Annotated in this window: 105 protein-coding genes and 4 pseudogenes (1 of these 109 cut by a window edge); 55 read left to right on the plus strand and 54 right to left on the minus strand. The window is 74.1% G+C overall.

The features are described 5' to 3' along the window. Positions 1-100 precede the first annotated feature (100 nt). From QFZ62_RS08605 to QFZ62_RS08620, 4 genes are all read left to right on the plus strand, one after another. Positions 101-1,180: a GNAT family N-acetyltransferase gene (locus QFZ62_RS08605; protein WP_307504293.1), complete on the plus strand. Its 1,080-nt coding sequence runs from the start codon at positions 101-103 to the stop codon at positions 1,178-1,180. A 139-nt stretch (positions 1,181-1,319) separates the two neighbouring features. Further along, positions 1,320-2,744 carry a DUF6421 family protein gene (locus tag QFZ62_RS08610; protein ID WP_307504297.1) on the plus strand — a complete coding sequence of 475 codons (1,425 nt, stop codon included), beginning with the start codon at positions 1,320-1,322 and terminating at the stop codon, positions 2,742-2,744. Then, positions 2,741-3,370, plus strand: coding sequence for an SDR family oxidoreductase (locus QFZ62_RS08615; RefSeq protein WP_307504302.1), 630 nt, complete (start codon positions 2,741-2,743; stop codon positions 3,368-3,370). The genes QFZ62_RS08610 and QFZ62_RS08615 overlap by 4 nt, the downstream gene beginning before the upstream one ends. A 94-nt stretch (positions 3,371-3,464) precedes the next feature. Beyond that, positions 3,465-4,367 (plus strand): hypothetical protein, encoded by a 903-nt coding sequence (locus QFZ62_RS08620; protein ID WP_307504305.1) that lies wholly within the window; start codon positions 3,465-3,467, stop codon positions 4,365-4,367. A gap of 3 nt (positions 4,368-4,370) precedes the next feature. On the opposite strand, the gene QFZ62_RS08625 is transcribed toward QFZ62_RS08620, so the two are convergent. The 3 genes from QFZ62_RS08625 to QFZ62_RS08635 all read right to left on the minus strand — a co-directional run bounded on the left by QFZ62_RS08625 (position 4,371) and on the right by QFZ62_RS08635 (position 7,356). Further along, the gene (locus QFZ62_RS08625; RefSeq protein WP_307504308.1) at positions 4,371-5,465 is read right to left on the minus strand and encodes a DUF418 domain-containing protein; all 1,095 of its coding nucleotides are present in this window, start codon (positions 5,463-5,465) and stop codon (positions 4,371-4,373) included. Between the two features lie 65 nt (positions 5,466-5,530). Next, entirely contained in the window at positions 5,531-6,196 is a 666-nt protein-coding gene (locus QFZ62_RS08630; RefSeq protein WP_307504311.1) for a response regulator transcription factor, read from the minus strand. After that, entirely contained in the window at positions 6,193-7,356 is a 1,164-nt protein-coding gene (locus QFZ62_RS08635; RefSeq protein ID WP_307504313.1) for a sensor histidine kinase, read from the minus strand. Before QFZ62_RS08635 ends, QFZ62_RS08630 begins: the two co-directional genes overlap by 4 nt. Positions 7,357-7,435: 79 nt before the next feature. Between QFZ62_RS08635 and QFZ62_RS08640 the strand changes: the two genes are divergently transcribed. The 3 genes from QFZ62_RS08640 to QFZ62_RS08650 are packed head-to-tail and all read left to right on the plus strand — an operon-like array spanning position 7,436 to position 8,715. Beyond that, complete coding sequence (locus tag QFZ62_RS08640; protein ID WP_307504316.1) at positions 7,436-7,840, plus strand: hypothetical protein; 405 nt, start codon at positions 7,436-7,438, stop codon at positions 7,838-7,840. Between the two features lie 27 nt (positions 7,841-7,867). After that, a complete protein-coding gene (locus tag QFZ62_RS08645; protein WP_307504318.1) occupies positions 7,868-8,386 on the plus strand; it encodes a zeta toxin family protein in 519 nt (172 codons plus the stop codon). Positions 8,387-8,409: 23 nt separating this feature from the next. After that, complete coding sequence (locus tag QFZ62_RS08650) at positions 8,410-8,715, plus strand: DUF1905 domain-containing protein (protein WP_307504321.1); 306 nt, start codon at positions 8,410-8,412, stop codon at positions 8,713-8,715. Positions 8,716-8,748: 33 nt separating this feature from the next. Here QFZ62_RS08650 and QFZ62_RS08655 read toward each other — a convergent pair whose 3' ends face one another. Further along, positions 8,749-9,108 carry a VOC family protein gene (locus tag QFZ62_RS08655; RefSeq protein WP_307504323.1) on the minus strand — a complete coding sequence of 120 codons (360 nt, stop codon included), beginning with the start codon at positions 9,106-9,108 and terminating at the stop codon, positions 8,749-8,751. A gap of 166 nt (positions 9,109-9,274) precedes the next feature. On the opposite strand from QFZ62_RS08655, the gene QFZ62_RS08660 reads away from it, so the two are divergent. The 3 genes from QFZ62_RS08660 (at position 9,275) to QFZ62_RS08670 (ending at position 12,250) form a co-directional block, all read left to right on the plus strand. Continuing rightward, the gene (locus tag QFZ62_RS08660; RefSeq protein ID WP_373425949.1) at positions 9,275-11,032 is read left to right on the plus strand and encodes an MDR family MFS transporter; all 1,758 of its coding nucleotides are present in this window, start codon (positions 9,275-9,277) and stop codon (positions 11,030-11,032) included. Then, the gene (locus QFZ62_RS08665) at positions 11,029-11,619 is read left to right on the plus strand and encodes a MarR family winged helix-turn-helix transcriptional regulator (protein ID WP_307504326.1); all 591 of its coding nucleotides are present in this window, start codon (positions 11,029-11,031) and stop codon (positions 11,617-11,619) included. The genes QFZ62_RS08660 and QFZ62_RS08665 overlap by 4 nt, the downstream gene beginning before the upstream one ends. A gap of 109 nt (positions 11,620-11,728) precedes the next feature. Further along, a complete protein-coding gene (locus tag QFZ62_RS08670; RefSeq protein ID WP_307504328.1) occupies positions 11,729-12,250 on the plus strand; it encodes a GNAT family N-acetyltransferase in 522 nt (173 codons plus the stop codon). Positions 12,251-12,265: 15 nt separating this feature from the next. Here the strand turns inward: QFZ62_RS08670 and QFZ62_RS08675 are convergent, their stop codons facing one another. The 3 genes from QFZ62_RS08675 to QFZ62_RS08685 form a co-directional block, all read right to left on the minus strand. Next, positions 12,266-12,928 carry a pentapeptide repeat-containing protein gene (locus tag QFZ62_RS08675; protein ID WP_307504331.1) on the minus strand — a complete coding sequence of 221 codons (663 nt, stop codon included), beginning with the start codon at positions 12,926-12,928 and terminating at the stop codon, positions 12,266-12,268. A gap of 106 nt (positions 12,929-13,034) precedes the next feature. Continuing rightward, positions 13,035-13,409 (minus strand): VOC family protein, encoded by a 375-nt coding sequence (locus QFZ62_RS08680; RefSeq protein ID WP_307504333.1) that lies wholly within the window; start codon positions 13,407-13,409, stop codon positions 13,035-13,037. Positions 13,410-13,492: 83 nt separating this feature from the next. Continuing rightward, a complete protein-coding gene (locus tag QFZ62_RS08685; protein ID WP_307504336.1) occupies positions 13,493-15,466 on the minus strand; it encodes a sialate O-acetylesterase in 1,974 nt (657 codons plus the stop codon). Positions 15,467-15,701: 235 nt separating this feature from the next. Between QFZ62_RS08685 and QFZ62_RS08690 the strand changes: the two genes are divergently transcribed. Beyond that, on the plus strand, positions 15,702-16,088 hold the full coding sequence (locus QFZ62_RS08690) for a VOC family protein (RefSeq protein WP_307504339.1): 387 nt from the start codon (positions 15,702-15,704) through the stop codon (positions 16,086-16,088). 29 nt (positions 16,089-16,117) lie between these two features. Here the strand turns inward: QFZ62_RS08690 and QFZ62_RS08695 are convergent, their stop codons facing one another. Beyond that, positions 16,118-18,556, minus strand: a complete 2,439-nt coding sequence (locus QFZ62_RS08695; protein WP_307504341.1) for a phosphoketolase — start codon at positions 18,554-18,556, stop codon at positions 16,118-16,120. Between the two features lie 246 nt (positions 18,557-18,802). Here QFZ62_RS08695 and QFZ62_RS08700 point away from each other — a divergent pair, with 246 nt between their 5' ends. Further along, entirely contained in the window at positions 18,803-19,207 is a 405-nt protein-coding gene (locus QFZ62_RS08700) for a four-helix bundle copper-binding protein (protein ID WP_307504345.1), read from the plus strand. A gap of 19 nt (positions 19,208-19,226) precedes the next feature. Further along, positions 19,227-20,489, plus strand: coding sequence for a cytochrome P450 (locus tag QFZ62_RS08705; protein ID WP_307504348.1), 1,263 nt, complete (start codon positions 19,227-19,229; stop codon positions 20,487-20,489). Here the strand turns inward: QFZ62_RS08705 and QFZ62_RS08710 are convergent. The 4 genes and pseudogenes from QFZ62_RS08710 to QFZ62_RS08725 all read right to left on the minus strand — a co-directional run. Next, positions 20,476-20,610 (minus strand): annotated as a pseudogene (locus tag QFZ62_RS08710) (YciI family protein); the annotation flags it as partial. The gene QFZ62_RS08705 and the pseudogene QFZ62_RS08710 sit on opposite strands and share 14 nt — an antisense overlap. A 405-nt stretch (positions 20,611-21,015) precedes the next feature. Continuing rightward, complete coding sequence (locus QFZ62_RS08715) at positions 21,016-21,219, minus strand: hypothetical protein (RefSeq protein ID WP_307504350.1); 204 nt, start codon at positions 21,217-21,219, stop codon at positions 21,016-21,018. Between the two features lie 712 nt (positions 21,220-21,931). Beyond that, the gene (locus QFZ62_RS08720; RefSeq protein ID WP_307504353.1) at positions 21,932-22,885 is read right to left on the minus strand and encodes a manganese catalase family protein; all 954 of its coding nucleotides are present in this window, start codon (positions 22,883-22,885) and stop codon (positions 21,932-21,934) included. 156 nt (positions 22,886-23,041) lie between these two features. Further along, positions 23,042-23,845, minus strand: a complete 804-nt coding sequence (locus QFZ62_RS08725; protein WP_307504356.1) for a formate/nitrite transporter family protein — start codon at positions 23,843-23,845, stop codon at positions 23,042-23,044. Positions 23,846-24,206: 361 nt separating this feature from the next. On the opposite strand from QFZ62_RS08725, the gene QFZ62_RS08730 reads away from it, so the two are divergent. From QFZ62_RS08730 to QFZ62_RS08770, 9 genes are all read left to right on the plus strand, one after another. Further along, on the plus strand, positions 24,207-25,229 hold the full coding sequence (locus QFZ62_RS08730; protein ID WP_307504359.1) for a LacI family DNA-binding transcriptional regulator: 1,023 nt from the start codon (positions 24,207-24,209) through the stop codon (positions 25,227-25,229). A 248-nt stretch (positions 25,230-25,477) separates the two neighbouring features. Further along, positions 25,478-27,058 carry a sugar ABC transporter ATP-binding protein gene (locus QFZ62_RS08735; RefSeq protein WP_307504362.1) on the plus strand — a complete coding sequence of 527 codons (1,581 nt, stop codon included), beginning with the start codon at positions 25,478-25,480 and terminating at the stop codon, positions 27,056-27,058. Positions 27,059-27,239: 181 nt separating this feature from the next. Next, on the plus strand, positions 27,240-28,244 hold the full coding sequence (locus tag QFZ62_RS08740; RefSeq protein ID WP_307504364.1) for an ABC transporter substrate-binding protein: 1,005 nt from the start codon (positions 27,240-27,242) through the stop codon (positions 28,242-28,244). 97 nt (positions 28,245-28,341) lie between these two features. After that, on the plus strand, positions 28,342-29,973 hold the full coding sequence (locus QFZ62_RS08745; RefSeq protein WP_307504366.1) for a sugar ABC transporter ATP-binding protein: 1,632 nt from the start codon (positions 28,342-28,344) through the stop codon (positions 29,971-29,973). Further along, on the plus strand, positions 29,970-31,046 hold the full coding sequence (locus QFZ62_RS08750; RefSeq protein ID WP_307504368.1) for an ABC transporter permease: 1,077 nt from the start codon (positions 29,970-29,972) through the stop codon (positions 31,044-31,046). The genes QFZ62_RS08745 and QFZ62_RS08750 overlap by 4 nt, the downstream gene beginning before the upstream one ends. Continuing rightward, complete coding sequence (locus QFZ62_RS08755) at positions 31,043-32,101, plus strand: ABC transporter permease (protein ID WP_307504370.1); 1,059 nt, start codon at positions 31,043-31,045, stop codon at positions 32,099-32,101. The genes QFZ62_RS08750 and QFZ62_RS08755 overlap by 4 nt, the downstream gene beginning before the upstream one ends. Before the next feature lie 89 nt (positions 32,102-32,190). Next, entirely contained in the window at positions 32,191-33,123 is a 933-nt protein-coding gene (locus QFZ62_RS08760; RefSeq protein ID WP_307504372.1) for a MerR family transcriptional regulator, read from the plus strand. A 137-nt stretch (positions 33,124-33,260) separates the two neighbouring features. After that, a complete protein-coding gene (locus tag QFZ62_RS08765; RefSeq protein ID WP_307504374.1) occupies positions 33,261-34,385 on the plus strand; it encodes an epoxide hydrolase family protein in 1,125 nt (374 codons plus the stop codon). 9 nt (positions 34,386-34,394) lie between these two features. Next, entirely contained in the window at positions 34,395-35,336 is a 942-nt protein-coding gene (locus tag QFZ62_RS08770; RefSeq protein WP_307504376.1) for an aminoglycoside phosphotransferase family protein, read from the plus strand. A gap of 33 nt (positions 35,337-35,369) precedes the next feature. On the opposite strand, the gene QFZ62_RS08775 is transcribed toward QFZ62_RS08770, so the two are convergent. The 4 genes from QFZ62_RS08775 to QFZ62_RS08790 all read right to left on the minus strand — a co-directional run bounded on the left by QFZ62_RS08775 (position 35,370) and on the right by QFZ62_RS08790 (position 37,376). Continuing rightward, a complete protein-coding gene (locus QFZ62_RS08775; protein WP_307504377.1) occupies positions 35,370-35,801 on the minus strand; it encodes a VOC family protein in 432 nt (143 codons plus the stop codon). A 130-nt stretch (positions 35,802-35,931) separates the two neighbouring features. Beyond that, complete coding sequence (locus QFZ62_RS08780; RefSeq protein WP_307504378.1) at positions 35,932-36,348, minus strand: MauE/DoxX family redox-associated membrane protein; 417 nt, start codon at positions 36,346-36,348, stop codon at positions 35,932-35,934. Further along, the gene (locus QFZ62_RS08785; RefSeq protein WP_307504381.1) at positions 36,348-36,770 is read right to left on the minus strand and encodes an organic hydroperoxide resistance protein; all 423 of its coding nucleotides are present in this window, start codon (positions 36,768-36,770) and stop codon (positions 36,348-36,350) included. Before QFZ62_RS08785 ends, QFZ62_RS08780 begins: the two co-directional genes overlap by 1 nt. A 60-nt stretch (positions 36,771-36,830) precedes the next feature. After that, on the minus strand, positions 36,831-37,376 hold the full coding sequence (locus QFZ62_RS08790) for a MarR family winged helix-turn-helix transcriptional regulator (protein WP_373425950.1): 546 nt from the start codon (positions 37,374-37,376) through the stop codon (positions 36,831-36,833). A gap of 88 nt (positions 37,377-37,464) precedes the next feature. On the opposite strand from QFZ62_RS08790, the gene QFZ62_RS08795 reads away from it, so the two are divergent. Further along, a complete protein-coding gene (locus tag QFZ62_RS08795; protein ID WP_307504383.1) occupies positions 37,465-37,827 on the plus strand; it encodes a hypothetical protein in 363 nt (120 codons plus the stop codon). A 13-nt stretch (positions 37,828-37,840) separates the two neighbouring features. Here QFZ62_RS08795 and QFZ62_RS08800 read toward each other — a convergent pair whose 3' ends face one another. The 5 genes and pseudogenes from QFZ62_RS08800 to QFZ62_RS08820 form a co-directional block, all read right to left on the minus strand. Next, positions 37,841-38,302: a hypothetical protein gene (locus QFZ62_RS08800; RefSeq protein ID WP_307504385.1), complete on the minus strand. Its 462-nt coding sequence runs from the start codon at positions 38,300-38,302 to the stop codon at positions 37,841-37,843. Positions 38,303-38,306: 4 nt separating this feature from the next. Next, entirely contained in the window at positions 38,307-38,903 is a 597-nt protein-coding gene (locus QFZ62_RS08805) for a VOC family protein (protein ID WP_307504387.1), read from the minus strand. Beyond that, positions 38,900-39,643, minus strand: coding sequence for an SDR family NAD(P)-dependent oxidoreductase (locus QFZ62_RS08810; RefSeq protein WP_307504389.1), 744 nt, complete (start codon positions 39,641-39,643; stop codon positions 38,900-38,902). Before QFZ62_RS08810 ends, QFZ62_RS08805 begins: the two co-directional genes overlap by 4 nt. A gap of 284 nt (positions 39,644-39,927) precedes the next feature. Next, a pseudogene (locus tag QFZ62_RS08815) lies at positions 39,928-40,602 on the minus strand (alpha/beta fold hydrolase); the annotation flags it as partial. A 141-nt stretch (positions 40,603-40,743) separates the two neighbouring features. Next, a complete protein-coding gene (locus tag QFZ62_RS08820; protein WP_307504392.1) occupies positions 40,744-41,592 on the minus strand; it encodes an alpha/beta fold hydrolase in 849 nt (282 codons plus the stop codon). Between the two features lie 213 nt (positions 41,593-41,805). Between QFZ62_RS08820 and QFZ62_RS08825 the strand changes: the two genes are divergently transcribed. The 4 genes and pseudogenes from QFZ62_RS08825 (at position 41,806) to QFZ62_RS08835 (ending at position 45,336) form a co-directional block, all read left to right on the plus strand. Then, positions 41,806-42,468: a TetR/AcrR family transcriptional regulator gene (locus QFZ62_RS08825; RefSeq protein WP_307504394.1), complete on the plus strand. Its 663-nt coding sequence runs from the start codon at positions 41,806-41,808 to the stop codon at positions 42,466-42,468. Between the two features lie 128 nt (positions 42,469-42,596). Next, a pseudogene (locus tag QFZ62_RS15605) lies at positions 42,597-43,028 on the plus strand (GMC family oxidoreductase N-terminal domain-containing protein); the annotation flags it as partial. A gap of 67 nt (positions 43,029-43,095) precedes the next feature. Beyond that, complete coding sequence (locus tag QFZ62_RS08830; protein ID WP_307507739.1) at positions 43,096-44,172, plus strand: GMC family oxidoreductase; 1,077 nt, start codon at positions 43,096-43,098, stop codon at positions 44,170-44,172. Positions 44,173-44,175: 3 nt separating this feature from the next. Continuing rightward, positions 44,176-45,336, plus strand: a complete 1,161-nt coding sequence (locus QFZ62_RS08835; protein WP_307504396.1) for an FAD-dependent oxidoreductase — start codon at positions 44,176-44,178, stop codon at positions 45,334-45,336. Here QFZ62_RS08835 and QFZ62_RS08840 read toward each other — a convergent pair. Further along, positions 45,333-48,071, minus strand: a complete 2,739-nt coding sequence (locus tag QFZ62_RS08840; RefSeq protein ID WP_307504400.1) for an AAA family ATPase — start codon at positions 48,069-48,071, stop codon at positions 45,333-45,335. The genes QFZ62_RS08835 and QFZ62_RS08840 overlap by 4 nt on opposite strands. 88 nt (positions 48,072-48,159) lie before the next feature. Next, a complete protein-coding gene (locus QFZ62_RS08845; protein ID WP_307504404.1) occupies positions 48,160-49,050 on the minus strand; it encodes a GCN5 family acetyltransferase in 891 nt (296 codons plus the stop codon). Between the two features lie 239 nt (positions 49,051-49,289). On the opposite strand from QFZ62_RS08845, the gene QFZ62_RS08850 reads away from it, so the two are divergent. Both QFZ62_RS08850 and QFZ62_RS08855 read left to right on the plus strand, forming a co-directional pair. Next, positions 49,290-50,234, plus strand: coding sequence for an ATP-binding cassette domain-containing protein (locus QFZ62_RS08850; protein WP_307504407.1), 945 nt, complete (start codon positions 49,290-49,292; stop codon positions 50,232-50,234). Then, a complete protein-coding gene (locus QFZ62_RS08855) occupies positions 50,231-51,037 on the plus strand; it encodes an ABC transporter permease subunit (protein WP_307504409.1) in 807 nt (268 codons plus the stop codon). Before QFZ62_RS08850 ends, QFZ62_RS08855 begins: the two co-directional genes overlap by 4 nt. Positions 51,038-51,176: 139 nt before the next feature. Here QFZ62_RS08855 and QFZ62_RS08860 read toward each other — a convergent pair whose 3' ends face one another. The 5 genes from QFZ62_RS08860 to QFZ62_RS08880 all read right to left on the minus strand — a co-directional run bounded on the left by QFZ62_RS08860 (position 51,177) and on the right by QFZ62_RS08880 (position 55,033). Continuing rightward, on the minus strand, positions 51,177-51,914 hold the full coding sequence (locus tag QFZ62_RS08860; RefSeq protein WP_307504411.1) for a hypothetical protein: 738 nt from the start codon (positions 51,912-51,914) through the stop codon (positions 51,177-51,179). Then, positions 51,911-52,465: an RNA polymerase sigma factor gene (locus QFZ62_RS08865; RefSeq protein WP_307504413.1), complete on the minus strand. Its 555-nt coding sequence runs from the start codon at positions 52,463-52,465 to the stop codon at positions 51,911-51,913. The genes QFZ62_RS08860 and QFZ62_RS08865 overlap by 4 nt, the downstream gene beginning before the upstream one ends. A gap of 39 nt (positions 52,466-52,504) precedes the next feature. After that, positions 52,505-53,107 carry a hypothetical protein gene (locus QFZ62_RS08870; protein ID WP_307504415.1) on the minus strand — a complete coding sequence of 201 codons (603 nt, stop codon included), beginning with the start codon at positions 53,105-53,107 and terminating at the stop codon, positions 52,505-52,507. Positions 53,108-53,226: 119 nt separating this feature from the next. Then, a complete protein-coding gene (locus QFZ62_RS08875) occupies positions 53,227-54,243 on the minus strand; it encodes a helix-turn-helix transcriptional regulator (RefSeq protein WP_307504418.1) in 1,017 nt (338 codons plus the stop codon). A gap of 10 nt (positions 54,244-54,253) precedes the next feature. Further along, entirely contained in the window at positions 54,254-55,033 is a 780-nt protein-coding gene (locus tag QFZ62_RS08880; RefSeq protein ID WP_307504420.1) for an alpha/beta fold hydrolase, read from the minus strand. Positions 55,034-55,491: 458 nt separating this feature from the next. On the opposite strand from QFZ62_RS08880, the gene QFZ62_RS08885 reads away from it, so the two are divergent. Next, a complete protein-coding gene (locus QFZ62_RS08885; RefSeq protein ID WP_307504423.1) occupies positions 55,492-56,319 on the plus strand; it encodes an alpha/beta fold hydrolase in 828 nt (275 codons plus the stop codon). A gap of 261 nt (positions 56,320-56,580) precedes the next feature. Here QFZ62_RS08885 and QFZ62_RS08890 read toward each other — a convergent pair whose 3' ends face one another. Beyond that, entirely contained in the window at positions 56,581-57,351 is a 771-nt protein-coding gene (locus QFZ62_RS08890; RefSeq protein WP_307504426.1) for an SDR family oxidoreductase, read from the minus strand. Positions 57,352-57,431: 80 nt separating this feature from the next. Between QFZ62_RS08890 and QFZ62_RS08895 the strand changes: the two genes are divergently transcribed. Then, positions 57,432-57,998, plus strand: a complete 567-nt coding sequence (locus QFZ62_RS08895; RefSeq protein ID WP_307504429.1) for a TetR/AcrR family transcriptional regulator — start codon at positions 57,432-57,434, stop codon at positions 57,996-57,998. Positions 57,999-58,057: 59 nt separating this feature from the next. Here QFZ62_RS08895 and QFZ62_RS08900 read toward each other — a convergent pair whose 3' ends face one another. Beyond that, the gene (locus QFZ62_RS08900) at positions 58,058-58,543 is read right to left on the minus strand and encodes a MerR family transcriptional regulator (RefSeq protein ID WP_373425951.1); all 486 of its coding nucleotides are present in this window, start codon (positions 58,541-58,543) and stop codon (positions 58,058-58,060) included. A gap of 70 nt (positions 58,544-58,613) precedes the next feature. Between QFZ62_RS08900 and QFZ62_RS08905 the strand changes: the two genes are divergently transcribed. Then, on the plus strand, positions 58,614-59,327 hold the full coding sequence (locus QFZ62_RS08905; RefSeq protein ID WP_307504430.1) for an SDR family oxidoreductase: 714 nt from the start codon (positions 58,614-58,616) through the stop codon (positions 59,325-59,327). 54 nt (positions 59,328-59,381) lie between these two features. On the opposite strand, the gene QFZ62_RS08910 is transcribed toward QFZ62_RS08905, so the two are convergent. Then, entirely contained in the window at positions 59,382-60,146 is a 765-nt protein-coding gene (locus QFZ62_RS08910; RefSeq protein WP_307504433.1) for a hypothetical protein, read from the minus strand. A gap of 86 nt (positions 60,147-60,232) precedes the next feature. On the opposite strand from QFZ62_RS08910, the gene QFZ62_RS08915 reads away from it, so the two are divergent. Further along, positions 60,233-61,084: an alpha/beta fold hydrolase gene (locus QFZ62_RS08915; RefSeq protein WP_307504436.1), complete on the plus strand. Its 852-nt coding sequence runs from the start codon at positions 60,233-60,235 to the stop codon at positions 61,082-61,084. A gap of 76 nt (positions 61,085-61,160) precedes the next feature. Here the strand turns inward: QFZ62_RS08915 and QFZ62_RS08920 are convergent, their stop codons facing one another. After that, entirely contained in the window at positions 61,161-62,756 is a 1,596-nt protein-coding gene (locus QFZ62_RS08920) for an MFS transporter (protein ID WP_307504439.1), read from the minus strand. Between the two features lie 328 nt (positions 62,757-63,084). Here QFZ62_RS08920 and QFZ62_RS08925 point away from each other — a divergent pair, with 328 nt between their 5' ends. After that, positions 63,085-64,551, plus strand: a complete 1,467-nt coding sequence (locus tag QFZ62_RS08925; RefSeq protein ID WP_307504444.1) for a sensor histidine kinase — start codon at positions 63,085-63,087, stop codon at positions 64,549-64,551. Further along, entirely contained in the window at positions 64,548-65,267 is a 720-nt protein-coding gene (locus QFZ62_RS08930; RefSeq protein WP_307504446.1) for a response regulator transcription factor, read from the plus strand. The genes QFZ62_RS08925 and QFZ62_RS08930 overlap by 4 nt, the downstream gene beginning before the upstream one ends. Before the next feature lie 137 nt (positions 65,268-65,404). Here the strand turns inward: QFZ62_RS08930 and QFZ62_RS08935 are convergent, their stop codons facing one another. Continuing rightward, positions 65,405-66,826, minus strand: coding sequence for an MFS transporter (locus QFZ62_RS08935; RefSeq protein WP_307504449.1), 1,422 nt, complete (start codon positions 66,824-66,826; stop codon positions 65,405-65,407). Positions 66,827-66,915: 89 nt separating this feature from the next. Beyond that, positions 66,916-67,689: an SDR family oxidoreductase gene (locus QFZ62_RS08940; protein ID WP_307504452.1), complete on the minus strand. Its 774-nt coding sequence runs from the start codon at positions 67,687-67,689 to the stop codon at positions 66,916-66,918. Positions 67,690-67,751: 62 nt separating this feature from the next. On the opposite strand from QFZ62_RS08940, the gene QFZ62_RS08945 reads away from it, so the two are divergent. Together QFZ62_RS08945 and QFZ62_RS08950 are read left to right on the plus strand one after the other, a co-directional pair. Next, positions 67,752-68,585, plus strand: a complete 834-nt coding sequence (locus tag QFZ62_RS08945) for an SDR family NAD(P)-dependent oxidoreductase (RefSeq protein WP_307504455.1) — start codon at positions 67,752-67,754, stop codon at positions 68,583-68,585. Then, a complete protein-coding gene (locus tag QFZ62_RS08950) occupies positions 68,582-69,472 on the plus strand; it encodes an SMP-30/gluconolactonase/LRE family protein (protein WP_307504458.1) in 891 nt (296 codons plus the stop codon). The genes QFZ62_RS08945 and QFZ62_RS08950 overlap by 4 nt, the downstream gene beginning before the upstream one ends. Here the strand turns inward: QFZ62_RS08950 and QFZ62_RS08955 are convergent. Beyond that, positions 69,463-69,909 carry a hypothetical protein gene (locus QFZ62_RS08955; RefSeq protein WP_307504461.1) on the minus strand — a complete coding sequence of 149 codons (447 nt, stop codon included), beginning with the start codon at positions 69,907-69,909 and terminating at the stop codon, positions 69,463-69,465. The genes QFZ62_RS08950 and QFZ62_RS08955 overlap by 10 nt on opposite strands. A gap of 194 nt (positions 69,910-70,103) precedes the next feature. Here QFZ62_RS08955 and QFZ62_RS08960 point away from each other — a divergent pair, with 194 nt between their 5' ends. The 3 genes and pseudogenes from QFZ62_RS08960 to QFZ62_RS08970 all read left to right on the plus strand — a co-directional run bounded on the left by QFZ62_RS08960 (position 70,104) and on the right by QFZ62_RS08970 (position 73,112). After that, on the plus strand, positions 70,104-70,985 hold the full coding sequence (locus tag QFZ62_RS08960) for an ABC transporter ATP-binding protein (RefSeq protein ID WP_307504464.1): 882 nt from the start codon (positions 70,104-70,106) through the stop codon (positions 70,983-70,985). Between the two features lie 74 nt (positions 70,986-71,059). Further along, positions 71,060-72,124, plus strand: a pseudogene (locus QFZ62_RS08965) (ABC transporter permease); the annotation flags it as partial. A gap of 538 nt (positions 72,125-72,662) precedes the next feature. Next, positions 72,663-73,112: a DUF805 domain-containing protein gene (locus QFZ62_RS08970; protein WP_307504468.1), complete on the plus strand. Its 450-nt coding sequence runs from the start codon at positions 72,663-72,665 to the stop codon at positions 73,110-73,112. 40 nt (positions 73,113-73,152) lie between these two features. Here the strand turns inward: QFZ62_RS08970 and QFZ62_RS08975 are convergent, their stop codons facing one another. The 3 genes from QFZ62_RS08975 to QFZ62_RS08985 form a co-directional block, all read right to left on the minus strand. Beyond that, entirely contained in the window at positions 73,153-74,001 is an 849-nt protein-coding gene (locus QFZ62_RS08975; protein ID WP_307504471.1) for an Asp23/Gls24 family envelope stress response protein, read from the minus strand. Positions 74,002-74,070: 69 nt separating this feature from the next. Continuing rightward, the gene (gene aqpZ, locus QFZ62_RS08980) at positions 74,071-74,889 is read right to left on the minus strand and encodes an aquaporin Z (protein ID WP_307504474.1); all 819 of its coding nucleotides are present in this window, start codon (positions 74,887-74,889) and stop codon (positions 74,071-74,073) included. Between the two features lie 125 nt (positions 74,890-75,014). Then, positions 75,015-75,458, minus strand: a complete 444-nt coding sequence (locus QFZ62_RS08985; protein ID WP_307504476.1) for an Asp23/Gls24 family envelope stress response protein — start codon at positions 75,456-75,458, stop codon at positions 75,015-75,017. A gap of 285 nt (positions 75,459-75,743) precedes the next feature. Between QFZ62_RS08985 and QFZ62_RS08990 the strand changes: the two genes are divergently transcribed. The 4 genes from QFZ62_RS08990 to QFZ62_RS09005 are packed head-to-tail and all read left to right on the plus strand — an operon-like array spanning position 75,744 to position 78,632. Continuing rightward, entirely contained in the window at positions 75,744-76,304 is a 561-nt protein-coding gene (locus tag QFZ62_RS08990) for an RNA polymerase sigma factor (RefSeq protein WP_307507746.1), read from the plus strand. 14 nt (positions 76,305-76,318) lie between these two features. Next, on the plus strand, positions 76,319-76,981 hold the full coding sequence (locus QFZ62_RS08995) for a hypothetical protein (RefSeq protein ID WP_307504479.1): 663 nt from the start codon (positions 76,319-76,321) through the stop codon (positions 76,979-76,981). Beyond that, positions 76,978-77,340: a hypothetical protein gene (locus tag QFZ62_RS09000; protein WP_307504482.1), complete on the plus strand. Its 363-nt coding sequence runs from the start codon at positions 76,978-76,980 to the stop codon at positions 77,338-77,340. The genes QFZ62_RS08995 and QFZ62_RS09000 overlap by 4 nt, the downstream gene beginning before the upstream one ends. Before the next feature lie 23 nt (positions 77,341-77,363). Beyond that, a complete protein-coding gene (locus QFZ62_RS09005; RefSeq protein ID WP_307504485.1) occupies positions 77,364-78,632 on the plus strand; it encodes an NAD(P)/FAD-dependent oxidoreductase in 1,269 nt (422 codons plus the stop codon). Here QFZ62_RS09005 and QFZ62_RS09010 read toward each other — a convergent pair whose 3' ends face one another. After that, positions 78,633-79,157 carry a MarR family winged helix-turn-helix transcriptional regulator gene (locus QFZ62_RS09010; RefSeq protein ID WP_307504489.1) on the minus strand — a complete coding sequence of 175 codons (525 nt, stop codon included), beginning with the start codon at positions 79,155-79,157 and terminating at the stop codon, positions 78,633-78,635. It abuts the gene before it with no gap. A 93-nt stretch (positions 79,158-79,250) separates the two neighbouring features. Here QFZ62_RS09010 and QFZ62_RS09015 point away from each other — a divergent pair, with 93 nt between their 5' ends. The 3 genes from QFZ62_RS09015 to QFZ62_RS09025 all read left to right on the plus strand — a co-directional run bounded on the left by QFZ62_RS09015 (position 79,251) and on the right by QFZ62_RS09025 (position 81,974). Continuing rightward, complete coding sequence (locus tag QFZ62_RS09015; protein WP_307504492.1) at positions 79,251-80,042, plus strand: SDR family NAD(P)-dependent oxidoreductase; 792 nt, start codon at positions 79,251-79,253, stop codon at positions 80,040-80,042. A gap of 87 nt (positions 80,043-80,129) precedes the next feature. Beyond that, on the plus strand, positions 80,130-80,786 hold the full coding sequence (locus tag QFZ62_RS09020; RefSeq protein WP_307504496.1) for an NUDIX domain-containing protein: 657 nt from the start codon (positions 80,130-80,132) through the stop codon (positions 80,784-80,786). An 87-nt stretch (positions 80,787-80,873) separates the two neighbouring features. Beyond that, the gene (locus QFZ62_RS09025; RefSeq protein ID WP_307504498.1) at positions 80,874-81,974 is read left to right on the plus strand and encodes a low specificity L-threonine aldolase; all 1,101 of its coding nucleotides are present in this window, start codon (positions 80,874-80,876) and stop codon (positions 81,972-81,974) included. 91 nt (positions 81,975-82,065) lie between these two features. On the opposite strand, the gene QFZ62_RS09030 is transcribed toward QFZ62_RS09025, so the two are convergent. Both QFZ62_RS09030 and QFZ62_RS09035 read right to left on the minus strand, forming a co-directional pair. Continuing rightward, positions 82,066-84,810, minus strand: a complete 2,745-nt coding sequence (locus tag QFZ62_RS09030; protein WP_307504501.1) for a phosphoenolpyruvate carboxylase — start codon at positions 84,808-84,810, stop codon at positions 82,066-82,068. A gap of 137 nt (positions 84,811-84,947) precedes the next feature. Next, entirely contained in the window at positions 84,948-86,222 is a 1,275-nt protein-coding gene (locus QFZ62_RS09035; protein ID WP_307504504.1) for an MFS transporter, read from the minus strand. A 265-nt stretch (positions 86,223-86,487) separates the two neighbouring features. Here QFZ62_RS09035 and QFZ62_RS09040 point away from each other — a divergent pair, with 265 nt between their 5' ends. Continuing rightward, on the plus strand, positions 86,488-86,793 hold the full coding sequence (locus tag QFZ62_RS09040) for an ATP-dependent DNA ligase (protein WP_307504507.1): 306 nt from the start codon (positions 86,488-86,490) through the stop codon (positions 86,791-86,793). Between the two features lie 64 nt (positions 86,794-86,857). Here QFZ62_RS09040 and QFZ62_RS09045 read toward each other — a convergent pair whose 3' ends face one another. From QFZ62_RS09045 to QFZ62_RS09090, 10 genes are all read right to left on the minus strand, one after another. Beyond that, positions 86,858-87,124, minus strand: a complete 267-nt coding sequence (locus QFZ62_RS09045) for a hypothetical protein (protein ID WP_307504509.1) — start codon at positions 87,122-87,124, stop codon at positions 86,858-86,860. Between the two features lie 308 nt (positions 87,125-87,432). Further along, complete coding sequence (locus tag QFZ62_RS09050) at positions 87,433-88,233, minus strand: NAD(P)-dependent oxidoreductase (RefSeq protein ID WP_307504512.1); 801 nt, start codon at positions 88,231-88,233, stop codon at positions 87,433-87,435. Positions 88,234-88,307: 74 nt separating this feature from the next. Further along, a complete protein-coding gene (locus QFZ62_RS09055; protein ID WP_307504515.1) occupies positions 88,308-89,078 on the minus strand; it encodes an ABC transporter ATP-binding protein in 771 nt (256 codons plus the stop codon). Beyond that, the gene (locus QFZ62_RS09060) at positions 89,075-90,175 is read right to left on the minus strand and encodes a FecCD family ABC transporter permease (protein WP_373425952.1); all 1,101 of its coding nucleotides are present in this window, start codon (positions 90,173-90,175) and stop codon (positions 89,075-89,077) included. The genes QFZ62_RS09055 and QFZ62_RS09060 overlap by 4 nt, the downstream gene beginning before the upstream one ends. Further along, positions 90,148-91,197, minus strand: coding sequence for an ABC transporter substrate-binding protein (locus QFZ62_RS09065; RefSeq protein WP_307504520.1), 1,050 nt, complete (start codon positions 91,195-91,197; stop codon positions 90,148-90,150). Before QFZ62_RS09065 ends, QFZ62_RS09060 begins: the two co-directional genes overlap by 28 nt. A gap of 122 nt (positions 91,198-91,319) precedes the next feature. Then, on the minus strand, positions 91,320-92,339 hold the full coding sequence (locus tag QFZ62_RS09070; RefSeq protein WP_307504522.1) for a LacI family DNA-binding transcriptional regulator: 1,020 nt from the start codon (positions 92,337-92,339) through the stop codon (positions 91,320-91,322). 163 nt (positions 92,340-92,502) lie between these two features. Beyond that, entirely contained in the window at positions 92,503-92,967 is a 465-nt protein-coding gene (locus QFZ62_RS09075) for a nuclear transport factor 2 family protein (RefSeq protein WP_307504525.1), read from the minus strand. A gap of 63 nt (positions 92,968-93,030) precedes the next feature. Next, positions 93,031-93,930: a carbohydrate ABC transporter permease gene (locus tag QFZ62_RS09080; protein ID WP_307504528.1), complete on the minus strand. Its 900-nt coding sequence runs from the start codon at positions 93,928-93,930 to the stop codon at positions 93,031-93,033. Next, complete coding sequence (locus tag QFZ62_RS09085) at positions 93,927-94,877, minus strand: carbohydrate ABC transporter permease (RefSeq protein ID WP_307504531.1); 951 nt, start codon at positions 94,875-94,877, stop codon at positions 93,927-93,929. The genes QFZ62_RS09080 and QFZ62_RS09085 overlap by 4 nt, the downstream gene beginning before the upstream one ends. Continuing rightward, complete coding sequence (locus tag QFZ62_RS09090) at positions 94,874-96,160, minus strand: sugar ABC transporter substrate-binding protein (RefSeq protein WP_307504534.1); 1,287 nt, start codon at positions 96,158-96,160, stop codon at positions 94,874-94,876. Before QFZ62_RS09090 ends, QFZ62_RS09085 begins: the two co-directional genes overlap by 4 nt. A gap of 207 nt (positions 96,161-96,367) precedes the next feature. On the opposite strand from QFZ62_RS09090, the gene QFZ62_RS09095 reads away from it, so the two are divergent. Next, the gene (locus QFZ62_RS09095) at positions 96,368-98,704 is read left to right on the plus strand and encodes a beta-L-arabinofuranosidase domain-containing protein (protein WP_307504537.1); all 2,337 of its coding nucleotides are present in this window, start codon (positions 96,368-96,370) and stop codon (positions 98,702-98,704) included. Between the two features lie 68 nt (positions 98,705-98,772). On the opposite strand, the gene QFZ62_RS09100 is transcribed toward QFZ62_RS09095, so the two are convergent. Together QFZ62_RS09100 and QFZ62_RS09105 are read right to left on the minus strand one after the other, a co-directional pair. Continuing rightward, positions 98,773-101,259 (minus strand): glycoside hydrolase family 2 protein, encoded by a 2,487-nt coding sequence (locus tag QFZ62_RS09100; protein WP_307504540.1) that lies wholly within the window; start codon positions 101,257-101,259, stop codon positions 98,773-98,775. Positions 101,260-101,378: 119 nt separating this feature from the next. Then, positions 101,379-102,587, minus strand: coding sequence for an ROK family transcriptional regulator (locus QFZ62_RS09105; RefSeq protein WP_307504542.1), 1,209 nt, complete (start codon positions 102,585-102,587; stop codon positions 101,379-101,381). Positions 102,588-102,690: 103 nt separating this feature from the next. Between QFZ62_RS09105 and QFZ62_RS09110 the strand changes: the two genes are divergently transcribed. The 4 genes from QFZ62_RS09110 to QFZ62_RS09125 all read left to right on the plus strand — a co-directional run bounded on the left by QFZ62_RS09110 (position 102,691) and on the right by QFZ62_RS09125 (position 107,042). Then, on the plus strand, positions 102,691-103,590 hold the full coding sequence (locus tag QFZ62_RS09110; protein ID WP_307504545.1) for a LacI family DNA-binding transcriptional regulator: 900 nt from the start codon (positions 102,691-102,693) through the stop codon (positions 103,588-103,590). 88 nt (positions 103,591-103,678) lie between these two features. Then, complete coding sequence (locus QFZ62_RS09115) at positions 103,679-104,722, plus strand: carbohydrate ABC transporter permease (protein ID WP_307504546.1); 1,044 nt, start codon at positions 103,679-103,681, stop codon at positions 104,720-104,722. Next, positions 104,722-105,624, plus strand: coding sequence for a carbohydrate ABC transporter permease (locus tag QFZ62_RS09120; protein WP_307504549.1), 903 nt, complete (start codon positions 104,722-104,724; stop codon positions 105,622-105,624). Before QFZ62_RS09115 ends, QFZ62_RS09120 begins: the two co-directional genes overlap by 1 nt. A gap of 41 nt (positions 105,625-105,665) precedes the next feature. Further along, complete coding sequence (locus tag QFZ62_RS09125) at positions 105,666-107,042, plus strand: ABC transporter substrate-binding protein (protein ID WP_307504553.1); 1,377 nt, start codon at positions 105,666-105,668, stop codon at positions 107,040-107,042. A 28-nt stretch (positions 107,043-107,070) separates the two neighbouring features. Here QFZ62_RS09125 and QFZ62_RS09130 read toward each other — a convergent pair whose 3' ends face one another. After that, the gene (locus tag QFZ62_RS09130; RefSeq protein ID WP_307504556.1) at positions 107,071-108,357 is read right to left on the minus strand and encodes an ROK family protein; all 1,287 of its coding nucleotides are present in this window, start codon (positions 108,355-108,357) and stop codon (positions 107,071-107,073) included. Between the two features lie 164 nt (positions 108,358-108,521). Here QFZ62_RS09130 and QFZ62_RS09135 point away from each other — a divergent pair, with 164 nt between their 5' ends. Then, positions 108,522-110,216, plus strand: coding sequence for an ABC transporter substrate-binding protein (locus QFZ62_RS09135; RefSeq protein WP_307504559.1), 1,695 nt, complete (start codon positions 108,522-108,524; stop codon positions 110,214-110,216). Between the two features lie 55 nt (positions 110,217-110,271). Further along, positions 110,272-110,479 carry the start of an ABC transporter permease gene (locus QFZ62_RS09140; protein WP_307504561.1) on the plus strand. It continues 782 nt past the right edge of the window, so 208 of the gene's 990 nt are visible here — the first part of the coding sequence; its start codon is at positions 110,272-110,274; the stop codon falls past the right edge of the window.

Genomic DNA, 110,479 nt, shown 5'->3' on the forward strand with positions numbered 1-110,479 from the left:
TCCCCGGAAAGGGAAGGCGGGCGGGTTCGACCGCTGTCCACCCCGCCCCGTGGAGAATGAGGAGGGCGGGCGACGAGGCCCGCCCGACCGCGAGGATCCCGTGACCACCGAGCTGCACCCCTCCGCCGACCTCTCCCCCGACGATCGCGCCGCGACCGTCGCCCTCGCCGACGCCGCCTTCCCGCCGGAGCCCGGGGACCCGGCCGGCGACATGGCCTGGGCCGCGGCCGACGAGACCGCCATCGCGCGCGACCCCGACGGGCGCGTGGCGGCGATGGTCGGGATCGTGCACCGGGACGGCACGCTCGACGGCGCGCCCGTGCGGCTCGCCGGGATCGGCGGCGTCGCGACCTGGCCCGACCTCCGCCGTCGGGGCTACGCGCGCGCCGCCCTCGAGCAGGCCCTCGAGGCGATCGACGCGCGCGGGCCCGACCTCACGATGCTGATCTGCGCCCCCGCCCGGGTGCCGTTCTACGCCAGCGTGGGCTTCGTCCCCTTCGCGGGCACGACCTGGACCGAGCAGGGCGGCGAGCGCGTGGTCCTCGACTACGAGCCCGCCATGATCCGGCCCGGCCGCCTCCCCGCGCCCCGGGACGGCGAGCTCGACCTGTGCGGGCCCGCCGTGGTGACGGCGGATCCCGGGGTGCGGCTCGTCCCGGTCGACGTGGCCGCGGAGGCCGACGACCTGCGCGCGTTCCTCACCGCGAACGCGTTCCCGTTCCACATGACGCCGCGGCCGACCGCCGCGGACGTCGACCGGCGCCTCGCCGGCGGCGACTTCCAGGCGCCGGAGCACGAGGCGCTGTGGGTCGACGTCGCGGGAGCCGGGCGCGTGGGCCTCGTCGTGCTCGACGACATCCAGGATCCGGGGATCATGTTCGACCTCCGCCTCGCCGAGGCGTCCCGCGGCCGGGGTCTCGGCGTGCACGTGCTGCGGGCGCTGACGGCCCACGTGTTCCGGACGTACCCGGAGGCGACGCGCTTCGAGGGGCAGACCCGCGACGACAACCGGGCCATGCGGCGGACGCTCCTCGCGGCGGGCTTCGTGAAGGAGGCGCACTACCGCGACGGCTGGCCCGTCGCGGGCGCGGCGCCGCACGACTCGGTCGGCTACGGGATCCTCCGGCGGGATCACGAGGCGGGGACGACGACGCCCGTGCCGTGGGATGACATCGACTGACCCGACGGTCATCCACGCACGGAAGCTGCGCCGCCGGCCGGATCCACGCGCCGAACCCGCTCGACGGGCAACATCCCGCGCCGATCCCGCCGTTACGGTGGAGGAACCGCACGCCACCCGCACGATCGGAGGTCGATCCATGTCCAGCGCCGCACCCGCCGCAGCAGCCGTCATCGGTGAGCCCGAGGTCGTCGAGGACGTGCGCACCGTCGCCTCCTCCCCCGCCTGGCTCGCCCTCAAGGCCGCCGCCGTCGCGCTCCAGCCGATGCAGGCGAAGGACGGCTCGGTCCCGGACCCCGCCGACCACGCGGAGGCCGCCCGGCGCATCACGGAGATCCGCGACTCCGTCCGCGCGCTCGCCCCGCTCTTCCCGCACGACGCCGCCTACCTCGCCGCACTCGACGGGGACCTCTCCCGCTGGGTCGACGCCGGTCTCGGCGTCCCCGACTTCCTCGACTCGCTCACCGCGTTCCAGCCGCAGCGCGATCGCGTCGACGGGATCCGGCACCTCGTCGTCTTCCCGATGACGACGCAGAACGGCAGCGCGAGCCGGCTCGTCGAGGCCGTGCTCATCGAGGTCGTGTGGCCGGAGTTCGTGGCGGATCTGGAGGCGGGCGACTACGGCAACGCGCTGTTCGTCCCCATCCGCTTCGTCGACTTCACGCCCGGCTACGACACGAACTCCGCGGTGCTGTTCCCCGAGACCGTCGCCATGCGCGAGGTCCCGACCTTCACCTGGGGCGCGATCTTCGCCGACCGCGAGGCCGCCCGCTTCCGCCGCGTGGTGCGCCACGCCGCCGAGGTCACCAAGCTGGAGCTGCCGGAGGACGCGCGCCGCCTGCTGGACGACCAGCGGCTCGCGGAGGAGACCTTCGTGATGTGGGACCTCATCCACGACCGCACCCACATGCGCGGCGACCTGCCGTTCGACCCGTTCATGATCAAGCAGCGGATGCCGTTCTTCCTCTACTCCATCGAGGAGCTGCGGTGCGACCTCACCGCGTTCCGCGAGGCCGTCGCCATCCAGCGCCGCCTCGCCGCGCTGGATCCCGCCGAGCGCACCGCCGCCGACGACGCCCTCCTGGAGCGCGCCGGCATGGTGCAGCACGCGGTCATCTTCGACCGGATCTTCCGCTTCGCCATCACCGGATCCCGCGTCCGGAACTACGACGGCCTCGGCGGCCAGCTGCTGTTCGCGTGGCTGCACCAGCACCACGTCCTGCACTGGACCGACACGCGCCTCACCATCGACTGGGACGACGTCGCCGACGTGGTGGTGGCCCTCGCCGACCGGGTGAACGACCTCTACTGGCGCTCCATCGACCGGCCGAAGACCGCGCACTGGCTGGCTGCGTACGCGATGGTCACCGAGACGGTGACCCCGCACCCCGCGTCCGTGTGGGCGAAGGGGCCGGACGCGCTGCCGCTCGACGGGCCGCCCAAGGGCCTCACCGACCTCGTGCTGGACGACGAGTTCCCGCTGAGCATGTTCTTCGAGGCGCTCGAGAGGAAGATGCGGGACGTGATCGGGTCGACCGCGGGGATCACGGGGCAGGCCGCGTGAGCGTCGACGGCCGTGTGGTCGTGGTCGCGGGCGCCTCGAGCGCCGCGGGCCGCGCCGTGTGCTCCGAGCTGACGGCGGCCGGCGCGCGCGTCGTCGCGGTCGGCACGGACGCGGGGCGGCTCGAGGCCGTCGACGCGTCCCGCCGCGAGGTGTGCGACCTCGCCGACCACGCGGCCGTCGTCGAGCTGGCCGCCCGGATCCGCGCCGACCTCGGCGGCGTCGACGGCCTCATCCACCTGGTCGGCGGCTGGCGCGGCGGCAACGGCCTCGCCGGTCAGACGGACGATGACTGGGACTTCCTGCACGAGCGGCTCGTCACCACGCTCCGCAACACCACGCGCGCCTTCGACGCCGACCTGCAGGCGTCGGAGGCGGGCCGCCTCGCCATCGTCTCCTCCACGGCCGTGCAGCGCCCCTACCCGGGCGGCGCGAACTACTCGACCGCGAAGGTCGCCGCCGAGACGTGGGTGCGCGCGGTCGACCGGGGCTTCTCCAAGGCCGGCTCCCCCGCCCGCACGACGATCTTCGTGGTGAAGGCGCTCGGCGGCCTCGAGAGGGCGCTCGGCCGCCGGGTCGTCGAGCTGTGGACGGCCGTGCCGCCGGAGCGCGACCTCATCGAGGGCTGAGACGCCCCGCGGCCGCCGCAGCGCACGGCGGCCGCCCCGGAGAGGGCACGCCCCTCCCCTCGGTCCGCGGAGTCCGCCGGGGTACGTTCGCTGCGTGACCCCGCCCGCCAGAACCGCCGAGCACGACGCCTTCGGGCCCTGGATCCAGATCGTCCGCGTCCACGACGAGGTCCCCCGGCTCTTCCGGCCGCACGGGGTCGACCCCTTCGGCGCGCGCCTCGTGCTCAAGGTGCCGCGGGACATCGCGCGCCGGGACACGGATCCGACCATGGACCTGTACGAGCGCCTCCTCGTCGTGGGCGACGAGGGGATCGAGGTGCTGACGCGCGCGGGCGACGGGTTCACGACGCAGCGCCTCCCGTTCGCCGACCTCGTCGCCGTGCGCGACCGGGTCGACCTCCTCGACGGGCTGCTCACCTTGCACACCGTCGACGGCACGGCCGTGCCCGTGCCCTACAACGGCGCGTCGGCGGACGTGGTGGCCCACCTGGTCGAGCTGCTCGTGGGCCTCGCGAGCGCCGCCGGCTGCCCCCTGCCGCCCGCGACGCCGGCGGGCTCGCCCTACGCGCCGCGCGTGGAGGTCGGCGTCGAGGAGGCCGGCGTCGCGTCCGAGTACTGGCGGCTGTCCGCGGGGGACGCGGAGCTGCGCTTCCTGTCGTCCCGTCCCCGCACCCCGCTCCGGCGGACCGCCGCCGGCCTGATCGGGGCGATCCGCAGCCTCCGCCCCATGAGCCTCGCGGGCGCCGTCGCGGCCTGCACGCCGCGCGAGCTGCTGGTGATCACGCGCCGCGACCAGGTGATGGGCAGGAGCACGCCCACGCTCTCGCTCGACCGCCTGCGGATCCTCCGGCACGCCATCACGTCCACCACGGCGGAGCCGCACCGGGTGTGGGCCGGCATGTCCGTGGTGACGGTGCGCGCGGGCGACGCCGCGTTCGCGATCGTCGCCGAGTCGACGTCGTCGTTCGAGGCCGACCTGCTCACGATCAGCGGCTGAGCGTCAGCGGTCGGCGGCGGCAACCACGACGGTCGGCTGCGCGACGGATCCGCCGCGCTCACGCCGCAGCGGCAGCCACCGGCCCCAGGTCGCGCAGCGCCACAGCCACTCGAGCGGACCCTGGCGGAAGGCGCGCAGCCAGAGGACCGTGAGGATCCACTGCCCCGCGAGGACGACGACGGCCGCGCCGAGCAGGAGGCCCCACGAGCCGCTGTGCGGCAGGTCGAGGAGGGCGCCGATCGCGATCATGACGGGGGTGGCGAGCACGTACCCGGAGAGCGCCGTGCGTCCGAGCGGCGCGAAGACGGCGCGGAGGGCGGGGGCCACGGGTGTGCGCAGGAGGAGGAGCAGACCGGTCACGTAGGCGCCCGCGAGCGCGGCGCCCGCGACGGCGGACGAGGTGCTGAAGCCGGACGCGGGGAGGTCCTGCAGCTGCCACGCGATCGAGACGGCGCTCGCGGCGGCGAAGAGCGCGAACAGGATCGCCGGGCCGCGCACCGCGGTCGGGAAGCGCGCCACCACGCCGTACCGCACGAGCGCCGAGCCGAGGAGGAAGAGGCCGGGGATGAGCGGGATGCCGCCGCCCGTGACCACCAGCGCCGCGGGGATCAGCACCGCGGCGAGCCCGGCCACCACCCCGCGCGGCAGGGACGACGACGGCAGCAGGATCAGGAGGCCGCAGACCGCGTAGAAGAGGAGCGCCTCGCCGGGGTGCACCAGCTGGTGCAGGATCCCGAGGGGCAGCAGCACGAGGAGCCGGCGGAGGAGCAGCAGGCGCGGTCGCGGGTGGCGGCGGGCGGCCGAGGCGAGGAACAGCGAGAAGCCGATCCCGAACAGCAGCGAGAAGATCGGGAAGAAGCGCTGCTGCACGAGGAGCTGGAGCCAGCCGCTCGCGTCGCCGAGGTTCGCGGGCAGGTGGTCCGTCTCGTAGCCGAAGTGCACGAGCGGCCCGATGTTGACGAGGAGGATGCCGCACAGCGCGACGCCCCGGATCACGTCGAGGGCGTCGATGCGGGCGGCAGGCGCGGCGGGGGTGGCAGGCGCGGCGGGGGTGGGCGGCGCGACGGGCGCGGGCGGCGGAGCGGGGTTCTCGGTCATGTCCCCCCACGATCCCGGGGCGCGGCCGCCCGGGCATCGGCCGATCGGCCGCGATCAGGGGCGGATCACGGCCGATCGGCCATGAGCCCGCGCGCCCACATCCACGCCGCGATCTCGACGCGGTTCCGCGCGTCGAGCCGTGCCTGGATCCCGGCGAGGTGCGCCTTCACGGTGCCGAGCGACAGGAACAGCTCCTGCGCGATCTCCGCGTTGGTCGCCCCGCGCGCGACGAGGCGCGCCACGTCGAGCTCGCGGGCCGTGAGCCGGGTCGCGGCCTGCCGGGCGTCCTCCTGCCGGGTCGCGCCGGATCCGCCCGCGGCCGCCAGCTCGGCCAGCAGCCGGACCGTGACCGACGGGCTGATGAGCGACTCCCCGCCCGCGGCCGCGCGCACCGCCTCCACGAGGAGGGCAGGCCCCGCGGTCTTCAGCAGGAACCCGGCGGCGCCGTGCTGCAGCGCCTGGTGCACGTACTCGTCGAGGTCGAAGGTCGTCACGACGACGACCTGCACGGCGTCGTCGGCGAGCGCCCGGGCCACGGCGAGCCCGTCCATCCGCGGCATCCGGATGTCGAGGAGCGCCACGTCGGGCCGGAGCCGGCGCACGGCGTCGAGCGCCTCCACCCCGTCGGCCGCCTCCGCGACGACCTCGATGCCGTCCTGCGCGTCGAGGATCATGCGGAAGCCCGCGCGCACCATCGCCTGGTCGTCGGCGATCACCACCCGGATCGTCATGGCCGCCCCGCCGGGAGGTCCGCGCGCACGGACCAGCCCGCGCCGTCCGGGCCCGCGTGCAGCGTGCCGCCGAGGGCGCGCGCCCGCTCGGCCATCCCGATCACGCCGAAACCGCCGTCGAGATCGCGGTCGCCGGCGCCGCCGTCGTCGCGGACCTCCACACGCACCCGGCCGTCGGCGAGCGCCACGTCGACCACGACGGTCCGCGCGGCCGGAGCGTGCCGGCGCACGTTCGTCAGGCCCTCCTGCACGATCCGGTAGACGCTCGCCTGCACCTCGTCGGCCACGGCGCGGGCAGCCGGATCCGCGGCCTCGGGCAGGCGCGCGTCCACCGCCGCGGGCACGGCGGCGCGGAACCGCTCGACCAGCGCGGGCAGGTCGGCGAGCGCGGCGACGGGCGCGACCGGCGCGGATCCGCCGCCGTCCGCCCGCAGCACCCCCACCAGCTGCTGCATGGCCTCGAGGGCACGCTCGCCCGCGCCCTCGATGTCCGCGAGCATGCGCGCGGCCCGCTCCACGTCGAGCGGGGACGTCGCGCGCGCGGCCTGCGCCACCACCACGATCCCGGTGACGTGGTGCGCGACCACATCGTGCAGCTCGCGGGCGATGGCCTCGCGCTCGCCGCGGCGGGCGACCTCGACGCGGGCCTCGGCCGCCCGGTCGCCGGTGCGCAGGGATCCGCCGACCGCGATGCAGCTGACGACGGCGAGCGCGAGGACGATCACGTAGACGACGGCGTCCGGGCTCGGCACCCGCGCGGGGAGCGCGAGGACCGCCGCCGCCACCGCGGCGACCGACCGCGCGCGGCGAGGGCCGTCGGCCTCGCGGACGACGGTGATGAGGAGGATCAGGAGCGCGGCCAGCTCCACGAGGCCGAACGAGCCCATGCTGTCCGGCCGGATCACGGCGAGGACCGCGGTGAGGAGCAGGGACGCGGCGACGGTGATCCACGCGGGCACGCGGTGCCGGTGCGCGAGGACCGCGAGCACGGCCACGGCGGCGAACGCGAGCGCCGGCCAGCGGAAGTGGACCACGAGCAGGTCGAACGCGGCGAGGACCGCGAGGACCGCGAGGCCGGCGGCGTCCGCGAGCGGGACGGCACGGCCGCGGACGGATCCGGGACGACGGGCGCGGCCGGCGCTCCCCCCTGTCCTCGGCATGGGATCAGTGTCCCATCAGCCTCGTCCTGGGGGCATGCCGCTCCGCGCGTCCGCGCCGCCGATCCCTAGCGTGGGAGGCATGGACCTCCCCTTCCTCCTCATCGGCATCGTCGTCATCGCGACGGTCGTCGCCGTCCGCGTCCTCGTGCAGAGGAAGGCGCGGGAGCGGGCCGACCGCGAGCCGCAGGTGCCGACGATGCCGCGCGCGATCGGCACCGCCGCCTTCGGCCTGGTGTTCCTCGCCTTCGGGATCGCCATGCTGGTCACGGCGGACGACCTCTCCGCCGGGACCGGGTCCGGGCGCCTCGCCTGGCTGCCCGCGTGGATCCAGGTGCTCGGGCTCGTCGCCGCGGGCGCGTACTTCCTGGTGCTCGCGTTCCGCACCTACCGCGGCGTGCAGGAGCGCCGCCGCCGCGGTGCCGACGCCCCGGCCTTCGACCCGCTGGCCGCGGACACCGACGTGCGCGACGAGACCCGCCCGTAGGGGTCGCACCGCGGATACGGTGGGCGGATGACCGACGCCGTGCTCCTCACCGGCACGGTCGGCGCGGGCAAGACGACCACGATGCACGCGCTCGGCGCGCTCCTCGGTGAGCGCGGCAGGCGCCATGCCCTCGTCGACGCGGACGCGATCCGCCTCCTGCACCCGGCACCGCCCGCCGACCCGTTCCAGCAGGCGCTCGAGCTCGCGAACCTCCGCGACATGTCCCGCAACTACCGGTCGGCGGGCGCCGAGGTGATCGTCGTCGCCGCCGTCGTGGAGCACGCCGACGACGTCCCGCGCTACGCCGACGCCCTCGGCGCCCGCGACCTGCTGCTCGTGCGGCTCACCGTCGACGCCGACGCCGTGGAGGCCCGCCTCCGCTCCCGCCACGCCGAAGATCCCTCGGGCCTCGCCTGGCACCGGGCCCGCGCACCGCAGCTCGCGGCCGTCCTCGCGGGCGCCGACCTCGGCGGCGTGACGGTCGACACCACGTCGCGCACGGCGGCGGAGGTCGCGGCGCTCATCGCCGACCGCGCCGGATGGTGAGCGGTCGCCCGTAGGGTCGGAGGATGCACGACGACCTCCCGCTCGACTTCACCGCGCCGCTCTGGGTCTGGGAGGCGCGACGCGAGTTCATGACGCTGGTGACCGTGCCCGTGGAGCTCGGCGGCATGCTGCGCGAGCTCGGCGAGGCCGGCCGGCGCGGCTTCGGATCCGTGCCCGTGCGCGTCCGCGTCGGCACCACGACCTGGCGCACCTCCGTCTTCCCGCAGGGGGACGGGACCTGGGTCCTGCCGATCAAGCGCGCGGTGCGCGACGCGCAGGGGCTCGAGGTCGGCGGTGACGTGCACGTCGACCTCGAGCCCCTCGTCTGACGGCCCGGCCGCCGACCGCTCGGCGGCCGCCGCTCAGGCGCCGACGGGCGGCGTGTACAGCTGCAGGTCGTTGCCCTCGCTGTCCTGGAACGGCAGGATCCGGCCCCACTCGTGGTCGCTGACCTCGCCCGTGATCTCGGCGCCGCGCCCGCGGAGCCGCTCGAGCTCGTCCTCGATGGACCCCTCGGGCGTGAACGAGATGACCGCTCCGCCCCCCTTCGAGCCGCCCGTCTCCTCGCGCGCGTTCAGCCCGATCATCAGGCCGTCCGCGTCGATCTCGCTCCAGTCCTCGCTCTGGCTCCGCACCGTGAGCTCGAGGGTGTCGCGGTAGAACGCGACAGCGCGCTCCATGTCCTGCACGGGCAGCCAGACCGTCGCCACCGAATCGACCATGGGTTTCCTCCTCGCATCGGGGCCGGTCGTCCGACCGGCGCACCCTTCCGGTCTACTCCCGCCGACGGCGCGGCCTCAGTGGTCGGGGCGGATCCCCGGGTCCGAGATAGTTGACAACAGTCCACCACAGTCATATGGTTGCTCGTAGTCAACTACCCGGAGGATCATGTCCCAGCACCACCCGGCCGCCGCGTCACCCGCGAAGGCCCCCCGCCGCACCGTCTCCCCCGACGGATCCATGTCGAAGCGCCAGGTCCTCGAGTCCCTCTCGGGCCTCCTCCTCGGCATGTTCGTCTCGATCCTCGCCGGCACCGTCGTCTCGACGTCGCTGCCGATCATCATCAGCGACCTCAAGGGCGACCAGTCCGGCTACACCTGGGTCGTCACCGCGACGCTCCTCGCCACCACCGTGAGCACGCCGCTCTGGGGCAAGTTCGCCGACCTCTTCAACCGCAAGCTGCTCATCCAGCTCGCGCTCGCGATCTTCGTGCTGGGCTCCGCGCTCGCCGGCTTCTCGCAGAACACCGAGACGCTCATCGCCTTCCGCGTGCTCCAGGGCCTCGGCGCCGGCGGACTCGCCGCGCTGAGCCAGATCATCATGGCCGACATCATCAGCCCGCGTGACCGAGGCCGGTACGCCGGCCTCTTCGGCGCCGTCATGGCCGTCGGCACCGTCGGCGGCCCGCTCCTCGGCGGCGTCGTGACGGACGCGTTCGGCTGGCGCTGGAACTTCTTCATCGCGCTGCCGATCGCCATCATCGCGATCATCCTGCTGCAGGTCACCCTCCACCTGCCGTCGCACCCGAAGCGCACGGTGCACGTCGACTACCTCGGCGCGGTCTTCATCGCCTCGGGAGTCTCACTCCTGCTCATCTGGGTCTCGCAGGCCGGCAACGCGTTCGAGTGGGCCTCGGCCACCTCGTACCTCATGGCCGCCGGCGCCGTCGTGCTGCTGATCGCCGCGGTGGTCACCGAGCTCCGCGTCTCCGAGCCGATCATCCCGCTCACCATGTTCCGCAACCGCACCTTCACGCTCGCGGTGCTCGCGAGCCTCGCGGTCGGCATCTCGCTGTTCGGCACCTCGGTCTTCCTCGCCCAGTACATGCAGCTGTCGCGCGGCGCCACGCCGACGCAGTCCGGCCTCCTCACGATCCCGCTGATGGCGGGCCTCCTCATCGCGTCCACCGTCTTCGGCAGCCTCATCAGCCGTCGCGGCAAGTGGAAGGCGATCATGATCGCGGGCGCCGTCCTCGTCGTCGCCGGCACGGCCCTGCTCTCCACGCTCCGCTACGACACCGACTTCGTGCTGGTCGGCATCTACATGTTCGTGCTCGGCGCGGGCCTCGGCATGCTGATGCAGAACCTCGTCCTCGTCGTGCAGAACTCCATCGAGGTGAAGAACCTCGGCGTCGCCACCAGCGCCGTCACGTTCTTCCGCAGCCTCGGCGGCACCGTCGGCGTCTCCGTGCTCGGCTCGATCCTCGGCACGATCATCGCGTCGGAGATCACCGCCGGGATCCGCGCCCTCGCCCCGGCCGACCAGGCCATCGCCGCGCAGGCGCTCGGCTCGGGCGTCATCCCGCAGGTCTCGCAGCTCACCCCCGCGGTCCGGACCGTCGTCGAGAGCGCCTACGGCATCGGGATCGGCGACGTGTTCCTCTACAGCGTGCCGCTCGCGATCGTGTCCCTCCTCGCGGTGATCTTCCTGCCCAACGCGCAGCTCGGCAGCAAGAACGCCGTGCAGCTGAAGAGCGACACGGCCGCGCAGGCGGACGGCCAGGACGTGCGCCGCACGGACGCCGAGGACGCGCTCATCGGCGCCTCCGCCGGAGCCGTCGCGCTCACCCCGGCCGGCGAGGCGAACCCGACCGGCTCCATCCGGCTCCCCGAGTCCGAGGACGCCGGGGCCGACTCCCGCCGATGACGGACGAGGACCGCTCCGCCGGGGGCGACGCCGCGCAGGACGCCGCGGGCGTCGCCCCGGGGATCGCCGCCGGCATCGCTGAGGTCGAGGAGCAGATGACCGCCCTCGCCGCGCGGATCCGGGCGACGAGCCGCGAGGCCGCCGCCCGGATCCACCCGGACCTCGCGCCCATCGGCTACAAGATGCTCCGGGTGATCCGGCGCTGCGGCAGTGCCCACGCGAGCGCCGTCGCCGACCAGCTCGGCGTCGACCGCAGCGTCGTCAGCCGCCAGGTGCGTCAGCTCCAGGAGCTGGGCCTCGTGGAGGTCGGCGCCGACGCGCAGGACGGCCGGGTGCGGGTGCTCGCCCTCACCGAGGCCGGCCGCGCGGGCATCGAGGCCGATGACGTCCAGGGCGGGAGCCGCCTCATCCGCGGACTCGGCGGCTGGACGCGCGCCGACCTCGACGCGTTCGCCGGGTACCTCGCCCGCCTCAACGCGGGCGGGGAGCAGGGCTCGGCGGACGGACCCACTACGGGCCCCGGCACCGACTCCGTCGGCGGATCCGACGGCTGCGTCGCCCGCCCGGCGTCCGCCGAAGCGGCCTGACCGGACCACCGGCACCACCGCTCGCACGACCACGACGCGCCGTCGGTCGGGGACCCAATCCCCGACCGGCGGCGCGTCGTCGCGCGCGCGGGGCGCGAGGATGGGTGACGTGCTCGATGCTCTCGCCCTCCCCGTCCCGCTCGCGACCCGCATCGCGGGCGTCGTCCTCCGCCGCGCGGGCCTCAGTGACCTCGGGCCCCTCACGCACCTGCTCGCCGACGATCCGATCAGCGCCTCGCGGGGCGACCGGGCGGATCCGGACGATGCGGACCGGTACCGTGACGCGCTCGGGCGCATCGTCGCCGATCCCGGGAACGAGCTGCTCGTCGCCACCTCAGCCGACGGCGCCCACGTCGGCACGATGCAGCTGACGCTCATCCCCGGCATGGCCCGCCGAGGCGCCTCGCGCCTCCAGGTGGAGGCCGTGCGCGTACGGAGCGACCTGCGGTACTCCGGCATCGGCGGCGCCATGGTGCGGTGGGTCGCCGATGAGGCAGCACCCGCCCTCGGCGCCGGGCTCGTGCAGCTCACGTCCGATGCCGCACGTGTCGACGCGCACCGGTTCTACGAGCGGCTCGGTTACGCGCGCTCGCACGTCGGGTTCAAGCTGCCGATCCCGCCCACGGCGTAGCAGGGGTCCGCCGGCTCAGTCCTCGACGCGCACGCGGAAGTGGCGGGCGAAGACGGGGCCGAGCGCCGTGAGCTGGTTCGAGTCGAGCACGGCGCCGCGGAGGCCGTCGGGGGTGTCGAGGTCGTGGATCTCGGCGCCGCGCAGGTCGAGGTGGGTGAGGCTCGAGTCGGCGAGGTCGAGCGTGCCGATGGTGGTGCGCGCGAAGGCGATGCGCATGCCGGACGTGCCGCGGAGGTCCAGCTCCTCGACGGCGCAGTCGGTGATCAGCAGGTCGGTGATCTTCGAGCCGCGCAGGTTCACGAAGCCGAGGCGGCAGTCGGTGATGTGCACCGACGAGAGCGAGGAGTCGTAGAGCTCAGCGGATCCGACCCGCGAGCCCTCGAGGCGCACGTCGCGCATCCGCATCCGGGGCGCCTTCAGCACGGGCGCGTCGAGGCGGGAGGCGAGCACGTCGACGAGGCTCGCGGCCGTGAGGTCGGCCTCGTGCAGGCGGATGCGCTCGAGCGCGCACTCCTCGAACCCGATGTCGACGAGGTCCGCATCGCTGAGGTCCGCGTCGGCGAAGCGCAGCCGCTCGAACGACGCGTGCGCGTCGAGGTCGGACGGGTCGCCGTCGCCGAGGTCGTCCAGCCGCGGGTCGCTGATGCGGGGCGCCAGGAGGCGGGTGGATGCGGCCATGCGGTCCTCCGGAGGGGTGTCGGATCCCGTCCGGCGGACGGTCGTCCCACCGTACGGGAGACCCCCGCGGACGCCGGCCGCGAGCCGTGCCCGGCGCCCGCGCGCGCTACTTCGGCTGCTCGATGCCGAGCGAGTTGCCGTCGGGGTCGGTGATCCACGCCGCCCACATGCCGGCGTGGTCGGCGATGCCGTCCACTGTCCGCAGCTCGTCGGTGTCGTAGTCCTCCGGGGACACGCCGCGCTCGGCGAGCTGGTCGAGCTCGGCGCGCAGGTCCTGGACCTTCCACGACGCCTTCGTCTGCTCGTCCTTCGAGCCGATCGTGCTGGTCGTGACCGTGAGGTCGGTGCCGCCGGACCGGTAGGTGATCGCCGACTCGGACTCCTCGGCGACCTCCAGGCCGAGCGCCTCGGCGTAGAAGCGGCGTGATGCGGCCATGTCCTGCGTGAGCAGGACGACGCCGACGGGGTGCTCTCCGAGCATGGTGTCCTCGCGTTCCCGCCGCCCGGGTGGCGGCTCCCCTCGAACGTACGCGCGGCGGACGGCGTCGACCCGCCGCTCGCGCCTCAGCGTCCCGTCTTCAGGAGGAACGCCGCGTAGGCGGCCTGGCCCATGGCCCGCGCGCCGGCGGCGTCGTAGTGGATGTGCTCCTCGCCCTCGTTGGCGCTGCCCCGGACCCCGGGCACGTACGCGACCTCCGGCCGCAGCTCGGCGAGCCCGCGGTGGACGGCGTCGATGTCCTGCCGCGCCGTGCGCAGCTCGGTCCACTCGGGGACCATCGCGCCCACCAGGAACGGCACGACGCCGTACCGGGACGTCAACCCGGTCTCGAGCTCGAGCAGGCGGTCGGCGTACTCCTCCTTCGCCGCGACCCGTCCCGCGGCGTCGACGGCGGTCTCGATGGAGCGCGCGTCGGACTCGCCCTGCGCCCAGAGGATGGCGACGAGCCGGTTGTCCGGGTCGAGCGCCAGGGCGTTGTCGATCTGCGTGGTCGCGTTCGCGTACAGGTTCACGAGGCCCTCCTCCGCGGATCCGGGCTCGGGCGTTGGATCCCAGGTGTACCTCTGGGCCGCGTCGACCCGGGTGAGCCCGGTGCCGCCCTGGGCGGCCGGGACGAGGAGGACCCGGCGGCCCGGAGCGGCGTCCGCGCGCAGCGCGCGCCCGAAGGTCATGCCGGGGCCGACCAGCTTCGGCTGCGCCTCGGACGTCCAGGTGGTCACGTGCTTGAGGCTGTCGTCGGCGGGGACGACCCGGCCCCAGTCCGGGTCATCGACGGTGCCGACGAGCTGGTCGAGGCCCTCGACGGGGACGTCGACGGCGGGGTCGTACCCGAGACCGCCGCCCTGCGCGTTGGACTGCCCGATGATCACGACGACGTCGTGGCCGACGCCGTCCGCGACTCCGACGGGCGCGGTCACCGGCCCGGTGGACCCGGACGTCGAGCGCGGTATGTCGGGACGGTCCGGCCACGAGCCGGTGACGGCCACGGTGATCCTCGTGCCGAGGGCGCCCTCGCGGAGCGTGAGCGTGGGGCCGGTCTCCCCGGCCTGGGCCTCGCCGTCGAGGAACCAGCGGTACTGGAAGCGCGTCGGGGTCGGGGCCCACGTGCCGGTCACGGCGCGCACGGTGCTGCCCACCACGACCTGCCCGATGATGCGGGGGGCGACGGTCGTGGGCGCGGCCGGCGTCTCCGGCGCGGGAGCCGTGGGGGCCGGCTCCGGCTCCGGCGCGGGCGCGGGCGCGGGCGGGACGGTGGGCTCCCCGCTCGGCTCCGGGATCGGCGTCGGCACGGGCGTCGGCACCGGAGCGGCGTCCACGACCTCGGTGGGGAGGCTCGTCCGGGACTGCGTCTGGACGCCGGTCCGGGTGCCGCTGACGGAGACGGCGACGCGCGATTCCGCGTCCTCCGCGGTCAGGCGGTAGGTCGCCGCGGTCGCGCCGCCGATGAGGACCCCGTCCCGCGTCCACGAGTAGCCGAGCACGGGGTTCGGGTTCCAACCACCCGGCTTCGCGGTGAGCGTCGAGCCGATGACGGTGAGCCCGGTGATCGTCGGCACCGGCGCCGTCCGGAACGGCGGGAGCGCGACCGGCGCGGTCGGCCGGCTGCGGCGCTCCGTCGTGGCGCTGCCCGCGCGGCTCGCGATGACGCGCACGGTGAGCACGCGGCTGACGTCCGTCGCGACCACGGTGTACGCCTTGCGCGTCGCCTGCGGGATCGCCGTGTCGTCCGCGAACCACTGGTATGCGAGCGCGGTTCCCGCGGGCTTCCACGTGCCGGGCACGGCCGTCAGCGTCTGACCCAGGAGCGCCGCGCCGGTGATGGTGGGGGTCGGAGCCAGGAGGAAGGGGACCGCCGTCCCGGACGCCGCCGTGATCGAGACGGGTGCGCTCGCGGACCCTGCGGTCCGGGCCGCGGCGACCGCGCCGTCGGCGGGCGGGGCCACGACGGACAGCACCAGGGCGACGGCGAGCGCCGAGCCGGTCAGCAGCAGGCGGGATCGACGTCCGAGCGACCGGGGGCCGCGGGCGGGGATGAGCACAGGCACTCCTCGGGAAGGCCGCGTCCAGCACGCCGGCGTCCCATGCTCCCACAGGCGGGGAGGCACGGCCCTCCCCGATCGGCCGGTCGCGTGCGCATCGCCGCCGAGGAGCAGGGACGGGGCAGAGCGCCGGGCGTCGACCGTCGCGATGCCCGCGGGAGATGCCGGTGTTCGTCCGCGTCTCCCTCCCCCCACCGCCCTTGACAGCTTTTCCCCACCAGCAGGACCATGGCGCATGGCCGCTGTGGAGCACTTCGAGATCCCCGCCGACGACATGGCGCGCGCGAGCGCGTTCTACTCCGCCGTCTTCGGCTTCCGGTACGAGCCGTGGGGGGAGGACGCGGGCATGATCATCACCGGCTCGGACGACGGGATCAACGGCGACATCCACCAGCGCGCGGACGTGCCGCACCCCACCATCGTGATCACCGTCGACTCCATCGAGGAGACGGTCGCGCAGGTGGAGGCGCACGGCGGATCCGCGATGGGCGGGATCCAGATGCTGAACGAGACGGACCGCTGGGCCTACGTGCGCGACAGCGAGGGCAACGCGATCGGCCTGTTCGACCACGGCCCGGCCGCCGCGGACGCGGGCGACGCCGCGGGCACCACCGCCGGCTAGCGGAGGCCGCGCCCGCGGCGGCCGGGCCGCTACGCGTTGTCGTCCCCGTTGTCGATCGCCGTCTGCCGGTCCGGATCCGCGAACGGCAGCCCCTGCGCACCCGAGACGTCCGCCATGTCCTCCCCGAACTGGCGCGTGTGCACGCGGTGCGCGATGCGCTCGTCGTCCATCCGCTGCGACAGCGCCGCATAGGTGGTCTCGAGGTGCGGCACGCGGCGGATCACGTCCATCACGAGCCGGAACCGGTCGAGGTCGTTGAGCATCAGCATGTCGAACGGGGTGGTCGTGCCGCCCTGCTCCACGAAGCCGCGCACGTGGATGTTGGCGTGGTTCGTGCGCCGGTAGGTGAGGCGGTGGATGAGCGACGGGTAGCCGTGGAACGCGAACACGACGGGCTTGTCGCGCGTGAAGAGCGCGTCGAACGACCCGTCGTCGAGGCCGTGCGGGTGCTGCGTCGAGTCCTGCAGCCGCATCAGGTCGACCACGTTGATGAAGCGCACGCGCAGCTGCGGGATCTCCCGCTTGAGGATCTGCACCGCCGCCATCGCCTCCACGGTCGGGATGTCGCCCGCGCAGGCGACGACCACGTCCGGCTCGAGCCCGGGCACCTCGGTGCCCGCCCACTCCCAGACGCCCACGCCGCGCGCGCCGTGCGCCCGCGCCTCCTCCAGCGACAGCAGGCTCGCGGTCGGCTGCTTGCCCGCGACGACCACGTTGATCAGGTCGGTGCCGCGGAGGCAGTGGTCCATGGTCACGAGGAGCGAGTTCGCGTCGAACGGCAGGTACACGCGCACGATCTCGGCCCGCTTGTTCACGACGTGGTCGAGGAAGCCGGGGTCCTGGTGCGAGAAGCCGTTGTGGTCCTGCCGCCACACGTGCGAGGAGAGCAGGTACGTGAACGACGCGACCGGACGGCGCCACTCCACCTTCGAGCTCGACTCGAGCCACTTCGCGTACTGGTTGAACATCGAGTCGACCACGTGGATGAACGCCTCGTACGAGGTGAAGAGCCCGTGCCGCCCGGTGAGCAGGTAGGCCTCGAGGAGCCCCTGCGTGAGGTTCTCGTTGAGGATCTCGATTACCCGGCCCTGGTGCGCCAGGTGCTCGTCCACCGGCAGCACCTCGCCCTGCCACGCCTTCGCGGTGACCTCGTAGACGTCGTCGAGCCGGTTGCTGGCGGTCTCGTCGGGGCCGAAGATCCGGAAGTCGAGCGGGTTGCGGGCGATCACGTCGCGGAGCCAGCCGCCCAGCACGCGGGTCGGCTCGGCGATGACGCCGCGGACGTCGCTCAGGTCGATCGCGTTGACCTCGAGCGGCGGCAGCGCGAGGTCGCGGCGCAGCAGGCCGCCGTTCGCGTGCGGGTTGGCGCTCATCCGCCGGTCGCCCTGGGGGCGGTTGGGCTGGAGCGCGGGCGTCGGCCGGCCGTCGCGGTCGAAGAGCTCCTCGGGGCGGTAGCTCTCGAGCCACTCCTGCAGCTGGCGGAGGTGGTCCTCGTCGTCGCGGACGCCGGAGAGCGGCACCTGGTGCGCGCGCCACGTGCCCTCGACCTGCTTGCCGTCGACCTCCTTCGGGCCGGTCCAGCCCTTCGGGGTGCGGAGGATCAGCATCGGCCAGGCCGGGCGCTCCTCGCTGCCGCCGGTGCGGGCGGCCAGCTGGATCCGCGTGATGTCGTCGAGCGCGTCGCCGAGCGCGATCGCGAACCGCTCGTGCACCGCGCGGTGGTCCTCGCCGTCGAAGCCGCCGGAGACGATGCGCGGCGCGTAGCCGTAGCCCGTAAACAGGGCGAGCAGCTCCTCCTCGGGGATGCGCGCGAGCACCGTGGGGTTCGCGATCTTCCAGCCGTTGAGGTTGAGGATCGGCAGGACGGCGCCGTCCGTCTCCGGGTCGAGGAACTTGTTGAGGTGCCAGCTGGAGGCGAGGGTCGCGGTCTCCGCCTCGCCGTCGCCGATCACGCAGGACACGACGAGGTCGGGGTTGTCGAGCGCCGCGCCGTACGCGTGGACGAGCGAGTAGCCGAGCTCGCCGCCCTCGTTGATGGATCCGGGCGTCTCCGGCGCCGCGTGCGACGGGACGCCGCCGGGGAACGAGAACTGGCGGAACAGGTGGCGCATGCCGTCGCGGTCGGGCGTCGCCGCGGAGAAGAGCTCCGAGTAGGTGCCGTCGAGGTAGGCGTTCGCGACCATGCCGGGGCCGCCGTGGCCGGGGCCGGCGATGTAGATCATGTCGAGGTCGCGCTCGATGATGACCCGGTTGAGGTGCGCGTAGACGAAGTTGAGCAGCGGCGTCGTGCCCCAGTGGCCGAGGAGGCGCGGCTTGATGTCGTCGCGCGTGAGCGGGCGCTCGAGCAGCGGGTCGTCGAGCAGGTAGATCTGCCCCACGGAGAGGTAGTTGGCGGCGCGCCACCAGCCGTCGACGACGTCGAGGTAGAGGGGCGCGGCGGGGTCTCGGGGTGCGGTGTCGGAGGCCATGCGTCAGCCTACGGCCGGGCGTCCGCGGGTGACCCGGGCGGGCGACATCCGATCAGCGGGATCGCCGGTCGGGGCGTCGCCGGGCCGCGCGCCCGGTAACCCCTCCGCCCCTCGGGCGCAACCCCCGCGGCGCTCCGGCGGGACCGCCCTAGCGTGGCGAGGACAGGGCGCACGGACGCCCGGCACCCCGCATCCGCCCGTCCGGGTCGGCGACCGCGGTGCGACGACGAGGTCCGGGAGGATCCCATGAGCCCCACGCTCGACATGCTCCGCAGCTCGCCCGCCGACCACGGCGGGCTCGACCTGGAGCTCCTGGCGGCGTGCATCGACGCGTGCGCCGCCTGCGCGACCGCCTGCTCCGCCTGCGCCGCGGCCTGCCTCTCGGAGGACGGCGTCTCCGAGCTCGCGTCCTGCATCAGCGCCGACCTGGACTCCGCGGAGATCTGCACGGCGACGCTCGACACGCTCACCCGGCACACCGCCGACCGCGTGGACATCACGCGCCTCGCGCTCGAGCTGTGCCGCGTGGCGACCGGGCGATGCGGCGACGAGTGCGCCCACCACGGCGACATGCACGAGCACTGCCGGATCTGCGCCGAGGAGTGCCGCCGGTGCGAGGCCGCGTGCGCCGCGCTGCTCTCGGCGCTGTGACGGACGCGCGAGGACCCGCGTGATCCCCCGCCTCCCCGGCCCCGACAGCTCGCTCCGCTTCCTCCGCGACGGCTACCGCTTCGTCTCGCGCGGCACCGACGCGGTGGGAGCCGACGCCTTCCGCACGCGCCTTGCCGGCCGGCCGGTCACGTGCATCCGCGGCCGCGAGGCGTCCCGCCTCTTCTACGAGGGCGACCGGTTCGGCCGGGCCGGCGCCATGCCCGTCTCGGTGATGCACCTGCTGCAGGACGAGGGCAGCGTCCAGGCGATGAGCGGCCACGGCCACCACGTCCGGAAGGCGATGTTCCTCGGCATGATGCTGCCGGAGGGGATCGAGCGCGTCCGCCGCGCCTTCGACGACGAGTGGCGCGCGGGGGTCGCGCGCTGGTCGCGGGTGCCCGAGGTGCGGCTGCACGACGAGCTCGTCGAGGTGCTCATGCGCACTGCGTGCCGCTGGGTCGGGATCCCCGTGGACGACGACGAGGTCCGGCGCATCGGCGGCGACATCGCCGACATGGTCGAGCGCGCCGCGAGCATCGGTCCCGTGAACTGGGCGGCCCGCGCCCGCCGCATGCGCGCGGAGCGCTGGGCGCGCGACGTCGTGCGACGCGCACGCGACGGCCGCCTGCCGGTCCCCGCCGGATCACCGCTGCAGGACCTCGTGACGCACGTCGACGCCGACGGCTCGCCGCTCACGGTCGAGGTCGCGGGCGTCGAGCTGCTGAACCTGATCCGCCCCACCGTCGCCGTGGCGCGCTTCATCGACTTCGCGCTGCACGCCCTGCACGCGCACCCGCGCTGGGCCCGGGCGTTCGCCGGCGGCGACGAGTCGGACCTCCGCGGCTTCGTGCAGGAGGTGCGCCGCTTCTACCCGTTCTTCCCGGTGATCGCCGGGACGGTCGCGCAGCCCTTCGACGGCCTCGGCGGATCCTTCGCGCCCGGCGACTGGGTGATGCTCGACCTCTTCGGCACCAACCGCGACCCCCGCCTCTGGCACGACCCGGAGGCCTTCGACCCGACGCGCTTCCGCGACTGGGACGGCGACCCGAACACCCTGATCCCGCAGGGCGGCGGCGATGCGGCCGGCGGCCACCGCTGCCCGGGCGAGGACATCACGATCGCGCTCGTCGAGGAGGCCGTGCGCCTCGCGACGCGGGAGACCGACATGACGCTGCCGCCGCAGGACCTGCGCATCTCGCTGCGGCGGTTCCCGGCGCTGCCGCGGAGCCGGGTGCGCGTCGCGGTGCGAGGGCTGCGGGCCGACGCCGTCAGCCGCGGATGACGCCGCCGCCCTCCACGGGCCGCACCTCCACGCCCGCGCCCGAGCGGGCGGCCGGGTTCCCGATGGCGATCGCCATGGCCGCCTCGAGGTCGGGCGCCTCGATCACGTAGAAGCCCGCGACGTGCGGGCGGGTCGGCGAGGAGCGGACCCGCGGACGCGATGCCGTGCCGGATCGCGACCGCCTCGGCCGGCGGCGTGAGGGCGTACGCGATGGTCATGGATCCGGAGTCCGTCAGCGCCTGCGCGTGGCGGTCGTGCGCGGCCCGCTCGTCGGCGAGCTGGGCCGGCGGGCGCGCATCGGGGTCGGTGTGGATGAGGACGACGAACTGCGGCATGGGGTTCCCTCCGATGGGGCCATCCTGCTCCGCGCGGGAAGCGGTGTCATCGGGCACGTCCGAGACGATGCCCTGCCCGCCCCGGCCGTCGGCCGCCGGTCGCCCCGGCTCCCGTCGTAGGAGACGCCGACGGCGTCAGAGGACGAGCCGCGCTGACGGTCTCGTCCCTTCGCTTCGCCGGCTGCACACCGTCACTGCCTCACCACCGTGACCTCCTGCCCGGTCGACACCGCGAATCCGAACAGAACCACCGAGGTGAAGCCGACGGCACCGGCGATGGCGATCGCCGCGAAGAGGTTCCGCGTGGTGCCGCGACCCATGAGCGCGCCGGCCGCGTTGGCGAGGATCAGCACGCCTCCGACCGGCCAGAGGACCACCGATGCGACGAGCGTCACGAGTCCTTCCGCGACGATCAGCACCGACACGACAGCGCTCCACCCGGCGCGCGGCGTCCCGGTGAGTGCCGGCGAGCCATCGCCCGCACGGTCAGATCGTCGAGCGGGCACGATCCCCCCTGCTGCTCTCGTTCGCGCTTCCGATGATCCGGGCGCGGGCCTGGATGCGGTCGAGCACATCGTCGGCATGGGCCGACCCGACAGCCGTGTCGCTGGGCGACGCCGTGGGTGCCTCTGCTGGCCGCGGAACAGGAGTCAGGGAGTTCCGCGCCCCGGCGCTCACCGTGAGCACCGAGCACGCCATGGGCTGCTCACACGCACAGCTGCACCTCTCGATCGGAATGGGCGCCGCCACGGATCGAGGTGGGCGACGAAGACGATGGCGTCGATCATGCCGCGATCCGCGAGGACGCGTAGCCCTCATCCCCAGCGGTGACGCGGGGCTGACGGACGCGCTCTCGTGTCGCAGGGACGCCTCCGTCGCGCTGACGGCCTCGGTCGCCGGTGGAGGAAGCGATGCGGGAGACCGAGGTGACCCTGCCCCCGCCGGACATGCGACATGTCGCTCCGGCGGTTCCCGGCAGTTCCCGGCGCTGCCACGGACTCGGGTACCCGTCTCGGCGCCCGGGCTCGGGGAGGACGCACGACGACGACGACGACGACGCCGCCTCCCGGGGGAGACGGCGCCGCGACGTGGTGCGGATGAGGCGGATCAGCCCTTCGCGGGCCCGTAGAACGCCTCGATGTCGGCGAGCTCGCGCTCGGCCGTCTCCTGGATCAGCGCCATGAGGTCCTTGTCGAGACCCGGCGCGAACTCCTCGAGCCGCTCGGGCGCGATGGTCGACGGGAAACCCTGGGGCGCCTGCTCGGTGGCGGTGAGGTCGGTGCCGTCGTTCGAGGGCGATGCGCCCTGGAAGATGCGGCCGGCCTCGCTCTTGCCGTCGAGGTCGAAGCTGTACTGCTTGCTCTGGAGGCCGAGGTCGAGGAGCTGCTTGACCTCGGGGAACTGCTCCGCGTTGGTCTTCGGGATCGGCAGGAGCTTGCCCCAGTCGACTCCGAGCGTCTCGAGCGCCTTCGCGTACGCGTTCTCGTGCGCCTGGTCGCGGACGATGAGGTACGCCACGGTCGCGCGGGCGACGGGGTTGTCGGTCATCTCGTAGATGCGGCACTTCTGCAGGCGGCCGGTCGACTCGAGCATGACGTTGTAGAGCAGGTCGAGCGGGAGGTTGCCGGAGTTGTAGACGTAGCTGCCGCTCCACGGGTTGCCGGCGGAGTCGACGGGCAGCGCGCCCTGGGCGCCCACGAGGTAGTGGTGGATGTTGCCCGTGTCGAGGGCGATGCTCAGCGGCGTCGCGCCGCCCTTGCCGGGGGTGTCGAGCGGGTCGGTGAGCTTGCCCGAGTACCCGGGCGCCCCGTCGAGGAGGCGCGAGATGGTGGTGCCGATCAGCTCGACGTGGCTGATCTCCTCGGTGCCGATCCCCTGGATCAGGTCGCGGTACGGCTTCGCCGACGCCCCGCGGAAGTTCATGGCCTGGAAGAGGTACTGCATCATCGTGCGCATCTCGCCGAACTGGCCGCCGAGGCCCTCCTGCAGCGCGTTGGCGGCGGCGGGGTCGGGCTCGCCGTCGGCGATCTCGTTGATCCAGGTCTGTGCGTGGAAGTACATAGGTGCTCCTATTTCTCCGTGAGGCGGGATCGCCGTCCCCCTCACCCTGCTCCGGCGCGCGCCGAAGGGCGGCGGCGGGCAGGTGGTTGCCAGGTAGCAACCGCATCGGCGGTCCGCCGCCTTCAGGAGGGAGCAGCGAGGAGCGAGGTCCGGAGGTCAGCGCTCCCGTCTCTCCTGCAGGAGCTCCTTCGTCCGCACGAGCCGCAGCGCCGTGACGAGCACGAGCCCGCCGAGCACGTTGAACAGCAGCGTGTACCCGAACCAGCCGAGCCACTGCCCGTAGGTGATGTCGGCGCCGGACTGGATCGCCCCGAAGATCAGGAGCGAGTCGAGGATGGAGTGGAACAGCTGCAGCCCGGCGAGGAGCAGGCCCCCCGCGACCGCGGCGACGATCTTCGCGGGATCCGAGTCCGTGCCCTGCTGCATGCGGGTCATCAGCGTGATCGTGCTGCCGCCGAGCACCGCGAGCACCACCGCCTGCAGGCCGAAGGGCATGTCGATGAAGTGGTGGGCCGACTCGTCGAGGGTCGCGTGCCACTTGGGGAAGGCCTGCACGACGAGCCACATGAAGAGCCACCCGCCGGCGAGGTTGGCCACCAGCGTGCCGCCCCACAGCCGGGCCAGGTGGCCGATGCCCGCCTCCTTCGCGGCGAGCGCGGCGATGGGCATGAGGAAGTTCTCCGTGAAGAGCTCGGAGTGCGCGAGGAGCAGCGCGACGAACCCGATGCCGAAGGCGAGCCCCGCGAGCAGGTGGCTGCCCGTCTCGGTGAGCACCGCGAGCATCGCCATGATCCCGAGCCCCACCTCGAGCCCGCCGAAGAAGCCGGTGACGAGCACGGCGCGGAACGTGCGGTGCAGCCGCTCGGCGCCCTCCTCGACGGTCGCGTCGAACGACTCCCGCAGCTCGTCCTCGACGGGGGCGTCGCTCTCGCCGAGCTCCCGGCGGCGCGCCTCGCTCACGCGCGCGCTCCCTCTCCGGATGGGCGCGCCGCAGGGCGCAGCGGGGTGCCTGCGGCGTCGGACGGTGCGGTCGCGGGGGCCGTGCGGGCCATGCGTCCCCTCCCGGATCGGTCCCGACGCGCCACCCTGACGGCCCGGGACGCCGACCCTGCCTGCGATGCAACTCGCGGACGGCCGGTCGCGTCCGACCCTTGACAACGGCCGCGCCAGGCGGACCGGCACGGGCGCGGACGGCGGCGCGCTCGCGGCGGGACGCGGATCCGCCCCGGTAGGGTGTGGCCAGCATGGGAGATCCGACCGGCCCGCGACCCGGCGGGCGCGACGTCCGTCGCCGCCTCGGAGGATGCCGGATGGAGTGCGGGTGAGCGTCAGGAGCGGCGGCGAGCGGCTCGGCCTCCGCGAGGTCGCGGAGCGCGCGGGCGTCTCCCACATGACCGTGTCGCGCGTGCTCAACGGGCACCCGCAGGTCAAGGAGTCCACGCGGCAGCGCGTGCTCGAGGTCGTCGCCGAGCTCGACTTCCGGCCGAACAGCGCGGCCCGGGAGCTCGTCACGCAGCGGGCGCTCCGGATCGGCGTGCTCATCGAGAGCGCGGTGGAGTTCGGGCCGTCGAGCATCCTGCGCGCGATCGAGCGGTCGGCGCGCGACGGCGGCTACTCGGTCGCGTCGTTCGCGCTGCGCGACGACGAGGACGCGACGCCCGAGGAGGCCGTGCGCCACCTCACCGGCCAGGGCATCGACGCGCTGTGCGTGGTGGCGCCCCGGTCGTCGTCCGTGGCGGTGCTGCGCACCATCACCACCGGGCTGCCGACGCTCGTGGTGAAGGCGGACAAGGATCCGGCGTTCCTCACGGTCTCGGTCGACCAGTCCGCGGGGACGCGCCTCGCGGTCGACCACCTCGCGTCCCTCGGCCACCGCGACGTGCTCCACGTCGCCGGCCCGCTCGACTGGCTCGACGCCCGGGCCCGGGAGCGCGCCTTCCACAGCCGCACCCGGGCGTGGGGGATGCGGGAACGGCCCATCGTGATCGGCGACTGGTCGAGCGACTTCGGCTACGACTTCGCGAAGGGGCTCACGGGCGTGCCCGAGTACACGGCCGTCTTCGTGGCCAACGACGAGATGGCGCTCGGCGTGATCCACGGGCTGCACGACCGCGGGATCCGCGTCCCGCACGACCTGAGCATCGTCGGGTTCGACGACCTCCCCGTCTCGCGCCACTTCCTCCCGCCGCTCACCACGGTGCGGCAGGACTTCCCGGCGCTCGGCGCGCTCGTGGTCGACGTGCTCATCGCCGCGATCGAGGGGCGCGAGATCCCGCAGAGCAGCCGGCTGCCCGCCGAGCTCGTCGTGCGCGACTCGAGCGCGGCGGCGCGCGCCGTCGACTGAGGCGGCCCGTCAGCCGGATCCGGCACCCGCCCTCGCCGCCCCGACGCCCGGCCGCTACAGTCGTGCACGTCGGGCACCGCCCGGCACGCGGCCACGACGGCCCGGAACCCGAGGAGCACCAGGTGCGTCACGCACGGGGATCGACGACGATCCGTCCGACCGGCCCGACGGTCGCGGACGAGCGGACACCGGCGCGCCCGCCCGCCCGCCCGCGGCACGCCGGAGCGCCGGCCGGGCCGACCGTCCGCATGACGGGCATCACGGTCGCCTTCCCCAACGGCGTCGCGCTCGACGGCGTCGACCTCGACCTCCACCCCGGCGAGGTGCACGCGCTCCTCGGCGAGAACGGCGCCGGCAAGTCGACGCTGATCAAGGCGCTGCTCGGCGTGCACCGGATCGCGGCGGGCGAGGTCCTGGTCGACGGCGAGCCCGTGCGGCTCGGCGGGCCGGCGGACGCGCGCGCCCTCGGGATCCAGGCGGCGTTCCAGGAGTCGCACCTGGTGGAGAACCTGAGCGTCGGCGAGAACGTCATGCTCGGCCACGAGACGCGCGGCCGCCTCGGCATCTCCTGGCGCGCCACGCACGCACGCGCCGCCGCGATGCTCGCGGAGCTCGGCCTCGGCGACTTGGATCCCCGCGACCGCCTCGCCGACCTCTCCCCCGCCAGCCGCCAGCTCGTCTCCATCGCCCGCGCCATGGTCGACCGGCCGCGCGTGCTGGTGCTCGACGAGCCCACCTCGAGCCTCGACGCGGACGACGTCGCGCGCCTGTTCCAGGTGATCCGCCGGCTCCGCGACCAGGGCGTCGCCATCCTGTTCGTCTCGCACTTCCTCGAGCAGGTGCTGGCCCTCAGCGACCGGATGACCGTGCTCCGCGGCGGCGTGAAGGAGGGCGACTACCTGCCGCACGAGATCGACCGCGCCGAGATCATCGCGCGCATGATCGGCACGGACGTCGCGCACCTCAAGCGCATCGGGTCGGAGCGGCGGGCGCACCGCGCGGATCCGGTCGGGCCGCCGCTGTACCGCGCCGCGGGCGTGGGGCGCCGGGGGATGCTGCGGCCCGTGGACCTGGAGCTGCACCCGGGCGAGGTGGTGGGCATCGCGGGGCTCCGCGGATCCGGCCGCACCGAGCTCGCGCGCCTGCTCGCCGGGGCCGACCGGGCGGACGGCGGCGTGGTCACGCTCGGCGGACGCGACGTCGTGATCGACCGGCCCGTGGACGCCCTGCGGAACCGCGTCGCGCTGTCGGCGGAGGACCGCGGGGCCGAGGGACTCATCGGCGAGCTGAGCGTGCGGGAGAACATCGTGCTCGCGCTGCAGGCGCTGCGCGGCTGGGCGCACCCGCTTTCCCGCGCCGAGCGGCAGGACCTGGTGGAGCGCCACATCGAGCACTTCGGCATCACGCCCGCCGATCCCTCGACGCCGGCCGGCGAGCTGTCCGGCGGCAACCAGCAGAAGGTGCTGCTCGCGCGCTGGCTCGCGATCCGGCCGCGGGTGCTGATCCTCGACGAGCCCACGCGCGGCGTCGACATCCGCGCGAAGGTCGACATCCAGGCGCATATCGCGCAGCTCGCGCTCGAGGGCGTCGCGGTCGTGTTCATCTCCTCGGCGTTCGACGAGCTCGTGCGCGTGAGCGACCGGATCGTGGTGCTGAAGGACCGGGAGAAGATCGGCGAGCTGAGCAACGGCCCGGGCGTCACCGTCGACACGATCGTCGAGCTCATCGCCGCGCCCGCCGACGAGGACGACGAGGAGGGGTTCCCGCTGCCCGAGCTGCCGGCACGGCCGACCGCGCCGCGGCTGCCGGACCCCGCAGCGCGGGCCTGATCCCGTTCGCGCGTCTCCCCGGCAGCGCGCGGATGTTCCCGGTAACACCGCCCTTGTGCTCGCGGGACTGTTACCGGTAACATCCGGAGCACGCAGCAGCACCCCGCGCATCCGCATCACCACAGGCCCGTCGAGGGCCGAGCGGGACGCCCCGCGTCCCGTCATCTCAAGGAGGAGATACATGTCCACGAAGAGGCGCATCGCCACCATCGCCGCCGCCGGGGCCATCGCCCTCGGCCTCGCGGCCTGCTCGAGCAACTCGGGCACCGGATCCACCGCAGGCGGCGCCGCCGACAGCGGCGGCGAGACGGCCACCGTCGGCTTCGTCGCGGTCGGCCCCGAGGGCGCCTGGCGCCAGGCCAACGAGAAGAACATCCAGGACACCTTCACGAAGGAGGCCGGGTTCGACCTCAAGTACGCGCCGGCCACCAACAACGACCAGAAGTCGCAGATCGACGCGTTCACGTCGTTCGTCGACGAGGGCGTCGACGTGATCCTGCTCTCGGCCACGGAGGGATCCGGCTGGGAGGACTCGCTCGAGCGCGCCAAGGAGGCCGAGATCCCCGTGGTCCTCATCGACCGCGGCATCGAGCCGGACGACGACTCGCTCTACGCGACCCGCATCGCCCCCGACAACATCGCCGTGAGCGAGTCGGTCGCCGACTGGGCGAAGACCGCGCTGCCCGAGGGCGGCAAGTACTTCACGCTCGAGGGCCCCGCGGGCGTCTCGGTCGTCAACGAGCGCAACGAGGGCTGGAACGAGGTCATCGGCGCGGACAGCGCCTTCACGAAGGTCGGCGCACAGACCGCGAACTGGTCGACCGAGGAGGCCAAGAGCGTCTTCGAGACCGTGCTCAAGTCGAACGCGAACGACGTGCAGATGGTCTTCGCGCAGAACGACGAGATGGGCCTCGGCGCCGTCCAGGCCGTCGAGGAGGCGGGCCTCACGCCCGGCGAGGACGTGAAGATCGCGACCATCGACGGCACGAAGGGCGCGCTCCAGGCCCTCGCCGACGGCAAGCTCAGCTTCGTCGCCGAGTACAACCCGCTGTTCGGCGAGACCGCGCTCGAGGCCGTCCAGGCGCTCCTCGACGGCGAGACCGTCGAGTCGTCGATCGTCGTCCCGTCGGAGACGTTCGACTCCCCCGAGAAGGCCGCCACCGCGCTGCCCGACCGGAAGTTCTAGCCCGTCCGCACGGCCACACCCGGCGGCGGGGCGGATCATCCGCCCCGCCGCCCCCACCGCCCGGCGACGCTGCCGGGGCAGGAACGGAGCACGCGCCATGCAGGCACCCAGCCCGATCGTCGAGATGCAGGGCATCACCATCTCGTTTCCCGGGGTCAAGGCGCTCGACGCCGTGGACCTCCGGCTCTTCCCCGGCGAGGTCCACACCCTCATGGGCGAGAACGGCGCCGGGAAGTCGACCCTCATCAAGGCGCTCACGGGCGTCTACGGGATCGACTCCGGCCGCGTCGTCGTCGACGGGGCCGAGCGCCGGCTCTCCGGCACCGCCGACGCCCAGGCCGCCGGGATCTCCACGGTCTACCAGGAGGTCAACCTCTGCGGGAACCTCACCATCGGCGAGAACGTCATGCTCGGCCACGAGCGCCGCGGGCGGTTCGGCATCGACTGGAAGCGCACGCACGCCGCCGCCTCCGAGGTGCTGGCGCGCGTGGGGCTCGGCCACCTGGATCCGCGCACCCCGCTCTCCTCGCTCAGCCTCGCGCTGCAGCAGCTCGTCGCCATCAGCCGCGCCACCGTCATCGACGCGAAGGTGCTGATCCTCGACGAGCCGACCTCGAGCCTCGACGCCGACGAGGTCGAGGGCCTCTTCCGCGTGATGCGCCGCCTCCGCGACGAGGGCGTCGCCATCCTCTTCGTCTCCCACTTCCTCGACCAGGTCTTCGCGATCAGCGACCGGCTCACGGTCCTCCGCAACGGGAAGCGCGTGGGCGAGCACCTCACGCGCGACATCGACCGGGCCGGCCTCATCGCCGAGATGATCGGCAAGGACCTGCAGAGCCTCCGCTCGCTCGACCGCGAGCGCGCCAGCCGCAGGGTCGCCGACGGGGAGCCCGTGTACCGGGCCACCGGGATCGGCCGGAAGGGCTCGCTCGACGCGACCGACGTCGAGCTCCGCCGCGGCGAGGTCGTCGGCCTCGCGGGGCTCCTCGGCTCCGGCCGCACCGAGCTCGCACGCCTCCTCTACGGCGTCGACCGGCCCGACACCGGATCCGTGACCATGGACGGCGCGCCCGTCGCCATCTCCTCCCCCGCCAAGGCGCTGAAGCACCGCATCGCGTTCTCCAGCGAGAACCGGCGCGACGAGGGGATCATCCGCGACCTCAGCGTCCGCGAGAACCTCGTGCTCGCCGTGCAGGCGAAGCGCGGCTGGGCCCGGCCGCTGTCGGCCAAGGAGAAGGACCGGATCGTCACGAAGTACCTCACCGAGCTCAACGTGCGACCGGCCGATCCCGATCGGCCGATCCGGAACCTGTCCGGCGGCAACCAGCAGAAGGTGCTGCTCGGGCGGTGGCTCGCCACGGAGCCCGAGCTGCTGATCCTCGACGAGCCGACCCGCGGGATCGACGTGGGCGCCAAGGCCGAGATCCAGGAGCAGGTCGCCGCCCTCGCCGACACGGGCGTCGCCGTCGTCTTCATCTCCTCGGAGCTCGAGGAGGTGGTGCGGCTCAGCGACCGCATCGTCGTGCTCAAGGACCACCGCAAGATCGCCGAGCTCGTGGCGGGACCCGACGTGACGGCCGAGTCGATCGTCGCCGCCATCGCCGAGGAGGGCGTGTCGGCCGTCGACCTCGACGCCGTGCCCGACCCGGCCGGCGAGCACGCACGCCCGTCCGCTACCGCATCCGCGCCTGCATCCGCATCCGCACCCGCCGAGGAGGCCCGCCGATGAGCGGCACGAAGAACGCGTCCGCCCGCCCGCTCGCCGACCTGCTGCACCGGCCCTGGTTCTGGGGATCCGTCGCGATCCTCCTGCTGCTGGCCGTCAACGTGGCCAAGGACCCGGGATACCTCGCCCTCTCGGTGAACCCCGACACGGGGAACCTCGTCGGCAACCTCGTCGACATCCTCCGCGCCGCGGCGCCCGTGCTCATGATCGCCGTGGGCATGTGCCTCGTGGTCGCCACCGGCGGCATCGACCTGAGCGTCGGGTCGATCATGGTCGTCGCCGGCGCCGTCTCCATGGAGTTCCTGAAGGCCGCCGGCTCCGACTCGCTGGGCGTCGCGCTCGGCGCGATTGGGCTCGCGCTCCTCATCAGCGTGATCCTCGGCGCGGTCAACGGCATGCTCGTCTCCGTCGTCGGGCTGCAGCCGTTCATCAGCACGCTCGTGATCATGCTCGCGGGCCGCGGCCTCGCGAAGGTGATCACCGCGGGCCAGAACACGGCCGCCTCCAACGAGCCGTTCCGCTGGGTCGCGAACGGCTACCTCGTGGGGCTGCCGGTCGTGTTCCTGCTGGCCGTGCTGATCACCATCGGCGTCGCCGTGCTCGTGCGGCGCAGCGCCCTCGGGCTCATGATCGAGGCGATCGGCATGGACCCGCAGGCCGCGCGCCTCGCGGGCCTCGACCGCCGCGCGCTCCTGTTCACGGCGTACATCGCGAGCGGCCTGCTCGCGGGCGTCGCCGGGATCTTCGCGACCGCCAGCGTCATGACGGTCGACGTCTCCCGCACCGGCTACCAGCTGGAGCTCGACGCGATCCTCGCGGTCGTCATCGGCGGCACCTCGCTCGCCGGCGGCAAGTTCCACCTGCTCGGGGCCGCCGTCGGCGCGCTCCTCATCGCGACCCTCGACAAGACGGTCGTGTTCCTCGGCATCTCCTCCTCGGCCACGCCCGCCTTCAAGGCGATCGTGATCGTGGCGCTCTGCCTCCTGCAGTCCCGGCGCGTGCGCGCGCTGTTCACGAGGCGCCGTCCCGCGGCGCCCGCCCCCGTGCCGACCGAGAAGGAGGCCGTGTCCGCATGAGCGCCACGACGATCCGCCCGCCCCTCGCCCCGACGCCCGCGCCGGGTCCCGGTGCCGCGCCCCGCGCTCCGCGCCGCCGCATGCGCCTCCGCCTCGACTCGCTGCCGACCGTCGCCGCCCTGGTGATCCTGCTCGCGATGCTCGCCTACGGGGAGATCGCGTACGGCCGCATCCTGCAGGCCGCGACCCTGTCGAACCTGCTGATCAACAACGCGCACGTCATCGTGCTCGCGGTCGGGCTGACGTTCGTGATCCTCACGGGCGGCATCGACCTGTCCGTCGGCGCGATCGTCGCCGTCAGCAGCGTCGCCGGGGTGCTCCTCGCGAACGCGGGGTGGAACCCGTGGGTGGTGATGGTGCTGATGATCCTCATCGGCACGGCCTCCGGCGTCGTCTCGGGCGTGCTGATCCAGTTCTTCGACGTGCAGCCGTTCATCGCGACGCTCGCGATGATGTTCCTCGGCCGCGGCCTCGCCTCCATCCTCAGCACCGTGCCGGAGCGGCTCGACGACGAGTCGCCCCTCCGGTCGCTCGCCACCAACATGAAGGTGGTCGACGGCCCGAAGGTCAACGACGTCGTGACGACGCCGGGCGTGCTCATCGCGCTCGTCGTGGTGGCGGTCGCGTTCTTCGTGCTCCACCGCACGCGCCTCGGCCGCACCGTCTACGCGACCGGCGGATCCGAGCAGTCGGCCGCCCTCATGGGCCTGCCGGTGCGCCGCACCAAGCTCGCCGTCTACGTGGTCAGCGGCTCGCTCGCCGGCCTCGCATCCGTCATCTACACGGCCCGCCTCGGCAGCGCGCAGAACATCACCGGCATCGGCTGGGAGCTCGACGCGATCGCCGCGACCGTGATCGGCGGCACCCTCCTCACCGGCGGCGTCGGCTTCGTGCTCGGCTCGGTCGTCGGCGCGCTGGTGCTCGGCCTCATGAACGTGCTGATCACGCGCGACGGCGGCATCCCGCCCGAGGCGACCACCATCATCACGGGCGGGATCCTGCTGGTGTTCGTGCTCCTGCAGCGCGCGGTGATGGCCAGGCGGCGGCGGACGTAGCGCGCCGCCGCCCGCCCGGCCGGGCTTGCAGGTGACGCGGCGTCATGTGGTCCAGTGGGATCACACGTCACGACGAGGAAGGCCCGCCCATGCACCCGTCCCTCATCCCGCCCCGCTCGGTGAGGATCGGCGACGCCGCCGCGTTCGCCGGCACCACCCCGCGGGCGATCCGGCACTACCACCGCATCGGCCTGCTGCCGGAGCCCGCGCGCGGCGCCGACGACCGCCGGCGCTACGAGCACGACGACATGATGCGGCTCCTGTGGGTCCTGCGGACCGCGGACGCCGGGATCCCGCTGGGCGACATCCGCGCGGCGTTCGCCGGCACGGATCGTGACGAGGGCGGTGCGATGCCCGTCGCCGCGGACGCGGAGGCGCGGCCCGACGTGGACGGGATCCTCGAGCGGCTCGAGGCCTCGCTCGCGGCGCGCGCGGCCGAGATCGGGCGGCAGCGCCTCGCCGTGCAGCGCATGCGCGCCCGCGGCAGCCGACTCGGGCTCCTCTCCGACTTCGTCGCACGGCGGCTCGACGACCTGCCCGCGGGATCCGTGCGCCCGGCCGACCTCGACGCCCTTCTGGTGATGGAGCGCATGTTCGGCCCGCTGGGCGCCGCCGTGCACGCCTCGCGGGCCGTCGCCCTCGCCCGCCATCCGGACCTGCGCGCGCAGGCCGACCGGGTCGAGGCCGCGGAGGAGGCGCTCGACCACGCGGTCCCGGTGGACGATCCCCGGGTGGCGCAGGCCGCCGTCGACCGGCACGCGTTCGAGCGCGCGCTGGACGCGGCCATCCGGGAGTCCGGCCAGCACGAGGAGGACGACGCGCTCTTCGACGAGTGGGAGCGGCTGCACCCCGACGGCTCCGACGGCAGCGAGGACGAGCCCGGCGCGGGTCCCGGCCGGGGGCACGGATCCCTGACCGCGGCGCAGGCCCTCACGCGGATGCCCTATGACCTGTCTCCCGCCCGCCTCCGCTGCCAGGAGCTGCTTGTGGCGATGGGCGTCGTCCACCTAGACGAGGCTTAGGCGTCAGAGTTCCAGGCGACGACCGGCGCAGCCCGTGGCCTCGACCCGGGGACTCATCGACGGCTGCCGGACTTTAGGACCATTGGATAAAGCGCACTAAAGCTAGAAATTCGCCTACACGCAAACGAGGACCGACGATGCCCCACCCGCTCCCCCTGCACGTCACCGATGCGGACCTCGACGACCTCCGCGACCGGATCCGCCGCACGCGCTGGGCCGCCCCGTGGCCGGTGGAGCCATGGGAGGCCGGCACGGATCAGGCCCTGCTCCGCCGCCTCGCCGCGGTCTGGGCGGACGGGTTCGACTGGCGGGCGCGCGAGCGCGAGATCCGGGCGCTGCCGTGGGCGAGCGTCGACCTCGACGGCACGCCCGTCTCCTACCTCCGCTTCGACGCGGAGCGGCCCGGCGGCCTCCCGGTGATCCTCACCAACGGCTGGCCGAGCTCCGCGCTCGAGCTGGTGCCGCTCGCGGAGCGCCTGTCGCGGCCGTCCCGCTCCGGCGGCGACGCGGACGACGCGGTCACCGTGATCGTCCCCGCGCTCCCCGGCTTCCCGTTCTCCCCGCCGCGGCCGCGCGTCGACGAGCAGACGCACGAGCTCTGGCACCGGCTGATGGCGGAGGAGCTCGGCTTCGCGCGGTACGCGGCGCACGGCGGCGACCTCGGTGCGGGGATCACGTCCCGGCTGGCCGAGAGCCACCCGGAGGCCGTGGCGGGCATCCACCTGATGGCGGTGGCCGCGCCGCGGGACCTCGACGAGTCGACGCTCACCGACGAGGAGCGCGCCCACCGGGAGGAGTCACGGGAGTGGGACGCGGCCGAGGGCGGGTACCAGCACCAGCAGCAGACCCGTCCGCTCACGCTCGCGCCGGCGCTGCAGGACTCGACCGTGGGGCTGCTGTCGTGGATCCTCGAGAAGCACCGCGCCTGGAGCGACTGCGACGGCGACGTGTCCCGCCGCTTCAGCGACGACCACCTCCTGACGCTCGCCTCCCTCTACTGGTTCACGGGATCCATCGGCACCTCGCTCCGCCCGTACTTCGAGCACGGCTCCGGGCGCACGGCACGGGTGGGCCGCGTGCGCGTGCCGACCGCGGTCGCGGCGTTCCCGCACGACCTGACGCACCCGCCGCGCAGCTGGGCCGAGCGCACCTACGACGTCGTCCGGTACACGGCCATGCCGCGCGGCGGGCACTTCGCCCCGCACGAGGAGCCGGACCTGCTGGCCGAGGACATCCGCGCGTTCCTGCGGATTCTGGGCTGAGGGCGCGCGATGGACGACCGGCGGGCGACCGGGAGAGCGGTCGCGGGCGGGGCCGACCGACCGGCCGCGCTCGACGGGGTCCTCCGCCGGATCGGGGCCTCGCCCGCCGACGCGCGGGAGCTCCCCGGCGGATCCGTGAACCGCACGTACCGCGTCGCGCGACCGGGCGGCGACGTCGTGGTCCGGATCCCGGTCGACCCGCGCCGCGAGGACGAGTTCCCCGTCGAGGAGTGGGCGGCCGCGGCCGCCGCCCGGGCGGGCATCCCGGTCCCGGCGGTCCTCGAGCGCGGGGTCGAGGACGGCGTCCCGTACCTCGTGCAGGAGCACGTGCCGCCGCACGCGGTGCCCGTCGCGGATCCCTGGACCGAGCTCGGCCGCCTGGCCCGAGCGGTCGGCCGCGTCGACCTCGCCGACGCCCCCGCGTCGCTCTTCACGCGCTTCGGGCGCGACCTCGCCGCCGCGTGGGACGCGCACGTCGCCTACGGCCTCGCGTCGCTCCACGACGACGATCCGCTCCTCCGCGACGGCGCCTACCCGGCGGACGCGGCGCCCTGGCTGCGAGAGCGCGTCATCAGCCTCGCCGAGACCGGGTTCGACCACGGCCTCGCGCACGGCGACCTCGCCCCGCGGAACCTCCTGTCCCGCGGGCCGGACGCGGCCCCGGTCCTCCTCGACTGGGGCGCGGCCGAGACCGGGCCGACGCCGTGGACGGACGCCCGCCGCGTGACGGCATGGACCCGCCTCGACGGATCCGTCGCCGAGGCGGAGCACGACGCCTTCATGGCCGCGGCCGGCCTCGACGACGCCGCGGCGCAGCGCACGCTCGTCGCGATGACGGCGCTGCACCTCGTGGACGTCACGCGCTGGGCCCGCGAGCGGCGGCCGGACCTGTACGCGGACCACGTCGACCGGTGCCGCGCGGGGCTCGCGCGGCTCATCGAGCGGGGCTGAGCCGCACCGCACACGACGGGGCCGGAGCCGGGATCAGCCCTGCGCGTCCATGGCCGGCGGCCCGCCCGCGGCGAACGCCGGGTCCATGTGACCGATCTCGAGGATGTTGCCGTCCGGATCCGTGAGCTGGCGCTGGTACATGAAGCCGTAGTCGGCGACCGGTCGGGCCTCGGTGCCGCCCGCGGCGAGCCCTCCGGCGACGGCCGCGTCGACCTCCTCGCGGCTGTCGAGGTTCACCGACGTGAGCGCGGAGACGGCGGCGGACGGGTCGCCGAGCGGCTGGTCGGTGAACGACTGGAAGAACGGCCGGGTCAGGAGCATGAGGCAGCTGTGGTCCTCCTCGACCACGATGCAGGCGGCGTTCTCGTCCGTGAACGCGGGGTTCACGGTGAAGCCGACGGCCGTGTAGAACGCCGTCGCGCGCTCCAGGTCGGTCACGGGCAGGTTGACGAAGATCATGGGCATGGTGTCTCTCCTTCGAGACGCAGGGGGGTGCGGATGCGCCCATGCTGACGACGCATGACCGCCCCCGTCAAGACGGACGGCCACCGGTTCCCGTGCGGGATCCGATGGCCGTCGTCGTGCATGCGGCCGATCAGCGCTTCTTCAGCGCCCCCGTCGACCAGAGCGCGACCGCGACGAGCACCGGCTGGAAGAAGAGCCGGCCGAGGCGCTTGCCGTCGGTGTCGAGGCCGAACGCGCTGCGGCGGTGCACGTACTGCGCGATGTTGCCCGGGAAGATCGCCGTGAAGAACGCGGCGGCCGCCCAGCCGGCGAGGCCGCGGCGCGAGCGCGCGAACAGCAGGGCCGAGCCGAGCGTGATCTCCGCGACGCCGGATCCGACGACGGTCACGTCCTCGGGCACCGGCAGCGACTTCGGCACCTGCGCGCGGAACTCCTCCCGCGCGACCGTGAGGTGCGTGACGCCGGCGAAGGCGAGGAACGAGCCGAGCACCACGCGGGCGACGGTGCGGGGCACCGACGTGCGGTGCGCGCGGGCGAGGGCGGCCATCAGTCGTCCGAGACGGTGACGACGACCTCGATGTTGCCGCGGGTCGCGTTCGAGTACGGGCAGACCTGGTGGGCCTGGTCGGCGAGCTCCTGCGCGAGGTCGTGCTCGACCCCGGGGATGACGACCTCGAGGTGCACGGCGAGCTGGTAGCCGCCCTCCCCGTTGGATCCGATGCTCACGCGGCTGCCCACGCTCGAGTCGGCGATCTTCACCTTGCGCGCGCGGGCGACGCCCTGCAGCGCGGAGTGGAAGCACGCGGCGTAGCCGGCGGCGAAGAGCTGCTCGGGGTTCGCGCCCTCGCCGGATCCGCCCATCGCCTTGGGGATGGAGAGGTCGAGCGCGAGGTCGCTGTCGCTGACGGCCACGCGGCCGTCGCGGCCGGCTCCCGTGGCGAGGGCCTCCGCGGTGTACAGGGCGTCCATGTGGTTCCTTCCGTTCGTGGTCGCGTTGGGCGGCCGGGATCCGATGAGGGGTGGTGCGGATCAGGGGGTGCGGGCCGACGCCTCGGCGGGCCGCGTCGCGGGCTGCGCGAGCGCCTCGGCCGTGGCGTCCTGCATGCCCGCGGTCAGCAGGTGCAGGGTGGCCAGGAGCTGCCGCGCGCGGTCGAGGTCGAGGCCCATGCCGCGGATGATCGCCGCGGGCACGTGCGCGAGCTCGGCCCGCACGGTGCGGCCGCGCTCGGCGAGCGACACCGTCACGACGCGCTGGTCGGCGGAGATCCGGCGGCGGGTGACGAAGCCGGCCTCCTCCATCCGCGCGAGCAGCGGCGACAGCGTGCCCGAGTCGAGGTCGAGCTGCTGCCCGAGCTCGGTGACCATGCGGTCGTCGCCCGACCACAGCAGCACCAGCACCAGGTACTGCGGGTAGGTGAGCCCCCACGGCGCGAGGAGCGCGCGGTACGCCTGGGTGGTGGATCGCGACGCCGTGTAGAGGGAGAAGCACACCAGCTCGTCGGCGATGCGCGCGGAAGACGCGGGCGCGTCGGCGGCGTCGGCGGCGTCGGGCGGGAGGGTCTCGCGATCGGGCATGTTCCGACCCTGCCACGGAACAAGATTGTGCGCAATCCATCTCGGTCGATGCCCAGCCGCCGCGCGCCGGCGCGTACCCTGGAGCGACATGATCACGAGACGAGAGGCCGCGCTGCGGCTGGGCATCCCGCTGGAGATGGCCACGCGCCACGGCATCCCGGGGCGCGTCCCCGAGTCCGAGATCGCCGCGATGGACCAGGATCCGCCGCCCTGGCTCGCGCAGTCCCGCGCCAATTCCACGGGCAAGCGGCCCGTCTGGGTGCAGCTGACCTGCGAGGTCTGCGGCTTCACGGAGGCCGTGCGCCCCAAGAAGTGGTGGCCGGAGTTCACCTACCTCTCCTGCGAGCGGCACTCCCCCGACGAGCTGCCCGAGCCCGCGCTCGGCCTCGCGCGCCGCGAGGTGGACGGGATCGGCAGCCGGTTCGTCGGCGTGGTGGACGAGAGGCCGTAGCGGCGGATCCCGGTCAGCCGAAGGCCGGCGTGGACGCCTCGCAGGTCACGGGCTGGCCGGCCTCGGCCGTCGCGCTGGCGATCTCCTCCTGGCCGTCGACGAGGATCCGGCACTCCAGCGCCTCGCCGCCGGTCGGCGCGCCCTGCACGAAGGCCGACTCCTCGGCGGTGACGTAGGTGACGACGGACCAGGTCCGCGCGTCCCCGCCGCTCGAGAACGCGGCGTCGCCGACGGGCTTCACGAGGGAGGGGCGCCCGCGCCCCTCCGCCTCCATGTACGACACGTCCACGAGCCCGCTCCCGGCCGGCTCGGCGGTCGTGATCTCGTACGTGATCTCGTAGGCGTCGCCTCCGCCGACGACGTCGGCGAGGGAGTCGAGGGCAGGGGTGCATCCCGTGAGCGCGAGGGAGGCGGCGGCGAGCGCCAGCACGGCACCGGCGCGCGTGGCGCGGCGGGAGCGGGGTAGGGGGTTCATGCCGTCAGCCTCGTGCTCGCGTGCCGCGGGCCGCGTCCCCCCGCGGGGTCGTCACCCGCGGGGGACGGGGTACCGCGGCATGACGGGGCGACGCGCTCGGCGCCTCGGACGCCGACCGCACGCCGTCGTGTGGCGGCCGGGTCGCACCGCCTCGATCGCCCCCTCGGAGCTGGACGATGACGATCCGGTTGCCCTCGGGGTCGTGGATCTCGGCCACGTCCCGATCGCCGGCCCGCTCCCGGTACCGGGATGCGCGCGTCCCCAGGTCGCCGAGCCGCCGGATGCGGTCATCGAGGTCGTCCGCGTAGGCGCGGACGGTCATCTCCCCGGGCCGGCGCCCGGGCCCGTCGGAGCGCTCGAACGCGAGCGGGGGCACGCGGGGGCTCGTCACGAGCGATGCGCTGTCGGCCGTCGATCCGGGATCCACCGGGACGCCGAACGCGCGGGACCAGAAGTCGGCCAGGACGAGCGGCGCCTCGGCGTGCACGACGATCGCGCTCACGGCGAGGGGCCGCGACGCCGCCGCCGGCGTGCCGGAGGCGACGGGATCGGAGCCCTGGTCCTCGGCTCCCGGGGAACCCGGTCGCGCGGCGGCGCTCATCGGAGGCCGTCCGCGGTGGCGAGGGCGCCGGGGCGCGGAGGACGCACCCGGTGGCCGATCTCGTCGAGGAGGACCTCGTCCTCGCCCGCCTCCAGGGCGTCGACGGCCCGAACCGCGAGGACGGATGCCCCGAGCTCCGGGACCTGCGCCGCGACGGGCGCGCTGCCCCCGAACCCCAGCCGCGCGACCGTCACGGTCGTCCCCTGCGCGCGGAGCGCCGCACGAGCGTGGTCGCTGATGGACGCGGCGGCGGCCCTGCTGGCGCTGCAGCCCATCCCCTCGGTCGTCCAGGACAGCGTCGACAGGATGTTCAGCATCGCGCCGCCGCCGTTCGCGCCGAGCACGGGCGCCATGGCCCGGGTGACCGACAGGAGCCCGAACACGTCGACGTCGAAGTCGCGGCGGAAGGAGGCGACGCTCCCGTCGAGCAGGTCGGCGAAGCCGTCGAGCCCCGGGGTGCTGACCACGACGGTCGCGTCACCCGCCATCCCGGCGAGGCGGGCCACGGCCGCGTCGTCTCGGACGTCGACGGCGAGCGGCACGATCCGCGGGTCCCGGTCCATCGACGGCGTGCGCGCTGTCACGTAGACCTTCGAGGCGCCGCGCGCGAGCAGCTCCTCGACGATCGACGGGCCGATGCCACGCCGACCTCCCGCGCTGCGTCGCCCGCCTGTGCTGTGTTGCCCGCCCATGCCGCGTTGCCCGCCTGTCACCAGCGCGACCGATCCGTCGACGTCCATGCATCCGCTCCATCCCGCCCCTGTCGGAGCTCCAGCCGCCGGGGCGTTCGACCCCGACCCGAGCAATGCTGACGGCTGCGCGACAGGCGCTCATCCGTAGGACCACCCACAGCGCCGATCCGCTCCGGTGCCGTCGAATGCCCCCTCGCCGCGCGTGCTCGGAGGCGAGGGGGACGCGGCGACCGCGAAGAGGGGGAGCGCGCCTGCGCTCCCCCTCCCCGTCATGACGCCCGTCGTCGGATGCGCCGCCCGGTGATCCGGACCGGCTCCCGGCGTGCGTCGCCCTAGCGCGTCGCGGCCGCCGCCTCCCGGATGAGGTCGGCGACGGTGTGCGCCTCGACGACCATCGCGAGGTGGCCGGCGGCGACGCGGACGAGGTGCGAGCCGGCGCGCTCGGCCATGAAGACCTGGGTCTCGACGGCGATGCTGTGGTCGTCGTCGCCGGCGAGGTACCAGGAGGGCAGCGTCTGCCAGGCCTGGTCGGCGTCCGCGGGCTCGTTCAGGGCGCCGTAGGTGATGGGGCGCTGGTTGGCGGAGTAGCGGTTGACGTCGGCGGTGGTGAGACCGCTGGCGAAGCCCCCGGCGAACGCTCCGGGCTTGAGGTAGAGGTCGACGTCGTGCTCGCCGAAGTGCACCATGTCGAACAGGGCGCCGGCGTCGACGGGACCTGCCTTGCTGGAGAGCTCGAGGATCGTCTCGCCGGCGGCGGGGACGAACGCGTTGAGGAACACGAGCGCCTGCACGTCGGGGTGACGGTGGGCGACGCTGCTGATCAGCGCGCCGCCGTAGGAGTGGCCGACGAGGACGACGGGGCCGGTGGTGCGGTGCTCGATGAAGGACGAGAGGTAGTCGGTGTCGGCGTGGAGCGAGCGCAGCGGGTTGGCGAAGTTGACGACGGTGTAGCCGTCGGCGGTGAGGAGGTCGCGGACCCGGGAGAAGGGGGTCGCGTCGCTCCATGCGCCGTGGACGAACGACGACGGTCGGCTTCGGGGTCGTCGGGGTGGTGGTCTCTGTGGCGGTCGTGGGGAGGGTCGTGTCGGTCATGTGCGTGGTCCTGTTCGTGAGGAGGTGGGTGATGCGCTGGATGAGGGTGCGGTGGGTCACTGGGCGGCTGTGGCGTCCTGGATGACCTTCACGGTCGCGGCGGGCTCGGCGACCATGGAGAGGTGCCCGGCCTCGAGCTCGGTGACCGTCGATCCGGCGCGCTCGGCCATGAAGAGCTGGGTCTCGAGGGCGATGCTGTGGTCCTCGGTCCCGGCGATGTACCAGGACGGGAGCCTCTTCCAGGCGGGGTCCGCGCCGGCCGGCTCGTCGAGCGCCGCGTAGGTGATGGGGCGCTGGCCGGCGAAGAGCGTGGCGGTCTGGGCGTCGGAGAGGCCGTTGGAGAAGCCGCCGGCGAAGGCGTCCTCCTTCAGGTACAGGTCGACGTCGTGCTCGCCGAAGTGCGCCATGTCGAACAGCGCCGCGGCGTCGACGGGACCGGCCTTGCTGGAGAGCTCGAGGATCGTCTCGCCCGCCTCGGGCACGAAGGCGTTGACGTAGACGAGGGCCTTCACGTCGGGGTCGCTGGTGGCTGCGCCGCTGATGAGCGCGCCGCCGTAGGAGTGGCCGACGAGGACGACGGGGCCGCTGGTGCGGGTCTCCAGGAAGGAGGCGAGGTACGAGGTGTCGCCGGAGAGCGAGCGCAGCGGGTTGGCGAAGTCGACGACGGTGTAGCCGTCCTCGCCGAGCGCGCTGCTGACCTGGTCGAAGGCGCTGGAGTCGCTCCATGCGCCGTGGACGAACACGATCGTGGGCTTGGGCGCCTCGGCGGTCACCGCGACGGCGTCGCCGACGGCGGTCGGCGCGGCGGCGGGGCTGCAGCCGGCCAGCCCGGCGAGGGCGGCCGTGGCGGCGAGGGCGATGCCCGCGGTGCGGCGGGAGAAGGAGGAGCGGATCGAGCGGGACATGGGGTCTGCTTCCGGTTGGCGGTGCGAGGGGTTCCTGCGGCTCCACGAGGACCGCGGAGCCGGACGAGCTACGTAGACGAACTAGTAACTCTACCTGCGAGCACCACTATGGAGGCCGGCGACGGAAAGCGCAACCCCCGGATCCGCCGACTCCGATCCCGGTCGCGCCATGTAGACGAACCAGTGACTCTCGCGGGCGTCTAGCATCGGTCCATGACCCAGGAAGAGCGAGAGCCCGAAGCCCCCACGACCGCTGCCCCCGCGGCGACGCAGGACGATCCGGAGGGCGCGCCGACCCCGGCGCCCCGCACGGGAGCCCGCGGCGCCGCCACCCGGGAGCGCATCGTCGACGCCGCGGCGCAGCTCTTCTACGCGCAGGGCCTCCGGGCGGTGAGCGCGGACAGGATCATCGAGCTCGCCGGGATCACGAAGGTCACCTTCTACCGGCACTTCCGCACGAAGGACGACCTGATCGTGGCGTACCTGGAGCGGCGTGCGGCGTGGGAGCGCGACGCCGTCCGCGGTGCCAGCGAGGCGGCGCACGGCGACGTGGACGAGACCCTCCGCATGGTGAGCACGGGGATCGGGGCGGAGGCGTGCACGGCCGGATTCCGCGGCTGCCCGTTCATCAACGCCGCCGCCGAGTACGCCGATCCGGAGCACCCCGTGCGACGGGTCGTGGACTCCCACCGGGCGTGGTTCCTGTCGGCGCTGACGCAGCTCACCGAGGCGGCGGGCATCGAGGGCGGCGAGGCGGCGGACGAGCTGATGATGCTGCGCGACGGGGCGATGGTCAGCGGCTACCTCGGTGACGCGACGCACGTGAGCGCGGCCCTGCTGTCCGCGAGCCGGGCCGTGATCGCGACCCGGAGGTGACCGTCACGGGGTGAAGGACCCCGCCGCACGGATGTCCGTGCTGGCACGGATGGGCGCGGAGCGGCGTCTCCCTACCGTCGGATGCGTGGCTGGATCCCAGCCGCGGACACGCGACGAGATGAGACGACATGAAGAACGCCCACCCCGGCTACCCCGGCATCCACGGACTCGAGCCGGAGCCCGAGGTCCGCGTGTACGACTACATCGTCGTCGGCGGCGGCACCGCGGGCAGCGTCATCGCATCCCGCCTCAGCGAGGACCCCGACACCGAGGTCCTGCTCATCGAGGCCGGCTCCGCGACCGCCCTGCCCGAGATGGGCCTCCCCGGGATCTGGCCGCTCCTGCTCGGCAGCACGGCGAGCTGGGGCGAGTCCACCGTCGTGCAGGACTTCCTCGGCGTCCCCCTGGCCGCACCGCGCGGCAAGGCGCTCGGCGGGTCCTCCAGCATCAACGGGCTCAACTTCCTCCGCGGCCACCGCTCCAGCTACGACGCGTGGACCGAGCAGGGCGCCACCGGCTGGGGCTTCGACGACCTCCTGCCCTTCTTCCGGGCCAGCGAGACCACCGTGGGACGCGACACCGCCCTGCGCGGCGTCGACGGCCCCCTGCTCGTCGGCCCGACGCCCGATCCGAGCCCCGTCGTCCTCCGCCGCCCTCGAGGCCGCGGCCGAGGCGGGTCACCCGCTCGTCGACGACGTCTCCTCCGGCGACGCGATCGGGTTCGGCCTCTCCGACGCGAACGTCCACGACGGCCACCGCCAGAGCGCGGCGGACGCGTACCTGCGGCCGTTCGCCGACCGCGCCAACCTGCACATCGTCACCGACTCCGCGGCCCGACGCCTCATCATCGACGACGGCATCTGCACCGGCGTGGAGTTCGGCGACGGCGTCGTGTTCGGGAGCGAGGCCGTCGCCCGACGCGAGGTCATCCTCACCGCCGGTGCCATCGGCACCGCGCAGCTGCTGATGCTCTCCGGCGTGGGCCCCGCCGAACACCTCGGCGAGCACGGCATCGATGTCGAGCTGGACCTCCCCGGCGTGGGAGAGAACCTGCACGACCACCCCATGTCGACGCTCGTGTTCGAGCACAAGACGCCGTTGCAGGGCAACCCCGAGAACATCTACGGCCAGGGCGTCGGACTCATCCGCTCCACCGACAATGCTGAGCACCCCGACATGCAGATCCTGCTCATCAGCCAGCCATACCGCTCGCAGAACCTCTCCGGGCCGGACCCCGACGGCGGCTACGCGATCGGCTTCTCCGCCATGCTCCCCCACAGCCGCGGCACCGTCCGGCTTGCCGACCGCAACCACCGCAGCACGCCGCTGATCGACCCGCAGTACCTCGCGGACGCCCGCGACCAGGAGGCGATGGTCACGGGGTACGGCATCGCCCGCCGCATCGCGGACGCGCACGCGCTGGACGACTGGCGAGGCGCCGAGTCCCAGCCCGGTCGCGCCCTCGAAGACGACGACGCGATCCTCGACTACGTCCGCGAGAGCCTCGTCGTCTACTTCCACTATGCCGGCACCTGCCGCGTGGGAACCGACGAGATGGCGGTGGTCGACCCCGACCTCCGCGTCCGCGGCATCTCGCGCCTCCGCGTCGCCGACGCGTCCATCATGCCGTCGCCTATCTCTGCCAACACGAACGCCACGGTGTTCGCGATCGCGGAGCGGGCAGCCCACCTCATCAGGGGCTAGCCGATGGACACCGCACGCAGCGCCGATGTCATCGTCATCGGTGCCGGACCCGCCGGCCTCGCCGCAGCCCACGAGCTGATGCGCGCAGGCCGGCAGGTCCTGGTGCTCGAACGCGGCGACGCGGTCGCGACCAGCTGGCGCACCCACCGGGAAGGGCTCCGTCTGCACACCGTCCGGCGGCTCTCCGGCCTGCCCGGTGCCCGCATCCCGAAGCGGTACGGCCGCTATCCGACGAGCGCGGACCTCGTCCGCTACCTCGAGGGATACGCCGTCGACAGCGGCATCGACATACGCACAGGCGTCAGTGTCGTGGCGGTGGAGAAGCCGACCGCATCCGCGACGGCCGCGGGGTGGGTCGTGGTCACGGCAGACGGGGCGCGTCACCGTGCGGAGACCGTCGTGATGGCCACCGGCTACAACCGGGTCCCCTTCATCCCCGAGCTCCCCGGCCTGTCGGGCTACACCCGGCCCGTCATGCACGTGGCCGACTACCGCGGCGGTGACCACCTCGCCGGCACGGACGTCCTCGTCATCGGCGCCGGCAACGCCGCGGCGGAGGCGGCGACGGAGATGGTCGCCTCCGGTGCCGGGCGCATGCGCATGGCGGTCCGGACGACGCCGCACATCGTCCGTCGTCGGATCTGGGGCGTGCCCATGCAGGCCATCGCCATCGCGTCGAGCCTGGTGCCGGTGCGCATCGCGGACCGGGTCGCGGGGCTCCTCGCCCGGCTGACCGTCCCCGATCTCTCCCGGCGGAGGCTCTCCCGCCCGCGATCGGACCTGTACACCCGCGTCGCCCGCGACCGATCCGTGCCGGTGCACGACACCGGGATCGTGAGGCTGCTGGAGTCCGGGCGGGTCACGCCCGTCGCCGCGGCCGTCGGGTTCCTGGGCGACCGGGTGCGCCTGGCCGACGGGTCGCTCGTGGACCCGGACGCCGTGGTGTTCGCGACCGGATACCGGCGCGGGCTCCAGGAGCTGCTGGGCGGCCTGGACCTGCTGGACGACCACGGTGATCCCCGTGCGCGGTCGGGCACCGCGGCGGCGCCGGGCTTCTACTTCGTCGGGTTCACGGTCACGGCGACCGGGGCGCTCCGCCAGATGGCGACGGACGCGCGGCGGGTCGCCCGCGCCGAGTCGCGCCGGCAGGCGCGGCGGCCCTAGTCGTCCCGGGTGATCAGCCGCGCGCGCGTCGCGGCGCCGGTCTTGCGGAGGATCGCCGCGACGTGCGATTCGACGGTCCGGACGCTGATGAAGAGCTGCGCCGCGATCTCCCTGTTGCTGCGCCCGTCCTGCAGGACCTCGAGCACGCCGAGCTCCGCACGGGTCAGGGCACCGGCCGGCCGCGTGCTGCCGACGGCCGCGAGGTCCTCCTCGACCTGCGCGAGGAGGCTCCGGTCCCCGGTCGGCAGGGCGCGCTCGCGAGCGGCGGCGACGTCGGCCCGCGCGTCGCCGACACGGCGCAGCCGCCGGAGGACGCGGGCGCGCTGCAGCAGCGCGAGGGCCTCGTCGGTCGGACGGCCCCCTGCCGCGGCGAGGGCGATGGCGGTGCCCGCATGCGCGAGCGACCCCTCCAGATCCCCGCGCGAGGCGGACGCGATCGACGCGACGCGCTCCATCGCGATCCGCGAGATCGGCCGCTCCTGCCCCGTGAGGACGGCCCGCACCCGGTCGAGGTGCCGGTCGGCCTCGACCAGCTGCCCGGTCTGGAGCAGCGCCTCGACGAGGGGCAGATCGACGCGCGCACGGCTCCCCGGCTCCACGAGACCCGCGGCGTCGGCCAGCTCGACCGCGGCACGCAAGTGCCCGGCGGCCTCGTCCCACCGGCGTCGGGCAATTGCGGACAGCCCGAGGACCCCCTCCCGCTCGCGGGTCTCCCCGGGGTCGACATCGGGATCTGCGGCCCAGCGCGCGGCGACGCGGGCGAGGTCGTCATGGCGGGCGTCGGCGATGAGGAGCAGCGCCGCCGTCGTGCGCAGCGCGCGCGGCAGGGTCGGCGCGTCGGCGGCGTACCCGGACGCGGCGAAGCGGTCTCGCGCCGCGGGCAGGTCGTCGCCGATCAGGGCCGCGTGGGCGGCGTGGACGAGGAAGACCCGCTCGATGCCCTCCTTGCCCTCGTCGCGCGCCCACTCGGCCAGCGCGTCGAAGGCCCGCAGCGATGCGGCGGGGTCGTCCACCGCGTGCGCGAGGTACGCGGTGGTGGCGAGGCCGGTGTCCTCGAGACCCGCGACGATCTCGATGGACTGCCGCCTGTCCATGTCGGCGATGCGCCCCCTGTCGAGTCCCGCGCCGTGCTCCACCTGCGCGGTGACCGCCGCGCGGAGGGCGCGGTGCACCGCGTTCGGCGCGTGCGCGCCGGCGAGGGACTCGAGCGCCGCCGCCGCCAGGGATGCGCGGGCGGGAACCGTCATGGTCGTGGACGCGGCGCCGTTGGCGTCGATGATCCCCCGGCGCCGGTGCTGCGGCCGCACGCCCTGCGCCTGCTCCGCGAGGAGGCGGCCGACGGCGGCCGGCCCGGCGGACCCCAGCAGGCAGCTGACCGACAGGGCCAGCCAGCAGTCGTACTGGTGCACGTCGAGGCCCGGCACCGAGACCCGTCCGAGCGCGCGGGTGCAGGCGGCGTGGTCGCCCGCGGAGAAGAGCTGCTGCGCCTGGTTGAGGAGCCGGTCCTGGAAGCGGGGGTCCGCCGGATCCGTGCGCTCCACGGACTGCGCGTCGAAGTGCGCCGAGCGGAGGCGCGCCCCTCGTCGGCGCAGGTCCGCGGCCGCCTTGGCCAGGGCGGTGGCCACGGTCTCATCCGGCCCCGGCGGGCGGCTCTGCTGGAGGTGCTGCGCGCGGATCACGGTGTCATCGACCGCATGCGCGATGAACGCGTGCAGCTCCCGTCGGCGAGCGGGCCCCAGGCGCGCGACCGCCGCGGAGGCGTGCAGCGGGTGCCGGGTGCGCACGGTGGTCGTCGTGACGGAGAGGAAGCCGGCGGCCTCGGCCTCGTCCGTCGCCGAGGCGCTCATGCCGCTGAACTCCAGGACGTCGGCGAGCAGCGCGAGCGGCGGCCGGCCCAGGAGGGCGACGATCGAGACGATGTCGGCAGCCGGCGCGCTCATCGCACGGAGCCGCTCGGCGATGGCGATCGCGAGGGACGGCGGCGCCTGGAGCGTGCCGACCGGCAGCGCGCCGAGGTCGCCGATGACGCCGCGCTCGATGAGCTCGAGCGCCCACATCGGGTTCCCGCCGGTGTGATCCCGGAGGGCCGCGACCTGCGCCCGGGTGATGGTCGACGGCCACGCGGCCCGGGTCAGGACCTCCAGCTCGTCGACCGTCAGCCCGTCGAGCACGTGCACGTCACCCGCGTCGAAGGTCAGCCCCGTCGACGCGCCGGGGGCGGCGGGGCGAGGGCGGCTCATCGCGACGATGCGGACGGCCCCGGAGCGCGCCCGACGGGTCGCGCGCTCGACCGCGGCGAGCGACTCCGGGTCGGACCACTGCAGGTCGTCGACCAGGAGCACCACGCTCCGGGTCGCGGACAGCTCGGTGAGTATCCCCTCCAACGCGATCGCGGTCGCCAGCGCCGGCAGCTCCGCGTCCGCGCGCCTCCGGCCCAGGGCGACGTCGAGGATGAGCCGGTACTCGTCCTGGAGCGCGCCGATCGACGCCGGATCCAGCCCGCTGAGGAGATCCCACAGGGTGCTGTAGGTGGTGTGCCGCTCCGCGAACGACGGGCTCGCGCGGAGGACGAGGACCCCGGCCGCGGTCAGGCGCGCGGCGGCGGCCTCGAGGAGCGTCGACTTGCCCATGCCGGCCTCGCCGGTGATCAGGATCCGCGCGCCTCCCTCGGCCACGACCGCGTCGATCAGGTCGGCGGCGTCCGCACGGGACACCATCTCGCGCATCAGATCCATGCCGCCCCGTCACCGTCGCGCCGACAGTACCGTGCTCGTGGTGCCGCGCCTCCCAGGAGGGCTCCGCCCGACCGGCCCGCGCGCGGGCTCATCGCGTCTCCGCCCGGCCCGCGGGGTTCGTCCAGCCCCAGTCGACGCGCTCGTACCGGGGAGCGAGCCCGGCGCGGAGCAGGTTGTCCAGCGAGGGGCCGCGCTCGCCGGGCGCGGGCTTCCCGGTCTCCGCGACCACGCGGTGCACGCCCTGGAGCCGCGCGGCCCGCACCCGGATGCCGATGAGGGCCGTCTGCGCCCCGAGGCCCCGGTAGCCGGGCAGCGTCGCTGCGCCGAGGAGCGCGCCCACGCCGTCGACGATCGCGAGCGAGGCGCCCGCGACCAGGTCCGCGCCGACCCGGACGCCGAAGGCCTGGACGGTCCCGCGGCGCGCGGATGCGGCGGCGAGGGACGGGAGGTGCTCCGTCGGCATGCCGAAGCCGCGGAACACGACGTCGGCCCACTCGTCGAGGTCGGCGGGTGCGACGGGGCCGACCTGGAGTCCGGGAGGCACGTCGAGCGGGGCGTCGGCCGGCCCGGCGAGCTTGATCCAGGTGGAGTCCGCGGTGAGGCCGAACTCGGCGCGGATGTCGTCCCAGTCGGCGGGCAGCAGGGCGGGAGCGATCTGGATCGTGGCCGAGGGCGTCCCCGCGGCCACGTACGAGGCCACGACCTCGGCGATCACCGCGCGGTCGACCGGACGGTCGAAGCCGAGGGCCTTGCTCCAGTACGCGACGGGGTCGTGGCGCATCGACGTCGCGACGCCGCCGCCCGTCAACCGGACGGCCGCGGTGCCCAGGGCCGTCCTCGCGGGCTCCGGTGCGCCTCCGACCCAGTCGGAGAACCACGCCGCCTCCACGAGCTCGTTCCGGTACGCGTTCGAGGATCCGGGCCACGGCCGCGGAGGAGCTCCGCGGTCCGGGCGCGCCAGGGGGCGGGGGACGGTCATGGTCATCTGCTTCCGCGTCGGGTCGGCCGGACGGAGCGGGGAGGGCTCCGGGAGGACCGGGGCTGCCAGCGTAGGAACGGGCGCCATCCGCGGCATCCGTGCCAATGCGGAGATCCGGGCGCGGGCCGAGGATCCGGGCCCCGGGGACCGGTGCACGAGCACCGGGGTACCGCACCGGGGCGGGGAAGCGGTCCGGTCGTCCGACTCGGTGGGACCCCGTGCGTTCCTACGCTCGAGCCATGATCCACGCAGAAGCACTCACCCGCCGTTACGGCGCCAAGAAGGCCGTCGACGACATCGGCTTCACCGTGAAGCCCGGTCTCGTGACCGGCTTCCTCGGCCCCAACGGCGCGGGCAAGTCCACCACCATGCGCATGATCGTGGGTCTCGACCGTCCCACCCACGGCAGCGTCACCGTCAACGGGAAGGCCTACGCCGAGCACCGGGCACCCCTGCGCGAGGTGGGTGCGCTGCTCGACGCCAAGGCCATCCACACCGGCCGCAGCGCCTACGACCACCTCCTCGCGATGGGCGCCACCCACCGCATCGGCAAGGCGCGCGTCCGGGAGGTGATCGGCATGACCGGCCTCGAGTCCGTCGCCGGGAAGCGGGTCGGCGGCTTCTCCCTCGGCATGGGACAGCGCCTGGGCATCGCCGTCGCGCTCCTCGGCGATCCGGCGACGCTCATCCTCGACGAGCCGGTCAACGGCCTCGACCCCGACGGCGTCATGTGGGTGCGCCGACTCGCCCGCGAGCTCGCCGCCGAGGGCCGCACCATCTTCCTCTCCAGCCACCTGATGAGCGAGATGGCCCTGACCGCGGACCACCTCATCGTGCTCGGGCGCGGCCGCATCATCGCGGACGCCCCGGTCGCCGAGATCCTCGCGGCCTCCACGCGCACCGCGGTCCGGCTGCGCAGCCCGCACGCCGAGCAGCTCGCGCGGATCCTGCAGGGCCCGGACGTGACGGTCAGCGGCCTCGAGCCCGGGGTGCTGTCCGTGACCGGACTCAGCGCCACGGCCATCGGGGACATCGCCGGCGTCGCCGGGATCCACCTCCACGAGCTCACCCCCACCGGCGCGTCCCTCGAGGAGGCCTACATGGACCTCACCCGGGACGACGTCGAGTACCACGCCGGATCCGGCGCCGACACGCACGCCCCGACCAGAGGACTGGACCGATGACCGCCCTGACCGCCCCGCCCCGCCCGACCGTCGGCGCCGACCTGAGCGCCGCGGGCATCCTCCGCTCCGAGTGGATCAAGCTGCGCTCCGTCCGCTCCACGACCTGGCCGTTCGGCATCCTCGTCGCCGGCTCGGTCGGGATCGCGCTGCTGATGGCCCTGAGCCTGCGCCCCGACCTCGCACTGGACGCCGAGCAGCAGACCGCCGCCGCGCTCGACGTCGCCACGTTCAGCGTCTTCTTCGGGCAGCTGGTCATGGCGGTGGTCGGCGTGCTGGCGATCAGCGGCGAGTACGGCACCGGCATGATCCGGTCCACCCTGACCGCCGTCCCGCACCGCGTGCCCGCCCTGCTGGCCAAGGCCGGCGTGCTCTTCGCCGCGTCGTTCGGCGTCGGCGCGATCACCCTGCTCGCGAGCTACCTGGTGACGCTGCCGATCCTCGCCTCCCGGGGGATCGCCGCGGACCTCTCCGACGGCACGTTCGTCCGCGACCTGCTGCTCGCCGCGCTCTACCTCGCCTGCACCAGCGTCTTCGCCCTCGGGATCGGCACGGTGCTGCGCTCCAGCACCGGGGCCACCACCGTCACGCTCGGCATCATCCTCGTGCTGCCGGTCGTCGCGATCACCCTCTCGAACGTGGCGTGGATCGCCGCCGCGTCGCCGTACCTGTTCTCGAACGCGGGTCCGGCGATGTACGGCCCCGGCGGCGTGCTCGAGCCCTGGCAGTCCGGCCTGGTCCTCGCGGCGTGGACGGCCACGAGCCTCGGGCTCGGCGCCGCGCTCCTCGCCCGCCGCGACGCGTGACGACCTGATCGTCCCCTCGCGACGGGGCGTGATGCCCGATCCCGCACCGTGCACCCGGCAGCCCAGCTGCCGGGTGCACGGTGCGTGGTGCGTGCCCCCCCCCCCCCCGCGCGGGCGGCTGCTCCGTGCCCGCCCGCGTCTATTCCGTCATGTCGAGGTAGGAGACCTCGCTGGTGGTGCCGTCCCGCATGTGCAGCGTGAGCACCGCGCCGAGCGTCGAGCGGTCGGTGAAGTCGTCCCCGTCCCACGCGGCCAGGTAGCAGCCCGCGTCGAGGTTCACGCTGGCCTCGATCTCCTGGCCGGCGTCCGTGGTGACGGTGACAGCCGAGACATCGGCTCCGATGCGGCCGCCCATGTAGGCGACCCCGTCGACGTCGCGGCCCGAGGAGTTCCCCGCGGTCAGCACCGTGGCGCCGTCGGGCCGCGGCGATGCGATCCCGGTGATGCTCGACCAGTTCGCATCGGGATCGCTTCCGTCGAAGCTGGCCCCGGAGTACACGGTCCCGTCCTTGGTGCCGAGCAGGATCTGCGTCGTGCCGACGCTCGCCTCCGCGAGGATCGTCCGACCCGACGGGGTGGTGGTGCCGACCGTGATGGCGTCCGGCATCGCCGTGCCTCCTCCCTCCGAGGGGCCGCTCGGGGGGATCCCCGTCATGGTCCCGGGGAGGAGGAGCACGCCGACCGCGACGGCGGCGGCAGCCGTCAGGACGACGGGGAGCACCAGCCATCGGGCTCTCGGCGCGGTGCGGCGGGATGCGCGCCGGTCCACGTCCCGCAGGACCATCTGCAGGTGCGCGGCTCGACGCTCCGCGGTGATGTCCGGGGGTGCGGGATCGATGTGCCGCAGGAGGCCGCGTTCGGGGAGCTCTTCGCTCATGTCGGTTCCCTCATGACGTCGGGCGTGCTCGTGGGCAGGTGCGCGGGGCGCGCCTCGGATGGTGTCGGAGCCAGGAGCGCTCGCAGGCGGGTGCGCGCGCGGACGAGGCGCATGGATGCGCTGGAGCGCCGGATCCGCAGCGCTTCCGCGGCCTCGAGCGTCGTGAGCCCCTCCCATGCGACGAGCGCCAGGATCTCCTGATCGCCGGCCGGCAGGGCGTTCCAGGCGCGCTGCAGGTCGACGCGGAACGCGACCTGGCCGCTGTGCGTGCTCACGCGCGGCGACCGGGCGTGGTCGGGTCCGTCGTCGACGCGGACGTCGAGGGAGTGCCTGCGGTCGTGGGTCCGTCGTGCGTTGCCCAGCACCTTGCGGGCGACCCCGTAGAGCCAAGGGCGGGGCGCATCCAGGTCCGGCGGCATCTTCCTCCACGCGATGACGAAGACCTCGGCGGCGAGCACGTCGGATTCGGCGGCGGCTCCGCGCCGGGTGAAGTAGCGCACCAGGTCGTCGTAGTGGGCGCGATGCAGCGCGGTGAGGGCGTCGTGGTTCACGATGCCCTCACCGGCGTGTCGACGTCGTAGGCGGACAGGTCAGCCCGCTGTCAGCTCGAGGTAGGGCGCCCGCGTCGTGCTGCCGTCCTCGAGGTGCGCGACGAGCGTCACCGCGTCCGCCGGGCGCTCCTCGTAGCTGAGGTCCGCGCCCCTCCACGCCGCCACGTACCGGCCGTCGCCGACGTCCGCGGCGACGATCTCGCCGTCCTGGGCGACGACGTCGACGGCGACGACGGCGGAACCGACCTGCCCGTGGATCGTGGAGAGCGGCTCCGTGGCCGCGTCGGGCCAGTAGCCCGCCCCGGTGACGGTGACCGCATCGGGATCCGGGGACCCGACGGCGTCCACCCGCTCCCAGTTCTCGTCGGGATCGCTGCCGCGGAACGTCGCGACCGAGCGCACCGACGTCCCGTCGCCCTCCAGGCCGAGGAAGAACACGGCGTCGTCGAGGGAGGTGAGCGCGAGCACGGTCGTGCCGCCGGGGGTGACGTCCCCGACCGTCATCACCGCGGGAGCGCCGGCCGTCGCCGAGCCGAGGGCGGGCGCGAGCCCGGGGGTGGAGCAGGCCGTGACGCCGAGGGCGATGCCCGAGGCGATGACGGTGCCGAGCAGGGAGGTGCGGAGCGTGCGTGTGCGGGTCATGGTCGTCCTCGGGTCCTCAGGGGTCGTCGGCCGGATGCGGCCGTCACCCCTGTCATGTCCGCTGGTGCGGGCATCGCCACATCGATGCGCGAGATATTGGGAGCACCGCCCTCGCGCCGTCAACGCGGGGCGCCACCGGGACGCGCTGCGGGTCCACGTGGATCGAGTGCCGCCCCGGACCTGCTCCCCCGGCTCCCCCGGCTCCCCCGGCTCCCCCGGCTCCCCTTCGACGATCCTCCCGCCGCGAGCTCGGCGAGCGCGACGGCACTGGAGGTCCCCGGTTCGGCGTGGAGCAGGAGCATGGAGTGCCCGTCGGTGTCCGCCAGGGGGACGCGCAGGGCCAGCACCGTGAGCTCGCCCACGCCCGGGTGCCGCAGGGCGTAGGTGCCGTCGTAATCCCGGCTGACGTCGTGCCGTTCCCAGGACCTGCGGAACAGCGCGCTCGACGACGAGCCCTCGGCGACGAGCGCCCGCAGACGCCGGTCGTCCTCCGGGGAGCCGGCCATCGCCCGCAGCAGCGCCACGGCGCGCGCCGCCATCCACTCCCAGTCCGGGTGCAGCTCGCGCTCCGCGGGATCGGTGAACAGCTCGAGGACGCTGTTGGCGCCCGGCCGGAAGTTCGGGTTCACGGCTCGGGCCAGCTCGTTCGCGGCGAGCACGTCCATGTAGCGGTTGTGCACGACGGCCGCCGTGAGCGGCCACGAGTCGATCAGCCAGAGGACGCGGGCGTGCACCGCGTCGCTCGAGCGCGCGGGCGCGCGGGGCGCGGGCGGCCTCGCCAGGGAGCGCAGGAAGTCGGTGCCGACCTCGTCGAGCCTCAGCGCCCGCGCGAGGGCGTCGACCACGTGGTCGGACGGGTTGGCGTCGTGCCCCTGCTCGAGGCGGAGGTAGTAGTCCCTGCTGATCCCGGCGAGGACCGCGACCTCCTCCCGGCGCAGGCCCGCGACGCGTCGGGTGCTGGAGTCGACGACGAGCCCTACGTCGCCCGGCTGCAGCCGCTCACGGCGCGCCTTCAAGAACCCAGCCAAACGGCCCGCCGACACGTGCGAATGGTAGCGCGGGCGTCTTCCGCCGACGATCCGGTCCGGGCGACCGCCCGGACAGGGCGACCGCTCGGACCGGACCGCGCCGGCCACAGCGCGTGCGCTACTCCGCGGCGTCGACGATCATCTGCACGACCTGGCGCGGGTGGCTGAGCATCGACGCGTGGGAGCTCCGGATCTCGACGGTGGTGGAGCCGGCCCGCTCGGCCATCGCCCGCTCGGCCTCCACCGGGATCGCCTCGTCGTCGACGGAGACGAGGTACCAGCTCGGGATGCTCGCCCACGCGGGCGCTCCCGACGGCGCCAGGAGCGCGGAGTAGGCGACCGGCCGCTGGACGGCCGCGAGGACGTTCCTCTGCGTCCGCGGCAGGTCGGCCGCGATCAGCTCGCCGAAGTGGGCGGGATCGACGTAGACGTCGCCGTCCCCCTCCGCCGCACCCGGGTAGTCGCGGATGACCAGGTGCTCGCCGAGGTCGGTGTGGCCGCCGCCCAGCTCGTTCGCCTCCAGAGCGTGCTCGCCCTCCTGGAGCGCGTAGCCGGCGACGTAGACGAGGGACTTCACGTCCGGGTCACCGGTCGCGGCGTCGGTGATGACCGCTCCGCCGTAGGAGTGCCCGACCAGGACGACCGGTCCGCTGATGGTCGACAGCACGGAGCGCAGGTGCTCGGCGTCGGCTTCGAGGCCGCGCATCGGGTTGGCCACCGCGATCACCGGGTAGCGGCTCCGCTGCAGCTGCGCGATCACGGCGCTCCACGAGGACGCGTCCGCGAAGGCCCCGTGGACGAGCACCACGGTCGGCAGCGGTGCGGCCGCGGTCACGGTCGCGTCCGCGGTCGCGTCCGCCTTCGACTGGGCGGTCGCGGTCGCGGGCGCGGTGAGCATCAGGGAGCCGGCGACCGCCAGCGAGGCGACGGCGGCGGCGATTCGGAGGGGATTTCCCCGACCTCGGACAGAAGTGCGCGACATGCTTCTCCTTACGTCGTTCCCGCGATTCCTCCGACACGGAGCGGCCGTCGTCATCGCGCATATGCGGCAGGCGGATCACCTGACGACCGCAACGTATGGGGTGATATCGCGGCCGCGCGTGTCCCTGCCACTGCCACGATGCCGGAATGCCCTCTTGGTCTGGTGTTCCTCGCGTATTCCCATCACACGGCATTCCGGTGGGACGCGCGGCGGGTAATCCGGCCCGCATTCCGACGCGCAGCCGATCCGAATCGACGCGGAAACGCCATCCCGCACCCCTGCCGTTCACTTGCGCCGGGGGCGTGCATTACCTAGCGTTCGACGCACCGGTCAGGCGACGCTCGTCCTCTGGCTCTCATACGAAGGGCAACACCATGGGCACCATCGCCGTCCGCCAGGAGGACTCCACCTCGATCGAGCTGCACTACGAGGACAGCGGGACGGGCCAGGCCGTCGTCCTCATCCACGGATACCCGCTCGACGGCACCTCGTGGGAGCGCCAGGCGCGGGAGCTGCTCGCCGCCGGCTACCGGGTGATCACGTACGACCGCCGCGGCTTCGGCAAGTCCTCCCACGCCGGGACCGGCTACGACTACGACACCTTCGCCGGCGACCTGGACACCGTGCTCACGACGCTGGACCTCACCGACGTCATCCTCGTCGGCTTCTCGATGGGCACCGGCGAGCTCGCCCGCTACGCGAGGCTGTTCGGCACCGACCGCATCGCCAAGTTCGCGTTCCTCGCCTCCCTCGAGCCCGGCATGCTCGGCCAGGGCGTGCCCCAGTCGGTCTTCGACGGGATCGAGGCGACGGCGATCGAGGACCGCTTCGCCTGGTTCACGCAGTTCTACAAGGACTTCTACAACCTCGACGACAACCTCGGCACCCGGATCTCGCAGGAGGCCGTGACGGCCAGCTGGAACACCGCCACCATGAGCGCCCCCATCGCCGCCTCCGCGGTCGTGCGGACGTGGATCGAGGACTTCACCGCCGACGTGGCTGCGGTGCGCGCGAGCGGCCTCCCCACGCTGATCGTCCACGGAACCGCGGACAACATCCTGCCCATCGACGCGACGGGCCGCCCGTTCCACGCCGCCTTCCCCGAGGCCGAGTACGTCGAGATCGACGGCGCGCCCCACGGCATGCTCTGGACCCACGCGCGCGAGGTCAACGCGATCCTCGTGCCCTTCATCCAGGGCTGAGCCCCCGCGACGCCGCCCTCACGGCGCCGCGCGGCCTCCGCGGAGCCGACCTCGCCGTCGGCTCCGCGGGGATCAGCCGGACGTCGGCCCGCTCGCGCTCGGCGCGCAGGGTCCGCGTCCCGACGAGGGACCGCCCGGCGGACCTCGACGAGGTCCTCCGCAGCTGCTCGCGACCCGGCGCCTGGCGGGGCATGGAGGCCCTCCCCTGGTCGCTGACCGCGGACGGGGACGGGGCCCGGTAGCCGCAGGAGGGCGTCGGCCTCAGAGCATGCGCCGCATCATGCGCTCGGCGACGCGCAGCCCGAGCCGCGTGGGGAGCACCCGGGAGGACACGGCTGCCAGGATCGCGTTCCGGGTGCCGTCGACCACCGAGGGCGCCGTGCCGGACATCGCCCGCCACGCGGTGTCGACCACCTGCTCGGGGCGCCGCTTGTCCGTGGAGGGGTTCGAGCCCATCCCCGTGTCGGTGTCCCCGGGGGAGACGGCGAGGATCCGCAGCCCGAAGCCGCGGTTCTCCTCGGAGAGCGCCTGGGTGAGGGCGATGACGTAGGACTTCGTGGCGGAGTACGCGGCGAAGTGCGGCATCGGCTGGTATCCAGCGGCGCTGCCGATGTTGACGATCGTGCCCGACCCCTGCGCGCGCATCCGCACGATCGCGGCGCGCGTGAGCAGGGTGAGGGCCGTGACGTTGAGGTCCACGAGCTGGCGCAGGTGCGCCTCGGACGTGTCCGCGAGGTCGCCCTCGGGCGCGACGCCGGCCGAGTTCACGAGGTGGTCGAGCCGCGGCAGGTCCGCGCGGAGGGCCTCGGCGAGGGTCGCGACGTCCGCCTCGCGCGTGAGGTCCGCGACGTGCGCCGTGGCCGTCACCCCGTGGCGCTCGCCGATCTCGTCCGCGAGGGCGCGGAGGGCGACGCCGGATCGCGCGACGAGCACGACGTCGTGCCCCTCGCGGGCGTGGCGGCGGGCGAACTGCTCGCCGATGCCGGAGCTCGCTCCGGTGATGACGGCGAGAGGACGTGGTGATGCGGGCATGCGGGGCTCCATTCGATGCGGATAGGTCATCCGTTCGGATAGCGTATCCGCTCTCTCGCGGTCGCGCCTAGGATCGGTGCATGCAGCCCCTCCGCCGAGACGTCGCGCACAACCGCGAGCGCATCGAGGAGGCGGCGCGGCGCCTGATCGTCGACGGCGAGATCCCGGGACTGAACGCCGTCGCCCGCGCGGCCGGGGTGGGCGTGGCGACCGTCTACCGGCACTTCGCGACGGTCGCCGAGCTCGAGGAGGCGCTGGTCGGGGATCGGTTCCGCGCCCTCGAGGCGACCCTGGAGGACGTCCGGCCGGGGCAGCTCGAGGAGGTGCTGACGACGCACGTCACCCTGCTCGTCGAGGACGCCCTGTTCGAGCGCGTCACCGCGCGCCCCGTCCCCGCGTCGGCCGGGACCGCCGAGGCGCGGGACGCGTTGATCGCGGGCCTCCAGACGCTGCTGGACCGGGCGGCCGCCGCGGGCGAGATCCGCGACGACGTGGGGGCGGGTGAGGTCCTCGCGCTCCTCTGCGGCGTCGCCCACTCGATCCGCAGCTCGCCGGCGCCCACGACCGCGCCCCGCGACTCCGTGCTGCTGCGCGTGGTGCTCGACGGGCTGGCGCGGCCGGCGCAGGACCGCTCGGGCACGCGGTAGGACGTCGCGGGCGGACCGGTCGGTGGATCCGGTGCGCCTCGCCCGAGGACGGGTCCCGCCTAGGCCGCGACGGCCTCCGCGTGCGCCCGCTCGTACGCCGCGCCGCCCTCGCGGAGCGCCGGGCAGTGCTCGGGCGTCGGGTTGGCGCAGATCTCGATGACGCGCGACAGCTCCGCGCGGGCCCGCTCGAGCTCGGCGATGCCGGCGGAGATGCGCTCGCGCTCGGCGAGCAGGAGCGCCATGTCCTCGGGCGCGGCGACGCCGGTGTCGACGCTCGGCAGGAGCGCGAGGATCGTGCGGCTCGGCAGGCCGGCGGCGTAGAGCTGCTGGATGAGCTGCACCCGCTCGACGGCCGCCTCGTAGTAGACGCGCTGGCCGCTCGGGGTGCGCTCCGCCGGGAGCAGGCCCTGCTCCTCGTAGTACCGGAGCGCCCGGGTGCTCACGCCCGCGCGTCCCGCCACGTCGCCGATCCGCAGCATGAGGCCCTCTTCCCTGGTGGTGATGGTGGTGATCCTGTCGATCCGCCGGGCGGACTTGCCCTTCACGTCGACGTCAACTCCTAGCGTAGGCCGCGCCGCACCGCGCATCCGACGCGGGCGGCAGGAGGAATCACGCATGGACATCCAGGATCAGGTCGCCCTCGTCACCGGCGCCAACCGCGGCATCGGCCGCACCTTCGTCGAGGAGCTGCTCGAGCGCGGCGCCCGCAAGGTCTACGCGACCGCGCGCCGCCCCGAGGCGATCGACATCCCCGGCGTCGAGGTGCTGCGCCTCGACCTCATGGACGAGGCGTCCGTGACGGCCGCCGCAGCAGCGGCGCAGGACGTGACGCTCCTCATCAACAACGCCGGCATCTCGACGGGCGCCCAGCTCATCACGGGCGACATGGCGGAGATCCGCCGCGAGATGGACACCCACTACTTCGGCACGCTCGGCGTGATCCGGGCGTTCGCGCCCGTGCTCGCCGCCAACGGGGGCGGCGGGATCGTCAACGTGCTGTCCGCGCTGTCGTGGTTCGCGGCCCCTGGCGCGGGCGGCTACGCGGCGGCGAAGGCGGCCGAGTGGAACATGACGAACGCGCTGCGGCTGGAGCTCGAGGGGCAGGGCACGCTCGTGCAGGGCGTGCACCTCGGCGCCGCGGACACCGACATCATGGCCGGCTACGACGGGCCGATGCTCGACCCGCGCGACGTCGCCCGCGCCGCGCTCGACGGCGTCGCCGCGGACGCGATCGAGGTCGTCGTCGACGACTGGAGCCGCATGGTGAAGGACTCGCTGATCCACGACCCGCGCGAGTTCTACGCGAAGATCCGCGCGATCCTCGGCTGATCCGAGGACGGGAGGGGTGCCCGCGCCGGACGCGCGGTCACCCCGCCGCCGCGCCTACCCCGCCGCGAAGCGGACGGATGCGCCCTCGAGCACGAACTCGAGCGCGGTGCCCTCGGGGAACTCGTCCCGGAGCTCGGCGGGCATGTCGTCCGTGACCGTGAGGACCCCGCGGGCGGGGAACGCGCCGGCCGCGCAGCCGCCGATCGGGGTCCCGCCGCGCGAGGAGCGCGGGGCGACGACCGTGACGCAGGCGGCGCCGCCGTCGGGGTTCTCGAGGCCGATCACCGTGAGGCCGTGGAACTCGCCGACGCCGGTCGCGACGTCCTGGTACCAGTCGTCCCAGCGCTCGGGGACGGCGCGGTCGGGATCCAGCGCGACGGTCCCGACCTCGCGGCCCGTCATCGTGGCGAGCGCCGAGGAGACGGCGACCGTCGCGCCGACCGCGACGAGCACGGACGCGGCCCAGAGGATCGCGGTGCGGGGGCGGAGCGGTGCCGCGCGGCGCGGGGGCGCGTCCTCGCTGCCGCCGGCCGTGTCGTCGTCCGGAGCGGCCACGTCGTCCGCGTCGGCCGCGTCGGCGTCCGCGGAGCCCGCGCGCGTCGCGTCCGCGGTCCCGCCGCCCGGCGCGGCATGCCGTCCGCGAGGAGCGTCGCTCGCGGCGGCGGGCCGCGGATCCGCCACCCCGCCGACGAGGGCCGCACCGCGCGCCCCCGCCTCCAGCTCGCGCAGGCGGGCGAGCTCGGCGTCGTCGAGGTCGGGGTCCGGCCCGTACGCCCGGCGGCGGAGCCCGTGGAGCTCGCTCCGCTGCGCCTCGTCCATGGATCGATCCTGTCACCGCGCGTCCCGGGCGACCGGGTCGCGCTCGTGCCCTGGCCGCCGGGCGCACGCGCGCCTACGCTCGGCCCATGCTCACCGAGACGGACCTGCGGCTGCCCGACGGCCGGACGCTGCACTGCTACGACACGGGATCCGGCGACGGCGCCGACCTCGTGGTCGTCTACCACCACGGCACCCCGAACGTCGGGCCGCCGCCCGCCCCGCTCGTCGACGCCCCCGAGGGCCGGGGCCTCCGGTGGATCTCGTACGACCGGCCAGGCTACGGCGGATCCACCCGGCACCCCGGCCGCTCGATCGCGACCACCGTGGCCGACGACCTCGCCGTCGCGGACGCGCTCGGCGTCGAGCGCTTCGCCGCGTTCGGCCACTCGAGCGGCGGCGTGCTCGCGCTGGCCGCCGCCGCCTCGCTCGGCGACCGCGTTCTCGGCGCGCTCTGCGGGGCGGCCCTGGCGCCCGTCCAGGCGGAGGGCGTCGACTGGTTCGCCGGCATGCACGCGGGCGGCGAACGCGAGCTGCGCGCGGCCGTCACCGGGCGGGAGGCGCTCGAGGCGGAGCTCGCCCGGTCGGAGTTCGACCCGGCGATGTTCACCGACGGCGACCTCCGCGCGCTGGAGACCGACTGGGCGTGGCTGAACGGCGTCGCGTCCCACGGCATGGACGCGGGCCCGGGCGGCATGGTCGATGACGACCTGGCGCTCGTCGCGGACTGGGGCGTCGACCTCGCCGCCGTCACCGCGCCGGTGATCCTGCTCCACGGCGACGCCGACCGGATAGCGCCGGTCGCCCACGCGCGCTGGCTCGCCGACCGCGTGCCGGGCGCCGAGCTCGTGATCCGCCCGGACGACGGCCACATCTCCGTGCTGCGCGGCGCGGCCGGCGCGCTCGCCCGGCTGCGGGAGCGCATCCGCACCGCAGCCTAGGGAGACGCGCCCCGGAGACGGCTCTCGCCGACCCGGACGGATCCGGATCGGCGAGAGAGGGGTGGAGCGGCGGCGGTCAGTGCCCGCGCGACACCCGCCGCGGCAGGGCGAACACGAGCGCGAAGGCGACGACCGCGAAGATCGCGCTGACGCCCATGGCGGACGCGGACGCGTCGGTGAACGCCTGCGGGAGCATCTCGGGTCCGCGGATCCCCGCGCCCGCGACGCCCGCGAACAGCACGCTGCCGATGACGGCGATGCCCACGGCCGAGCCGACGCGCTGCACGGTGCCGATGACGCCGGAGGCCGCTCCCGCCTCGGCGGGGTCGACCGTCGCGACGATGAACTGCGCGTTCGGGGCGATGAAGAGGCCGTTGCCGATGCCGGCGAGGAGCAGCGGGACGAGGAGCATCCAGCTGGTGAGGTCCTCGGCGGCCGTGTTCAGCAGCACGAGCCAGAGCCAGATGAGGCCGACGCTCACGAGGGCCGTGCCGATCACGAGCACCGTGCGGCCGAGGCGGTTCGTCAGCCGGTTGCTCTGCGACGAGCCGACGATGCTGCCGATGGCGAACGGGATCGAGACGAGGCCCGACGCGAGCGCCGAGTTGCCGAGGCCCGACTGCCAGAGGATCGAGATGGTGAAGAAGATGCTGGTGAAGGCCGCGAAGTAGACCATCGCGAGGATCACGCCGCCCGTGAACGCGGGGTGCGTGAACAGGTGCGGCGGCACGAGGACGCTCTTCGCGCGCCGCGTCTGCCGGACCTCCCACGCGCCGAAGAGCGCGAGGAGCACGACGCCGCCGGCGAGCGACAGGTAGGTCCAGAGCGGCCAGCCCTGGTCCTGGCCGTCGATGAGCGGCACGAGGAGGGCCACGAGGCCCGCGCTCACGAGGATCACGCCGACGAAGTCGACGCCCGTCGCGGCGGGGGCCTTCGCCGGGGCGGATCCGCGACCGGCCGGGGCGCCGGACCGCGCGCCGGACTGCGCGCGCACGTCGCCCGCCACCTGCTCGGCGACCTGGCGGCTGGGCAGCAGGAAGGCCGCGGCGATGACGGTCGCGAGGCCGACGGGCAGGTTCACGAAGAAGACCAGGCGCCAGCCCGACTCCTCCCCCGCGGCCTGGATGATCAGGCCTCCCACGATCGGGCCGAGCGCGGACGAGACGCCGATGACGGCGCCCATGATGGCGAACGCCTTGCCGCGCGCCTGCGGCGGGAACAGCAGCTGGATGAAGGCGGTCACCGCGGGCACGAACAGGCCGCCGGACAGCCCCTGCACCACGCGCGCGATCACGAGCTGGAGGTCGTCCTGAGCCACACCGCACGCGAGGCTGGCGAGCGTGAACAGCGCGATGCCGGTCACGAACACCCACTTGTGCCCGTAGCGGTCACCGAGGCGGCCCGCGGGGATCAGCGCGAGCCCGAACGCGAGCGCGTAGCCGGAGATGATCCAGCTCAGCGTCGACTCGGAGGCGTCGAGGCTCGTGCGGATCGTCGGCAGGGCCACGTTCACGATCGTGGTGTCGAGCAGCGCGATGAACATGCCCGCGAGCAGCACGATGAGCGCCTGCCAGGCGCGGCGGGAGACGACGGGGGCGGAGGCGGATCCGGAGGCGCCGGGCGCTCCCGAGCCGCCGGACGCCGGGCGGGCGGATGCGGTGGTGTCGGACATGGGGGTCCTCTCATGCCGACGCGGGCGTCGGCGGTGGTGCGGGCGGATCCGTCGGGCGGGCGCGCGAGCGGGCGTCGCGGGCGCGGGACGGGAGGTCGGGCGCCTCGCGTGCTGGCGGACGGCGCGCACGGAGGAGGATCCGCGGCGGTGCGGGGAGACGGCCGGGCGGATGCGCCCGTGCGGCCAGTCTGGCACCGGTTGACCTGTGCGGCCTATCCGGGTGTCCGCGCACAGGCTGCCGTCACCGGCGCGCGGCGTCGCGCGTCCGGCCGCCCGGTCCGTCATCCGGCGGATGCGGCGCGCGCGGTCCCGTCGATACCGTGGTCGGATGAGCGCCGCATCCGCCCCCGACAGCGTCGACCGCTTCTGGGTCCGCCCGGGACCGGACCGCGCGGGGCTCCGCGCCGACCTGCTGCTCGCGGGCGTCATGCTCGTGCTCACGACCGGCAGCTGCACCCTCTACTACGCGATCGGCATGTACCCGTCCCGTCCGCCCCTCTGGGTCATCGGCGCCTGGATCCTCCTGATGACCGGTCCGCTGGCCCTCCGCCGCCTGCAGCCCGAGGCGGTCACGCTCGTGGTCGGCGCGACCTTCATCGTCGGCGCGTACCAGTTCGTCCCCGAGGTGATGTTCTCGAACATCGCCATGTTCATCGCCATGTACTCGCTCGGCGCCTGGGGCCGCAGCCGGCTCCGGGCGAACGTCGTCCGCGGCGTCATCGTGGTCGGCATGTTCGCCTGGCTGTTCTCGGCCCTCCTGCAGACCTCGGGCTTCTTCTCGCTCGCGGGGTCCGACTTCGAGTCCGCGCCCGACGACGCGTGGGTGCCCGCGCCGATCGCCGCCGGGCTCGTCTCGATCGTCATGAACCTCCTCTACTTCGGCGGCGCCTGGTACTTCGGCGATCGCGCGTGGGCCTCGGCGCGCGACCGGTGCGCGCTCGAGACCCGCACGGCGGAGCTCGCGACGGAGCGGGAGCGCGTGGCCGAGCAGGCGGTCACGCTCGAGCGGGTGCGCATCGCGCGCGAGCTGCACGACGTCGTCGCGCACCACGTCTCGGTGATGGGCGTGCACGCGGGTGCTGCCCGCCGGGTGCTCGGGCGCGACGCCGACAAGGCCGCGGCCTCGCTCGGCATCGTGGAGGACAACGCGCGCAGCGCCATCGAGGAGCTGCACCGCATGCTCGTGGCGCTCCGGCACGAGGAGGGCGGCAGCGGATCCGACGGAGGCGCCGGCGGCGAGCCCGACGAGACCCGCTCGGCGTCGACCCGCGGCGTCGACCAGCTGCACGAGCTCGTGGCGGACGCCTGCGGTGCGGGCCTGCAGGTCGCCTACGACGTCATCGGCACGCCGCGGCCGCTCACGCCCACGGTCGACCTCATCGTCTACCGGGTGGCGCAGGAGTCCCTCACCAACGTGCGGAAGCACGCGGGCACCGGCACGCGCGTCGACCTCCGGGTGCGGTACCTCGTCGACCGCGTCGAGGTGGAGGTGAGCGACGCCGGGCCCGTGGGCGCGGCCGCTGCGGCGACGGCACCCGGGCGCACCGGCCCCGGCGGACTCGGCCAGCGCGGGATGCGGGAACGCGTCGCGGCCGTCGGCGGATCCGTCGAGATGGGTCCGAAGGCGCGCGGCGGCTACCTCGTTCGCGCGTCGCTGCCCACGAGCCCATCGACCGTCGTGCCGCCCGTGCCGATGCCCGTGCCGGTCGACGCGGCCGTCACCGCCCCCGCGTCCGTCGCCGAGGCCGCGCCCGTCGCCGCCCCCGCGTCCGTCCCCGAGGAGGCCCGGGCATGACCGCCGACCCCGCCGCCCCCGTCCGCGTCCTCCTCGTCGACGATCAGGCGCTCGTCCGCGCCGGGTTCCGGGTGATCCTCGAGAGCGAGGACGGCATCGAGGTGGTCGGCGAGGCGGCCGACGGCGAGGAGGGCGTGCGCCTGGCCGCCGCGCTCGCGCCCGACGTGATCTGCATGGACGTGCAGATGCCGCGCGTCGACGGCCTCGAGGCCACGCGCCGCATCGTCGCCGACCCGGCCATCACCGCCGGCGTGCTGATGCTCACCACCTTCGACCGGGAGGACTACCTCTTCACCGCGCTCGACGCGGGCGCCAGCGGCTTCGTGCTGAAGAGCGCGTCGCCGGAGTCGCTCGTGGAGGCCGTGCACGTGATCGCGCGCGGCGACGCGCTGCTCTCCCCCGACGTCACGCGCCGGGTCATCGAGCGCTTCGGCCGGGGATCCGGCGCGGTCGACGACGCCCCGGCGCCCGCCGTCGCGACCCCGACGATCCCCACCGACCCGCGCGCGCAGACCCTCACCGACCGCGAGCTCGAAGTGCTCCGCCTCCTCGCCGAGGGCCTCGCCAACGCGGAGATCGCCGAGCGCCTGTACCTCGGCGAGGCCACCGTGAAGACGCACGTCTCGCGCCTGCTGCTGAAGCTCGGCGTGCGCGACCGCGTGCAGGCCGTCGTGTTCGCCTACGAGCGCGGCATCGTCGTGCCGGGCGCGAGCTGATGGACGCCAGCGCATGGATCATGGCCGCGGTCATCGTCGTGATCCTCGGCCTCGGCGTGCTGCCGCTCCGGCGACGCCGCGGCGGCAGCGGGGACCGGGACCGCTGATCCCGGCCGATCCGCGACCCCCCCCCGACCTCACCGTGCCGCGATGTCCCCGCGCTCCTCGCGGCGGCGGCGCAGCGCCGACTCGTCCTTGCCGACGATCGCGAGCAGCACGATCGCCAGCACGACGCACGCGAGGATCAGCACGAAGGTCACGTCCCAGCCGAACGCGTGCACCGAGGCGCCGATGCCGGTCGAGGCGAGCGTCGCGCCGAGCACGTACCCGAACAGGCCCGTGAAGCCGGCGGCGGTGCCCGCGACCCGGCGGGGGCTGAGGTCGAGCGCCTGCAGGCCGATGAGCATGACCGGTCCGTAGATCAGGCCGCCGATGAGGACCAGCGCCGCGAGCGACACCCAGAGGGGCCCGTCGGCCGGGGAGAGCCAGTAGATCGCGACGGCCACGCCGACCGCCGCCATGAAGAGGATCCCCGTCGGCGAGCGCCGCCCGCGGAACACCTTGTCGCTGATGTAGCCGCAGAGGAGCGTGCCGGGGATCCCCGCGAGCTCGAACAGCGAGAACCCGGCGATGCCCTCGCCGAGGCTCGCGCCGCGGACGTCCGCGAGGTAGATGGGCGCCCAGACGAGCACGCCGTAGCGGAGCGTGTAGACGAACACGTTCGCGAGCGCGAGGTTCACCATGGTGCGGTTGCCGATGACGTAGCGGCGGATGGTCTGCCAGGTCGTCGCGCCCTCGTCGGCCGCGTCGGTCTCGACCGGTGCCGGGTCGTGCCGGTGCTCCTCGATGGGCGGCAGGCCCTCCGACTCGGGGGTGTCGCGGAGGAGCGCGAAGGCGATCAGGGCGATCACGATGCAGACGAGCGCCGGGAACCAGAACGCGCTCTGCCACGTGCCGAAGGTCGCGATGGCGATGCCGGCGAGACCGCCCGCGCCGGCGCCGCCGACGTTGTGGGCGACGTTCCAGATGGCCGTCTTCCCGCCGCGCTCCGAGGTGGAGAACCAGTGCACGAGGGTGCGGCCGGACGGCGGCCAGCCCATCCCCTGGAAGAAGCCGTTGACGATCATGACCACGGCGAACAGCGCCACCGAGGCCCCGACCGCCGGCACGAACGCGACCACCAGGTTCGCGAACGCGGACAGCAGGAGGCCGATGGGCAGGAACCACCGGGCGCTGCTGCGGTCGCTGACGATGGCGCTCAGGAACTTGCTGAAGCCGTAGGCGAGCAGGACGCCGTTGGTGAGGATCCCGAGGCCGAGTGCGCTGAAGCCGTTCTCGTCGCGGAGGATCGTCGCCACGAGGGGCACGTTGTTGCGGATCAGGTAGTAGGCCGCGTAGCCGATGAAGATGCCCATGAACACCTGCAGGCGGAGCCGCGGGTAGCGGCGGGCGACGGCGGCGTCGTCGAGCCGGGGCGCGGGCGGCGGGGCCGCCATGAAGGTGAGGAGCCCGCGTCGGACGGCGGACCCGTCGGTTCGCGTGCGGTGGTCGGTGGTCATGTCTCTGCCTCCTGGCGTCGCGTCGTCGCGACGGAAGACCACTCAACGCCGTGCCCAGACGATCGTCTAGGGGAAGCGGGCCACGGGTCTCAGAACCCGCCGCGCTGCGACATGGGCGAGAGCACCAGCTCGTCGATCCGCACGTGCGGCGGCGACGCGAGCACGAACAGCGCGGCGCGGGCCACGTCGTCGGGCGTGAGCATCGCCGCGCGCTCGGCGGCGTCCGGGACGGTCGGCCGGAGCGCGAGGAAGTCGCTGTCGATCGTGCCCGGGCAGAGGTGCGTGGCGCGGATCCCGGCACCCGCCTCCTGCGCGTTGAGATCGCGGACCAGCGTCCCGAGCGCGGTCTTCGACGCGCTGTACGCGACCCCGGCGCCCGGCGAGTGGGTCCAGGCGGCGTAGGAGGAGACGAGCACGACCGTGCCGCCGGAGACCCGCAGCAGCGGCAGCGCGGCGGCGACCTGGTGCGCGGGCCCGGTGAGGTTCGTCGCGACGATGCGGTCGAAGTCCGCGAGGTCCTGGTCGGCCCAGGCGCGGCGCGGGGCGTTGAGGCCCGCCGCGACGACGATCCCGTCGAGCCGGCGGAGGCCCGCGACCACGGCGGCGAGCGCGGCGTCGTCGGTCACGTCGAGCGGGGCGACGACCGCGCGGGATCCGAGGTCGTCCACGAGCGCCTGCGTCTCCTCGAGCGGCTCCATGCGGCGGCCCGACAGCACGAGGTCCCAGCCGTCCCGGGCCGCGGCGACGGCGGTCGCGCGGCCGACGCCGGATCCCGCGCCGCTCACCCAGAGGACGCGCGCGCCGGCCGATCCCTCCCCAGCCCGATCGCCGTCGTGGTCGTCGTGCGTCGTCGTGCCGGTCATGGCGGTCTCCCTCGGTCACCCCTACGTTGAGGGAAACGCTATTCGGACTGTGGGGAACGCGCATGCTCATCGATCTCAGCGACAGGGTCGTCGTCGTGTCCGGCGCCGCCCAGGGCATCGGCCGGGCGATCGCCGAGCGCTTCCTCGCGGAGGGGTGCCGGGTCTTCGGGCTCGACCTCCGCTTCCGGGACGAGCCGCCGGCGGGGCTCACCGCGATCGTGGCGGACGTCACGGATCCGGCGTCGGTGCAGGCCGCGGTCGCGCAGGTGCTCGACGCGGCCGGCCGCGTGGACGTGCTCGTGAACAACGCCGGCATCAACGTCGAGGGATCCGTCGAGACGCTCGAGCCCGCGCGCTGGCAGGCCGCGTTCGACGTGAACGTCGGCGGCGTGTTCCTCCTGTCCCAGGCCGTCATCCCGGCGATGAAGGCGGCGGGAGGCGGGCGGATCATCAACGCGGCGTCGTTCGCGGCCGTCGTCCCGAGCGTCGGCGCCGCGGCCTACGGCGCCTCCAAGGCCGCGGTCGTGCAGTTCACGCGCGTGCTCGCGAGCGAGCTCGGGCCGTGGGGCATCACCGTCAACGCGTACGCGCCCGGCATGATCCCCACCGCCATGAACGGCTTCGCGGAGATGCCGGAGCCCGCGCAGGACCGCCTGCTCGACACCCTCAGCATCCGCCGGTGGGAGCGGCCCGACGACGTGGCCGACCTCCTGGTCTTCCTCGCGAGCGACCGCGCCGGGTACATCACCGGCACGCTCGTCGACGTGAGCGGCGGCAAGCTCGCCACGCAGATGCCGCAGCGCGCGTACGAGGGCGAGGGCGCGCCCCCGCGGGGGCCGCGGGACGGCTCTCCCGCGGATCCGTCCGGCCGCGACAGCGAGGGCGGCGTCCGATGAGCGTCACCACGTGGGAGGCGCAGCCGCTCGACACCGTCCGCTCCGAGCACGCCGAGGCGCCGCTCTGGGACGAGGCGCGCGGCACCCTGCTCTGGGCCGACCAGTACGTGGGGCTCGTGCGCGAGGCGACGCTGGATCCGGTCACCCTCGCGGTCGGCCCGGTCACCGAGACGCACGTCGGCGGGCCGGTCGGCGCGGTCGTCCGGCACGCGGACGGCGGCCACGTGCTCGCCGCGCGCGACGGCTTCGTCCGCCTCACGGCGGACGGCGCGCTCATCCCGATGGTCGACGTGCTGCCCGAGGACGGCATCCGTCGCCGCATGAACGACGGCGAGGTGGATCCGCGGGGCCGCCTCTGGGCGGGGTCCATGGCGTTCGACAAGACGCACGGCGCGGGCGCCCTCTACCTCCTCGACCGGGGCCGGACCACGACCGTCCTCGAGGGCGTCACCATCTCCAACGGCACGGCGTTCTCCGCCGACGGCACCGAGATGCTCTACATCGACACCACCACCCAGCAGGTGCGCCGCTTCCGCGTGACCGACGAGGGCGGGCTCGCGGATCCCGAGGTGGTCGTCGAGATCGACCCCGCCGACGGCCACCCCGACGGCATGTGCGTCGACGACGAGGGGTTCCTCTGGGTCGCGCTCTGGGGCGGGAGCGAGGTACGGCGGTTCTCGCCGGCCGGCGAGCACGTCGGGTCGGTGCGGGTCGACGCGCCGCAGGTCTCCAGCTGCGCCTTCGTCGGCCCCGACCGCGACGTGCTGGTGATCACGACCTCGCAGGAGGGCTACACGGCGGAGGACTCGGCGCGGCACCCGCGCGCGGGGATGCTCTTCGCGGTGCGGCCCGGCGTCACGGGTCCGGCGGCGAGCGCCTACGCGTAGGCGGTGAGCGAGGCGGAGTCGACGAAGCCGGCCCCGGACCCGCGTGCCGCACGACGGGCCGCGGCGCCCGCGAGCGCGGCCGACGCGACGGCCACGACGACGCCGACGATCCCCGCGGTCGCGACGGCGCCGAAGGACGAGTGCGCGAGGAGCAGCCCCGCGACGAACGCGACCCCCTGCACGACCCAGAGGGCGAGGATCCACCGCCGCCACGGCACGCGGCCAGGAGGGCGACCCGCCGCACCGCCGGCACGCGGCCAGAGCCGTCGCGCCGAGGCGACCGCCGCCAGGCGCACGGCCGCCGACAGTCCCAGCAGCGCGAGGCCGGCGAGCGCCAGCGTCCCGGTGCCGACGTCCGTGACGATCAGCGCGAAGAGCACGAGACCCGCCGCGGCGGCACCGTCCGCGACGGCCTGAGCGAGGGTGGGGATCCGCATGGCTCGACCCTAGGAGAGACGGGCCCGCGGGATCCACCCCCGCGACGCCCCCGATCACCGCCCCCATCAGGTGCCGCGCCACGGCCGACCGAACCGTCCCCCACCCGGTTCCCCCTCATGGCGGACTCCCCCGCACCCCCTCCCCTCCTAGCGTGAGCAGCACGGATCACCCACGCCCACCGAGGAGGCCCTCCGTGCTCGAAGTCCACAACGTCACGCGATCGTTCGGGGACCGCAAGGTCCTCGACGACGTGTCCTTCACCGTGAAGCCCGGGAGGCTGACCGGCTTCGTCGGCGGCAACGGCGCCGGCAAGACCACCACCATGCGGATCATGCTCGGCGTGCTCTCGCCCGACTCCGGGACGGTGTCGCTCGACAGCCGCGACCTCGGCACGTCGAGCCGCCGCACCTTCGGCTACATGCCGGAGGAGCGCGGGCTCTACCCGAAGATGAAGCTGCAGGAGCAGATCGTCTACCTCGGCCGCCTGCATGGGATGACCGCCGCCGACGCGACGGCCAGCACCGAGCGCCTGCTCGAGCGCCTGAGCCTCGCCGAGCGGCGGAACGACCCCATCGAGTCGCTGTCGCTCGGCAACCAGCAGCGCGCGCAGATCGCCGCGAGCCTCGTGCACGACCCCGAGGTGCTCGTGCTCGACGAGCCGTTCTCGGGACTCGACCCGATCGCGGTCGAGACCGTGCTCGGCGTCCTCACCGAGCGGGCCGCGCAGGGCGTGCCCGTCCTCTTCTCCTCGCACCAGCTCGACATCGTGGAGCGCCTCTGCGACGACGTGGTCGTCATCGCCGAGGGCCGGATCCGCGCGTCCGGCGACCGCGAGGAGCTCCGCGACCAGCACAGCCGCCCCCTCACGGAGCTCCTCATCGACGGCGACGGCGGCTGGGTGCGCGACGTGCCCGGCGTCGAGGTCGTCGAGTTCGACGGCGGCTACGTGCTCTTCGAGGCCGACGACGAGGCGCGCCAGCGCGTGCTCGCCGAGGCCGTCTCCCGCGGATCCGTCACCGGCTTCTCCCGTCGCCGCCCCACCCTCAGCGAGATCTTCCAGGAGGTAGTCCAGTGAGCACCAGCAGCAGCACCACGGGCGCGACGCGCGCCGCGAGCCGGGGCGCCGCCCCGACCCTCGTCCAGTCCACGATGCTCGTGACGGGCCGCGAGGTGCGCATGCGCCTCCGCAGCAAGTCGTTCCTCATCAGCACCGCGATCCTGCTCCTCGGGATCCTCGCCTCGATCGTCGTCACCGGCTTCCTCGCCGCGAACGACTCCGACGGCGACCGCACGCGCGTCGCCGTGGTCGGCGCCGCGCAGCAGGCCGTCTCCGCCTCCGAGTCGCTCGAGGGCGTGCCCGCGGACAGCGTCGAGGACGCCCGCGCGATGGTGCGCGACGGCGACGTGGACGCCGCGGTCGTGCCCGACGACCAGGCCGCCGCCGAGGGCAGGGTCGTCGTGATCGGCGACGACTCCGCCCCCGACGACGTCGTGAGCGCACTCACCGAGACGCCCCGCGTGGAGCTCCTGCAGGAGTCCGCCACGAACCCCGCCATCGCCTACCTCGTGGCGCTCGCGTTCGGCCTCGTCTTCTTCATGTCCGCGCTGACGTTCGGCATGATCATCGCCCAGAGCGTGGTGGAGGAGAAGCAGACCCGCGTGGTGGAGCTGCTCATGTCGACGATCCCGGTGCGGGCGCTGCTCGCCGGCAAGGTGCTCGGCAACAGCATCCTGGCGTTCGCGCAGATCGCGCTCATCGCGCTGATGGCGGGCCTCGGCCTCCTGGTCACCGGCCAGACCGAGCTGTTCGCCGTCATCGGCCCCGCGGTGCTCTGGTTCGTCGTGTTCTTCCTGTTCGGGTTCGTGCTGCTCGCGTCGCTCTTCGCGGCGACCGCGGCGCTCGTCTCCCGCCAGGAGGACGTGGGCGCGGTGACCGCGCCCGTGACTTACCTCGTGATGATCCCGTACTTCGCGGTCATCTTCTTCAACGACAACCCCGTCGTGCTCGCCGTGATGTCGTACGTGCCGTTCGCGGCGCCCGTGGGCATGCCGATGCGCCTGTTCCTCGGATCCGCCGAGTGGTGGGAGCCCGTCGTCTCGCTCCTCGTGCTCCTCGTGACGACCGCGGCGGTGGTCGTCCTCGGCTCCCGCATCTACAGCAACTCGCTGCTCCGCACCGGGTCCCGCGTGAAGCTGCGCGAGGCCGCTGAAGGGATGATCGACGCGCTGCAGGACTTCACCGCCGGCCTCCCCGAGGTGCTCCGCTGGTTCGGCGTCATGGTCGCGGCCATGATCCCGTTCGTCGAGGTCGAGCTCGCCGCCGTGCTGGGCGTGCTCACCGGGCAGCACGCCGTGATCGCCGTGCTGGCAGCCGTGGTGGGCAACACCGCCGTCGTGGCGCTGATCGTGCTGGTCGCGTCCCGCACGCGCGACCGCCTCACGCGGGACAGCGCGAAGGAGGAGACGCCGAAGCGGATCAAGGTGCGCCGCACGTTCGACCGCTACGGCGTGCCGGGCGTGAGCCTCCTCGGCCCGCTCCTGCTGCCGACGCACTTCACGTCGGCCGCGATGGTCTCCTTCGGGGCCCGCGCCCGCACGGTGCTGATCTGGGAGACGATCGCGATCGTCGTCTGGGGCGTCGGCTTCGGGGCGCTCGCAGCGCTCGGGGTCGCGGTGCTGTGAGGCGGGCCAGCCCTGACGCCCGGCCGCGTCCGCTCCCCCGGGTGCGGCCGGGCGCCGATACGGTCGACGCATGACCGCCGCGACGACGCCCGGATCCCGCCCGCCGCTCGAGCTGCCCCTCTACGGGGCGAGCTGGGCCGAGGCCGTGCGGCGGTTCCTCCTCAAGTACGCGACGTTCCGCGGGCGGGCGAGCCGGAGCGAGTTCTGGTGGTGGATCCTGACGAGCTTCGTCGCCACGTCCGCCCTGCGGGCCCTGAGCAGCCTCGGCGCCGATGCCGACGGCGGCGAGTCGCTCGGGCTCCTCGACCTCCTGGCCGTCACGGACCCGTGGAGCGCCGTCCTCGCCGTGCTCCAGCTGGCGGTCTTCATCCCGTCGCTCGCCGTCTCGTGGCGCCGCCTGCACGACACCGACCGCAGCGGCACCTGGACGTTCATCACCTTCATCCCGGTCCTGGGGCTGATCGTGTACGTGATCATGACCGCGAGCCGGGCCCGTCCGTCCGGCGCGCGCTTCGACTGACGGGCAGGACCGCCGACAGGCGACGGGCCCGCCCCGGCCGCTAGGTGCGGTCGGCGGGCGCGTCGGGGGTCGCGACCGCGTCGCCGTCGACCGCGACGCGCTCTCCCTGCACCTCGACGGTGGCCGGGCCGTCGACCTCGATGCGCGTGGGCTGTCCGCCGTGCCCCTCGACGATCACGGTGACCTCGGGCGCAGAGGCATCCCGTCCGGACGCCTCCGGCTCTCCGGACGCGTCGCCGTACGTGTCGAAGTCGGCGGCCTCGGCTGCGGCACCGGCCTCGGCACGCTCCGCAGCGGCGTCGCGCGTCTCCTCGGCGTCGGCACGGGCCGAGTCCGCGAGCACGGCGCCCACGGCCTTCGCCCGGTCGACTGCCTCGGATCCGGCGCCCTCCGCCTCCTCGCGCAGCCGGGAGCCCGCGTCCCGGGCCTTCTCGAGCAGCTCGGAGCCCGCGTCCTCCGCCCCCTCGAGCGCCGCGGCCGCAGGCGACGGCGCGTCGTCGAAGGGCCCGTGCACGTCGGTCACGCGGATGTCCACGCGCACCGGACCGGGCGCGATCTGCCGGGCCGCACGGGCGACCTGCTCGCGGGTCTCGTCGACGACGTCCTGCACCGGGGTCGGGTACTCGACCACCAGGTCGAGGTCGATGACCGTCCGGCCGTCCTCCTCCGAGACCGTGACGCCGGGGCCGGTGCTCGTGCCGCGGATCGCGCGCGACGCGGCGTCGAGCGCGCGGGCCGCCGCACCGCCCAGCCGGTGGACGCCCGTGACGCCCGCGGCGGTCTCGGCAGCGGCCACGCCGATGCGGTGCGCGGTCGTCTCCCCCTCCGGGTGCGCGGCGTCGATGCCGGACAGGTCGACGGGTCGGATGGCGGGTGCGGCGTCGTTCACGGCGGTGCTCCTTCGGTGGTGCGGATGCGGATGCGGATGCGGGTGCGGGTGCGGGTGCGGGATGCGGGATCAGGCCGGGACGTCGGCCGCGCGGGCCAGGACGCGGTGCGCGAGCCCGGCGATCGCGGCGCCGACCAGCGGCGCGACGACGAAGGCCCACAGCTGCGCGAGCGCGGTCGGCCCGCCGTAGATCGCGGCCGCGAGGGAGCGCGCCGGGTTCACGGAGGTGTTGCTGACCGGGATGCTGATCAGGTGGACCAGGGTGAGCGTGAGCCCGATGAGGATCGGCGCCACTGCCGCGTACGCCTCCTGCGCCGTCACGGCGAGGATCACGGTCACGAACACCGCGGTGAGGACGACCTCGGTCGCGAGCACCGCGGCGAGGCCGAAGCCGCCGGGTGACCCGTCGCCGTAGCCGTTCGACGCGAAGCCCGCGTCCCGGGCGGCGGCGAGGTAGCCGGCGGGGCCGTCGGCCGCGATGAGCGCGAGGACGCTGGAGGCGAGGACCCCGCCGAGGATCTGCGCGACGACGTAGCCGGGGACCTCGCGCCAGCCGATGCGGCCGGCGATCGCGAGGCCGACCGTGACGGCGGGGTTGAAGTGGCCGCCGGAGATCCCGCCGACCGCGGCGACGCCCGCCATGACCGTGAGGCCGAACGCGAGCGCGACCCCGAGGAGGCCGACGCCCGTGGCGTTCGCGTCGTCGGGGAAGGCCGACGCGTAGAGCGCCGTGCCCACGCCGCCGAGGACGAGGAGGAAGGTGCCGAACGCCTCCGCACCGTGGCGGGCGGCGGCGGACGGTCGACGGTCGGCGGAGGTCGCCTTCCGGCCGCGGCCCTGGGCGGGGGTGTCGCGGGGGGCCTTCGCGGAGGGGGTGGACTTGCTCATCGGGTGGGGTCCTCATGGTACGTGCGGGGGGATCGGGGGCCGCGCGGCGCGGCGCGGGGACGCGGCGGGAGGGCCCGCGCGCGGTGACGGGACCGGGGCGGGCCCGGTCCCGTCGCCGGATGGCGCTACCGGACGCGACGCTCGGCGTCGTCCTCGTCGTCGTCCGACGGGATGTGGACGTCCGCGACGGTGACGTCGACCTCGGTCACGTCCATGCCGACGACCTGCGAGATCGCGTCGGTGACGGAGGCGCGGATGCGGTCGGCGAGGTCCTGCAGGGCGACGGGGTACTCGGCGACGACGACGATGTCCGCCGCGACCTGCTTCTCGCCGACCTCGACGGAGACGCCCTGGCCGCGGTCCTGCTGGCCGATGACGTTGCGGATCGCGCCGACCGCGCGGGCCGCGCCGTTGCCGAGGTCGTGCACGCCGGGGACCTGGCGGGCCGCGATGCCCGCGACCTTCTCCACGACGCCGTCGGCGATGGTGTTCCGGCCCGCGGCGGATCCGGCGGGGGTGCGCTCGGCGGCGGCGCGGCGGGAGGCGGGGGCGGGGGTGACGTCGGTCATGGGTGCTCCTAGGGAGGTGACGAGCGCGATCCCGGAGGATCGCGGTGCCGGCGGGATGACCGGCACGTCAAGGAGACGAACCGTCCCGCGGCCCCGTCCCGCACGCCCAGCGTTCCTCCAGGCCGGAGCGTCCCCGCTTCGCTCCGTGGCCACCGTCGAGCACGCCCGTGCGCTTTGCGGCCATCGTGGGCGGCCCCTCGGCGACCGTCGTGCACACTCTCACCGGGGCACCGCGCCGACCGCGCGCGGCGGACGACGGCACGCGGGGAACGGCAGGAGGCGATCATCGGCACCGACGAGGACCCGCTCCTCCACGCGGCCGACGCCACCCTCGCGTCGCGGGCAGCCGACGGCGACGTCCAGGCGTTCGCGCAGCTGGCCCGGCGGCACGGCCCGCTCATGCGCGTGTACGCGGCGCGGATCCTCGGCTCCGACATCGAGTCCGACGACGTCGTGCAGGAGGCGTTCCTCACCGGCTGGCGGCGGCTCGGGGAGCTCGACAGCCCGGCGGGCGTCCGCTCGTGGCTGATCCGCATCGTCACGCACAAGGCCATCGACCGGATCCGCGTCCGCCGTCACCACGACGACATCGACGACTGGGACCCGCCGACCCCCGACGCGCGCGGCCCGGAGCGGATCGTCGAGACCCGGCTGCAGATGGACGCCGTGTGGGACGCTGTCGGGAGGCTGCCGGGCGACCAGCGGAGGTGCTGGCTCCTCCGGGAGACGGCGGGCCTCAGCTACCAGGAGATTGCGGACGAGCTCGACCTCCCCCTCTCCACCGTGCGCGGCCTGCTGGCCCGCGCTCGGCGGTTCCTGCTCCGCGAACTGGAGGCATGGCGATGACGGAGGACGCGCGCATGCGCCCCGACCCGCCCGACGACGGGCGGTCCCCGACCGACGGACCGGACGACCCCGACGGCCCCGACGGCCCCGACGGCCTGATCGACGGCCGGACCATCGAGGAGCTCGCCGACTACCTCCACCGCGGCCGCACGCCGCTCGACCCCGCCATCGAGGGGTCCGCCGCCTGCCGGCTCGCGCTCGCCAACCTCGCCCGCCTCTCCGAGCTCTCCGCCCAGGGCCTCCGCCGCGAGGCCGACCGCGACCCCGACCGCGACGCCGCGTGGATCTCCGGCCTCCTCGAGGCCATCGGCGCCGAGGTCCGCTCGGGTCGCGACATCCCGATCTCCCACCCGGACCCGACCCTGCGCCTCACGCTCACGGAGGCGGCCGTGCGCGGCATCGTCCGCCGCGCGGGCGACGGCACGCCGGGCGTGATCATGGGCCGCTGCGCCCTGCACGGGGACGTCGGCACGCCCGGTGCCGTGATCCGCGTGGACGTGACCTGCACGCTGGAGTTCCCGCTGCCCGTCGCGGAGGTCGCCGACCTGCTGCGCATCCGGATCCGCGACGCCCTCGCCCGGCACGCCGAGCTGACGGTGGGCGACGTCGACGTGACCGTGGACGACATCCGGCCGCCCGCCGAGGCCGCGGCCGCCCCACCCGAGGAGGCCGGATGATGCTCGACGACGCCGACCTGTCCCGTCGCCTCACGGCCGCCGTCCGCGGGGTCGACGGGGTGACGGGCGTCTACCCCGCGCAGCCGATCCTCGAGGCGGCTGCCGTCGCGATCGCGGGCCGCCTGCGCCTCCGGGCCCCCGACGTGCTGGTGGACGTCGACCGCCGAGCCGGCTTCACGACCGTCGCGACGCAGGTCGCGACGGCGGCCGACCGTCCCGCCGCGGACGTAATCCGCGCGGTGGGCGAGCGCGTGCGCGACGAGCTCGCCGCGGAGCCCGGCCTCGACGGCCCGTTCGACGTGCGGGTGCAGGGCCGGCTGGTCGAGGAGAGGACCGGACACCGCCCCGGCAGCGCGTAACACCCCGCACCTAGGGTGAGCCCATGACCGATGCCCCCGGCACGACCCCGCACCACGACGTCCTCGTCATCGGCGGGGGGAACGCGGGGCTCTCGGTCGCGGGGCGCCTGCGCCGCCTCGGCGTCTCCGACGTGGCGGTCGTCGAGCCGCGCGACACGCACTACTACCAGCCCATGTTCTCCCACGTCGCGGGCGGCACGGCGCGCGCGTCGCAGGCCACGCGGCCGCAGGGATCCGTCACGCCGAAGGGCGTCACGTGGATCCAGGACCGCGTCGCCGGCATCGACCCGCACGCCAAGACCGTGGCGCTCGCGTCCGGGCAGCGCGTCGGGTACGGCCAGCTCATCGTGTGCCCCGGCATCCAGAAGGACTGGGACGCCGTGCCCGGCCTCGTCGAGGCCATGGCGTCGCCCGTCGGCATCTCCAACTACGAGCACCACTACGCCGCGAAGGCCTCGCGGGTGCTGCGCGAGGTCCGCTCCGGCACGGTCGTCTTCACGCAGCCCGACGGCCCCGGCACCTGCTCCGGCGCGTCGCAGAAGCCCATGTACCTCGCCTGCGACCACTGGCGCGCGACCGGCGTGCTGGACGACATCCGCGTGGTCCTCGTGGTGCCGACCCCCACCATGTTCGGCATGCCGCTCATCGACGGGGAGCTCGAGCGCAAGGTCGCCGAGTACGGCATCGAGGTGCGCTACGGCCGCCAGCTCGTCGCCGTCGACGCGGCGGCCCGCACCGTCGAGATCGCGGGCGACGACCGGGGCCGCGCGCTCCTCGGCCCGGACCACGCCGTCCAGGCCGACGACCCCGACGTGCACCGCGAGACCCTCGCCTACGACGTGCTGCACGCCGTGCCGCCGCAGTCCGCGCCCGACTGGCTCGCCGGCACGGGCCTCGCCGCCCCGGGCGACGCCGGGGGCTTCGTGGAGGTGGATCCGCTGACCCTCCGCCACCCCCGCTTCCCCGACGTCTGGGCGCTCGGCGACGCCGCCGCCACCACGAACTCGAAGTCCGGCGGCGCCCTCCGCCAGCAGACCACCACGGTCGCGAAGAACCTCGTCGCGGCGCGGAAGGGGAAGCCGCTGCCGCAGGTCTACAACGGGTACTCGGTGTGCCCGTTCGTGGTCTCCCGCTCCACCGTCGTGTTCGCCGAGTTCGACGACCGCTACCGCCCGAAGCCCTCGATCCCGCTCTGGACGGGCCTCGCGAAGGAGCGCCGCATGACGTTCGTCGCCGACCGCTACCTGCTGCCGTGGGTCTACTGGAACCTGATCCTGCAGGGCCGCGCCTGATCAGCGAGCGCGGTCGTCGCGGCCGTCGGCCTCACCGCTGCCGAGCGGCCGCCAGGCGGGAGCGGCGCTGACCGACTCCGACAGCCGCCGGCCGATCTCCCCGAGCTGCCGTGCCTGCCGCTCGGTCAGCGCGTCGAACACGAGCCGGCCCACCAGCGCGTGATGCGCCGGCGTCGCCCGTGCCACCTGCTCGTGGCCCGCGGGGGTGAGCCGCGCGAGGGTGAAGCGGCCGTCCGTCGGGTCGGCCTCGCGGGTCATCCACCCCTTCCGCTCCAGGCGCGTCGCGGCGCGCGAGAGCCGGGACAGGGTCGAGCTCGCGTACCCCGCGAGCGTGCTCATGCGGAGGGTGCGCTCGGGCGCGGTGTCGAGCGCGTAGAGGACGCCGTGCTCGAAGTGGGTGAGGCCGCTGTCGCTCTGCAGCTGCGCGTCGAGGGCCGCGGGGAGCCGCTGCATGAGCGTGGCCAGGGACGCCCAGACCTCCATCTGCTCGGGGCTGAGGCCCTCGGATCCCGCCGTCGTCGCCATGCTCCCAGCGTAGGGCACGCCCGACGCTGACTTGCCTGCGCAAGCGAATCGCGCCATGCTCAGTTGACCAGGCAAGTGACGAGAGGGGTCGGCATGGACATGCGGCTGCAGGGCAGGACGGCGTTCGTGAGCGGATCGACGCAGGGCATCGGGTACGCGATCGCGTCCGCCCTGACCGCGGAGGGGGTGCGCGTCACGGTCAACGGGCGCGACGCGACGCGGGTGGCGTCCGCCGTCGAGCGCCTCCGCCGCGAGCACCCGGGGGCGGATCCCGCGGGCCTCGTCGCGGACTTCGCGAAGCCCGCCGAGGTCGCGCGGCTGCTGGCCGACCTCGGCGAGGTCGACATCCTCGTCAACAACGTCGGGCTCTTCGGCCTCGCCGAGTTCGATTCCGTCGACGACGACGAGTGGGCGCGGTACCTCGAGGTCAACGTGATGAGCGGCGTGCGCCTGTCACGGGGCCTCCTCGGCGGGATGCTCGAGCGGGGCTGGGGGCGCGTGGTCTTCGTGAGCAGCGAGTCCGGCGTCGACGTGCCGGCCGACATGATCCACTACGGCGTGACGAAGGCCGCGATGCTCGCGCTCGGCAACGGGCTCGCGAAGCGCACGCGCGGGACCGGCGTCACCGTGAACTCGGTCATCGGCGGGCCGACGTGGTCCGACGGCGTGGCCGCGACGGTCGCGGGGATCGCGGCCGCGCGCGCGGTGCCGACGTCCGACATGCGCGACGCGGTCATCGGCGCCAACCGGACGAGCCTCCTGGAGCGCTTCATCGAGCCGGCGGAGATCGCGAGCCTCGTCGCGTACCTCGCGAGCCCGTTGGCGTCCGCGACCAACGGCGCCGCGGTGCGCGTCGACGGCGGGGTGCTCGCGGGCACGCTCTAGGCGGCAGCGGGATCACCGGCCCCGCGAGCTGCCGGGTCCGACCTCCGGCGGACGCGCCGCCCGCGGTCCGGCCGCGAGGATGGGGGCATGAAGCACCCCGGTGAGACCCTGCCCGACTCACGGGGTCGCACCCGCCTCCACACCCGCGGGATGGACCTCGACCGCAGCCCCGACGTCGTCGTGAAGCGCGTCGAGGTCACCTCCGACGGCTGGCACGTGCTCCGCCGGACCACGCTCGACCTGCGGCTCCGCGACGGCACCTGGCAGGAGCAGCAGCGCGAGACCTACGACCGGGGCGACGGCGCGACCGTGCTCCTCTACGCGGCCGACACGCACCGCCTCCTCCTCACCCGCCAGTTCCGCTACCCCGCCTACGTCAACGGCCACCCGGACGGCATGCTCGTCGAGGCCGCGGCCGGCCTCCTCGACGAGGACTCCCCCGAGGACGCGATCCGCCGCGAGGCCCGCGAGGAGCTCGGCGTCGAGGTCGTCGCGCTCACGCACCTGTTCGACCTCTTCATGAGCCCCGGATCCGTGACGGAGCGCGTGCACCACTACCTCGCCGCGTACGCGCCCGCCGATGTCGTGGGCGCGGGCGGCGGCGTGGCCGACGAGGGCGAGGACATCGAGCGGATCGAGGTGACGCTCGAGGAGGCGCTCGCGATGATCGCGGACGGCCGCATCGCCGACGGCAAGACGGTGATCCTCATCCAGCACGTCGCGCTGCACGGCTTCCCGGCGTAGCGGCGCCCGGCGGGCGGCGGGGCGGCACCGGAGGTCGGCGCGACGCAGGCGGACGGGCGCGCGCCGCCGGTAGGCGAGGATGGATCCGTGACCGACGCCGACGCCACCACCCCCGTCTCCCCCCTCCACCTCCACGACACCGCCGCCCGCGGCTTCGCCTCCGACAACTACTCCGGGATCCACCCCGAGGTCCTCGAGGCCATCGCCGCGGCGAACGGCGGGCACCAGGTCGCGTACGGCGGCGACGCCTACACGGCCCGCCTGCAGGAGGTCGTCGGCGAGCACTTCGGCCGCGGCGCCGAGGCGTTCCCCGTCTTCAACGGCACGGGCGCGAACGTCACCGGGCTCCTCTCGATGCTGCCGCGCTGGGGCGCCGTCGTCTGCGCGACCACCGCGCACATCAACACCGACGAGGGCGGCGCCCCCGAGCGCGTCGCCGGGATCAAGCTCCTCCAGGTGCCGACCGAGGACGGCAAGCTCACGCCCGAGCTGATCGACCGCGAGGCGTGGGGCTGGGGCGACGAGCACCGCGCGCAGCCGCTCGCCGTGAGCATCACGCAGACCACCGAGCTCGGCACCGTCTACACGCCGGCCGAGGTGCGGGCGATCGCCGACCACGCGCACGAGCGCGGCATGCGCCTGCACATGGACGGCGCCCGCCTGTCGAACGCGGCGGCCACGCTCGACGCGCCGTTCCGCGCCTTCACCTCCGACGCGGGCGTCGACGTGGTCAGCTTCGGCGGCACCAAGAACGGCCTGCTCTACGGCGAGGCGATCGTGGTGCTCGACCCCGAGGCGTCGGAGGGGCTGACCTACCTCCGCAAGCTCAACATGCAGCTCGCCTCCAAGATGCGCTTCGTGAGCGCGCAGCTGCTGGCGCTCCTCGGATCCGAGGTCGACGGCGTGCCGCTCTACCTCCGCTCCGCGCGCCACGCGAACGGCATGGCCGCGCGTCTGCGCGCCGCGCTCGAGGGCGTCGACGGCGTCGCGTTCACGCAGGAGACGCAGGCGAACGGCCTGTTCGCGATCCTGCCCGAGGGCGTCGCCGACCGCCTCCGCGGCGAGTTCCGCTTCTACGACTGGGACCCGGCCCGCCGCGAGGTGCGCTGGATGTGCTCGTTCGACACCACCGAGGACGACATCGACCGGTTCGCGGCGGCCATCCGCCGGGAGGTCGGGGCGGCGTAGCCCGCGCCTCCCGCGCCTCCCGCGCGCGCGACGACGGCCGGTCCCCGCGGGGGCCGGCCGTCGTCGCGTGCGGGACAGGGGCGGAGCGGGATCAGCCCGTGTTCTGCAGGCCCGCCGCGATGCCGTTGACGGTGAGCAGGAGGAGCCGGTGGTCGGGATCGGTCGGGTCGGCCTGGCCGGGCGCGCCCTGCTCGGGCGACCCCTGCGCCGCCGTGCGCAGCGCGCGGAGGGCCCGGAGCTGGAGCAGCGACAGCGCGTCGACGTACGGGCTCCGCAGGCGCACCGCGCGGCGGAGCACCGGACGGCCCTCGAGGATCTCGCCGCGGCCCGTGGCCTTGCGCACCCACTCGCGCGTGAGCTCCATCTCCTCGGTGACGAGGGCCGCGAGGTCGGGCCGGTCGCCGAGCGCGAGGTAGCGCTCCGCGAGGCGGCCGTCGGTCTTGGCGAGCGACATCTCGACGTTGTCGATCATGGAGGTGAACAGCGGCCACTCGTCGTAGGCCTTCCGGAGCACGTCGACGTCGCCGACGGCGGCCAGCGCGGAGCCGAGGCCGAACCAGCCCGTGAGGTTGATGCGCGCCTGCGTCCACGCGAACACCCACGGGATGGCCCGCAGGTCCTCGAGCGACTCGACGGACAGGCCGCGCCGGGCGGGCCGCGAGCCGAGCGCGAGCAGCCCGATCTCCTCCATGGGCGTGACCTGCGCGAACCAGGGCGCGAAGCCGGGCGCCTTCACGAGCTCGAAGAACCGGGCGCGCGACGCCTCGTCCATGGTGCGGACCATGTCGGCCGAGCCCTCGGCGGCCACGGCGTTGCGCTCCTCGTTCGACGGGGCGCTCGCGAGCAGCGTGGCGGCGGCCATCTGCTCGATGTGCCGGGCGGCGATGCGCTTGTCGCCGTAGTGGGCGAAGATCACCTCGCCCTGCTCGGTGAGCTTGAAGCGGCCGTCGACCGATCCCGGCGGCTGGGCCCGCACGGCGCGGTCGGCCGGCCCGCCGCCCCGGCCGAGGGCGCCGCCGCGGCCGTGGAAGAGCGTGAGCTCGATGTCGTTCTCGCGCGCCCAGGCGGCGATGCGCGCCTGCGCGTCGAACAGCGCGAAGGTCGCGGAGACGGGCCCCACGTCCTTCGACGAGTCGGAGTAGCCGAGCATGACCTCGAGCTTCCGGCCGGTGGCGGCGAGGCGCGCCGCGACCTGCGGCAGCCGGATCATGCCGTCGAGGATCTCCGTGCTCGCGTCGAGGTCGGCGAACGTCTCGAAGAGCGGGATGACGTCGAGCACGGGAGCCGCCTCCGCCGAGCCGAGGGCCAGCGCGGCCAGCTCGTGGACCGTGCGGATGTCGTCCGCCGACTGCGTGAACGAGACGATGAAGCGCGAGAACGGCGCGACGCCGTGCCGGTCCTGGAGGCGGGCGAGCGTGCGGAACACGTCGAGCACCTCGATCGTCATGGGCGCGAGCCCGGGGGCGGCGTCGCCGGACGCGCCGCCGCCGGACGCATCGGCCTCCGCCCCCGCGAGCACCTCGCGGAGCGCCTCGCGGTGCACCTGCGAGTGCTGGCGCACCTCCATCTCGGCGAGGTGGAAGCCGAAGGTCTCGGCCTGCCAGATGAGGCCCTGCAGCTCGCCGCCCGCGATGCGGTGCGCGCCCGCGCCGCGGAGCGAGGCCTGCAGCACGCGGAGGTCGGCCAGCAGCTCGGCGGCCGACGGGTAGGCGATGGGGTCGTCGTGGCGCTCGCGCGTGGCGGCGAGGCGGCCGGCGATGACGAGCAGCACGCGGCGGTGCAGCTCGGCGGGTGCGCGCGTGCCGATGCGGGCCGTGAGGTGCGGCGCCAGCGCGTCCTGCGCGGCGGCCAGCTCGCGGAGCCCGGCGCTCGGCGGGGTGTCCGCGTCGCCCAGGGTGAGCGAGCGGCCCACGCGGAGCGCGACGCGCTCGAGGCCGAGCAGGATGTGCTCGCTCGCGATGCCGGCAGCCTCCTCGGTGACGGCGGCGGTGACGTACGGGTTGCCGTCGCGGTCGGCGGCGATCCAGTTGCCGAGCCGGAAGAAGGCAGGCGCGACGGCCTCGCGCACGCCGGCCTCCTCGCCGAGGAGCCAGTCGTCGAGCAGGCGGTAGACGCGCGGCACGACCTCGAAGAGCGTCTGGTCGAAGACGCCCATGGCGGTGCGCACCTCGTCGAGCGGCGTGGGGCGCGTGGTGCGCAGCGGCGACGTGCGCCAGAGGCCGTCGATCTCCTCGAGCAGGCGCCGGTCGACGTCGGCCGCCGTGAGCGTGCCGGCGACCGCGCCGTCGCGCTCGGTGAGGAGGTCGCCGATGCGGCGGATCCCCGTGGCCACGGCCCGGCGGCGCGCCTCGGTGGGGTGCGCCGTGAGCACGGGGTGGAAGCGCATCTCGCCGAGGCGGCGCATGGCCTCCTCGCGGCCGAGCTCCTCGGTGAGCGTGCCGACGGCGTCCGGGATGGAGTCGGGCACGAAGCCCGCGGCGGCCTCGCGCTCGCGGAGCACGCGCACGCGGTGGTGCTCCTCGGCGAGGTTGGCGAGGTGGAAGTAGCACGTGAACGCGCGGGCGACCTGCTCGGCGCGCTCCGGCGTGAAGGTGGCGACGAGCCGCTCGGCGTCGTCGATGGAGGCGTCGCGTGCGCTCTCGTACGCGTCGATCACGAGCTCGCGGAGGCGCTCCACGTCGCGGAGGAGCTCCTCCCCGCCGGACTCGCGGAGCACCCGGCCGAGCAGTCCGCCGAGGTGGCTGACGTCCGATCGGAGGGCCGGCTCGACGGCGTCGCGCGTGTGGTCGCGGGTGGAGTCGTGCTCGAGGGGAAGCGGCTTCGGGGGAGTCGTCACGGTGTCGAGGATACGGAACGCCCGGGGCGGATCCTGCGCATGACGTCCGGGGACGACCTCCGCGGCCACCGATCCCGCTGTGGAGGAGGGGCGCGGGGACGGGATCGCGCGCGCGGCGACCCGCGCGCGACCCGCGGTCAGGCGGCGGCGGGCGCGTCCGTGCGCTCGACGCGGGGCATCCGCAGCAGCGCGTAGGCGGACGCCGCGAGCAGCAGCACGGCGCCCGTCGCGAACGCCACGGGGAAGGAGACGGCGTCGGCGAGGTACCCGGCGACGAGCGGGCCGACGATCGCGCCGAGGTCGGACACCATCGAGAAGACGGCGACGGGTCGGCCGCTCCGGCCGCCCGCCGCGTCGCCGACCGCGGCCGCCGGGGCCGTGCCCATGAACGAGGCGGCGGCGCCGAACAGGCAGAGCAGGATCGTGAGCACGAGGACGTTCGGGGCGAAGGGGATCGCGATCATCAGCACGCCGGCGACGGCGAAGGAGCCGATGATCGCGGGGCGGCGGCCGACCGTGTCGACGAAGCGCGCGGCCGGCGCCAGCGCGAGCGCCTGCACGACGGCGGCGCACGCGAAGGCGATGCCGGTGGAGGCGGCGGGCGCGCGGATCACCTCGACGACGAGCAGCGGGATCAGCGAGCTGCGGACGCCCATCGACGCCCACCCGTTGCCGAGGTTCGCGAGGAGCGCGCCGCGGTACCGGGTGTCGCGGAGGACCTCGCCGAACGCGCGCGGCGGCTCGACCGGGCCCGTGGGCGCGACCTCGCGCGTGCGCTTCGTGAGCAGCAGCAGGCCGATGACGCTCGCGACGGCGAGCGTGGCCGCGTAGAAGAAGAAGGGAGCGGTGAGCGAGACGGTCGCGAGCAGGGCGCCGAGCGCGGGCCCGGCCATGCCGCCGATGAGGAAGCCGCCCTGGTAGAAGCCGATCGCGCGGGCGCGGCGGGTCGGATCCGTCGAGCCGAGCAGCAGGGTCATGGCCGCGACCGAGAACATCGCCGAGCCGATGCCGCCCGCGCCGCGGAGGAGCAGGAGCTGCACGTAGTCCTGCGCGAGGCCCGCGAGGCCGGAGGAGAGCGCGACGATCGCGAGGCCCACCGCGAGCACGGTCCGCTCGCCGACGGCGTCCATGATCCGCGCCACGAACGGGCTCATCACGAGCCGCATGAGCGCGAACGCCGAGATGACGGCGCCGATCTCGAAGCTGCCGACGCCGAAGCTGCGCGCGTACACGGGCAGCACGGGGACGACCACGCCGAAGCCGACCATCACGAAGAAGGCGATGATCCCGAGGACGAGCACGTCGCGCGGCAGCTTCGGGCGCGGGGCGCGGGCGGGGCCGCGGGTGTCGGGCATCGAGCCGTCGCCGGGCTCGGGGGTGCGTGCGGATCCCGCACGTCGGAAGGACCGCATGGGTTCAGCGTACGTCGGGTCGGAGGGGCGCCGAGCCGGCGAGGAGGTGGCCTCCGCGACACCCGCGCGCCCATCCCGCGGGCGTATGGGAGCCAATGATTTGCCCCCAACGCATCTGGTTCCCTAGGCTCGCGTCACGCCCTCGGAGACGGTCCGCGGATCATCCCGCACTCCGCATGCGGGAGCCCGGTGCACGGGTCGCGGACCGCACGGGGCGCCTTCCGGGGGACCCGCTCCGGGATCGACGCCCGGGAAGGGACCGCACGTGGGCCACCTCGTCTACGACTCGCAGAGCCGCACGCAGCTGGATGACCGCGCGCTCGCGCACCTGCAGATCGTCATCACGAACAAGCTCCGGCGCGGGGAGTCGTTCGCGTTCTCCTGGAAGAACCCGGCCGCCGAGGGCGACGGCCGCCGCACGATCTGGATCGCCCCGGAGATCCCGCTGGAGTTCGTCTACGCCGGCAGCCGGCCCCCGGCGATCGACTTCGCGTGGGTCGACGCGCTGATGCACACGGCGAACACGGCCGCGGGCCTCCACCTCGTGCCGGAGCCCGACCGCTCGGCGTGAGCCGGTGCCGCCCGCGAGGCCGCGGGTGCCACGGGCCCGGTAGCCGGACACCGCGGCGCGGGCGTCAGACCAGGCTGTAGAGGTCGGGGTCGGTCATCATGGCGGACAGGCCCGCCGCCGGCTCGTCGTCCCGGTGCTGCTGGATGGTGATCAGCACGGACGACCGCCCGCTGAGGAGCACCGAGACCCCCTCGCCCCGCACGGTCGTGAAGTCGACGAAGCCCGCCCCGCGCGCGACCGCGTCGGAGATGCGCGCCCGGAGCGCGTCCAGGTCCTCGTCCGCGGAGAGGAGGAACGACTGCCCGTCGATCCGGAGCTCGGTGGAGTGCATGGGGCCCTTCTCCCTGTGATGTGGCGCGGGGGCGCATGGCGCCGGCCCGATGGAGGCCGCCCGTCGGGTCCGGGCGTCTCGACCTCCTGAGTGAGGCTAAGCCGTCCCGGCTCGGAATCCCCGAGGTCTCGTGATCGCGAAAGGAATCCGGACCGTTCGGTCGATCCGGCGCGTCCGGCTAGCGGTCCGTCGGCGCGATCCGCGCGGCGAGCAGCGCGGTCGCGAGGCAGAGGAGCGCGATGGCGCGGCTGCGGATCCGCAGGCATGAGCAGACATCTCGGCCTCCGGGCGGGCAGCCGCGGCGGCCGTCACGCCATGTCGGAGCCCAGCTCGACCTCCGTGAAGATCGACCCGAGCAGCACGCCCGCCGGCGGCGACGTGTCCTCGCCGAGCTCCGGGAACCGGTGCGCGAAGACCTCCGCGTCGTCCTCCGGGTGGAACCCGATCGCCTCGCCCGCCGCGAGCGAGACCCAGCGGCGGGTGTTGCGGGAGACGCCCCACACGATCCGGTGGCCGGGCTCGTCGAGGCGGAGCACCGCCTCCACGAGCCGGGCGGCGTCGCCCGCGGAGAGCCAGGTCGAGACGCTGCGGGCCTGCGACGGCTCGGGCTCGGCCGTCATGATCCGGACGCTCACCACGACGTGCCCGTGCCGGTCGGCATACAGGCTGCCGAGCCCCTCGAGCAGCACCTTGCTGAGGCCGTAGAAGGTGTCCGGCCGGGCGGCGGGGACGTCCTCGCGCGCGGCGTCGACGGCGGGCAGGAAGCCGACCGCGTGCACCGAGCTGGCCGCGAGGATCCGCGGCACGCCCGCCCGCACGACCGCCTCGTGCACGGCGTGCGAGCTGTCGTTGTTCACCGACTGGATCGCCTCCCACGAGCGCTCCGACGCGTGCGCCGCGAGGTGCACGACCAGGTCGGATCCGCGGAACGCCTCCGTGCACGCGTCGACGTCCGTGGTGTCGACGATGGCCGCGGTCTCCCCCGCGGCGAGCGGCGTCGGCGGCTCCACCACGTCGAGCAGCCGCAGCTCGTGCCCGGCGGCCAGGAGCAGCGGGCGGATGCTCGTCGCGATCCGGCCGGACCCTCCCGTGATCGTGATCGTGCCCATGTGGGATCCCCTCGTCGTCGACGCGCCGGACCGCGCGGCCGTCCTCCCATCCTGGGCGAGGGGCGGCCGGCCGCCTAGAGCGGCGCCGGGTCGAACAGCACCTGCGTGCCGCCGCGCGCCCCGTCGTGCGTGACGCGCGCGCGCACCCCGTAGACGTCGGCGATGAGGCCGGGCGTCAGCACGTCGCGCGGATGCCCGCCCGCCACCACGCGTCCCTCGCGGAGCACGAGCACGCTGTCGCAGAACATGGCCGCGAGGTTGAGGTCGTGCAGGGCGACGACCGTGGTCACCGGGAGGTCCCGCACGAGGGCGAGCAGCTCCAGCTGGTGGCGGATGTCGAGGTGGTTCGTCGGCTCGTCGAGCAGCAGCTCGCGCGGCTCCTGCGCGAGGGCGCGCGCGATGTGCGCCCGCTGCCGCTCGCCGCCCGAGAGGGTGCGCCACGCGTGGTCCGCCTTCGCCTCCAGGCCGACGTGCGCGATGGCCCGGTCGATGGCGGCCGTGTCCGCCGCGGTGTCGCCGCCGAGGAGCGTCCGGTACGGCGTGCGGCCGAGGCGCACCACGTCGCGCACCACGATGTCGACCTCGGTCTCGCCGTGCTGGGTCACGGTCGCCACGCGCCGCGCGACCTCGCGCCGCCGGAGCCCCGCGAGGTCGGCGCCGCCGAGGGTCACGCGGCCGGAGTCCGGCGACGCGGCGCCCTGCAGGAGCCGCAGCAGCGACGACTTGCCGGAGCCGTTGGGGCCGAGCAGCCCCACGGTGGATCCGGGCGCGGGCTCGAGCGTGACGTCGTCGACCACCAGCCGGCCGCCGCGCGTCCAGCTGACGCCGCGCGCCTCGAGCGTCACGCGCGACCCCGGTTCCGCATCAGCAGCAGCATGAACACGGGCACGCCGACGAGGGCGGTGCCCACGCCCACCGGCAGCGGCGTGGGCGCGAACGCGATGCGGGAGAACGCGTCCACCCACACCATGAACACCGCGCCGAGCACGATCGTCGCGGGCACGACCCGCGAGTGCCGCTGGCCGAACAGCAGGCGTGCCGCGTGCGGGAGCACCAGGCCGACGAAGCCGATCGCGCCGGCGATGCTCACGAGGGTCGCGGTGAGGAGCGCGGTGACGACCAGGAGGATCGTGCGGGTGCGGCCCACGTGGATCCCGAGCGACGACGCGACCTCCTCGCCGAACGCGAAGGCGTCGAGCGAGCGGGCGTACGCGAGGCAGACGACGGCGCCCACCGCGACCACGGCGACGATGAGGCCGACCTCGTCCCAGCGCATGCCCTCGAGCGATCCGAGGAGCCAGAACATGATGCCGCGCGTCTCGTCGGAGTCCGCGAACGCGAAGACGACGAGCGAGGTGAGCGCCGAGAACAGCTGCGTGCTGGCGACGCCCGCGAGGATCACGCCCGCCGTGCCGCCGGAGGAGGAGCGGGCGAGCAGCAGCACGAAGCCGAACGCCACGAGCGCGCCGATGAAGGCGCCGCCCGACATCCCGATGGCGCCGCCGCCGAGGCCGAGCACGCCGATGAGCACCGCGCCGGTGGAGGCGCCGGAGGAGACGCCGAGCACGAAGGGGTCCGCGAGCGGGTTCCGCAGCAGCGACTGGAGCACGACGCCGCAGAGGCCGAGGCCCGCGCCGCAGGCCGCCGCCACGAGCGCGCGCGGCAGGCGCTCCTGCCAGACGATGGCGTCCTCGGAGACGCGCACCGGGATCCGCGCGAGCCCCGCGTGGTTGAGCAGGATGTCGCGCACGTTCACGAGCGACACGTCGGCCGGCCCGAGCGTCACGGCCACGCCCACCGAGAGCGCGAGCGCGACGACCGCGAGCGCGAGGAGCACGGCGACGCGGAGCGCGCGCGGCAGGCCCGTCACCCGCGCGGCGAGCGTCGCGAACGGCGCCCGCACGGCGGAGGCGCTCAGAGCCGGGCCCCGCGCGCGTCCCACCAGGCGCGGATCCTCTCGAGCCCGTCGACGAACCGGATGGACGGGTTCATCTCGGCGCCGTGCAGCGCCACCATGCGGTCCTCCGTCACGGCCGTGAGGTCGCGGGTGAGCGGGTCGCTGGTGAGGAAGTCGATCTTGTCCTGCAGCCTGTCGCCCGGGAAGCGGTCCCGCTGCAGGTCGCCCAGCACGAGGATGTCGGGGTCCCGGTCGACGACGCTCTCCCAGCCGGTGGCGACGAAGTCGTCGCGCACCTCGGGGAACGCGTCCGTGAGGCCGACCTGGCGGGACAGGAGCGCCGTGGCGCCGAACCCGCCGCCCATGTAGGGCGTCTTCGTGTCGGCGAACCAGTACATGACCGTCGCCCCGCCGAGGTCCATGCCCTCGGTGGCCGCGGCCGCGCGCTGCTGGAGAGAGGAGACGAGCGCCTCCCCCCGGTCCTTCACGTCGAAGACCTCCGCCATCTCGCGGATCTCCTGGTACAGGGCATCGACCGTGAGCGGCGTCGTGCGCTGGCCGCCGCCGTTGATGCTCACGTCGGAGTCGCAGTCGGTGGGCGAGAGGTAGGAGGGGATGGCCGTCTCGGCGAGCCGGTCGCGCGTGACGACGCCGCCCGTGCCGTAGTGCCGGCCGAAGGACGCGGTGACGAAGTCGGGGTCCGCGCCCATGAGCACCTCGTAGGTGGGCGCGTTGTCGGCGAGGCGCGGCACCTCGGCGTTCGCGTCGGCGAGCGCGTCGAGCACGGGATCCGTCCACGACGCCGTGCCGACCATGCGGTCCTGGAGGCCGAACGACAGGAGGATCTCGGTCGCGTCCTGGTCGAGCGACACCACGCGCGAGGGCGCCCGCTCGACCGTGACCTCCTGCCCGCAGTTCCGCAGCGTGAGCGGGTACGCGGTGGATCCCTCGCCCGCGTCGACCACGGTCGCGGCCGGCACCTCCTCGGACGCCCCGCATCCGGTGAGGGCGACGAGCACGAGGCCCGTGACGGCGGCGGCGCGGAGGCAGGTGAGGGCGCGGGGCATGGGTCTCCAGGAGGTCGAGGCCGGTGTCGGCCGGCGGGGAGCCGGGCCGCGGGTAAGCATAGCCTTACCTCACCTAGTGGCTCGACCCCGCCTCGGGACGCCGGCCCGGCGCAGCCCGGTGGTCAGCGCGGCCGCGCCACCGTCGACCCGCGCACGATGAGCTCGAAGCCCATCGTCTCCGTGCGGAAGGCGCCCGCGCCCGCGCCGCGCTCGATCCGCTCGGCCAGCATCTCGACCGCCCGGCGCGCGATGGCGCGGCGGCCGGGCGACACGGTGGTGAGCGGCGGCTGCGCGAAGCGGGAGTCGGTCGTGTCGTCGAGGCCCGCGACGGCCACGTCCTCGGGCACGCGGAGGCCCCGCTCCTGCAGCATCCACTGGGCGCCGAGCGCGAGCGAGTCGTTGAACCCGAACACGGCGTCGAGCTCGACGCCGTCGTCGAGGAGGCGGGCCATCGCGGCCGCGCCGTTCTCGCGGCGCCAGGGGCCGGGATCCACCTGCAGGCGCGGGTCGACCGGGATGCCGGCCGCGGCGAGCGCGTCCTCCGCGCCGCGCCGGCGGAGCGCCGAGCCCGACGGCTCGTCCGCGTCGCGCACGCCGATGAGCGCGATGCGGCGCCGGCCGGTCTCGACGAGGTGCGCGACCGCGGCGCGCGCCGCGTCCCGGTCGGCGATGAGCACCTGGTCGGCGAGCCCCGCGAGGAAGCGCTGGCCGATCATCACGAGCGGCACGTTCAGGTCGATGACGCCGGCGTCCTCCTGGTGCAGCGCGAGCGGCTCGTAGATCACGCCGTCGAGCACCTGGCGGTGCAGTCCCGAGAGGGCGCCGATCTCGCGGTCGCGCCGCCCCGCCGTCGTCTCGACGAGCACGCTGAGGCCGAGCTCGTCGGCCGCGTCGATGACGTCCTGCGCGAGCGGCGCCAGGTACGCGCTGTCGAGCTCGGGGATCACCAGCGCGATCATGCGCGACCGGCCCGAGCGGAGGTTCCGGGCGGAGACGTTCATCCGGTACCCGAGCTCGGCGACGGCGGCCTCGATCCGCGCCCGCGTCTCGTCGCGCATGTACGGGTAGCCGTTGAAGAAGTTGCTGACGGTCTTGATGGAGACGCCGGCGGCCTTCGCGACGTCGCTCATCGTGGCCGCCATCCGCTCCCCCTCGTCCGGGCGCTCCCGCCGCGGATCCTCGTCCGGCCGCGCGCGCCGCCCCCAGCCTGGCATGCGGGCCGGGCGGCGGCGGCGGCGGCCCTACTTCACCGCGCCGCTGCTCGACGGTGCGACGCCGGCAGCGACACCGGTCGGCCCGGCGCGGTCACGGGCGATCGAACCTCAAGCGGGTCTCGCTCGCGTCGGGCGCCGCGTCGATGTCGAACCGGGCGCTGGCGTCACGGTGCGCGATGAACCACTGCCCACCCACGCGGCGGTACTCGTCCCGGTAGGTTCCTCCCGTCCTCACCCACCGGCCGGAGTGCAGGCGCACGGTGGCAGCGACATCGCATTCGCCCCGGGCATGGTCGCCATCGATCCAGATGCTGTGGTTGGTGGTCCAGTGGACGTACTGCGCGAACGTCGTCCATTGGGCTCGGACCACCTCAGCGATCGCCTCATGACCCTCGTAGCTCACCTCGTCGCCCATCCGCCACACGGCGTCCGGTGCCCACACGGCGAGGAAGCGGTCGAGATCCCGCTTGTCCGCACCGTGGCAGTACTCCGCGGCCAGCCGACGGATGGCGAGCTCGCTCTCGATCCGGTCCAGGCGCGTGTCGAGGTCGGTCACCAGCACACCCTTCCACGGATGCGACGGACCCGGCCAGCCGCCGCGGCACGCCGGGCGGCGGCCCTACTTCACCGCGCCGCTGATGAGCCCGGCCACGTAGTAGCGCTGCAGCAGCAGGTAGAGCACGACGCACGGGATCACCGTCACGGCGACGCCCGTCTGCATCAGGCCCCAGTCGACCGAGTTGTTCTGGCCGGCCGAGAGGATCTGCAGGCTCACCGGCAGCGTGTACAGGCTCTGGTCGGTGATGAGGATGAGCGTCGCGAAGAAGTCGTTCCACGCCGAGAAGAAGGTGAGGAGCGCGGTCGAGACGATGCCCGGGACGGCGATGGGCAGCATCACCCGGCGCATGGCCTGCAGGGGCGTGTTCCCGTCGATGAGCGCCGCCTCCTCGAGGCTCGCCGGCACGGCCTGGAAGGAGTTCCGCATGAGGAAGATCCCGAACGGCAGGTTGAACGTGGCGAGCACGAGCGAGAGGCCGAGGAGGCTGTTGTCGAGGTCGAGCTCGATGAGCGTCAGGAACAGCGGCGTGATGATCGCCTGGAACGGGATCATGAACGTGATCAGCACCACGAAGAACACCACGTCGCTCCCCCGGAACGGCAGGCGCGCGAACGCGTAGCCGGCGAGGGTCGACACGACGACCGTGATCGCCGTGACGAGCACCGACACGATGACGCTGTTTCCGAGGCTCGTCACGAGATCGAGGCCGCCGGTCGGCTGCAGCAGGCGCTCGAGGTTGCCGAGGCCGAACGAGCCGTCCTGCGCGGTGAGCGCCTGGCCGAGCATGATCCCGAGCGGGTAGAGGAACAGCAGCGCGACGCACGCGCACGCGACGTACCAGGCGACGCGCGGCATGGAGGCGCGGACGGCGCCGAGGCCGCGGCGGTCGCGGCCGCGCACCTCCCGGGCGGGAGCGGCGGCGGACGCGGGGACGGGACGGGCGGGGGCCTGGGTGCTCATGAGTGGTCCGAGTTCCTGAGGAGCAGCATCTGCGCTGCGCTGACGAGGCCGAGGACGACCATGAGGATGATGGAGAGCGCGGCCCCGTAGCCGAGGTCGAGCCGGATGAACGACGAGCGGTAGATCTCGTACACGGCCGTGATCGTGCTGTTGTCCGGCCCGCCGCTCGTGAGGATGTAGAACTGGTCGAACGCCAGCAGCGACCCGGCCACGCTGAACACCAGCACGAGCGCGAGGGTCGGCCGCAGCAGCGGCAGCGTGATGTGGAAGAAGCGCTGCCAGCGGGTGGAACCGTCCACCTCGGCGGCCTCGTTCACCTCCTGCGGGATCGACTGGAAGCCCGAGAGCAGCAGGAGCATCTGCAGCCCCGCCGCCTTCCACGCCACCATGCTCACGACCACGAGGAACGCGGTCGCGGTGCCGCCGAACATGTTCGTGGAGACGTCGAGGAGCCCGAGGCCCGCGAGCGTCTTCATCGTCGGGCCGATCACCGGCTGCCACATGAAGAGGAAGAGGTAGCTCGCGGAGGCGAGGCCCACGACCACCGGCAGGAAGTAGATCGACTGGAAGACGCGCGCCGCGCGGGTGCGGCGCTGGATGAGGAGCACGAGCACCAGCCCGATCACGAGCAGCACGGGCGTGACGATCACCGTGTACAGCAGCGTGAAGCCGACCGCCCGGAGGAACGCCTGGTCCTGGAACGCCTCGATGTAGTTCGCGAGTCCCGTGAAGGCCCGGTTGCCGAGCAGCGGCCAGGTGAAGGTGGACATCGCGACGGTGCGCAGCAGCGGCCACAGGAAGAACGTGACGAGCATGACGAGCGCCGGCAGGGTGAGGAGGACGCCGGTGCGGCGTCGCCGCCTGGCCATGGCGCCGCGGTCGCGCACGGCCGCGCGGGCCGGGGACGCGACGGCGCCCTCCAGCCGGGTGATGACGGGTGCGGTCACTTCTCGTCCTCCTCGACGTAGACGACGGAGTCGAGGATGCGCTGCGCCTCCGCCTGGGCCTCGCGCTGCGCCTCCTCGATGCCGCCGCGGAACACGGACTGCGAGATCAGGTTCACCCAGACCCCGTTGTTGTCGTTGAACAGCTCGTTCTCGACCGGGCTGAAGGGCACGTGGCCCACCCGGAGCGCGTCCGCGAACACCGCGTAGCGGGGATCCTGCGGGACGTAGACGGAGTCGAGCAGGTCGGTGCGGATGGGCACCACGGACTGCTCGGCGAGGATCGTCTGCGCCTCCTCGCCCGTCGCCCACTCCACGAACTCCCACGCGCCGTCGACGTCGTCGGAGCCGTCGAGGATCGCGAGGGTGTCGCCGCCGCCGAAGCTCGCGGATCCGCCGTCCCTCCCGGGCAGCGGCGTGACGCCGAAGTCCACCTTCCCGCCGGCGACGAGCGCGCCCATGGTGGCGGTGCCGTCGGCGATCATGCCGACCGTGCCCTGCTGGAAGGCCGTCGCGGTGTTGGGGCCGGCGTCGGTCTGCGCGAGCGACGGCATGCTGCCGTCGGTCCACATGCCGCGGAGGAGCTCGAGGCCCTGGGCGACCTCGGGGCTGTCGAGGGTGGCCTCGCGGCCGTCGGCGGTGAGCACGTCGCCGCCGCTCCCCCAGATGAGCGGCGTGAAGCCGAAGATGAGGCAGCCGCCGCACGCGCCGGGGATGGAGTAGCCGTACTTCCCGTCGCCCAGGGCGCTGATGGCCTTCGCGGCCGCGCGGATCTCGGCGTGCGTCGTCGGCGGGCGCTCGGGATCCAGCCCCGCCTCGGCGAAGAGCGCCTTGTTGTAGAAGAGCACGGACGCGTCGCCCGTGAACGGCACGCCGTAGGTGCGGTCGTCGAAGGACGTGACCGACGCGTGGGCGGGGCTGAAGTCGTCCGCGTAGGGCAGCGCGTCCACCCGGTCGGTGATGTCGACGAGGGCGCCGGCCTGCGCGAAGTACGGCGTGAAGACGAGGTCGAGGGCCGCGATGTCCGGCGGGTCGCCGCCCGCGATGGAGGTCGCGAGCTTCTGCACGTAGCTGGGGGAGGGCACGAGCGTGATCTCCACCTGCGTGTCGTGGGTCGCGTTGTACGCGTCGGCGAGCGGCTCGACGAGCGCCTTCTCGTAGTCGCGGATCCAGAGGGTGACGGTGCCGTCGGCGTCGTCGCCCTCCCCCGCGGAGCAGCCGGTGAGCGCGAGGCCCGTGATCATCAGGGTCGCCGCGGCGACCGCCCTCGTCCTGGTCCGCCTCATCGCGCTCCTCGGGTGTCGTGATGCTCGGCCCCGAGGGGCGCGGCCGCCTGGCCGCACGCACCGCCCTGGTGCCTTCTACATCGTTGTACTAGATTATGTGCATCGATGTACTGCCCGTCAAGGGCGGGTCGATGGGCCCGGATCGCGTCCGGGACCCGTCCACGGCACCGTCGCCGCGGACGACGCCGCCGCCACGTGAGGATCCCGATGACCATCGCCCCCGCCACCCCGCGTCCCGCCGCCGACCTCCCCGGCGCCGTCCGCTCGTTCCCGCTCTCCGCCGTGCGGCTCGGCGACGGCCCCCTCCGGCACGCGCAGCTCCTCGACGTCGAGTACGTGCTGCGCCTGGATCCCGACCGCCTCCTCGCGCCCTTCCTGCGCGAGGCCGGGCTCGACTCCCCCGTGCCGAGCTACGGCAGCTGGGAGGCGATCGGCCTCGACGGGCACATCGGCGGCCACCTCCTGTCCGCGCTCGCGCAGCTCCACGCCGCGACCGGCGACCCGCGCCTCCTCCCCCGCCTCGAGCACATGCTCGACGTGCTCGAGCGCTGCCAGGAGGCGGCGGGCGACGGCTGGCTCGGCGGCGTGCCCGACGGCCGCGAGTTCGGCCGCACCATCGCCGAGGGCCGGATCGACGCGGACACCTTCGACCTCGAGGGCCGGTGGGTGCCGCTCTACAACCTGCACAAGACGCTCCGCGGGCTGATCGACGCCCACGCGCACACGGGATCGGCGCGCGCCCTGCGCATGGCCGAGGGCATGGCCGGCTGGTGGCTCGGCGTCTCCGCGCACCTGGACGACGACGCGTTCGAGGGCATGCTCGCCACCGAGCACGGCGGCATGGCCGACGCGTTCGCGACGCTCGCGGGGATCACCGGCCGCGAGGACCTGCTGCGGGAGGCCGGGCGGTTCGCGCAGCGCGCCCTCGTGGATCCGCTCGCCGCCGGCCGCGACGAGCTCGACGGCCTGCACGCGAACACGCAGATCCCGAAGGTGATCGGCGTCGAGCGCCTCGGGCGGATGACGGGAGACGCCCGGCTCCTCGCCGCCTCCGACGCCTTCTGGGACTCCGTCGTGCACCGGCGGAGCGTCGTGATCGGCGGGAACAGCGTGCGCGAGCACTTCCACCCGTCGCGCGACTTCGCGCCCATGGTGCTCGACGAGCAGGGACCGGAGACCTGCAACAGCTACAACATGCTCGAGCTCGCGCGGCTGCGGTTCGAGCGGACCGGGGATCCCGCGATCCTCGACCAGGTCGAGCGCACGACGCTCAACCACGTCCTCTCCACGCAGCACCCGGAGCACGGCGGGCTCGTGTACTTCACGTCGCTGCGGCCTGCGCACCCGCGCGTGCACTCGGTGGCGGAGGAGTCGATGTGGTGCTGCGTCGGCACGGGCATGGAGAACCACGCGCGCTACGGCGAGCAGGTGTTCGCGCACGCGGACGACGCGCTGCTCGTGGACCTGTACGTGCCGGCCGAGCTCGACTGGGCCGAGCGGGGGATCCGCGCGCGCGTCGACGGCGACGTGGTGCGGACCGGCGAGGCGACCGTGACGGTCGACGCCGCCGCTCCCGCGGACCTGGAGCTGCGGCTGCGGCGGCCGGGGTGGGCGACGTCGATGGAGGTGCGCGTCGACGGCCGGCCGGTGCCGGTCGTGCCGGGTGCCGCCGCCGTGCCCATCCGCCGCACGTGGTCCGGCGAGACCGTCGTCACCGTGCGCCTCGGGATGGAGGTGCGCGCCGAGCGCCTGCCCGACGGATCCGCGTGGACGTCGTTCACGTACGGCCCGCTCGCGCTGGCCTCGCGCGACGGCCGGGACGGCATCACGACCTCGCTCGCCGAGGACACGCGCATGGGGCACGTGACGCCGGCGCCGAAGGTGCCGCTCGAGCGGACGCCCGTGATCACCGCGGCCGATCCCGCCGACGCCGCCACGCTCGTCGACCGCGCCGCGCTGGCGTTCCGGTTGGACGCCTGGCGCGGCGACGAGCGGGTGGCGGTCGCGCTCGAGCCGTTCGCGGGGATCCACGACGAGCGGACGACGCTGGTCTGGCCGACCGGCGCCGACCCGGTCGCGCGGGCGGCCGAGCTGCGCGCGATGGACGCCGCGGGCACCGACGCCGAGGTCGTCGACCGGGTCGCGGCCGGCGAGCAGCAGCCGGAGGTCGACCACGGCTTCCGCGGGTCGGCGACCCGCGCGGGCGGGAGCGACGGCCGGCACTGGCGGAGCGCGACCGGCTGGTTCTCCTACCTCCTGCGGGATCCGCTCGGCGAGGCCGCGTCGGTGCGCCTGCGGTTCCGCGGCGATGCCGCCGAGCCCGGTGCGGGGCAGGTCGTGCGCGTCGGCGGGATCGTCGCGGATCCCGACGGCGCCGTGCCCGTCGGCCGTGACGGGGACGACGACGTGGTCGACCTGGCCCTCACCGACGCCATGCGCGCGGGCGCGTCCGGGGGCGCGGTCGAGGTCGCGATCCACGCCGCGCCGGGCGGCCGGACCCGCGACCTCGTCGAGGTGCAGATCCGGCGCGCCGCCGCGGGCTGACGGAGCCGACCGGTCCGGTCGCGCCGCGGAGCGCCCGCGTCAGCCGGGGCGCCCGCGTCAGCCGGGGATCACGCCTCGGCCGCGGCCGGCGCGGGAGCCGACCCCGCGTGCGCGGCGGCGGCCACGAGCCCGTTCGCGTGCCGCAGCACGAGCGGCGACAGCGCCGCGTCGGCGTCGATCGGCCCGTCGCCCGTGAGCGTCAGCACGCACGTCTCGCCGGGCAGCAGGCTCACGAGCGCGCGGTCGACGGCGGCCGACGCGTGCGCCCGGTCGGCGAGCACCGTCAGGTCGCGCACGTAGGACGTGGCCGTGACGGTGATCCGGCAACCGGTCGCCGTCTCCTCGACCGCGGCCACGAGCGGGTCGGCGTCGAGCGCCTGGTCGACGACCTCGGCGAGGTCGAGGATCGCGCGGTCGAGGCCGCCCGCGGGCGTCGCCACCAGCAGCTCGCGGGATGCGTCCGCCGCCGTCGCGACGTCCGTCGGCACGGGGAACGCCGCGGATCCGCGCGCCGGCACCTCGACCCGCACGGTCGCGGACGCCCGGACGTCGCCGTCGAGGTCGATCCGGCGGATGTCCACATCGGTCGCGAGCGCCTCGCCCGTGTCGTTGAGCACGACGAGCGCGAGGCCGCCGTCCCGCGGCTGGAAGGTCGCGAGCCGGGGGCGGTAGGCGTCCCGGAGCGCGTACCAGAGGGGCTTCCGCCGCTCGGCGAAGTCGACCGCCGCCCACGAGACCACGGGCCAGTCGTCGTTGAGCTGCCAGACCACGGTGCCCGTGTTGTAGGGCGCGAGCGAGCGGAAGTGCTCGATGCCGAAGCGGATGGCGTGCGCCTGGTTGAGCTGCGTGGCGAAGTGCCAGTCGTCGATGCCGCCGGGCGCGGGCAGGTGCCCCCGCATGCCGCGCTCGAGCTTGAGGTTGCCCTCGTCGGCCTTCTGGTGCACGAGCATCTCGTGGCCGTACGGATCCAGCGGCTCGTCGTGCACGGTGCTCATGAGCGTCGTCCAGGCGGCCGGCCCCTGGAACCCGAACTCGGCGACGAAGCGCGGGGTCCACTCGCGGTACGCCGAGTAGTCCTTCGTGTTCCAGACGTCCCAGATGTGGACGGTGCCGTCGGTGTCGACGTTGGGGTGGAGGTAGTCGTCGAAGGAGTACGGGCTGCCGGGCGTGTAGACGCGGGTCGGGTCGAGCTCGGCCAGGATCGCCGGGAACACCTCGCGGTAGTACCCGTTCCCCCAGGTGCGGCCCTCAAGGCGCGGCCGCCAGCCCCACTCGGCGAAGGCGACGATGTTCTCGTTGTTGCCGTTCCAGACCACGAGGGACGCGTGCGGGGACAGCCGGGTGACCGCCTCGCGCACCTCGGCGCGCACCTCCTCGGCGAGCCACTCCTCCTCGGCGTACGCGGCGCACGCGAACAGGAGGTCCTGCCACACGAGCACGCCGCGCTCGTCGCACTGCTCGTAGAAGTCCTCCGACTCGTAGATGCCGCCGCCCCAGACCCGGAGCAGGTTCATGTTCGCGTCGAGGGCGTCGTCGATGCGCCGGCCGTAGCGCTCGCGCGTCATCTCGGTCAGGAAGGCGTGGTCCGGGATCCAGTTGGCCCCGCGGATCATGACCAGCTCGCCGTTGACGCGCAGCTCGAACCGGTTGCCGTCCGCGTCGGGGGTCGTGTCGAGCGACACGGTGCGGAAGCCGACGCGCGTGCGGCGGACGTCCCCGTCGATGGCGACCTCCACGTCGTGGAGCGGCTGCTCGCCGTGGCCGACGGGCCACCAGAGCGCGACGTCCGGGACGGCGACGACGACGGATCCGGACCCGAGCACGTCCGCGGTCGCCGCGGCGAGCTCGCGCCCGTCGCGCGCGACGCGCACCGTGACGGGGACCGACGCGCGGGGGCCCGCCTGCTCGATCTCCACGGCCGCCGTGAGGATCCCGGCGCCGCCGGTCACGTCCACCAACGGGCGGACCGAGGCGATGCGCGCGCCGCTCCACGAGTGGATCCCGATGGAGCGCCAGATCCCGCTCGTCGCCACGTCGATGCCCCAGTCCCAGCCGAAGTTCGACGCGTTCTTGCGCAGCGCGTTGTAGGGGTGGTGGTTCACGTGCGGCAGCGCGCCGCCGTGCTCGGCGGACAGGCGCTCGGCGGCGTCGACGGGCGCGTCGAACGCGACCTCGATGCGGTTCTCCCCGGCGACGAGCAGGTGCCCGACGGGGAAGCGGTACGACCGGTGCTGGTTGCGGGTCTGGGCGACGACCGTCCCGTTCACGACGATCGTCGCGAGCGTGTCGAGCCCGTCGGCGACGAGGTCGTGGCGCTCGGAGCCGTCGTCCTGCCAGTCGAAGGTCCGCGCGTAGCGCCACACGGTGCTGCCGATCCACTGCTGGGCGGCCTCGGCGTCGCCGTCGAACGGGTCGGTGATGAGGCCCGCGGCCAGGAGGTCGGTGTGGGCGCAGCCCGGGACGGTCGCGGGCACGTCGCGGCCGAGGATCCCGTCGGGTGCGGCTCCGGAGACGGCCGTGAGGGTCCAGTCGCCGTCGAGGGTCAGGTGGGTCATGGGGATCCTTCCGGGTGGGCGCGGCACTGCGCTCCGCCGTCCGGATGTCCCGGCCGTCGTGTCCGCCAGTTTCGTTCCCGGCTTAAGTAATGTCAACCGGCGCCCTGCGGCGCGGTCGATCAGGGGCGCGCCGGCGGCACCAGGCCGAGCGTGCGCGGGGACAGCTCCTGCTGCAGCACGAGCGCCGCGCCCCCGACCGCCGCCGCGTCGGCCACGTGCGCCGACAGCTGCACCCGCACGGCATGCCGCCCGCGCGCGAAGAAGCCCTCGTCGAGGCGCCGCTCCACCACCTGGAGGTAGAGGCTGCCCGCCGTCTCGAACGACGGCCCGGCGAGCGACAGCGAGTCGAGGTCGAGCAGGTTCGCGAGCGCGATGGCGGCGTCGGCGAGGTGCTCGGCCGACTCCGTGATGAGCTCCACGGCCAGCGCGTCGCCCCGCACGGCGGCGGAGGCCACCGCGGCGAAGTCGGCGAAGGGATCCCCGTCGGCGCTCAGCGCGAAGCCCGCCTCGCGCCCGTCGGCCACGGCGCTCCGGGCGCGCGCGGCGACCGCGGCGGGTCGCGCGAGCTCCTCCGAGGAGGGGCCGCGAGGGGCGCCGCCGAGGTGCATGCGCATCTGCCCGAGCTCGCCGGCGTTCGAGCTGGACCCGCGGAAGACCGTGCCGCCGAGGACGATGCCCGCGCCCACGCCCGCGCCCATGTAGATCGTGGAGTGCGCGACCGCGTCGGCCACGTCGCCGCCCCAGAAGTCGCCGATCGCCGCGGCCGTGGCGTCGTTGTCGAGGAGCACGGGCAGCCCGGCGGCCTCGGCCAGCGCGCTCTGCACCGGGTAGCCGTGCCAGCCGGGGAGGGTCGGCGCCCCGAGGACGCTGCCCGCGACGAGGTCGAGCGGCCCGGGCGCGACGAGGCCGATGCCGGCCACGCGCGCGGGGTCGAGGCCGAGGGCGGGCAGGAGCGCGGCGATGCGGCGCCCGATGGCGGCGGTGACCTCGTCGGGCGGGGCGTCGCGGGCCCCCCGGGTGCGCATCCGGCCGACGATGTCCCCGTTGACGTCGGTGACCACGTACGTGATCGAGTCGGCGCCGAGCTGCACGCCGACGGCGAAGCGCGCCGTGGGGTTGATCTGCAGCATCACGCGCGGCTTGCCGCCCGTGTACTCCGTCTCGCCGGTCTCGGCGACGATGCCGTCCGCGAGCAGCACGCGGACGATCTTCGAGATGGTCGCCTGCGTGAGCCCGGTGAGGTCGGCGATCTGCACGCGGCTGATGGGACCGCGGCTGCGCACGAGGTCGAGCACGAGGCCCCTGCTGGTCGCCGTGGTCAGCGTCACCCGAGGATTGACCACACGACCCCGCTCTCGTCCTCGCCATACTAGGGCGGCCTCCGGACGCCGCCCGCGCGGGCGGCGGGAGGGGATGGGCGATACTGCACCCATGACCGTCACCGAGCCCGCCGCGCCCTCCGACCCGCGGGGCGCGGAGGCGCCCGCGGACTGCGCGTCCGTGGGCCTCGTCGTCGTCCGGCCGCCGGGCTCGTTCGGACTCGACCCGTTCTGGGGCGAGCTCCTCGGCGGGATGGAGGAGGCCCTCGACCGGGCCGACCGCACCGTGCTGCTGCAGATCGTCGCCGACCGCGACGAGGAGGCGGCCACCTACCGCCGCTGGGCCGCCGGCCGCACCATCGTGGGCGTGCTCGTCGGCGACATCGTGGCCGACGATCCCCGCGGCGCCCTCCTCGACGAGCTCGGGATGCCCGCCGTCATGCTGGGCGACGTCGACGACCCCGCCCACACGGTCGTGCAGGTGGACGACTTCGGCGCCATGCGGGCGGCCGTCGAGCACCTCGTCGACCTCGGTCACCGCCGCATCGCGCGGGTCGCCGGACGCCCGCAGCTGCTGCACTCGCAGGCGCGCAGCCGCGCCTTCGCCGCCACGACCGCGGCCGCGGGGATCACGGGCCGGAGCGTCGACGGCGACTACACGCCGGTGTCCGGCGCCGAGCTCACCCGCCTGCTGCTGGAGGCGGCGGAGCCGCCCACCGCGATCGTCTACGACAACGACGTGATGGCCGCCGCGGGCCTCGAGGTCGCCGTCGCGCGGGGTCTCGACGTGCCCGGCGACCTCTCGCTGCTCGCCTGGGACGACTCGGCGATCTGCCGCCTGGCGCACCCGCCGCTGTCCGCGATGCGCCGCGAGGTGCACGACCTCGGCCGGATCGCCGCCGCCGCCGTGCTCGACGCCGTCGCCGGACGCGGCCGCACCGTCGTGCACGTGTCGGACGCGACGCTCGTGGTGCGCGGCACCACCGCCCCGCCGCGGCCCCCCGCCGCCTGAGCGGCGAATCATACGCACCATCGGCTCGCCGCGAAAGGCCCCCGCCCTGTCCGTCAGGTGACGGACAGGGCGGTCCACCATGTGCACCATGGAGACCCCCCGCCCCGCGCGCGCCCGCTCGCGGGTGGCGACCGCCCCGCCATCCCCCGCCGCGGCATCCGCCGCCGCGGCCGTCGCGCCGCGCCCCGCCGAGGCGTCGGGCTCGCAGCCGTCCGGATCCGGGCCCTCCGCGTCGCGCAGGCGATCCCCCGCGTACCGCAGGAGGCAGCTGCGCGGCTGGGGGCTCTTCGCGCTGTTCGCCTCCCCGAACATCATCCTCATCGCGGTGTTCGCCTACTGGCCGGTCATCGGCAACGTGTACCTCAGCCTCACCAGGTGGGACTTCATCTCCCCCGCGCCCCTGTTCGTCGGGCTCGCGAACTACGCGCAGCTGTTCGCATCCGCCGCCTTCCTCGACGTGCTCCGGATCACGCTCGTGTGGGTCGTGGTCGTCGTGGGCGTGAGCCTCCTGGTCGGCATGGCCCTCGCGGCGCTGTTCTCCATGCGGCCGCCGGGGACCTCGGCGGTGACGGGCATCGTGTTCGCGCCCCACGTCCTCTCCGGGGCCGCGGTCGCCGCCGTGTGGCTGTTCATCTTCGACCAGAACTACGGCCTCGCCCGGGTCGCCTTCGACGCGGTGGGCGCCCGGTCGCCCGCCTGGACCACCTCCAGCGAGTGGGCGCTGCCCGCGCTGCTGATCGTGTCGATCTGGAAGGGCGTCGGCTTCGTCGCGATCGTCTACCTCGCCGCCATGCAGGGCATCCCCGCCGAGGTCCTCGAGGCCTCGCGGCTGGACGGCGCCGGGCGGTGGCAGACCTTCCGGCACGTCACGCTGCCGCTGCTGTCGCCCACGACGTTCTTCCTCACCGTCACGCAGATCATCAGCGCGTTCCAGGCGTTCGACCTCATCGCGATCATGACGGGCGGCGGTCCGGCCTCCGCCACCACCACGCTCAGCTGGTTCATCTACGAGCAGGCGTTCGAGCGGTCGAACGTCGGCTACTCGGCCGCGGCGTCGAGCGTGATGTTCGTGATCCTCATGGCCATCACGGTGCTCCAGTTCCGGTTCGTCGAGAAGAGGGTGCACTACTGATGTCGTCGACGCTCGCCGCCCCGCCCCCCGCCCCCGTGGCCGAGACCGAGACCGCGCCCTCGAGGAGGAGGCGCTCGGGCGCGCCCGGGCGCCGCGCCTGGTGGGGAGTCCCGCTCCTCGTGATCGTGGGGCTGGTGTTCCTCGTCCCGCTCTACGTCCTGGTGACCACGGCGTTCAAGCCGAACGCGGACATCTACACGTGGCCCATGCGGTTCCTGCCGAGCACGCTGACGTTCGACAACCTCGCACGGGCGTGGGAGATCGCGCCCTTCGACACGTTCATCCTGAACTCGGTCATCGTCACGCTCGCGGGCTCGGCGGGGAAGGTGCTCCTCGCCGTCCTCACCGCGTACGCGTTCGCGTTCCTGCCGTTCCCGGGCAAGGACGCGCTGTTCCTCGTGATGCTCGGCGCGCTCATGGTCCCCGGGCACGTCACCCTGCTCGTGAACTACATCACCATCGGGAACCTGGGCCTCATCAACTCCTACGCCGGCATCGTGCTCCCGGGGCTCGCCAGCGCGTTCGGCACGTTCCTGCTCCGGCAGCACTTCCTGGGGCTCGCGCCCGAGGTGCTGGAGGCGGCCGAGCTCGACGGCGCGGGGCACCTCCGGAAGCTCTTCTCGTTCGTGCTGCCGATGTCGCTCCCGGCCCTCGCGACCGTCGCCCTCATCGCCGTGATCGACGAGTGGAACGACTTCGTGTGGCCGCTCATCATCACCAACTCCGTGAACATGCGGACGCTCCCCGTCGGCCTCATGTACCTCAAGGCGAACGACGGCGTCACCGCCTGGGGCGTCCTGATGTCCGGGACCCTGCTCGTCATCCTGCCGATGCTCGTGGTCTTCCTCCTCGCGCAGCGCTACATCGTGTCCGGCCTCGCGGGAGCCGCGGCCCGGCGGTAGCCCGCCGGGACCCGCGATCCCATCCACCCCGAAGGAGAACCATGCAGTACAGCAACGAACCCCGCCCGCGGCGCTGGCCCTCGGTCACGCGCCGCCAGGTGCTCGCGGGCGGCGTCCTCGCCGCCACCATGCCGCTTCTCGCCAGCTGCTTCGGCAGCGGCGGCGGCGCGTCCGGCACCGTCTACGACCAGCCGAGCGGCGACACGCCCCCCGAGTTCGAGGGCCGGCAGCGCGTCGTGATGTGGAGCAACTTCGTCGAGAACAACGGCGAGGTGCTGCAGGCGAACATCGACGCCTTCAACGCCTCGCAGGAGGACATCTACTGCGAGGTGCAGACCTTCGAGGGCTACGACGTCGTCGAGTCGAAGATCGCCGCGAGCCTGCAGGCCCGGCAGGTGCCGGACCTCAGCGTCCTCAGCGACGTGGTCTGGAACCGCTTCTACCTCAACGAGATGCTCGAGCCGCTCACCTCCTACTTCGACACGAGCTTCACCACGGCGGCGTTCCACGAGCGCTTCATCGCGGAGGGCACGGTGCAGGACGAGGTGTGGTGGGTGCCGTTCGGCCGCTCGACGCCGCTCTTCTACTACAACCGGGACGTCTTCAGCGCCGTCGGCCTGCCCGACCGCACCCCCGAGACGTTCTCCGAATACCGCGACTGGGGCAAGGAGCTCCAGGGGTACAGCTCCGGCGGCACGCAGGTGCGGATGCGCGCGTACGACGGCAACGACGACTGGTACTTCCAGGGCTCCTCGTGGGCGTTCGGCGGCGGGTATTCCGACGGGCTCGACCCGCGGTTCACCTCGGACGGGACCGTCGCGGCGCTCGAGTACGACCGCGCCTTCATCCACGACGACGGGTCCGGGTACCTCGCGGCCGACCCGACGGGCGACTTCATCGCGGGCTCCGCGGCCACCGTCTTCAACTCCACCGGCGCCCTCACCGGCATCCAGGACGCGGCCGCCTTCGAGTACGGGTGCGGCTTCCTGCCGCGCGAGGTCGACACGGGCGTGCCGACGGGCGGCAGCGGGCTGTCGATCTTCCGGTACGCCTCCGACGAGCGCAAGAAGGCGGCGTGGGAGGTGCTCCGGTTCCTCTCGTCCGGGGACGCGGCGGTGGCGTGGACCCTCGGCACGGGCTACATGCCCACCGCGACGGATGCCATCGAGTCCCCGGAGGTGAAGGCGCGGGCGGCGGAGAACCCGAACTACCGCATCGCCATCGACCAGCTCGACATCGCCCGCTTCCCGGACACCGTGCGCCGGTACGTGCCCGAGACCGTGCCCGAGGCCAAGGCGGCGATCCAGAAGGTGTACGCCGACGGCGCCGATCCGGCGGCGACGCTGAAGACGGTGCAGGACGCCCTCCGAGCCCCGATCGACGAGGTGCGCGCGAAGTACGACCAGCTCGTCGGGTAGGCCGCGTCCGCGCCGGCGCCGGCGCCCCTCAGCGCGCGACGACGCGGAGCGCGGTCCCCGTGGCGCCCGGCACGGCGGCGATCCGGGGCGAGAGCGCGGAGGACCCGGGGCGCCGCGGCTGCGCGAGCTCGCTGCGGACCACCAGCATGGCGCCGCCCACGGCCGCCGAGTCGCGCGGATCCTCCGCCAGCACGGCGCGCGTGGGGCGCACCCGGCGCGTGAACACCGAGCGGGCGAGCTCCACCTGCACGGCCTCGCGGTACACCTCGCCCGCGATCACGAAGCTCGGCCCCGCGAGCACCACGCGGTCGAGGTCGAACAGGTTCGCGAGCGTGACGGCGGCGCGCCCCAGCCACTCGGCGGCGGTGCGCAGGAGGGCCATGGCCTCGTCGTCGCCGTCCACGGCGGCGCGGGCGATGCGGTCGAACTCGGCCTGCGTGGCGTCGAGCCCGCCGGTCAGCGCGAGGTCCGCGCGGAGGCGCGGCACGGCGATCGCGCCGCGGACCACCGCGGTGGGGCCGGCGAGCCCGTCCACGCATCCGCGGTTGCCGCATCCGCAGGGCTCGCCGCGCGGGTCGAGCGAGACGTGGCCGATCTCGAGCCCGTTGCCGGACGCCCCGCGGTAGGCCTCCGCGTCGACGACCACGCCGCCGCCGATGCCCCCGGCCATGAAGATCACGCCGTGGGTCCGCCGCATGCCGCCCTGGTCCGAGCGGCTCTCGCCGATGGCCGCGGCGTCGGCGTCGTTCTCGAGGAGCACGGGCATCCCGAGGAGGGACCGGAGGGTGGCGACCACGGGGAACCCGCGCCACTCGGGGCTCGGGTCGATCGTCTCGATCACGCCCCGCGCGCGGTCCTGCGGTCCGTGCGTCGCGAGCCCCAGGCCCAGCACGCGGGCGCGCGGGATCCCGGCCTCCTCGAGCAGCTCGTCCACGCGCTCCGCGATGCCCGCGAGGACCTCGGCCGGCGGACGCGTCGACGCGCCGGGGAGGTCGGATCGTGCGATGACGTCGCCCGCGAGGTCCACGACCACCACCGTGCACGTGCACCGGTCGAGCTGCACGCCCACGGTGGCCCGCGCAGCCGCGTCGATGCGCAGCAGGCGCCGAGGCGTGCCGCCGCGCGACTCGCCGCGGCCGACCTCGACCACCAGGCCGTCCCCGATGAGGTCGCGCACGACGTTGGTGATGGTCGCGCCGGTGAGCCCGGACGCCGCCGTGAGCTCCACCCGGCTCACCGTGCCCGCCGAGCGGATGCAGTCGAGCACCGTCGTGCGGCTCGTCAGCCGGGACGCGGCGTCAGCGGGGTCGGCCATGGGGTCCTCCGGGATCGTCACCCAGTCGTGATGCGGGGGTCCTCCCACAATACTTGACAGACTTAATTTACCGAGTGAGGATTACCGGCACCGCCCCTCGGGGCCCCCAACGCACGTCCCCGGTCAATGCCGACTGTCCGCCGCGAGGCGGGAAAGGAACGACGATGTCCCTCTTCACTCCCCTCGGATCCGCTCGCCGCAGGAGGAGGGTCGCCGCAGGCGTCGCCCTCGCCGCCGCGGCCGCGGTCGCCCTCTCCGGCTGCGGTGCGGGCTCCGGCTCGTCCGCCAAGGACACGCTCGTCGTCTACACCGGCCAGGCCGGCGACTACCAGCTGAACCTCAACCCCTACTCGCCGTCGTCCATCGGCGGCATCGGCTCGATCTACGAGTCGCTGTTCTTCATCACGAACGTCAACCAGGAGGAGCCGGTGCCGCTGCTCGGCACCGACTACGCCTGGAACGAGGACGGCACGCAGCTCGACGTCACCCTCCGGGAGGGCGTGAAGTGGTCCGACGGCGAGGACTTCACCGCGGACGACGTGGTCTTCACGCTGCAGATGGTCCGCGACACCCCGTCGATCAACTCCACCGGCTTCGACGGCGAGGTCAGCGCTACCGACGACACCCACGTGAGCATCACGTGGGACCACCCCGCGTTCGTCAGCCTCCCCAACGTCCTCAGCCGCATGCCGATCGTGCCGGAGCACCTCTGGAAGGACGTCGACCCCGCCACCGACGTGATGAAGGAGCCCGTGGGCACCGGCGCGTTCACGCTCGGCGACTTTAAGGCGCAGGCCTTCACCCTCGCCGCGAACCCCGACTACTGGGACGGCGAGCCCGCCGTGAAGCGGATCCGCTACCTCTCCCTCTCCGGCAACACCGCCGGCGCCGACGCCCTCGCGGCCGGCACCATCGACTGGCAGACCGGCCCGGTGCCGGACATCGCCAACGTCGAGGAGAACTACCCCGGCTACAAGGCGATCACCATCGGCCAGAACCAGATGGCGCTCATCACCTGCTCGAACGCCGACCTCGGCTGCGCCGGGCCCCAGACCGACCCGGCCGTGCGCCACGCCATCTACCAGGCGATGGACCGCGACCAGATGAATGCCCTCGCGTTCCAGGGCACGTCGAGCGAGGTCTCCCCCACCTTCGCCCTGCTGCCCGCGCAGGAGGACTCCATCTCCGCCGACGTCGAGGAGAAGGTCGCCCCGATGAAGCCCGACACCGCGGGCGCGCAGGCGACCCTCGAGGCCGCCGGCTGGGCCAAGGGCGCGGACGGCATCTACGCGAAGGACGGCGAGCGCCTCTCCCTCACGGTCGAGGTCGTCACCGGCTGGACCGACTACATCACCGCCATCGACACCATGGCGCAGCAGATGAAGGCGGCCGGCATCGAGCTCGACGCCGCGCAGTCGTCGTGGAACGAGTGGACGGACAAGCGCACGAAGGGCAACTACGAGCTGGTCATCGACTCGCTCGGCCAGGGCCCGTCGAGCGACCCGTACTACCTGTACAACAACTTCCTCAGCTCGGCGAACACCACCGAGGTCGGCACCCCGGCGTCCACGAACCTCTCCCGGTTCGCCGACCCCGAGGTCGACGCGGCGCTCGAGGTGCTCGCGTCCACGCCCACGGACGACACGGCCGCGCGCCAGGCGCAGTTCGACGTGATCCAGCGGAAGCTCGTCGACGTCATGCCGTACATCCCGATCATGACGGGCGGCACGACGAGCGAGTACAACGACGCCGGCTTCACGGGCTGGCCGACCATGGACGACCTGTACGCGTTCCCCGCCATCTGGGCCTCGCCGGACAACTCGCAGGTCTACAAGTCGCTGAAGCCGGCCGGGGAGTAGGCGTGTCCGAGGAGGAGCGCGCGGTGACCGCGGGCGCCGGGGAGGAGGACGGGCGATGAGCTACTTCGTCCGCAAGGCGGGGTTCTACGCGGTGGCCCTCTGGGCGGCCCTGACCCTCAACTTCCTGATCCCCCGGCTCCTGCCGGGCAACCCGGTCGACATCCTGCTGGCCAAGCTGCAGCAGCGCGGGGGCAGCGTCACCCCCGAGACCCGCCGGGCCTACGAGCTCCTCCTCGGGGGCGACACCTCGCAGCCGCTGATCG

It is taken from the genome of Clavibacter sp. B3I6, assembly GCF_030816895.1.
In the GTDB taxonomy this organism is placed as follows: domain Bacteria; phylum Actinomycetota; class Actinomycetes; order Actinomycetales; family Microbacteriaceae; genus Clavibacter.

What these genes read in the sequence shown, in the direction of transcription:
- QFZ62_RS08610 (WP_307504297.1), top strand. Translation starts at nt 1,320, where the DNA reads ATGTCCAGCGCCGCACCCGCCGCAGCAGCCGTCATCGGTGAGCCCGAG.
- QFZ62_RS08625 (WP_307504308.1), bottom strand. Translation starts at nt 5,465, where the DNA reads ATGACCGAGAACCCCGCTCCGCCGCCCGCGCCCGTCGCGCCGCCCACC.
- QFZ62_RS08630 (WP_307504311.1), bottom strand. Translation starts at nt 6,196, where the DNA reads ATGACGATCCGGGTGGTGATCGCCGACGACCAGGCGATGGTGCGCGCG.
- QFZ62_RS08635 (WP_307504313.1), bottom strand. Translation starts at nt 7,356, where the DNA reads ATGCCGAGGACAGGGGGGAGCGCCGGCCGCGCCCGTCGTCCCGGATCC.
- QFZ62_RS08640 (WP_307504316.1), top strand. Translation starts at nt 7,436, where the DNA reads ATGGACCTCCCCTTCCTCCTCATCGGCATCGTCGTCATCGCGACGGTC.
- QFZ62_RS08645 (WP_307504318.1), top strand. Translation starts at nt 7,868, where the DNA reads ATGACCGACGCCGTGCTCCTCACCGGCACGGTCGGCGCGGGCAAGACG.
- QFZ62_RS08650 (WP_307504321.1), top strand. Translation starts at nt 8,410, where the DNA reads ATGCACGACGACCTCCCGCTCGACTTCACCGCGCCGCTCTGGGTCTGG.
- QFZ62_RS08655 (WP_307504323.1), bottom strand. Translation starts at nt 9,108, where the DNA reads ATGGTCGATTCGGTGGCGACGGTCTGGCTGCCCGTGCAGGACATGGAG.
- QFZ62_RS08660 (WP_373425949.1), top strand. Translation starts at nt 9,275, where the DNA reads ATGTCCCAGCACCACCCGGCCGCCGCGTCACCCGCGAAGGCCCCCCGC.
- QFZ62_RS08665 (WP_307504326.1), top strand. Translation starts at nt 11,029, where the DNA reads ATGACGGACGAGGACCGCTCCGCCGGGGGCGACGCCGCGCAGGACGCC.
- QFZ62_RS08675 (WP_307504331.1), bottom strand. Translation starts at nt 12,928, where the DNA reads ATGGCCGCATCCACCCGCCTCCTGGCGCCCCGCATCAGCGACCCGCGG.
- QFZ62_RS08680 (WP_307504333.1), bottom strand. Translation starts at nt 13,409, where the DNA reads ATGCTCGGAGAGCACCCCGTCGGCGTCGTCCTGCTCACGCAGGACATG.
- QFZ62_RS08690 (WP_307504339.1), top strand. Translation starts at nt 15,702, where the DNA reads ATGGCCGCTGTGGAGCACTTCGAGATCCCCGCCGACGACATGGCGCGC.
- QFZ62_RS08695 (WP_307504341.1), bottom strand. Translation starts at nt 18,556, where the DNA reads ATGGCCTCCGACACCGCACCCCGAGACCCCGCCGCGCCCCTCTACCTC.
- QFZ62_RS08700 (WP_307504345.1), top strand. Translation starts at nt 18,803, where the DNA reads ATGAGCCCCACGCTCGACATGCTCCGCAGCTCGCCCGCCGACCACGGC.
- QFZ62_RS08720 (WP_307504353.1), bottom strand. Translation starts at nt 22,885, where the DNA reads ATGTACTTCCACGCACAGACCTGGATCAACGAGATCGCCGACGGCGAG.
- QFZ62_RS08735 (WP_307504362.1), top strand. Translation starts at nt 25,478, where the DNA reads ATGACGGGCATCACGGTCGCCTTCCCCAACGGCGTCGCGCTCGACGGC.
- QFZ62_RS08740 (WP_307504364.1), top strand. Translation starts at nt 27,240, where the DNA reads ATGTCCACGAAGAGGCGCATCGCCACCATCGCCGCCGCCGGGGCCATC.
- QFZ62_RS08745 (WP_307504366.1), top strand. Translation starts at nt 28,342, where the DNA reads ATGCAGGCACCCAGCCCGATCGTCGAGATGCAGGGCATCACCATCTCG.
- QFZ62_RS08750 (WP_307504368.1), top strand. Translation starts at nt 29,970, where the DNA reads ATGAGCGGCACGAAGAACGCGTCCGCCCGCCCGCTCGCCGACCTGCTG.
- QFZ62_RS08755 (WP_307504370.1), top strand. Translation starts at nt 31,043, where the DNA reads ATGAGCGCCACGACGATCCGCCCGCCCCTCGCCCCGACGCCCGCGCCG.
- QFZ62_RS08760 (WP_307504372.1), top strand. Translation starts at nt 32,191, where the DNA reads ATGCACCCGTCCCTCATCCCGCCCCGCTCGGTGAGGATCGGCGACGCC.
- QFZ62_RS08765 (WP_307504374.1), top strand. Translation starts at nt 33,261, where the DNA reads ATGCCCCACCCGCTCCCCCTGCACGTCACCGATGCGGACCTCGACGAC.
- QFZ62_RS08770 (WP_307504376.1), top strand. Translation starts at nt 34,395, where the DNA reads ATGGACGACCGGCGGGCGACCGGGAGAGCGGTCGCGGGCGGGGCCGAC.
- QFZ62_RS08775 (WP_307504377.1), bottom strand. Translation starts at nt 35,801, where the DNA reads ATGCCCATGATCTTCGTCAACCTGCCCGTGACCGACCTGGAGCGCGCG.
- QFZ62_RS08780 (WP_307504378.1), bottom strand. Translation starts at nt 36,348, where the DNA reads ATGGCCGCCCTCGCCCGCGCGCACCGCACGTCGGTGCCCCGCACCGTC.
- QFZ62_RS08785 (WP_307504381.1), bottom strand. Translation starts at nt 36,770, where the DNA reads ATGGACGCCCTGTACACCGCGGAGGCCCTCGCCACGGGAGCCGGCCGC.
- QFZ62_RS08790 (WP_373425950.1), bottom strand. Translation starts at nt 37,376, where the DNA reads ATGCCCGATCGCGAGACCCTCCCGCCCGACGCCGCCGACGCCGCCGAC.
- QFZ62_RS08795 (WP_307504383.1), top strand. Translation starts at nt 37,465, where the DNA reads ATGATCACGAGACGAGAGGCCGCGCTGCGGCTGGGCATCCCGCTGGAG.
- QFZ62_RS08800 (WP_307504385.1), bottom strand. Translation starts at nt 38,302, where the DNA reads ATGAACCCCCTACCCCGCTCCCGCCGCGCCACGCGCGCCGGTGCCGTG.
- QFZ62_RS08805 (WP_307504387.1), bottom strand. Translation starts at nt 38,903, where the DNA reads ATGAGCGCCGCCGCGCGACCGGGTTCCCCGGGAGCCGAGGACCAGGGC.
- QFZ62_RS08810 (WP_307504389.1), bottom strand. Translation starts at nt 39,643, where the DNA reads ATGGACGTCGACGGATCGGTCGCGCTGGTGACAGGCGGGCAACGCGGC.
- QFZ62_RS08820 (WP_307504392.1), bottom strand. Translation starts at nt 41,592, where the DNA reads ATGTCCCGCTCGATCCGCTCCTCCTTCTCCCGCCGCACCGCGGGCATC.
- QFZ62_RS08825 (WP_307504394.1), top strand. Translation starts at nt 41,806, where the DNA reads ATGACCCAGGAAGAGCGAGAGCCCGAAGCCCCCACGACCGCTGCCCCC.
- QFZ62_RS08835 (WP_307504396.1), top strand. Translation starts at nt 44,176, where the DNA reads ATGGACACCGCACGCAGCGCCGATGTCATCGTCATCGGTGCCGGACCC.
- QFZ62_RS08840 (WP_307504400.1), bottom strand. Translation starts at nt 48,071, where the DNA reads ATGGATCTGATGCGCGAGATGGTGTCCCGTGCGGACGCCGCCGACCTG.
- QFZ62_RS08845 (WP_307504404.1), bottom strand. Translation starts at nt 49,050, where the DNA reads ATGACCGTCCCCCGCCCCCTGGCGCGCCCGGACCGCGGAGCTCCTCCG.
- QFZ62_RS08850 (WP_307504407.1), top strand. Translation starts at nt 49,290, where the DNA reads ATGATCCACGCAGAAGCACTCACCCGCCGTTACGGCGCCAAGAAGGCC.
- QFZ62_RS08855 (WP_307504409.1), top strand. Translation starts at nt 50,231, where the DNA reads ATGACCGCCCTGACCGCCCCGCCCCGCCCGACCGTCGGCGCCGACCTG.
- QFZ62_RS08860 (WP_307504411.1), bottom strand. Translation starts at nt 51,914, where the DNA reads ATGAGCGAAGAGCTCCCCGAACGCGGCCTCCTGCGGCACATCGATCCC.
- QFZ62_RS08870 (WP_307504415.1), bottom strand. Translation starts at nt 53,107, where the DNA reads ATGACCCGCACACGCACGCTCCGCACCTCCCTGCTCGGCACCGTCATC.
- QFZ62_RS08880 (WP_307504420.1), bottom strand. Translation starts at nt 55,033, where the DNA reads ATGCTCACCGCGCCCGCGACCGCGACCGCCCAGTCGAAGGCGGACGCG.
- QFZ62_RS08885 (WP_307504423.1), top strand. Translation starts at nt 55,492, where the DNA reads ATGGGCACCATCGCCGTCCGCCAGGAGGACTCCACCTCGATCGAGCTG.
- QFZ62_RS08890 (WP_307504426.1), bottom strand. Translation starts at nt 57,351, where the DNA reads ATGCCCGCATCACCACGTCCTCTCGCCGTCATCACCGGAGCGAGCTCC.
- QFZ62_RS08895 (WP_307504429.1), top strand. Translation starts at nt 57,432, where the DNA reads ATGCAGCCCCTCCGCCGAGACGTCGCGCACAACCGCGAGCGCATCGAG.
- QFZ62_RS08905 (WP_307504430.1), top strand. Translation starts at nt 58,614, where the DNA reads ATGGACATCCAGGATCAGGTCGCCCTCGTCACCGGCGCCAACCGCGGC.
- QFZ62_RS08910 (WP_307504433.1), bottom strand. Translation starts at nt 60,146, where the DNA reads ATGGACGAGGCGCAGCGGAGCGAGCTCCACGGGCTCCGCCGCCGGGCG.
- QFZ62_RS08915 (WP_307504436.1), top strand. Translation starts at nt 60,233, where the DNA reads ATGCTCACCGAGACGGACCTGCGGCTGCCCGACGGCCGGACGCTGCAC.
- QFZ62_RS08920 (WP_307504439.1), bottom strand. Translation starts at nt 62,756, where the DNA reads ATGTCCGACACCACCGCATCCGCCCGCCCGGCGTCCGGCGGCTCGGGA.
- QFZ62_RS08925 (WP_307504444.1), top strand. Translation starts at nt 63,085, where the DNA reads ATGAGCGCCGCATCCGCCCCCGACAGCGTCGACCGCTTCTGGGTCCGC.
- QFZ62_RS08930 (WP_307504446.1), top strand. Translation starts at nt 64,548, where the DNA reads ATGACCGCCGACCCCGCCGCCCCCGTCCGCGTCCTCCTCGTCGACGAT.
- QFZ62_RS08935 (WP_307504449.1), bottom strand. Translation starts at nt 66,826, where the DNA reads ATGACCACCGACCACCGCACGCGAACCGACGGGTCCGCCGTCCGACGC.
- QFZ62_RS08940 (WP_307504452.1), bottom strand. Translation starts at nt 67,689, where the DNA reads ATGACCGGCACGACGACGCACGACGACCACGACGGCGATCGGGCTGGG.
- QFZ62_RS08945 (WP_307504455.1), top strand. Translation starts at nt 67,752, where the DNA reads ATGCTCATCGATCTCAGCGACAGGGTCGTCGTCGTGTCCGGCGCCGCC.
- QFZ62_RS08950 (WP_307504458.1), top strand. Translation starts at nt 68,582, where the DNA reads ATGAGCGTCACCACGTGGGAGGCGCAGCCGCTCGACACCGTCCGCTCC.
- QFZ62_RS08955 (WP_307504461.1), bottom strand. Translation starts at nt 69,909, where the DNA reads ATGCGGATCCCCACCCTCGCTCAGGCCGTCGCGGACGGTGCCGCCGCG.
- QFZ62_RS08970 (WP_307504468.1), top strand. Translation starts at nt 72,663, where the DNA reads ATGACCGCCGCGACGACGCCCGGATCCCGCCCGCCGCTCGAGCTGCCC.
- aqpZ (WP_307504474.1), bottom strand. Translation starts at nt 74,889, where the DNA reads ATGAGCAAGTCCACCCCCTCCGCGAAGGCCCCCCGCGACACCCCCGCC.
- QFZ62_RS08985 (WP_307504476.1), bottom strand. Translation starts at nt 75,458, where the DNA reads ATGACCGACGTCACCCCCGCCCCCGCCTCCCGCCGCGCCGCCGCCGAG.
- QFZ62_RS08995 (WP_307504479.1), top strand. Translation starts at nt 76,319, where the DNA reads ATGCGCCCCGACCCGCCCGACGACGGGCGGTCCCCGACCGACGGACCG.
- QFZ62_RS09000 (WP_307504482.1), top strand. Translation starts at nt 76,978, where the DNA reads ATGATGCTCGACGACGCCGACCTGTCCCGTCGCCTCACGGCCGCCGTC.
- QFZ62_RS09005 (WP_307504485.1), top strand. Translation starts at nt 77,364, where the DNA reads ATGACCGATGCCCCCGGCACGACCCCGCACCACGACGTCCTCGTCATC.
- QFZ62_RS09010 (WP_307504489.1), bottom strand. Translation starts at nt 79,157, where the DNA reads ATGGCGACGACGGCGGGATCCGAGGGCCTCAGCCCCGAGCAGATGGAG.
- QFZ62_RS09015 (WP_307504492.1), top strand. Translation starts at nt 79,251, where the DNA reads ATGGACATGCGGCTGCAGGGCAGGACGGCGTTCGTGAGCGGATCGACG.
- QFZ62_RS09020 (WP_307504496.1), top strand. Translation starts at nt 80,130, where the DNA reads ATGAAGCACCCCGGTGAGACCCTGCCCGACTCACGGGGTCGCACCCGC.
- QFZ62_RS09035 (WP_307504504.1), bottom strand. Translation starts at nt 86,222, where the DNA reads ATGCGGTCCTTCCGACGTGCGGGATCCGCACGCACCCCCGAGCCCGGC.
- QFZ62_RS09045 (WP_307504509.1), bottom strand. Translation starts at nt 87,124, where the DNA reads ATGCACTCCACCGAGCTCCGGATCGACGGGCAGTCGTTCCTCCTCTCC.
- QFZ62_RS09050 (WP_307504512.1), bottom strand. Translation starts at nt 88,233, where the DNA reads ATGGGCACGATCACGATCACGGGAGGGTCCGGCCGGATCGCGACGAGC.
- QFZ62_RS09065 (WP_307504520.1), bottom strand. Translation starts at nt 91,197, where the DNA reads ATGCCCCGCGCCCTCACCTGCCTCCGCGCCGCCGCCGTCACGGGCCTC.
- QFZ62_RS09070 (WP_307504522.1), bottom strand. Translation starts at nt 92,339, where the DNA reads ATGGCGGCCACGATGAGCGACGTCGCGAAGGCCGCCGGCGTCTCCATC.
- QFZ62_RS09080 (WP_307504528.1), bottom strand. Translation starts at nt 93,930, where the DNA reads ATGAGCACCCAGGCCCCCGCCCGTCCCGTCCCCGCGTCCGCCGCCGCT.
- QFZ62_RS09090 (WP_307504534.1), bottom strand. Translation starts at nt 96,160, where the DNA reads ATGAGGCGGACCAGGACGAGGGCGGTCGCCGCGGCGACCCTGATGATC.
- QFZ62_RS09095 (WP_307504537.1), top strand. Translation starts at nt 96,368, where the DNA reads ATGACCATCGCCCCCGCCACCCCGCGTCCCGCCGCCGACCTCCCCGGC.
- QFZ62_RS09100 (WP_307504540.1), bottom strand. Translation starts at nt 101,259, where the DNA reads ATGACCCACCTGACCCTCGACGGCGACTGGACCCTCACGGCCGTCTCC.
- QFZ62_RS09110 (WP_307504545.1), top strand. Translation starts at nt 102,691, where the DNA reads ATGACCGTCACCGAGCCCGCCGCGCCCTCCGACCCGCGGGGCGCGGAG.
- QFZ62_RS09115 (WP_307504546.1), top strand. Translation starts at nt 103,679, where the DNA reads ATGGAGACCCCCCGCCCCGCGCGCGCCCGCTCGCGGGTGGCGACCGCC.
- QFZ62_RS09120 (WP_307504549.1), top strand. Translation starts at nt 104,722, where the DNA reads ATGTCGTCGACGCTCGCCGCCCCGCCCCCCGCCCCCGTGGCCGAGACC.
- QFZ62_RS09125 (WP_307504553.1), top strand. Translation starts at nt 105,666, where the DNA reads ATGCAGTACAGCAACGAACCCCGCCCGCGGCGCTGGCCCTCGGTCACG.
- QFZ62_RS09130 (WP_307504556.1), bottom strand. Translation starts at nt 108,357, where the DNA reads ATGGCCGACCCCGCTGACGCCGCGTCCCGGCTGACGAGCCGCACGACG.
- QFZ62_RS09135 (WP_307504559.1), top strand. Translation starts at nt 108,522, where the DNA reads ATGTCCCTCTTCACTCCCCTCGGATCCGCTCGCCGCAGGAGGAGGGTC.